99 protein-coding genes, 9 pseudogenes and 1 riboswitch (1 of these 109 only partly in view) are annotated in these 113076 nt (G+C 71.4%); of the genes and pseudogenes, 47 read left to right on the top strand and 61 right to left on the bottom strand.

Annotated features, from left to right (window positions below; translation table 11 throughout):
- Positions 1-190, bottom strand: partial view of a tryptophan--tRNA ligase gene (gene trpS, locus AB0O76_RS15145; RefSeq protein ID WP_365490069.1) — the 5' portion only. 824 nt of this gene lie to the left of the window's left edge; the window shows 190 of its 1014 coding nt (coding positions 1-190); the start codon lies at positions 188-190; its stop codon lies off the left edge, out of view.
- Between the two features lie 148 nt (positions 191-338).
- Between trpS and AB0O76_RS15140 the strand changes: the two are divergent.
- The 3 genes and pseudogenes from AB0O76_RS15140 to AB0O76_RS15130 form a co-directional block, all read left to right on the top strand.
- Positions 339-482: pseudogene (locus AB0O76_RS15140) on the top strand (siderophore-interacting protein); the annotation flags it as partial.
- 71 nt (positions 483-553) lie between these two features.
- Positions 554-841: a hypothetical protein gene (locus AB0O76_RS15135; RefSeq protein WP_365490706.1), complete on the top strand. Its 288-nt coding sequence runs from the start codon at positions 554-556 to the stop codon at positions 839-841.
- Positions 817-1158, top strand: a complete 342-nt coding sequence (locus AB0O76_RS15130) for a hypothetical protein (RefSeq protein WP_365490066.1) — start codon at positions 817-819, stop codon at positions 1156-1158. The genes AB0O76_RS15135 and AB0O76_RS15130 overlap by 25 nt, the downstream gene beginning before the upstream one ends.
- 59 nt (positions 1159-1217) lie before the next feature.
- On the opposite strand, the gene glyA is transcribed toward AB0O76_RS15130, so the two are convergent.
- Positions 1218-2528, bottom strand: coding sequence for a serine hydroxymethyltransferase (gene glyA, locus AB0O76_RS15125; RefSeq protein ID WP_365490063.1), 1311 nt, complete (start codon positions 2526-2528; stop codon positions 1218-1220).
- 40 nt (positions 2529-2568) lie between these two features.
- Positions 2569-2659: riboswitch (ZMP/ZTP riboswitch) on the bottom strand.
- 111 nt (positions 2660-2770) lie between these two features.
- Here glyA and rocD point away from each other — a divergent pair.
- The gene (gene rocD / locus AB0O76_RS15120) at positions 2771-3973 is read left to right on the top strand and encodes an ornithine--oxo-acid transaminase (protein WP_365490060.1); all 1203 of its coding nucleotides are present in this window, start codon (positions 2771-2773) and stop codon (positions 3971-3973) included.
- A gap of 126 nt (positions 3974-4099) precedes the next feature.
- Positions 4100-4264 (top strand): hypothetical protein, encoded by a 165-nt coding sequence (locus tag AB0O76_RS15115; RefSeq protein ID WP_365490057.1) that lies wholly within the window; start codon positions 4100-4102, stop codon positions 4262-4264.
- On the opposite strand, the gene AB0O76_RS15110 is transcribed toward AB0O76_RS15115, so the two are convergent.
- The 3 genes from AB0O76_RS15110 to AB0O76_RS15100 form a co-directional block, all read right to left on the bottom strand.
- A complete protein-coding gene (locus tag AB0O76_RS15110) occupies positions 4254-5045 on the bottom strand; it encodes an SAM-dependent methyltransferase (protein ID WP_365490054.1) in 792 nt (263 codons plus the stop codon). The genes AB0O76_RS15115 and AB0O76_RS15110 overlap by 11 nt on opposite strands.
- A 108-nt stretch (positions 5046-5153) precedes the next feature.
- On the bottom strand, positions 5154-6344 hold the full coding sequence (locus AB0O76_RS15105) for a glutathionylspermidine synthase family protein (protein WP_365490051.1): 1191 nt from the start codon (positions 6342-6344) through the stop codon (positions 5154-5156).
- 29 nt (positions 6345-6373) lie between these two features.
- On the bottom strand, positions 6374-6772 hold the full coding sequence (locus AB0O76_RS15100; RefSeq protein ID WP_365490049.1) for a hypothetical protein: 399 nt from the start codon (positions 6770-6772) through the stop codon (positions 6374-6376).
- A gap of 161 nt (positions 6773-6933) precedes the next feature.
- Here AB0O76_RS15100 and AB0O76_RS15095 point away from each other — a divergent pair, with 161 nt between their 5' ends.
- A complete protein-coding gene (locus tag AB0O76_RS15095) occupies positions 6934-7779 on the top strand; it encodes a hypothetical protein (RefSeq protein ID WP_365490659.1) in 846 nt (281 codons plus the stop codon).
- A gap of 55 nt (positions 7780-7834) precedes the next feature.
- Here the strand turns inward: AB0O76_RS15095 and AB0O76_RS15090 are convergent, their stop codons facing one another.
- On the bottom strand, positions 7835-9244 hold the full coding sequence (locus AB0O76_RS15090; RefSeq protein WP_365490046.1) for a PLP-dependent aminotransferase family protein: 1410 nt from the start codon (positions 9242-9244) through the stop codon (positions 7835-7837).
- A gap of 47 nt (positions 9245-9291) precedes the next feature.
- Between AB0O76_RS15090 and AB0O76_RS15085 the strand changes: the two genes are divergently transcribed.
- The gene (locus AB0O76_RS15085) at positions 9292-9822 is read left to right on the top strand and encodes a carboxymuconolactone decarboxylase family protein (RefSeq protein ID WP_365490043.1); all 531 of its coding nucleotides are present in this window, start codon (positions 9292-9294) and stop codon (positions 9820-9822) included.
- A gap of 66 nt (positions 9823-9888) precedes the next feature.
- On the opposite strand, the gene AB0O76_RS15080 is transcribed toward AB0O76_RS15085, so the two are convergent.
- The 5 genes from AB0O76_RS15080 to AB0O76_RS15060 form a co-directional block, all read right to left on the bottom strand.
- On the bottom strand, positions 9889-10794 hold the full coding sequence (locus AB0O76_RS15080; RefSeq protein ID WP_365490657.1) for a glycine betaine ABC transporter substrate-binding protein: 906 nt from the start codon (positions 10792-10794) through the stop codon (positions 9889-9891).
- A gap of 109 nt (positions 10795-10903) precedes the next feature.
- The gene (locus tag AB0O76_RS15075; protein ID WP_365490040.1) at positions 10904-12919 is read right to left on the bottom strand and encodes an ABC transporter permease subunit; all 2016 of its coding nucleotides are present in this window, start codon (positions 12917-12919) and stop codon (positions 10904-10906) included.
- Positions 12916-14010: a glycine betaine/L-proline ABC transporter ATP-binding protein gene (locus AB0O76_RS15070; RefSeq protein WP_365490037.1), complete on the bottom strand. Its 1095-nt coding sequence runs from the start codon at positions 14008-14010 to the stop codon at positions 12916-12918. The genes AB0O76_RS15075 and AB0O76_RS15070 overlap by 4 nt, the downstream gene beginning before the upstream one ends.
- Entirely contained in the window at positions 14007-15542 is a 1536-nt protein-coding gene (locus AB0O76_RS15065; RefSeq protein WP_365490034.1) for a GMC oxidoreductase, read from the bottom strand. Before AB0O76_RS15065 ends, AB0O76_RS15070 begins: the two co-directional genes overlap by 4 nt.
- 51 nt (positions 15543-15593) lie before the next feature.
- Positions 15594-17123, bottom strand: coding sequence for an aldehyde dehydrogenase family protein (locus AB0O76_RS15060; RefSeq protein ID WP_365490031.1), 1530 nt, complete (start codon positions 17121-17123; stop codon positions 15594-15596).
- A gap of 156 nt (positions 17124-17279) precedes the next feature.
- Between AB0O76_RS15060 and AB0O76_RS15055 the strand changes: the two genes are divergently transcribed.
- On the top strand, positions 17280-18053 hold the full coding sequence (locus AB0O76_RS15055) for a hypothetical protein (RefSeq protein ID WP_365490028.1): 774 nt from the start codon (positions 17280-17282) through the stop codon (positions 18051-18053).
- A gap of 13 nt (positions 18054-18066) precedes the next feature.
- On the opposite strand, the gene AB0O76_RS15050 is transcribed toward AB0O76_RS15055, so the two are convergent.
- The 6 genes from AB0O76_RS15050 to AB0O76_RS15025 form a co-directional block, all read right to left on the bottom strand.
- The gene (locus AB0O76_RS15050; RefSeq protein WP_365490025.1) at positions 18067-18600 is read right to left on the bottom strand and encodes a hypothetical protein; all 534 of its coding nucleotides are present in this window, start codon (positions 18598-18600) and stop codon (positions 18067-18069) included.
- Complete coding sequence (locus AB0O76_RS15045; protein WP_266870156.1) at positions 18597-18845, bottom strand: helix-turn-helix transcriptional regulator; 249 nt, start codon at positions 18843-18845, stop codon at positions 18597-18599. The genes AB0O76_RS15050 and AB0O76_RS15045 overlap by 4 nt, the downstream gene beginning before the upstream one ends.
- A 64-nt stretch (positions 18846-18909) precedes the next feature.
- Complete coding sequence (locus AB0O76_RS15040) at positions 18910-19665, bottom strand: hypothetical protein (protein ID WP_365490022.1); 756 nt, start codon at positions 19663-19665, stop codon at positions 18910-18912.
- Between the two features lie 10 nt (positions 19666-19675).
- Positions 19676-20053 (bottom strand): hypothetical protein, encoded by a 378-nt coding sequence (locus AB0O76_RS15035; protein WP_365490019.1) that lies wholly within the window; start codon positions 20051-20053, stop codon positions 19676-19678.
- Entirely contained in the window at positions 20050-21861 is a 1812-nt protein-coding gene (locus tag AB0O76_RS15030; protein ID WP_365490016.1) for a hypothetical protein, read from the bottom strand. Before AB0O76_RS15030 ends, AB0O76_RS15035 begins: the two co-directional genes overlap by 4 nt.
- A gap of 97 nt (positions 21862-21958) precedes the next feature.
- Positions 21959-22876, bottom strand: a complete 918-nt coding sequence (locus AB0O76_RS15025; RefSeq protein ID WP_365490654.1) for a LysR family transcriptional regulator — start codon at positions 22874-22876, stop codon at positions 21959-21961.
- Positions 22877-23101: 225 nt separating this feature from the next.
- Between AB0O76_RS15025 and AB0O76_RS15020 the strand changes: the two genes are divergently transcribed.
- A complete protein-coding gene (locus tag AB0O76_RS15020) occupies positions 23102-24475 on the top strand; it encodes an MFS transporter (protein WP_365490651.1) in 1374 nt (457 codons plus the stop codon).
- Between the two features lie 25 nt (positions 24476-24500).
- Here the strand turns inward: AB0O76_RS15020 and AB0O76_RS15015 are convergent, their stop codons facing one another.
- The gene (locus AB0O76_RS15015; protein WP_365490013.1) at positions 24501-25490 is read right to left on the bottom strand and encodes a malate dehydrogenase; all 990 of its coding nucleotides are present in this window, start codon (positions 25488-25490) and stop codon (positions 24501-24503) included.
- Positions 25491-25938: 448 nt separating this feature from the next.
- The gene (locus AB0O76_RS15010; protein ID WP_365490010.1) at positions 25939-27090 is read right to left on the bottom strand and encodes a DUF2690 domain-containing protein; all 1152 of its coding nucleotides are present in this window, start codon (positions 27088-27090) and stop codon (positions 25939-25941) included.
- Between the two features lie 355 nt (positions 27091-27445).
- On the opposite strand from AB0O76_RS15010, the gene AB0O76_RS15005 reads away from it, so the two are divergent.
- The 7 genes and pseudogenes from AB0O76_RS15005 to AB0O76_RS14975 all read left to right on the top strand — a co-directional run.
- A complete protein-coding gene (locus AB0O76_RS15005; protein ID WP_365490007.1) occupies positions 27446-27991 on the top strand; it encodes a peptidoglycan-binding domain-containing protein in 546 nt (181 codons plus the stop codon).
- A gap of 306 nt (positions 27992-28297) precedes the next feature.
- Positions 28298-29197, top strand: coding sequence for an SDR family NAD(P)-dependent oxidoreductase (locus AB0O76_RS15000; protein ID WP_365490648.1), 900 nt, complete (start codon positions 28298-28300; stop codon positions 29195-29197).
- A 69-nt stretch (positions 29198-29266) separates the two neighbouring features.
- Positions 29267-29686 carry a GNAT family N-acetyltransferase gene (locus tag AB0O76_RS14995; protein WP_365490004.1) on the top strand — a complete coding sequence of 140 codons (420 nt, stop codon included), beginning with the start codon at positions 29267-29269 and terminating at the stop codon, positions 29684-29686.
- Between the two features lie 180 nt (positions 29687-29866).
- A complete protein-coding gene (locus AB0O76_RS14990; RefSeq protein ID WP_365490001.1) occupies positions 29867-31198 on the top strand; it encodes a hemolysin family protein in 1332 nt (443 codons plus the stop codon).
- Complete coding sequence (locus tag AB0O76_RS14985) at positions 31195-32208, top strand: hemolysin family protein (protein ID WP_365489998.1); 1014 nt, start codon at positions 31195-31197, stop codon at positions 32206-32208. The genes AB0O76_RS14990 and AB0O76_RS14985 overlap by 4 nt, the downstream gene beginning before the upstream one ends.
- A 10-nt stretch (positions 32209-32218) precedes the next feature.
- Positions 32219-33853, top strand: coding sequence for an ABC-F family ATP-binding cassette domain-containing protein (locus AB0O76_RS14980; RefSeq protein WP_365489995.1), 1635 nt, complete (start codon positions 32219-32221; stop codon positions 33851-33853).
- A gap of 3 nt (positions 33854-33856) precedes the next feature.
- Positions 33857-34159, top strand: a pseudogene (locus tag AB0O76_RS14975) (barstar family protein); the annotation flags it as partial.
- A gap of 255 nt (positions 34160-34414) precedes the next feature.
- On the opposite strand, the gene AB0O76_RS14970 reads toward AB0O76_RS14975, so the two are convergent.
- Positions 34415-34663 (bottom strand): holin, encoded by a 249-nt coding sequence (locus AB0O76_RS14970; protein WP_365489992.1) that lies wholly within the window; start codon positions 34661-34663, stop codon positions 34415-34417.
- A 132-nt stretch (positions 34664-34795) separates the two neighbouring features.
- Between AB0O76_RS14970 and AB0O76_RS14965 the strand changes: the two genes are divergently transcribed.
- Positions 34796-35305 carry a DinB family protein gene (locus AB0O76_RS14965; RefSeq protein WP_365489989.1) on the top strand — a complete coding sequence of 170 codons (510 nt, stop codon included), beginning with the start codon at positions 34796-34798 and terminating at the stop codon, positions 35303-35305.
- A gap of 6 nt (positions 35306-35311) precedes the next feature.
- Here AB0O76_RS14965 and AB0O76_RS14960 read toward each other — a convergent pair whose 3' ends face one another.
- Positions 35312-35710 carry a cupin domain-containing protein gene (locus AB0O76_RS14960; RefSeq protein ID WP_365489986.1) on the bottom strand — a complete coding sequence of 133 codons (399 nt, stop codon included), beginning with the start codon at positions 35708-35710 and terminating at the stop codon, positions 35312-35314.
- 52 nt (positions 35711-35762) lie between these two features.
- On the opposite strand from AB0O76_RS14960, the gene AB0O76_RS14955 reads away from it, so the two are divergent.
- Both AB0O76_RS14955 and AB0O76_RS14950 read left to right on the top strand, forming a co-directional pair.
- Complete coding sequence (locus tag AB0O76_RS14955) at positions 35763-36761, top strand: helix-turn-helix domain-containing protein (RefSeq protein ID WP_365489983.1); 999 nt, start codon at positions 35763-35765, stop codon at positions 36759-36761.
- A gap of 102 nt (positions 36762-36863) precedes the next feature.
- Positions 36864-39104 (top strand): glycosyl hydrolase, encoded by a 2241-nt coding sequence (locus AB0O76_RS14950; protein WP_365489980.1) that lies wholly within the window; start codon positions 36864-36866, stop codon positions 39102-39104.
- 139 nt (positions 39105-39243) lie between these two features.
- On the opposite strand, the gene AB0O76_RS14945 is transcribed toward AB0O76_RS14950, so the two are convergent.
- Positions 39244-40692 (bottom strand): MFS transporter, encoded by a 1449-nt coding sequence (locus tag AB0O76_RS14945; protein ID WP_365489977.1) that lies wholly within the window; start codon positions 40690-40692, stop codon positions 39244-39246.
- 160 nt (positions 40693-40852) lie between these two features.
- Between AB0O76_RS14945 and AB0O76_RS14940 the strand changes: the two genes are divergently transcribed.
- On the top strand, positions 40853-41782 hold the full coding sequence (locus AB0O76_RS14940) for a LysR family transcriptional regulator (RefSeq protein WP_365489975.1): 930 nt from the start codon (positions 40853-40855) through the stop codon (positions 41780-41782).
- Positions 41783-42202: 420 nt separating this feature from the next.
- Here AB0O76_RS14940 and AB0O76_RS14935 read toward each other — a convergent pair whose 3' ends face one another.
- The 6 genes from AB0O76_RS14935 to AB0O76_RS14910 all read right to left on the bottom strand — a co-directional run bounded on the left by AB0O76_RS14935 (position 42203) and on the right by AB0O76_RS14910 (position 45756).
- On the bottom strand, positions 42203-42349 hold the full coding sequence (locus AB0O76_RS14935; protein ID WP_365489972.1) for a hypothetical protein: 147 nt from the start codon (positions 42347-42349) through the stop codon (positions 42203-42205).
- The gene (locus AB0O76_RS14930; RefSeq protein WP_365489970.1) at positions 42346-42807 is read right to left on the bottom strand and encodes an SRPBCC family protein; all 462 of its coding nucleotides are present in this window, start codon (positions 42805-42807) and stop codon (positions 42346-42348) included. Before AB0O76_RS14930 ends, AB0O76_RS14935 begins: the two co-directional genes overlap by 4 nt.
- An 87-nt stretch (positions 42808-42894) precedes the next feature.
- Positions 42895-43680: an NAD(P)H-dependent oxidoreductase gene (locus tag AB0O76_RS14925; protein WP_365489967.1), complete on the bottom strand. Its 786-nt coding sequence runs from the start codon at positions 43678-43680 to the stop codon at positions 42895-42897.
- A 258-nt stretch (positions 43681-43938) separates the two neighbouring features.
- The gene (locus AB0O76_RS14920; RefSeq protein ID WP_365489964.1) at positions 43939-44634 is read right to left on the bottom strand and encodes a ribonuclease H; all 696 of its coding nucleotides are present in this window, start codon (positions 44632-44634) and stop codon (positions 43939-43941) included.
- 80 nt (positions 44635-44714) lie between these two features.
- The gene (locus AB0O76_RS14915) at positions 44715-45224 is read right to left on the bottom strand and encodes an N-acetyltransferase (RefSeq protein WP_365489961.1); all 510 of its coding nucleotides are present in this window, start codon (positions 45222-45224) and stop codon (positions 44715-44717) included.
- Between the two features lie 229 nt (positions 45225-45453).
- Positions 45454-45756 carry a putative quinol monooxygenase gene (locus tag AB0O76_RS14910; RefSeq protein WP_365489958.1) on the bottom strand — a complete coding sequence of 101 codons (303 nt, stop codon included), beginning with the start codon at positions 45754-45756 and terminating at the stop codon, positions 45454-45456.
- Positions 45757-45887: 131 nt separating this feature from the next.
- On the opposite strand from AB0O76_RS14910, the gene AB0O76_RS14905 reads away from it, so the two are divergent.
- Positions 45888-46223 (top strand): helix-turn-helix domain-containing protein, encoded by a 336-nt coding sequence (locus AB0O76_RS14905; RefSeq protein WP_365489955.1) that lies wholly within the window; start codon positions 45888-45890, stop codon positions 46221-46223.
- Positions 46224-46235: 12 nt separating this feature from the next.
- On the opposite strand, the gene AB0O76_RS14900 is transcribed toward AB0O76_RS14905, so the two are convergent.
- A complete protein-coding gene (locus AB0O76_RS14900; protein ID WP_365489952.1) occupies positions 46236-47426 on the bottom strand; it encodes a damage-control phosphatase ARMT1 family protein in 1191 nt (396 codons plus the stop codon).
- A 93-nt stretch (positions 47427-47519) separates the two neighbouring features.
- On the opposite strand from AB0O76_RS14900, the gene AB0O76_RS14895 reads away from it, so the two are divergent.
- Complete coding sequence (locus AB0O76_RS14895; protein WP_365489949.1) at positions 47520-48458, top strand: aminoglycoside phosphotransferase family protein; 939 nt, start codon at positions 47520-47522, stop codon at positions 48456-48458.
- A gap of 262 nt (positions 48459-48720) precedes the next feature.
- Complete coding sequence (locus AB0O76_RS14890; RefSeq protein ID WP_365489946.1) at positions 48721-49383, top strand: SRPBCC family protein; 663 nt, start codon at positions 48721-48723, stop codon at positions 49381-49383.
- Here AB0O76_RS14890 and AB0O76_RS14885 read toward each other — a convergent pair.
- On the bottom strand, positions 49380-50864 hold the full coding sequence (locus AB0O76_RS14885) for an alpha/beta hydrolase (protein ID WP_365489943.1): 1485 nt from the start codon (positions 50862-50864) through the stop codon (positions 49380-49382). The genes AB0O76_RS14890 and AB0O76_RS14885 overlap by 4 nt on opposite strands.
- A gap of 122 nt (positions 50865-50986) precedes the next feature.
- On the opposite strand from AB0O76_RS14885, the gene AB0O76_RS14880 reads away from it, so the two are divergent.
- A complete protein-coding gene (locus AB0O76_RS14880; RefSeq protein ID WP_365489940.1) occupies positions 50987-51454 on the top strand; it encodes a hypothetical protein in 468 nt (155 codons plus the stop codon).
- Positions 51455-51622: 168 nt separating this feature from the next.
- On the opposite strand, the pseudogene AB0O76_RS14875 reads toward AB0O76_RS14880, so the two are convergent.
- Positions 51623-51769, bottom strand: a pseudogene (locus AB0O76_RS14875) (transposase); the annotation flags it as partial.
- Between the two features lie 28 nt (positions 51770-51797).
- On the opposite strand from AB0O76_RS14875, the gene AB0O76_RS14870 reads away from it, so the two are divergent.
- Positions 51798-52400: a GNAT family N-acetyltransferase gene (locus AB0O76_RS14870; protein ID WP_365489937.1), complete on the top strand. Its 603-nt coding sequence runs from the start codon at positions 51798-51800 to the stop codon at positions 52398-52400.
- Between the two features lie 53 nt (positions 52401-52453).
- Here the strand turns inward: AB0O76_RS14870 and AB0O76_RS14865 are convergent, their stop codons facing one another.
- Complete coding sequence (locus AB0O76_RS14865) at positions 52454-53296, bottom strand: aldo/keto reductase (RefSeq protein ID WP_365489934.1); 843 nt, start codon at positions 53294-53296, stop codon at positions 52454-52456.
- Between the two features lie 37 nt (positions 53297-53333).
- A pseudogene (locus AB0O76_RS14860) lies at positions 53334-53550 on the bottom strand (winged helix-turn-helix transcriptional regulator); the annotation flags it as partial.
- Between the two features lie 152 nt (positions 53551-53702).
- Here AB0O76_RS14860 and AB0O76_RS14855 point away from each other — a divergent pair.
- Entirely contained in the window at positions 53703-54836 is a 1134-nt protein-coding gene (locus AB0O76_RS14855; protein ID WP_365489930.1) for a hypothetical protein, read from the top strand.
- On the opposite strand, the gene AB0O76_RS14850 is transcribed toward AB0O76_RS14855, so the two are convergent.
- On the bottom strand, positions 54827-55654 hold the full coding sequence (locus AB0O76_RS14850) for an SDR family oxidoreductase (protein WP_365489927.1): 828 nt from the start codon (positions 55652-55654) through the stop codon (positions 54827-54829). The genes AB0O76_RS14855 and AB0O76_RS14850 overlap by 10 nt on opposite strands.
- A gap of 120 nt (positions 55655-55774) precedes the next feature.
- Between AB0O76_RS14850 and AB0O76_RS14845 the strand changes: the two genes are divergently transcribed.
- Entirely contained in the window at positions 55775-56464 is a 690-nt protein-coding gene (locus AB0O76_RS14845) for a hypothetical protein (protein WP_365489924.1), read from the top strand.
- Here the strand turns inward: AB0O76_RS14845 and AB0O76_RS14840 are convergent.
- Positions 56367-57530 carry a HAMP domain-containing sensor histidine kinase gene (locus tag AB0O76_RS14840; RefSeq protein ID WP_365489921.1) on the bottom strand — a complete coding sequence of 388 codons (1164 nt, stop codon included), beginning with the start codon at positions 57528-57530 and terminating at the stop codon, positions 56367-56369. The two genes, AB0O76_RS14845 and AB0O76_RS14840, sit on opposite strands and share 98 nt — an antisense overlap.
- The gene (locus AB0O76_RS14835; RefSeq protein ID WP_365489918.1) at positions 57523-58245 is read right to left on the bottom strand and encodes a response regulator transcription factor; all 723 of its coding nucleotides are present in this window, start codon (positions 58243-58245) and stop codon (positions 57523-57525) included. Before AB0O76_RS14835 ends, AB0O76_RS14840 begins: the two co-directional genes overlap by 8 nt.
- Positions 58246-58332: 87 nt before the next feature.
- On the opposite strand from AB0O76_RS14835, the gene AB0O76_RS14830 reads away from it, so the two are divergent.
- The 3 genes and pseudogenes from AB0O76_RS14830 to AB0O76_RS14820 all read left to right on the top strand — a co-directional run.
- Complete coding sequence (locus tag AB0O76_RS14830; protein WP_365489915.1) at positions 58333-58926, top strand: M15 family metallopeptidase; 594 nt, start codon at positions 58333-58335, stop codon at positions 58924-58926.
- Positions 58923-60053, top strand: a complete 1131-nt coding sequence (locus AB0O76_RS14825; RefSeq protein WP_365489912.1) for an endonuclease/exonuclease/phosphatase family protein — start codon at positions 58923-58925, stop codon at positions 60051-60053. The genes AB0O76_RS14830 and AB0O76_RS14825 overlap by 4 nt, the downstream gene beginning before the upstream one ends.
- A 27-nt stretch (positions 60054-60080) precedes the next feature.
- A pseudogene (locus tag AB0O76_RS14820) lies at positions 60081-60185 on the top strand (MarR family transcriptional regulator); the annotation flags it as partial.
- 9 nt (positions 60186-60194) lie between these two features.
- Here the strand turns inward: AB0O76_RS14820 and AB0O76_RS14815 are convergent.
- Positions 60195-61610 carry a helix-turn-helix domain-containing protein gene (locus AB0O76_RS14815; protein WP_365489909.1) on the bottom strand — a complete coding sequence of 472 codons (1416 nt, stop codon included), beginning with the start codon at positions 61608-61610 and terminating at the stop codon, positions 60195-60197.
- A gap of 340 nt (positions 61611-61950) precedes the next feature.
- On the opposite strand from AB0O76_RS14815, the gene AB0O76_RS14810 reads away from it, so the two are divergent.
- Together AB0O76_RS14810 and AB0O76_RS14805 are read left to right on the top strand one after the other, a co-directional pair.
- Positions 61951-62607: a hypothetical protein gene (locus tag AB0O76_RS14810; RefSeq protein ID WP_365489906.1), complete on the top strand. Its 657-nt coding sequence runs from the start codon at positions 61951-61953 to the stop codon at positions 62605-62607.
- Positions 62604-63206, top strand: a complete 603-nt coding sequence (locus tag AB0O76_RS14805) for a hypothetical protein (RefSeq protein ID WP_365489903.1) — start codon at positions 62604-62606, stop codon at positions 63204-63206. The genes AB0O76_RS14810 and AB0O76_RS14805 overlap by 4 nt, the downstream gene beginning before the upstream one ends.
- A gap of 106 nt (positions 63207-63312) precedes the next feature.
- Here AB0O76_RS14805 and AB0O76_RS14800 read toward each other — a convergent pair whose 3' ends face one another.
- Positions 63313-67056: an ABC transporter ATP-binding protein gene (locus AB0O76_RS14800; protein ID WP_365489900.1), complete on the bottom strand. Its 3744-nt coding sequence runs from the start codon at positions 67054-67056 to the stop codon at positions 63313-63315.
- A 249-nt stretch (positions 67057-67305) separates the two neighbouring features.
- Between AB0O76_RS14800 and AB0O76_RS14795 the strand changes: the two genes are divergently transcribed.
- The gene (locus AB0O76_RS14795; protein ID WP_365489898.1) at positions 67306-68316 is read left to right on the top strand and encodes a DMT family transporter; all 1011 of its coding nucleotides are present in this window, start codon (positions 67306-67308) and stop codon (positions 68314-68316) included.
- Here the strand turns inward: AB0O76_RS14795 and AB0O76_RS14790 are convergent.
- The 3 genes and pseudogenes from AB0O76_RS14790 to AB0O76_RS14780 form a co-directional block, all read right to left on the bottom strand.
- A pseudogene (locus AB0O76_RS14790) lies at positions 68261-68410 on the bottom strand (transcriptional regulator); the annotation flags it as partial. The gene AB0O76_RS14795 and the pseudogene AB0O76_RS14790 sit on opposite strands and share 56 nt — an antisense overlap.
- Positions 68411-68544: 134 nt before the next feature.
- Positions 68545-69267 (bottom strand): cation transporter, encoded by a 723-nt coding sequence (locus tag AB0O76_RS14785; protein WP_365489895.1) that lies wholly within the window; start codon positions 69265-69267, stop codon positions 68545-68547.
- Positions 69267-69602, bottom strand: coding sequence for a metalloregulator ArsR/SmtB family transcription factor (locus AB0O76_RS14780; RefSeq protein WP_365489892.1), 336 nt, complete (start codon positions 69600-69602; stop codon positions 69267-69269). Before AB0O76_RS14780 ends, AB0O76_RS14785 begins: the two co-directional genes overlap by 1 nt.
- A gap of 66 nt (positions 69603-69668) precedes the next feature.
- Here AB0O76_RS14780 and AB0O76_RS14775 point away from each other — a divergent pair, with 66 nt between their 5' ends.
- Both AB0O76_RS14775 and AB0O76_RS14770 read left to right on the top strand, forming a co-directional pair.
- The gene (locus AB0O76_RS14775; RefSeq protein ID WP_365489889.1) at positions 69669-69914 is read left to right on the top strand and encodes a Chromate resistance protein ChrB; all 246 of its coding nucleotides are present in this window, start codon (positions 69669-69671) and stop codon (positions 69912-69914) included.
- Between the two features lie 38 nt (positions 69915-69952).
- Entirely contained in the window at positions 69953-71098 is a 1146-nt protein-coding gene (locus AB0O76_RS14770) for an MFS transporter (RefSeq protein WP_365490645.1), read from the top strand.
- Positions 71099-71152: 54 nt separating this feature from the next.
- Here AB0O76_RS14770 and AB0O76_RS14765 read toward each other — a convergent pair whose 3' ends face one another.
- Positions 71153-72277, bottom strand: a complete 1125-nt coding sequence (locus AB0O76_RS14765) for a glutamate--cysteine ligase (RefSeq protein ID WP_365489886.1) — start codon at positions 72275-72277, stop codon at positions 71153-71155.
- A gap of 181 nt (positions 72278-72458) precedes the next feature.
- Between AB0O76_RS14765 and AB0O76_RS14760 the strand changes: the two genes are divergently transcribed.
- Both AB0O76_RS14760 and AB0O76_RS14755 read left to right on the top strand, forming a co-directional pair.
- A complete protein-coding gene (locus tag AB0O76_RS14760; protein ID WP_365489883.1) occupies positions 72459-73859 on the top strand; it encodes a tryptophan 7-halogenase in 1401 nt (466 codons plus the stop codon).
- 188 nt (positions 73860-74047) lie between these two features.
- A pseudogene (locus AB0O76_RS14755) lies at positions 74048-74167 on the top strand (MarR family transcriptional regulator); the annotation flags it as partial.
- Between the two features lie 92 nt (positions 74168-74259).
- Here the strand turns inward: AB0O76_RS14755 and map are convergent.
- Positions 74260-75030, bottom strand: coding sequence for a type I methionyl aminopeptidase (gene map, locus AB0O76_RS14750; protein WP_365489880.1), 771 nt, complete (start codon positions 75028-75030; stop codon positions 74260-74262).
- Positions 75031-75104: 74 nt separating this feature from the next.
- On the bottom strand, positions 75105-75932 hold the full coding sequence (locus tag AB0O76_RS14745; protein WP_365489877.1) for an alpha/beta hydrolase: 828 nt from the start codon (positions 75930-75932) through the stop codon (positions 75105-75107).
- 70 nt (positions 75933-76002) lie between these two features.
- Between AB0O76_RS14745 and AB0O76_RS14740 the strand changes: the two genes are divergently transcribed.
- From AB0O76_RS14740 to AB0O76_RS14715, 6 genes are all read left to right on the top strand, one after another.
- Complete coding sequence (locus AB0O76_RS14740) at positions 76003-76953, top strand: helix-turn-helix domain-containing protein (RefSeq protein ID WP_365489874.1); 951 nt, start codon at positions 76003-76005, stop codon at positions 76951-76953.
- 111 nt (positions 76954-77064) lie between these two features.
- On the top strand, positions 77065-78000 hold the full coding sequence (locus AB0O76_RS14735; RefSeq protein ID WP_365489872.1) for a zinc ABC transporter substrate-binding protein: 936 nt from the start codon (positions 77065-77067) through the stop codon (positions 77998-78000).
- 8 nt (positions 78001-78008) lie between these two features.
- The gene (locus AB0O76_RS14730; protein WP_365489869.1) at positions 78009-78923 is read left to right on the top strand and encodes a metal ABC transporter ATP-binding protein; all 915 of its coding nucleotides are present in this window, start codon (positions 78009-78011) and stop codon (positions 78921-78923) included.
- A complete protein-coding gene (locus AB0O76_RS14725) occupies positions 78920-79837 on the top strand; it encodes a metal ABC transporter permease (protein WP_365489867.1) in 918 nt (305 codons plus the stop codon). The genes AB0O76_RS14730 and AB0O76_RS14725 overlap by 4 nt, the downstream gene beginning before the upstream one ends.
- A gap of 57 nt (positions 79838-79894) precedes the next feature.
- Positions 79895-80206 (top strand): DUF1490 family protein, encoded by a 312-nt coding sequence (locus AB0O76_RS14720; RefSeq protein ID WP_365489864.1) that lies wholly within the window; start codon positions 79895-79897, stop codon positions 80204-80206.
- Between the two features lie 2 nt (positions 80207-80208).
- Positions 80209-82392, top strand: coding sequence for a cation-translocating P-type ATPase (locus tag AB0O76_RS14715; RefSeq protein WP_365489861.1), 2184 nt, complete (start codon positions 80209-80211; stop codon positions 82390-82392).
- 55 nt (positions 82393-82447) lie between these two features.
- Here the strand turns inward: AB0O76_RS14715 and AB0O76_RS14710 are convergent, their stop codons facing one another.
- On the bottom strand, positions 82448-83521 hold the full coding sequence (locus AB0O76_RS14710; protein ID WP_365489858.1) for a saccharopine dehydrogenase NADP-binding domain-containing protein: 1074 nt from the start codon (positions 83519-83521) through the stop codon (positions 82448-82450).
- A 125-nt stretch (positions 83522-83646) separates the two neighbouring features.
- On the opposite strand from AB0O76_RS14710, the gene AB0O76_RS14705 reads away from it, so the two are divergent.
- A complete protein-coding gene (locus tag AB0O76_RS14705; protein ID WP_365489855.1) occupies positions 83647-84570 on the top strand; it encodes an NAD(P)/FAD-dependent oxidoreductase in 924 nt (307 codons plus the stop codon).
- Between the two features lie 48 nt (positions 84571-84618).
- Here AB0O76_RS14705 and AB0O76_RS14700 read toward each other — a convergent pair whose 3' ends face one another.
- From AB0O76_RS14700 to AB0O76_RS14655, 10 genes are all read right to left on the bottom strand, one after another.
- Entirely contained in the window at positions 84619-86640 is a 2022-nt protein-coding gene (locus AB0O76_RS14700; RefSeq protein WP_365489852.1) for a phosphopantetheine-binding protein, read from the bottom strand.
- Complete coding sequence (locus AB0O76_RS14695) at positions 86637-88076, bottom strand: class I SAM-dependent methyltransferase (RefSeq protein ID WP_365489849.1); 1440 nt, start codon at positions 88074-88076, stop codon at positions 86637-86639. The genes AB0O76_RS14700 and AB0O76_RS14695 overlap by 4 nt, the downstream gene beginning before the upstream one ends.
- Complete coding sequence (locus AB0O76_RS14690) at positions 88073-89467, bottom strand: methyltransferase domain-containing protein (protein ID WP_365489846.1); 1395 nt, start codon at positions 89465-89467, stop codon at positions 88073-88075. Before AB0O76_RS14690 ends, AB0O76_RS14695 begins: the two co-directional genes overlap by 4 nt.
- On the bottom strand, positions 89457-91004 hold the full coding sequence (locus AB0O76_RS14685; RefSeq protein ID WP_365489843.1) for an ATP-binding cassette domain-containing protein: 1548 nt from the start codon (positions 91002-91004) through the stop codon (positions 89457-89459). Before AB0O76_RS14685 ends, AB0O76_RS14690 begins: the two co-directional genes overlap by 11 nt.
- Entirely contained in the window at positions 91001-91798 is a 798-nt protein-coding gene (locus AB0O76_RS14680) for an ABC transporter permease subunit (protein ID WP_365489840.1), read from the bottom strand. Before AB0O76_RS14680 ends, AB0O76_RS14685 begins: the two co-directional genes overlap by 4 nt.
- Positions 91798-92754, bottom strand: coding sequence for an ABC transporter permease (locus AB0O76_RS14675; RefSeq protein WP_365489837.1), 957 nt, complete (start codon positions 92752-92754; stop codon positions 91798-91800). The genes AB0O76_RS14680 and AB0O76_RS14675 overlap by 1 nt, the downstream gene beginning before the upstream one ends.
- A gap of 23 nt (positions 92755-92777) precedes the next feature.
- Positions 92778-94316, bottom strand: a complete 1539-nt coding sequence (locus AB0O76_RS14670) for an ABC transporter substrate-binding protein (protein WP_365489834.1) — start codon at positions 94314-94316, stop codon at positions 92778-92780.
- A gap of 57 nt (positions 94317-94373) precedes the next feature.
- Positions 94374-101180 carry an SDR family NAD(P)-dependent oxidoreductase gene (locus AB0O76_RS14665; RefSeq protein ID WP_365489831.1) on the bottom strand — a complete coding sequence of 2269 codons (6807 nt, stop codon included), beginning with the start codon at positions 101178-101180 and terminating at the stop codon, positions 94374-94376.
- A complete protein-coding gene (locus tag AB0O76_RS14660; protein WP_365489828.1) occupies positions 101177-105175 on the bottom strand; it encodes an amino acid adenylation domain-containing protein in 3999 nt (1332 codons plus the stop codon). The genes AB0O76_RS14665 and AB0O76_RS14660 overlap by 4 nt, the downstream gene beginning before the upstream one ends.
- A gap of 67 nt (positions 105176-105242) precedes the next feature.
- Positions 105243-105980 carry a class I SAM-dependent methyltransferase gene (locus AB0O76_RS14655; RefSeq protein ID WP_365489825.1) on the bottom strand — a complete coding sequence of 246 codons (738 nt, stop codon included), beginning with the start codon at positions 105978-105980 and terminating at the stop codon, positions 105243-105245.
- Positions 105981-106092: 112 nt separating this feature from the next.
- On the opposite strand from AB0O76_RS14655, the gene AB0O76_RS14650 reads away from it, so the two are divergent.
- A complete protein-coding gene (locus AB0O76_RS14650) occupies positions 106093-107289 on the top strand; it encodes a cytochrome P450 (protein WP_365489822.1) in 1197 nt (398 codons plus the stop codon).
- Positions 107290-107333: 44 nt separating this feature from the next.
- Here the strand turns inward: AB0O76_RS14650 and AB0O76_RS14645 are convergent.
- From AB0O76_RS14645 to AB0O76_RS14630, 4 genes and pseudogenes are all read right to left on the bottom strand, one after another.
- Positions 107334-107528, bottom strand: a pseudogene (locus AB0O76_RS14645) (ArsR family transcriptional regulator); the annotation flags it as partial.
- The gene (locus AB0O76_RS14640; RefSeq protein WP_365489820.1) at positions 107515-107925 is read right to left on the bottom strand and encodes a (2Fe-2S) ferredoxin domain-containing protein; all 411 of its coding nucleotides are present in this window, start codon (positions 107923-107925) and stop codon (positions 107515-107517) included. The pseudogene AB0O76_RS14645 and the gene AB0O76_RS14640, both read right to left, overlap by 14 nt.
- Positions 107922-108143 carry a hypothetical protein gene (locus tag AB0O76_RS14635; protein ID WP_365489817.1) on the bottom strand — a complete coding sequence of 74 codons (222 nt, stop codon included), beginning with the start codon at positions 108141-108143 and terminating at the stop codon, positions 107922-107924. Before AB0O76_RS14635 ends, AB0O76_RS14640 begins: the two co-directional genes overlap by 4 nt.
- Positions 108144-108257: 114 nt before the next feature.
- Positions 108258-108660, bottom strand: a pseudogene (locus tag AB0O76_RS14630) (DUF6653 family protein).
- Positions 108661-108950: 290 nt separating this feature from the next.
- Here AB0O76_RS14630 and AB0O76_RS14625 point away from each other — a divergent pair.
- Together AB0O76_RS14625 and AB0O76_RS14620 are read left to right on the top strand one after the other, a co-directional pair.
- On the top strand, positions 108951-109304 hold the full coding sequence (locus AB0O76_RS14625; protein ID WP_365489814.1) for a hypothetical protein: 354 nt from the start codon (positions 108951-108953) through the stop codon (positions 109302-109304).
- A 1-nt stretch (position 109305) separates the two neighbouring features.
- Positions 109306-109488: a hypothetical protein gene (locus AB0O76_RS14620; RefSeq protein WP_365489811.1), complete on the top strand. Its 183-nt coding sequence runs from the start codon at positions 109306-109308 to the stop codon at positions 109486-109488.
- Between the two features lie 26 nt (positions 109489-109514).
- Here AB0O76_RS14620 and AB0O76_RS14615 read toward each other — a convergent pair whose 3' ends face one another.
- Together AB0O76_RS14615 and AB0O76_RS14610 are read right to left on the bottom strand one after the other, a co-directional pair.
- Positions 109515-112070, bottom strand: a complete 2556-nt coding sequence (locus tag AB0O76_RS14615; RefSeq protein ID WP_365489808.1) for a sensor histidine kinase KdpD — start codon at positions 112068-112070, stop codon at positions 109515-109517.
- A 61-nt stretch (positions 112071-112131) separates the two neighbouring features.
- Positions 112132-112815: a response regulator transcription factor gene (locus AB0O76_RS14610; protein WP_365489806.1), complete on the bottom strand. Its 684-nt coding sequence runs from the start codon at positions 112813-112815 to the stop codon at positions 112132-112134.
- Positions 112816-113076: the final 261 nt, after the last annotated feature.

Genomic DNA, 113076 nt, shown 5'->3' with positions numbered 1-113076 from the left:
GGGTGTTGGCACGCAGCTCGGCCGGATCCTGCGGCATCGTGATCGCGTGCAGGTCCACCACCATGTAGAAGGCGTCGTGGGACTCCTGCAGCGCCACCCACTGGCGGACCGCGCCGAGGTAGTTGCCGAGATGGAACGAGCCCGCGGTGGGCTGGATTCCGGAGAGCACGCGAGGACTGTCAGAGGCCATGAGGCTCATTCTCTCAGGTGTCTCTCATTGCTCGGAAACAGACGTGTGACGGGTGTGCCGCGATCTTGTGATCCGCCGCTTCGAGCCTTCGCTCGATCCGGTCGTCCCGGTCGTCCCGGTCCCGGCCGTCGTGGCCGCGGCGCTCGGGGAGGGCTCGGCGTTCAAGCCGTGGCTGCTTTCGATCGTCGCCAATGAGACGAGGAACACAGTGCGTTCGGCCGTCCGGCAGCGCTCGCTCGTCGGACGGGAGGCCGCGCTGGCGGAGGCGGAGCCGCTGATACCGGAATCGGCCGGAGTGGGTCGTGCCGGCGAGCGGCTGGGGGATCGGACATGCGGACGGGAAGGGGAGTGTGCGGGTCGGCGATGGGGCTGGCTGCGGCGCTGGCGCTGGTGGTCCTCGGGGCGCCGCGGGCGGTGGCGGGCGGGCCGACGAGCGTCCTGGTGGTCTCGCCGATCAGCGGGGAGAGCGCGGCGCTGACCATCGACGACAAGGACTATCGCCGCCTTGAGGAGGGTCTCGGGGGGATCCGTGCGGACAGGGGAAGCCGGGAGCGGCCGCCGGGGCTCGGCATCGGGCAGGAGAGCCGTCAGCTCAATGTGACGTGGATGGCCCATGACGTGAGGCCGTGGCGCAGGACCCGGCGCGTCTGACGAAGCTGTTCGAGAAGCTCGGGGTCATGGGCCCGGAGGTGGACGACGGCCGCCGGCCCATACCGCCCACACCGGCGTCGCCGCCGACGTCGGCGGCCGGCTCAGAGGCGAGGGCCGGGCAGGCTTCCGAGTCGGCCGGGGGCGCATCGGGCGATGGTGGGATGGACTGGTGGTGGGCGATACCGGGCGTCGCGGTGGGGGCGGCGGGTGCGCTGCTGCTGCGGGGTCCGTTGGCCGAGCGCCTGGCACCGCTCGCGTCGCTGCGGGCGCGGCGCCCCCATGAGGAGGGGCCGCGCCAGGAGTTGCGGGATGTGTGAGGGGTGCGGCCTCACCCGGCCGGTGAGGTGACCGGCGGAGGAGGCAGGACGTGCCGGGATCAGTGGGTCGGCAGGCCCGGGGCCGGATGGGCGGCCATCAGGTCGGCGACCTCGGAGCGGATCTTCGTCAGGGCGTCCTCGTCACCGGCGCGGGCGGCGGCGACACCGCGGTCGATCCAGTCGGCGACGGTCGGCATGTGCTCCGTGCCGAGACCGCGGGAGGTGAGCGAGGGGGTGCCGATGCGGACGCCGGACGGGTCGAACGGCTTCCTCGGGTCGTACGGCACGGTGTTGTAGTTGACGACGATCCCGGCCCGGTCGAGGGCCTTGGCGGCGACCTTGCCGGGGACGTCCTTGGGGGTGAGGTCCATCAGGATCAGGTGGTTGTCGGTGCCGCCGGAGACCAGGTCGAAGCCGCGGGCGAGCAGCGCTTCGGCGAGGGCCCTGGCGTTGGCGACGACGGCGTGGGCGTAGTCACGGAAGGAGGACTGGGACGCCTCGTGGAGGGCGACGGCGATGGCCGCGGTGGTCTGGTTGTGCGGGCCGCCCTGCAGTCCGGGGAAGACGGCCTTGTCGATGGCCTTGGCGTGCTCCTCGCGGGACATCAGCATCGCGCCGCGCGGGCCGCGCAGGGTCTTGTGGGTGGTCGTGGAGATCACGTCGGCGTGCGGCACCGGTGAGGGGTGGGCGCCGCCTGCGATCAGACCGGCGATGTGCGCGATGTCGGCGACCAGGACGGAGCCGGCCTCGCGGGCGATCTCGGCGAACGCGGCGAAGTCGATGGTGCGAGGAAGGGCGGTGCCGCCGCAGAAGATCAACTTGGGGCGTTCTTTGAGGGCGAGGTCGCGTACCTCGTCGAAGTCGATGAGGCCGGTGTCGTGGCGGACGCCGTACTGCACACCGCGGAACCACTTGCCGGTGGCGGAGACGCCCCAGCCGTGGGTGAGGTGGCCGCCCATGGGCAGGGCCATGCCCATCACGGTGTCGCCGGGCTCGGCGAAGGCCAGATAGACGGCGAGGTTGGCCGGGGAGCCGGAGTAGGGCTGGACGTTGGCGTGCTCGACGCCGAAGACGGACTTGGCGCGGGCGACGGCGAGGCGCTCGACGGGGTCGATGTTCTGCTGGCCCTCGTAGTAGCGGCGGCCCGGGTAGCCCTCGCTGTACTTGTTCTGCAGGACGGTGCCGGAGGCTTCGAGGACCGCCGTGGAGACGTAGTTCTCGCTGGGGATCAGGCGCAGGGTGTCGGCCTGGAGCTGTTCCTCGGCGCCCACGAGGGCGGCCAGTTCGGGGTCCTGCGCGGCGAGCGCGGGGTGGCTGAGGGTGTTCGGCGAAGACGAAACAGGCGATGACGAAGGAGAGGGGTGGGTCATGGCGTCCTCCGGGGCGAGCGGTGAGTGTCCGGTCGTGGTCCCGGGGTGCCCAGGCGGGCGGCACCTCGAAGGTTCTGCCTCGCACGGCTTCCTCGGGGTCCGTTCCCCGCGCGCCAGTCGCCGTGCTGTCAGGGCCAGCCTAGCTGGCGCGCCGGGACGGCAGGTTTCTTCGTCCACGATCCGAGCGACGATAGAAATTGGGCGCCACACCCGCCCCATGCCGCAGGACGATCGGAGACCCCGTGTCGACTACCGAAGAGTTCATCACCTCGGCCGAAGCGCACAGCGCGCACAACTACCATCCGCTGCCCGTCGTGGTCGCGTCGGCGGAAGGTGCGTGGATGACGGACATCGAGGGACGCCGCTTCCTCGACATGCTGGCCGGTTACTCGGCGCTCAATTTCGGGCACGGCAATCGCCGCCTGATCGACGCCGCCAAGGCACAGCTGGAGCGCGTGACGCTCACCTCGCGGGCCTTCCACCACGACCGGTTCGCCGAGTTCTGTACGCGGCTCGCGGAGCTGTGCGGCAAGGAGATGGTGCTGCCGATGAACACGGGCGCGGAGGCGGTGGAGACCGCCGTGAAGACCGCCAGGAAGTGGGGGTACCAGGTCAAGGGGGTGCGCGAGGGGCGAGCGAAGATCGTCGTCGCGCGCAACAACTTCCATGGGCGGACCACGACCATCGTCAGCTTCTCGACGGACCTGGAGGCGCGGGCGGACTTCGGCCCGTACACGCCCGGTTTCGAGATCGTTCAGTACGGCGATCTGACGGCGATGCGGGCCGCGGTCACGGAGAACACGGTGGCGGTGCTTCTCGAGCCGATCCAGGGCGAGGCCGGGGTTCTGGTGCCTCCGGCCGGATATCTGGCGGGCGTGCGGGAGCTGACGCGCGAGCGGAACGTGCTCTTCATGGCGGACGAGATCCAGTCGGGGCTCGGCAGGACGGGCAGGACGTTCGCGTGCGAGCACGAGGGCGTGGTGCCGGACGTGTACATCCTGGGCAAGGCGCTCGGCGGGGGTGTCGTGCCGGTGTCCGCGGTGGTGGCGGACGCGGATGTGCTGGGGGTGTTCAAGCCGGGTGAGCACGGTTCGACGTTCGGCGGCAATCCGCTGGCGTGCGCGGTGGCGCTGGAGGTCGTCGCCATGCTGGCCACGGGCGAGTTCCAGCAGCGGGCCACCGAGCTGGGCGAGCATCTGCACTCCGAGCTGGGGCTGCTCGCCGGCACGGGCGCGGTGACGCAGGTGCGGGGCCGCGGGCTGTGGGCGGGCGTCGACATCGACCCGTCGCACGGCACGGGCCGGGAGATCTCCCAGAAGCTGATGGACCGGGGGGTGCTGGTCAAGGACACCCATGGGTCGACGATCAGGATCGCCCCGCCGCTGGTGATCAGTAAGGAGGACCTGGACTGGGGGCTCGATCAACTTCGGGCGGTGCTGAGCTAGTTCGGCGAGGTTCGCCCTGGCGCTGTTCCTGGCGGGGGGCGCTCCCCCGCCGGGGAAGGGCCGGGTCCCGTAGTCACCAGCCTCCGGTGGGGGGGCGTCATCCGCACCGGCGGCCGTATCGCCCTGGTGGGCGCCATCAGCGGCTACAACACCACCGAGCCCGCGCCGGGTCCGAACAACCTCTTCCGTGCCGCCACCCATGAGGCGCCCCTGCGCCGCACCCTGCGCACCGAGCAGACCGTCGTCGATGGCATCGACCTGGCGCCGGATTCCCACGGCCTCAGCGCTTGAGGCCCACCCCGCCGAACATGGCCACGTCCTCAAGGGCCGGTGCCGCGTCCGCCTCCGGGCGCCAGCGGTTGCACGACACCACGCCCGGGTCGAGGAGTTCGAGCCCCTCGAAGAACTCCGCGACCCGCTCCGGGGTGCGCTGGGTGAGCTTCGGTGTGCCGTTCTCGTTCCAGAACGCCACGGCCTCGTCCACGTCGGGCATCGCCGGGCTTGTGATGGTGTGCGAGAGGACCAGGTGGCTGCCGGCCGGCAGCGCGTCGAGCAGGCGGCGCACGATGCCGTACGCCTCGGAGTCGTCCTCGATGAAGATGACGACTCCGAGGAGGATCAGCCCGACCGGCTGGTCGAAGTCCAGGGTCCTGGCGGCGTGTTCGAGGATGGCATCGACGTTGCGCAGGTCCTCGTCGAGGTAGTCGGTCCTCCCCTCGGGCGCGCTGGTGAGCAGGGCCCGCGCGTGGGTGAGCACCAGCGGGTCGTTGTCCACGTAGACCACGCGCGCCTCGGGGGCGAGACGCTGCGCGACCTCGTGGGTGTTGTCGGCGGTCGGCAGGCCGGTGCCTATGTCGAGGAACTGCCGGATGCCGCACTCCTCGACCAGGTGGCTCACCGCCCGCCCCAGGAACAGCCGGTCGGCGCGGGCGTATTCGCCGATGCCGGGGTGCAGCGTACGGATCTGGTCCCCGGCCGCCTGGTCGACCGGGTAGTTGTCCTTGCCGCCGAGCCAGTAGTTCCAGATGCGGGCCGTGTGCGGCTGGGTGGTGTTGATCCTGCTGTCGGCCATGATGCGGTTCGCCTCCGTACGTGATCGGATCGATCAATCCGCAGGGTACTCAGGCGAGTTGAAGCCACCGGCAGCAACCCCGGCCTCAGCACCGACCCAACCCCGGCCTCAGAGAATCACGTGCGGCAGGAACCTGGCGTACTCGTCCGTGATGAGACCCGACGACTCCCTGATGCCGAGCCCCGCCGCCTCGTTCTCGACGACCCACGCGCCGAGCACCACGCGGTTGCCGTCGAAGTCGGGCAGCGGCGCCAACTCCTGGTAGCAGCACGCTTCTTCGCGTACGGCGGCCGGAGCGCCCGCCGGGTGCACCGTGACCCCGGCGCCCTCGCGGCCGAGCAGCGGCTTGGCGACGTAGCCCCGTTCCGACGCCAGCTCGCGGGGCCCGTCGAGATAGGAGGGCAGGAGGTTCGGGTGGCCCGGGTAGAGCTCCCAGAGGATCGCGAGCAGCGCCTTGTTGGAGAGCAGCATCTTCCAGGCGGGCTCGATCCAGAGGGTGGAGCCGGTGCCGCCGCCGTTGTCGAGGGTGTCCAGGACGTGCGGGGCGAAGCGGTCGGTGGTGAGCCACTCCCACGGGTAGAGCTTGAAGCAACTGCGCATGAAGCGGAGTTTCTTGTCGACGAACCGCCGCGAGAGCCGGTCCCAGCCGATGTCCTCCATGGAGATCGCCTCGGTGTCGAGCCCCGCCTGCTGCGCGGTCTCGCGCAGATACGCGACGGTCATCAGGTCCTCGCCGAGCTCGTCGCCCGCGGAGTGCGCGAAGTACAGCGGGCCGCCGGGCGGGAGCAGGGCGGCCTGCTTCTTCCAGGCGTCGACGAGGCGTTCGTGGAGGGAGTTCCACTGGTCGGCGCCGGGGAAGCGCTCCTCCATCCAGAACCACTGCGGGCTCGCCGCCTCGACCAGGGATGTCGGGGTGTCGGCGTTGTACTCGAGGAGTTTGGCGGGTGCGCCGTCACGGCCGTCGTAGTGCAGGTCGAACCGGCCGTAGAGGGACGGGAGTTCGGCGCGGCGGTGCCAGGCCTCGGTGACCGCGTCGGCAACCCGCGGGTCCGTGATGCCGAGGTCCGCGAGGCGGTCGTGCGTGACGATGTGCCCGGCCGCCGCGAGGCACATCGCGTGCAGCTCCTCGACGACCTCCTCCAGGGCCTCGACCTCGGGCAGGGAGAAGACGTAGCAGGCGGACTCGTCCCAGTACGGGCGGAGCGAGTCGTCCGGGTAGCGGGTGAGCGGGTAGATGAGCCCCTGGTCCTCGACGGTCTGCTGCCAGCCGGGGCGTGGGGTGAGGGTGCGGCGTTCCATGGTCTCGAATCTCGGTCGCTGGTTCCGGCTCAGCCGCCGCCGCTGCCGCTGCCCGAGCAGCCGAAGCCGTCGCGGTCGACGGCCTCGCTGCGGCTGAAGGTGCCGTCGTCGGCGTAGCGGCCGGAGACGTCCGCGTCGTAGTACCAGTCGGCGTCCGTCCGGCCGGACCTGCCGGTGCCGGTCCCCGTTCCGGATCCATAGGAACTGCCGGTCTTGCGCCCCTTGCCGGACGAGTACGACGATCCGCCGCTCTTGCAGTTCTTGTCGGCGACGATCTTGTAGCCGTTGAGGTAGTCGTAACTGTCGCGGTCCACGCACCGCTTGTCCGGCTCCGAGCCGCATGCGCTCAGGGCCGCCGCGAGGACGCCCATCCCACCGAGCACGACCGTGCTGGACCGCAGCCTGCGCCGCTGCTTCTCCGCTGCCATCAGCTTTGCCACTCCCCGTTGTTCGCGTACGTGTTGTTTGCGTACGTGATGTTGTACGTGATCGGCGATCAGCGTAGGGAAGCCCCCGCCCGCCCCGCCAACCGCCTCCACCGAATCCCCTCCCTCTCCCCTTCCTCTACAGTCACTTCGTGTCTCTTGGGATGGTTTGCGCGCTCGGTTCAGCGGTTTGCTTCGGCACTGCCTCGGTCCTCCAGGCGATCGCGGCGCGTGCGACCGCGCCGGGGACCGGGTCCGGAGTCGATCCCGCACTCCTGCTGCGGGCGGTGCGCCAGTGGCGGTACATCGCGGGGCTCGGCCTCGACGGGCTCGGATTTCTGCTGCAGATCGTGGCGCTGCGCTCCATCCCGATCTACGCCGTGGGCGCGGCGCTCGCGGCGAGTCTCGCCGTGACGGCGGTGGTCTCGGCGCGGCTGCTGCGGGTGCGGCTGAGCGGGGTCGAGTGGGGCGCGGTGGGGGTGGTGTGCGCGGGGCTCGCGATGCTGGGGCTCGCGTCGGGCGATGAGGGGGACACGGCCGGGTCGACGACTCTGCGGTACGTCATGTTGGGCGTGGCGGTGGGGGTGCTGGTGCTGGGGGCCGTGGCGGGGCGGTTGCCGGACCGGGGGCGGGCGTTGGCGCTCGGGCTCGGGGCGGGGTTCGGGTTCGGGGTGGTGGAGGTGGCGGTGCGGTTGATCGACGGGGTGTCCGTGGGGGCGCTGGCCGCCAATCCGGCGACGTACGCGTTGCTGGTGGGCGGCGGGGCGGCGTTCCTCCTCCTGACGTCGGCCCTGCAGCGGGGCTCGGTCACGACGGCCACTGCCGGGATGGTGATCGGAGAGACGGTGGGCCCTGCGGCGGTCGGCGTGGTGTGGCTGGGAGACCGCACACGGGAGGGCCTGGAGTGGCTGGCGGTCGCGGGATTCGCGGTGGCGGTGGTGGGAGCGCTGACGCTGGCGCGGTTCGGGGAGGCGCCGGTGGTGGAGTCGGTGCGAGTGGACGCGGGGTAACCGGGCGGGCGGGAAAGGCTTTGACCGCAGGCAACACGGCGCCGCGCCCAAAGAACTACGGCAACACCCCACACAAAGCCTCCAACGCCCCCGCCCAAGCATGATCCGGCGGGGTCCCGTACCCCACCACCAGCGCGTCCCGGCGAGCCACCCGCGCCGCGGGGTGCCGGAACTGGTCAAGCCCCTGCAAGGCAAGCCGCTGCCAGCTGGCGGCCTCCACCACCGACCGCTCCGTCCCCGCGGGGAGTTCAAGCACCGCGTGCAGCCCCGCCGCGATCCCGCTCGCCCGGACCTCCGGCGCCCGCGAGGCCAGCGCGGCGACCAACTGGTCGCGCCGACGCCGGTACCGCAGCCGCGCCCCCCGCACATGACGGTCGTACGCACCCGACGTGATGAACTCCGCCAGCGTGAGCTGGTCCAGCGCCCCGCAGGCCCACCCCGAGCTGCCCTTCGCCTCGACGACCTCCGCGGCCAGCGGGGCGGGCAGGACCATCCAGCCGAGCCTCAGGCCAGGGGCCAGGGACTTGCTGGCCGTGCCGAGGTACACCACGCGGTCGGGGTCGAGCCCCTGGAGCGCCCCCACCGGCTGCCGGTCGTAGCGGAACTCCCCGTCGTAGTCGTCCTCCAGGATGAGACCGCCCGCGCGCCGCGCCCAGTCGACGGCGGCGGCACGCCGGTCGGGGTGCAGCGGAACACCCATCGGGAACTGGTGCGCGGGGGTGAGCAGCGCCACCTTCGCCGATCCTGTGTCCAACTCGGCGGTGGACGTGCCCAGTTCGTCGAAGGGCAGCGGGCTCGTCCGCAGCCCCGCCCGCTTCAGGAGTTCCCAGTGGGCGTCGAGGCCGTACGACTCGACCGCCACATCCCGCAGCCGCCGCGCCCGCAGCACGCCGCCGAGCAGTTGCAGTCCGTGCACGAAGCCGGCGCAGATGACGATGCGGTCCGGGTCCGTGTGCACGCCCCGCGCACGCGAGAGGTAGTCCGCGAGGGCGGTGCGCAGCTCGATCCGGCCGCGCGGATCGCCGTAGCCGAGCGCGTCGTTCGGGGCGGCGGACAGCGCCCGGCGGGCGGCCTTGAGCCACTCGGCGCGGGGGAAGGAGGCGAGGTCGGGGGTGCCCGGCATCAGGTTGTACGTCGGCGCACCGCTGACCCGGCGGGGCCGCGCCGGGGCGGCCGCCGGACGCGGGACCGCCCGATCGGCGACCCGGGTCCCCGACCCCTGCCGCGCGGTGAGCCACCCCTCGGCGACGAGATCCGCATAGGCGTCGGCGACCGTGTTGCGCGCGATGCCCAGGTCGACGGCGAGCGACCGGGAGGAGGGCAGCCGGGTGCCGGGGGCGAGCCGCCCGCCGCGTACCGCCTCGCGCAGGGCGTCCGTGAGCCCTTTGCGTACACCGGAGCGCGTCGCCTCATCGCCCCTCTCCAGGTGGAGGTCGACCCCCAAAGTGGCCCATGAATCTTCCATGGGAATGGACCATACCGGTGGGCTATTCCGGTCGTACGTTCGACATCATGACCACCCACGAGAACGCGAACGACAGCACCCCGGCACAGACGCAGCCCAAGGAATACCTCCACGAGCACACCCCCCGCCTCGCCTGGTCCCAGCACGCCCCCGAGGTCTTCAAGGCGATGATCCGGCTCGACGCGGCCGCCCGTAAGGGCCTCGACCCGGTGGTGTTCGAGCTCGTCAAGATCCGCGCATCGCAGATCAACCACTGCGCGCTCTGCCTCGACATGCACACCAAGGACGCGCTCGCGGCGGGCGAGAGCGTCGAGCGGATCATCCAGCTCAGCGCGTGGGAGGAGTCGCAGCACTTCTACACCGCGAAGGAGATCGCGGCGATCGAGCTGACCGAGGCGATCACCGTCCTGACCGACGGTTTCGTGCCGGACGAGGTGTACGAGAAGGCCGCGAAGCAGTTCGACGAGGCGGAGCTGACCCAGCTCATCGCCGCGATCACGGTGATCAACGCGTGGAACCGCTTCGGCGTCTCCACCCGGCAGGTGCCGGGCCACTACAAGGCGGGGGACGCCAAGTGAGCCATACGCGACGGTGCCGGGGACCCTTTGAAAGGGTCTCCGGCACCGTCGCGTATGGCAGTTACGTCACTTCTTCGGGATCCAGGACTCCCAGACGTCCTTGTTCTCCTTGACCCACTTCTTGGCCGCGGCCTCGCCGCTCATCTTGTCCTTGGCGATGGACATGGCGACCTCGTTCTGCTGCTCGGTCGTCCACTTGAAGTTCTTCAGGAACTCGGCCGCCTCGCCGCCGTCCTTGGCGAAGTCGGCGTTGAAGTACTTCTGCAGCGGGGTGTTGGCGTAACCGCACTCGGTCTTGGCCTCGGGCTCGTTGCAGCCCTCCTTGAACTCGGGCAGCTTCACCTCGACCAGGTCCATGTCGGCGTTGGCCCACAGGGGCTCCCACCAGTAGGTGATGAAGGGCTTCTTGGCGGCGTACTTGCCCTGGATCTCCTTGATCTGGGCCGCCTCGTTACCGGTGTCCTTGATCTTGAAGTTCAGCTTGTGGTTCTTGATCAGGAACTCGTCGTACGTGGTGTACGACGGGGCCGCGCCGATGAACTCGCCCTTGCCGCCGCTGCGGTCGCTCGTGAAGTCCTTGGCGAACTTGTTGAGGTTCTTGTAGTCGAGGATCTCGGGGTGCTTGTCCGCGTAGTACTTCGGCACGTACCAGCCGATGTGGCCGGTGACGCCCAGGTCGCCGCCCTTGACGACCGTCTTCTTCTGGTCGATGTAGAGCTCTTGCTTCTTGGGCTGGCCGTCCCAGTCCTCCAGGATCGCGTCGGCCTTGTCGTTGTTCAGCGCGTCCCAGGCGATCGGCTCGTCGAGCTGCTTGAGGTCGACCTTCTTGACGCCGACCTCCTCCTCGAGGAGCACCTTGGCGACCTCGGCGTTGGCGCGTGCGCCGACCCACGAGGGGACCGCGATGGTGACCTCGTCGGAGCTGCCGGAGGACTTGGTGTCGGCGGCGCCACAGGCACTGAGCGCGACCATGGAGGCGGCGCCGAGACCGGCGATGACGGTATTGCGTATCCGCTTGCTGTGGTTCACGAGACTGTTCCCTTACGTAGGCAGGTGAGCGGGATCCGGAGGGGGGAGTACGTCAGCGCAGTGCGCGTTCCTTGACGTCCTTGCCGGGCTGGGAGATGCGGTCCAGGAGCAGACCGAGGCAGACGATCGCGATACCGGCCGTCATACCGAGGCCGAGGTCGCCCTTCGTGAGACCCCTGATCACGTCCACGCCGAGCGCGCCGCCGCCGATGATGCCGCCGATGACGACCATCGAGAGGACCAGGACGACGCCCTGGTTGAGGGCGACGAGCAGTGCGGGCCTGGCCAGCGGCAGCTGGACCTGCCAGAGCTGCTGGCCGGTGGAGGCGCCCAGCGAGCGGGCCGCTTCCAGGGCCGAGGGGTCGATCTGGCGGATGCCCTGGGCCGTGATGCGGATGACGGCGGGCAGCGCGTAGATGACGGCCGCCACCGCACCGGCCGAGGGGTCGTTGCCGAACAGCGCGATCATCGGGATCAGATAGATGAAGGCCGGCAGGGTCTGCATGGTGTCGAGCACCGGACGGATCGTCCGCTCCACCCAGGCGACCCGGGCCGCGAGCACACCGATGGCGAAGCCCAGGACCAGGGTGACCACCAGAGCGGCGATCACCTGCGAGAGCGTGTCCATCGAGCGGTTCCACAGCCCCATCGCACCGATCGCGCCGAGTGCGAGCACGACGGTGACCGCCGCACGCCAGCGTCCCGCGAGATAGGCGAGGACACCCGCGAGGAGGAGCACCGCCCACCAGGGGGTGGCGAGCAGCGCGTCGAACATCGGGTTGATGACGCCACGGGTGAAGCCGCTGGCCCAGGTGAGGGTGCCGCCGACGACCGGGACGCCGGTGCTGAACTCACGCTCGATCCAGCCGACGACGTCGTTGATCGGCTCGGAGATGGAGACGATCCAGTTCTCCGGCCACTCGGTGCGGCCAAGGGCCTGGCCGAGCACGGTGGCGCCCGCGACGAGCGCCGCGATGACAGCCCACAGGATGCGCGTCGCGAAAGCGGTGCGCGGGGGCGCCGAGTCGTCGATGCGTGCGCCGAATCCCGCGGTCGTACGGTCCAGCCAGATGGCGATCAGCACGATCGCGATGCCCGCCGGGGCCGCGAGACCCACGTCGAGGGTGGAGATCGCCTGGAAGATCGGGTCACCCAGACCGCCGGCACCGACCACCGTGGCGAGCACGACCATCGAGAGCGACATCATGATCGTCTGGTTGAGGCCGAGCAGCATCTGCTTGCGGGCCAGCGGAAGGCGGGCCGTCCACAGCCGCTGCCAGGCGCTGGCGCCGAGTGACTGCGAGGCCTCAAGGGCGGCCGCGTCGGCGCCGCGCAGGCCGAGCGAGGTGAGCCGGGCCATCGGCGGGGAAGCGTAGATGACGGTCGATATGAAGACGGCCGGGGTGCCGACGTCGAACATCATCACGAAGGGCAGCAGATAGGAGAAGGCCGGAAGCACCTGCATGGTGTCGAAGACCGGCCGCAGGATCCGCTCGGCGCGGTCCGAGAGTCCGGCCGCGAGTCCGAGCAGCACACCGACCAGCGCCGCGACGGCCACACAGACCACCATCAGGGCGAGGGTCTCCATCGCCTCTTCCCACACGTCGAGCACGCCGATCACGGCGAAGGTGGCGAAGGCGGTGCCCGCGAGGGTCAGCGAGCGGCGGCGCAGGCCTGCCCCGCCCGCGTACCAGGAGATGAGTACGGCGGCGACGGTCACACCGATGAAGCCGAGGCTCTCCAGACCGCTGAGCACACCTTCCACCGCGGATTCCGAGGCGTTGCTGATGTGCAGCAGGAAGTACAGGAAGATCCAGTGGCGGTCGCGGTTCTGCGCCATCCACGTGTTGACGTCGTCGAGCGGCGAGCGCACGTCGAAGGTCAGGTCGGAGGGCCAGACACCGTTCGCGGTGACGGCCGCCGAGACGACCGCGACAAGGACGGCGACGAGCAGCGCGATGGCCTTGGGGTTGCGCACGAGAGCGGCCAGCGGCCCGGGGCCCTCAGTGGGGCCCGGCGGGGACACGCTGTCCTTCTTCTCCAGTACCGGAGACGGGGCGACACTCATACAGCCGCCACCTCCTTGTCCTGGGGGTCGTTGTCGAGGCCCGCGACCACGGCGAGCAGCTGCTCGTGGTCGACGACGCCGAGGGTGCGGCCGCCGTCCACGACGCGGCAGTGCTCGCCGCTGCGCGCGACGGCCTCGATCGCGTCGACGACCAGCGTGTCCGGGCCGATCGCGGCACCGGAATCGGCCTCGTCGCCCACGGCGGGGCGCATGGCGCGGCGTACGGAGATGACCTGCTCGCGCGCCACGTCCTGGACGAAGTCGCGGACGTAGTCGTCGGCCGGGTTGGCGACGATCTCCTCGGGGGTGCCGAGCTGCACGATCGCGCCGTCCCGCATCAGCATGATGCGGTCGCCGAGACGCAGGGCCTCGCTCAGGTCGTGGGTGATGAAGACCATCGTGCGGCCCTCCTCACGGTGCAGGCGGATGACCTCTTCCTGCATGTCCCGCCTGATCAGCGGGTCGAGCGCGCTGAACGGCTCGTCGAAGAGCAGCACTTCGGGGTCGACGGCGAGGGCGCGGGCCAGGCCGACGCGCTGCTGCTGGCCGCCGGAGAGCTGGGTGGGCCGGCGGTTCTCAAGCCCTTCGAGGCCGACCTTGGCGACGACCTCCATGGCCTTGGCGCGGCGCTCGGCCTTGCCGACGCCCTGGATCTCCAGGCCGTACGCGACGTTGTCGAGGACCGTGCGGTGCGGAAGCAGGCCGAAGTTCTGGAAGACCATCGCGGCCTTGTGGCGGCGCAGTTCCCGCAGCTGGTTCTTGTCCATACCGAGCACGTCCGCGCCGTCCATGGATATGGAACCGCTGGTCGGCTCGATGAGCCGGGTCAGGGTCCGCACCAGCGTGGACTTGCCGGATCCCGACAGACCCATGACGACGAAGACCTCGCCGCGCTGGACGTCGAAGCTGACGTCCCGCACGGCCGCCGTGCAGCCGGTGCGCTCGCGCAGCTCGGCCGTGGAGAGACCCGCGTACTCGGCATTGCCCGGGATCCGCTGGGCCTTGGGGCCGAAGACCTTCCACAGGTCCCGGACGGTGAACACGGGCGCCGCGGACTCGGTCGCGGCCGTCTTGTCAGTGGTGGTGGTCATCGGACATCACTCCCGGTCAGCAGTTCCGCGCACTTTTCCCCGACCATGAGCACTCCGATCATCGGGTTCACGGCCGGCATCGTCGGGAAGACGGATGCGTCCGCGATTCGGATTCCTTCGAGTCCCCGGATCCGCAGACCGGGGTCGACCACGGCGAGTTCATCAGTGGAGGCACCCATTCGGCAGGTCCCTGCCGGGTGATACACCGTGTGCGCGGCCTTGCGCACGAGCTCGCTGATCTCGGCGTCGTCGGTGACGTCGGGGCCGGGGAACACTTCCCGCTTGAGCCACTTGGCGAACGGCTCGGCCTGCGCGACCTTGCGCGCCAGCTTGATGCCGTCGACGAGCGTCTGCCCGTCGTAGTCACCCTCGTCCTCGAAGTACTTGAAGTCGAGGGCGGGCTTGACCTCGGGGTCCGCGGAGGTGAGGTAGAGACGGCCGCGCGCACGGGACTTGGGGATGTTCGGCGTCATCGATACGCCGTGCTCCGGGCGTTCGTAGCCCAGGCGCTCCGGGTTGTCCGTGAACGGGATTTGGTAGAAGTGGAACATCAGGTCCGGGCCCTTGTGGTCCGGGTCCCGCTTCACGAAGAGGCCCGCGTCGGAGTCCATCGCGGAGTTCCCGGGGATGGGCCCGTTGGTCTCCCAGACGATGACCGACTCGGGGTGGTCGATGAGGTTCTCGCCGACGCCCGGCAGGTCGTGCACGACCGGGATACCGAGGGCTTCGAGGTCCTTGGCGGGGCCGATGCCGGAGTGCATGAGCAGCCGCGGCGTGTCGACGGCGCCCGCGCAGACAAGCACCTCGCGGCGGGCGGTGAGCAGCTGCTCCGCGCCGTCCTTGGTACGGATGTGGACGCCGCGGGCGGTCTTGCCCTCCAGCTCCAGCTTGGTGGCCCACGTCTCCAGGAAGAGGTGGAGGTTCGGGCGGTCACCGGCCTCCATGTGGGGGTGCAGGTAGGCGACCGACGCGGAGGAACGCTTGTTGTTCTCCGGGTGGTACGAGAGGTCGAAGAAGCCGACGCCCTCGTCGAAGGGCTTGTCGTTGAAGCCGACGACCTCGGGGACGCCGAGCGCGGTCTTCGTCGCCTCGACCCAGTCGGTGGCGATCTGGTTCTGGTCCTTCTTGGCGACGCGCACGACGTTGTTGCGCAGCTTGCCGTAGAAGGGGTCCATCGCCTTGGCGTTCCAGCCGGTGGCACCCGCCTCTTCCCACTCGTCCCAGTCGGACGGCAGCGGCTTGAAGGAGATCAGGGTGTTGTGCGACGAGCAGCCGCCGAGCACCTTGGCGCGGCTGTGCAGGATGTGCGAGTTGCCCCGCGGCTGCTCGGTCGTGGTGTAGCCGTAGTCGAGGTCGCCGCCGAGCAGGCCGAGCCAGCGGCGGAGCGTCAGGACATCGTCGCGGTCGATGTCGCTGGGGCCGCCCTCGATGACGGCGACGGTGACGTCCGGGTTCTCGGTGAGCCGGGACGCGATCACCGATCCTGCGGTGCCGCCACCGACGATGACGAAGTCGTACTCGGTCTGGGACATGCGGTTACTCCAACGTTCTGCGCGTAATGAGCGGTCGTACGTATCGAGGGCTCAGCCCGCGAACCAGCGCACCGGCGCGGGCGCCAGGTTCTGGTAGATGTGCTTGGACTCCCGGTACTCCGCGAGCCCGGCGGGTCCGAGCTCGCGCCCGACGCCGCTCTTGCCGAAGCCGCCCCACTCCGCCTGCGGCAGGTAGGGGTGGAAGTCGTTGATCCAGATGGTGCCGTGGCGCATACGGCGCGCCATCCGGCGTCCGAGACCGGCGTCGGTGGTCCAGACGGCGCCCGCGAGACCGTACTCGGTGTCGTTGGCGAGCGCTACGGCCTCGTCCTCGGTGCGGAAGGTCTCCACCGTCAGGACCGGTCCGAAGACCTCTTCGCGTACGACCTTCATCTCGCGGTGGCACTGGTCGAGCACCGTCGGCTCGTAGAAGTACCCAGTAGCGGGGCGGGCGTCGCTCGGCTCGGGGCGCTTGCCACCGGAGCGGAGCACCGCACCCTCCTCCAGAGCGGACGCGACGTACATCTCGGTCTTCTCGCGCTGCTGCTGCGAGACGAGCGGACCGCACTCGACGCCGTCCTCCGTGCCCCGGCCGAGCTTGATCTTGCTTGCCCGGCGGGCGAGTTCGGCGACGAAGCGCTCGCGGACGGACTCCTCGATGATGAGGCGGCCGCCGGCGGAGCAGACCTGACCGCTGTGGATGAAGGCGGCGTTGAGCGCCTGGTCGACGGCGGTGTCGAAGCCCTCTTCGGTGGCGCAGGCGTCGGCGAAGACCACGTTGGGGTTCTTGCCGCCGAGTTCGAGGGCGACCTTCTTCACACCGAGCGCGGCGGCCTGGGCGACCTTGGTGCCGGAGACGAGGCCGCCGGTGAAGGAGACCAGGTCGACGTCGGGGTGGTCGGAGAGCCGGGCGCCGACGGTGTGGCCGGGACCGGTCACGATGTTGGCGACACCCGCGGGGAGACCGGCCTCGACGAGCAGCTCGATGAGCGCGACCGTGGTCAGCGGCGTGATCTCGCTCGGCTTGATGACGAAGGTGTTGCCCGCCGCGAGCGCCGGGGCGATCTTCCAGCTGGCCTGCAGGAGCGGGTAGTTCCAGGGCGTGATCATCGTGCAGACGCCGATGGGCTCGTGCACGACGACGCTGTGGATGTCGTCGGATCCCGCGTCGACGACACGGCCCGCACCCTCGCCGATCACCAGGTCGGCGAAGTAGCGGAAGGCGTCGGCGACGCAGTCCACGTCGACGCGGCCCTCTTCGAGGGTCTTGCCGGCATCGCGGCTCTCCAGGAGCCCGATCTCTTCCCGGTCGCGTACGAGGAGGTCGGCGACGCGGCGAAGCAGCGCGGCACGCTCGGCGACCGGAGTCTGAGGCCACGCTCCGTGGTCGAACGCCTCGCGGGCGGCGGCGATGGCCGCGTCGGCGTCCTCGGTGCCGCCTTCGGCGATCACTGCGAACGGCTTGGCATCCGCCGGGTCGAGGATCTCGCGCGTGGCGCCGGAGAGGGCGTTAAGCCACTCTCCGCCCACATGGATGGTCTGTTGTGCGGACACGTCCCGTTCGCCTTCCGTTCCTGTCATATGCCCCGCCTGTCACTCGCGGTAGCCGGGTCCACCTGCCCTCGGGTGAAGAAACCATGCGTATTACATGGCCGAAAGTGCGCTGTGTCACTGCCCGTGCAGGCACTCGGGGCGAAACGTACGCTCGAAGAGGGGTTTGTCACTGGAGGTGGCGTAATGCGCAGAATTTCCAGGAAGCGGGCGTGGGGAACAGCGGCCTGTACGGCGGCCGCACTCCTGGCCGCCCCGGCGGTCGCACTCGCCGACACGGACGACCTCAGCGCGCAGGAGATCTCCGACAAGGCGGAGAAGGAACTGCTCGACGCCAAGTCCGTCCATCTCGAACTGGAGCAGAAGGGCAAGGACCTCGACGACGACGAGCCCGCCACGATGAAGCTGACCCTCGACCAGGACGACAACTGCGTCGGCTCGCTGACCATGGCGGACAAGGGCGGCAGCCTGGAGCTGATCAAACAGGGCGAGCGGGTCTGGATGAAGCCCGACGCCGCCTTCTGGAAGGCGCAGCTCCCCGGCGGCCAGGGCGAGGCCGCGGCCGACATCATCGGGGACCGCTATCTCTACGGCACCACCAGTGACGCCCTGCTCAAGGACATGGCCGGGGTCTGCGACCTGAAGGAGATCCAGAAGGAGGTCCGGGACGAGTCGGGCGACGAGTCGACGCTCAAGAAGGGCGAGCGGACCAAGGTCGACGGCACCGACGTCATCCCCGTCACCGGCAGGGACGACGGCAAGACCACCACGATGTACGTCGCGGCCGAGGGCACTCCGTACCTGGTCAGGGCCACGGAGAAGGGGGAAGGGACCGACTCGACGCTGACGCTGTCCGAGTACGACAAGCCGGTGCCGAAGGACACCCCGTCCGACGAGGACTCGGTGAACGTGTCGCAGCTGCAGGGCGTACAGGACGGCGGACCGGCGGGCAGCTACTGAGCGACCGCTGCGCTCACGCCTCGGGGCCCTCGAAGTCCTCGGGCTCGTCCTTCACCGCGAGCCCCGCCACCCACAGCGGCATCAGCCAGTGCAGGACAAACAGGGTGAACAGGACGGGGAAGAGCAGCTCGTCGGTGTCCCAGCCCTGGATCATGGCCTGGCCCGCACCGACGACGGCGGCGAGGAGCAGCCACAGCATGAGCCCCCGCGCGCGGGCCTCGATGCGGGCCTTCTCGGCGCGCTGCCGCTCATCGAGGGCGCGTTCGCGCAGTTCGACGAGGCCGCGCGTCGCGCCGTTGATGACGCCGGTGGCGAAGCACCACGGCAGGATCAGGGCGACCATCGTCCACATCGCCCACCGTTGATCGCCCACGACGGTCAGCAGCCAGGCCGCGTCGCTCGCCACGGTGAGCGCGATGTGCGCGCCGACCGCGAGCCGCCTGCGCGCGGCGGTGGCGTAGAGGGACGCCGCCTCCCGCCGGTTCATGAGCGCGAACATCCGCCGGTCGTACCCGGTCATCCCCCGCGCCTGCTGGTCCGTCATCATCCCTGACTCCTCCCGTAGACCTCATCCGTGAGCGGGCGGAACGGCCGGAGCGAGAACAACGCCTCCACCGGCAGCCCGAAGAACTCCGCGATCTTCAGCGCCAGGTCGAGGCTCGGGTTGTACTGCCCACGCTCGATGTAACCGATGGTCTGGTAGTGGACCCCCACTGCCTCGGCCAGGCTCTGACGCGACACTTTCCGCTCCGCGCGCACCATCGCCAACCTGTTGTGCACTTGCTCGCTCATGTATAAGAAGTACTACATCGGCGAGTACGTTGACAACAGGGGGTGGGGTGGATGGGTGCCGCGCCTAGTCGGCCGGCTCGGGGCAGATCTCTTCCGGCGGGCAGAACCATGCGAGGGCCGTCTCCATCAGCGCCTCCTCGTCGGACCTGCCGTCCGCGTCGGCGCCGTACACGGCCAGGGCGTAGAGCTCGCCGTCCACGGACTCGAAGCGCTGGTCGATGACGTACCAGGGACCGATGTCCGGCTCATCCTTGAGCGAGTCGGCGAGGTAGTCGAGCCGGGCGCTGGGGCGGCCGCCGACGGCGGCGCGCGTCAGGTCGAGCCGGTCGAAGCCGTCGGGCAGCCGCCGCTTCGGCTGGTCCAGCCACACCTGCAGCGATTCATAACCGCTCGGCTCCTGCACCTTGTACACCTGGAGCCTTCGACTCCCGTCGAAGTTGCGGTAGTTGACGATGTCCGGGCCGTACACGGCGTCAGCCGTCGAGCGGGTCCAGCCCTCATCGGGGAGGGCGAGCCGGTAGCCGAAAGCGTCCTGCACGGTCTCGTATCCGTCGGGCGGACCGCCCGACGCGGAGGGCGACGGGGCGTCCTCGGGGCTCGCTTCGGGCTGCTCGACCGGCATCAAGTACCCCGTCGGCTCCGGTTCGTCCTTCCAGCCGAGCGCCCAGCCGCCGAAGGCCAGGCCGCAGACCGCGAGGACCGTCACGACGCCGCGCATTGCCTTGCCCTGGCGCACCGCGTCCCGGTCGTGGAGCTCGGCGATCCGCCGCTCCTGCTCGTGACCGACCCACTCCTGGCGGTCGGCGTCGAAGATCCGCACGGTCGTTTCCTCAGCCGGTGATCTGGGCGATCGCCTGAATGACCGCCGTGACGGACGCGGCCGTCGCGGCGGCCGCGGTGTACTGCTCAAGGCGACCGCGCAGCCGCGCGAGCAGCCCGCTGTCGCTGCGCCCGCTGCGGCCGATCTCCCGCTCCACCTCGTCCAGTTCGGCGTCGAGCGCCGCTTCGTCGGGCGTACGTTCCGGCGCCTCGGGCAGCCGGCCGCGCAGGGCCCGCACCTGAGCGAGCAGGTGCTGGTGCTGCGGATCGGCCGTCACCACCGAGTAGTTGGTGGAATCGGCCCTGCCGTGCGAGCCGAAGGCCTGCGAGCCGCCGGTGATCGACCCGATCTGGACGTGCGCGCCGCCGCTCTCCCCGTCGCCGCTCATACCGTGCTCCTCTCGGTGTGCGTGGCCTGGCCGTGGGCGCCGGTGGCGAGGGCGCCGCCGGACATCTCCTTGATGTAGACCCCGCTGTTGTTGATCTGCGTGATGTTCTGTTCCAGGCGGCCCGTGCGGTAGCCGCCCGCCCGCAGCGCGTCGCGTACGCCCTCGCCGATGCGGTCCTGGAGGGTGCGGATGTAGCGGGCGACGTCCATCTCCTGGAAGAGGGAGAGTTCGTCGGTGCTCGCCAGTTGGCGCAGCGAGACCAGCGGGGCGTCCGGCGGCGCCTGGGCCGGGCCGCTCAGGCCGATCCTGGAGCACAGGGCGCGCAGCACACGGGCGGCGCGCGGCGCGGGCACAGGCCCCTCGGGCTGCGCGAGCCAGAGCCGGAACGAGGTGCCGATGGAGGGCAGCGCGCGCAGCGCGGCGATGCCGACCGCCACGCCGACCGCGGGCCCGTCGACGAGGGCGCGCAGGGCGTCGCGGACGGGGCCCTCCGGTTCGCGCGCCACGATCGTGTCGACCTCGCGGAACTCGGGGACGATCGGCCCCAGCACGTGCGGCACCACTTCGAGTACCAGCATCCCGCCCTGTGTGTGCACCCGGACCAGGAGCGAGACGACGACCTGTTCGTTCCAGGCGCCGACCCTGATGCGCAGGAAATGCCGCCGCGCCTCGCCGCCCTCGCCCGCGGCCCGTGCGATGTGCCGCTCGGTCTGCTCGGTGTCGTAGACCCCGGCGGTGTCGTGCCCCTGACCGGTGTAGAGCTGCTCGTCGCGGCCCGCGCCCGCGGGCAGATAGACGAACTCCTCGATCTCCAGGTCCCGCAGCCGGTCCACGCTCGTGGCCTTGGCGGAGGTGCGCAGGTCCTTCAGGCGGGGCCTGATCATCTCGATGACCTCGCGCGCGGAGAGCGGCTCGTACGCGCGCTGCTTGGGCAGGCCGCCCTCCGACTCGGTGTCGGCACGCTGCAGTTCGAGCACGACGGACCACGGCTTACGGGGCTTCCCGGCCCCCAAGAAGGGCCGGTTGGCGTCGTAGAGGGTGACCTTGGCGTCCTGTTCGCGGCGGATGCAGTCGGCGATCGGGCTGAAGCGTGCGGGCAGTGCGGGCTGCTCGGTCTCGGCGAAGGTCTGCCGCGCGAGCCGCGTACGCAGCATGCGCTTGCGCAGGTACTGGTGACGCCACACCACGGCCGCGACGAGCAGCGGGAAGATCACCGGGTACGGGGTCTCCTTGATCTCGACGAACGCGGAGAACGTGTACGAGACGGCGCACCACCACGCGAACCCGGTCACCAGCCAGCCGATCCGGCGCCGCAGCCAGGCCAGCCACGGCGGCAGGTTCAGCTTCCGCAGCACGCTGCCGTCGGCGCCCCGGCCGGAGAACACCCGGGCCAGCCACAGCAGCAGGACGACCACGGCGTACGACAGCGCCGAGCCGCCCGGCACCAGGCCGCCGAACGTGCCGGGGCTCGAAGCGCCGAACTCCTCGGGGTCGAAGGCGAGCAGCACGAGGTCCGCGCCGGATACGCCGGAATCGCCGCCCTGGGAGTCCTCAAGGGCGTCCCAGGCAAGGACCGCGTCGGTGACGAGGAACCCGATCCACACCGCTGCCAGGAGCAGCGCGGTGGTCACCTCTTCACGCCGGGCCCGCAGAGCGTGCGCGAGCACCGGAAGCACATCGGCCCCGAACGGCGGCGCCACCGGGCGCTCCGCGTGATCGACGAGCTCGGACACGACCCGGCTGCGGAACACCGCGTCCAAGTGGACGCCGGCACACAGCAGTCTGGTGGCCTCGGTGTTACCTGCCATGGCCAACTCCGTTGAGATAAAGAGGAGTTGGAGGTTAGCGGTGCATGTGCGCAGGGGCCACAGGAAGGCGCACATGCCCCTCGAATAGGTGAAACGCCTACACCCGTTCCGGTGAAAGCAGATCCCGCACGCACCCCCGCAGCCACGCGTGCGCCGGATCCGCGTCGTGCCGGGGATGCCAGGCGATGGCAAGGCGCAGTGGCGGCAGGTCGAGCGGGACGGCGAAAGTGACCAGGCCCAGGGTGTCGGTCAGCGGCCGGGCCCAGGACGTGACCAGGCCCACCAGGTCGGTGCGGAGCAGCACGAAGAGGGAGGACGGATAGGTGCCGACACTGCCCACCACCCGCCGCTCCAGGCCCAGTTCGGCGAGCGCGGCGTCCAGCGGGCCGTGCAGTCGGCCCTTGCGGGAGACCGTGATGTGATCGGCGGCGGCGAACCGCTCGGGCGTCAACTCGCCGTGCAGCAAGGGGTGTCCGGGACGTACGACACCCAGCATCCGGTCGTCGTGCAGCCGCTCGATCCGCACCTCGGGCGCGACCGTGTCGATCACCCCGACCTCCAGATCGGCCGTGCCCTCGCGCAGCACGGGCGCGTCCACATGGCTCTCGCCGAGGAACCGGATGCGTACGCCGGGGGCCTCGGCCGCCGCACGGGCGAAGAGGGCGGGGCCGTACGCGGCGGCGATCGCGTCGTGCCCGAGGACGGTGAGGGTGCGGGACACGGTCCGCAGGTCGACCTGGCCGGGCCCTGCGAACAGGGCACGCGCCCGCTCCACCACCGCACTCACCTCCGCCCGGACGGCGAGCGCGTGCGGTGTGGGGACCATCCGCCGTCCCGCGCGCACGAGGACGGGGTCGCCGAGCGCCTTGCGGATGCGGCCCAGGGTGCGGCTCATCGCGGGCTCGGACAGATGCAGGCGGCGGGCGGCGCCGGACACGCTCTCCTCGTCGAGGAGTACGTCGAGGGCGAGCAGGAGGTTCAGGTCGAGGCCACGGCCCGGGTCGGACGGCGCCACTTCGGAATGCGCCACTGTGGAACGCGCCTCTTCTGAATGCGTCACGTGCATATATCCCTTGCAAAGGTTGCACTGGAGATCAGGTAGGCGGCGAGCCTACGGTGACGGGGCATCCCACATCACGCCACGACGCTCCCTGGAGGAGCCTTGCCCTCGCCTGCCCGAAACCGGACCGAGCCGCTCAAGCAGCTCAAGCGCCCGGCCGAACTCACCCTCTGCGCCTGTGTGCTCGTCGCGCAGAGCATGGTCGCCGCCATCAACCTCCTCATCCCGCAGCTGACTTCGTCGTCCGTCCACCCCTCGTCGAGCGAACTGCTGTGGACGGTCGACGCGTACGTCATCGTCTTCGCGGGGCTGCTCATCCCCGCGGGCGCCGTCGGCGACCGCTACGGGCGCAAGGGCGCGCTGCTCTGCGGGCTCGGCCTCTTCGCCGCGGGCGCCACGATCAGCGCGCTCGCCACCGGGCCCGTCCCGCTGATCGCCGGACGCGGAGTCTCCGGCGCGGGAGCCGCGCTGATCATGCCCGCGACCCTGTCGATCCTGGTGCGCACCGCATCGCCCGAACACCGGCCGCGCGCGGTCGCCTCCTGGGCGCTCGCCGCCGGGCTCGGCGGCTTCGCGGGGAACGCCGTCGGCGGCCTGATCGGCCAGTATCTGCCGTGGCGCGCCCTGTTCTGGGTGATGGTGCCGCTCGCCGCGCTCCTCGCCCTGGCCGTGGTGCGCACAACTCCCCGCACGGAGAAGTCGGTCGGGGCCGCCGTCGATCCCCTCGGCGCCGCCCTTCTGACCGGCGGTCTCGTCGCAGTGCTCTTCGGCATCATCGAGAGCCCGACGCACGGCTGGACGTCGGCGCGCATCGTCATCGCCTTCGGGGTGGGCGCGGCGCTCATCGCCGTGTTCGTGGGGCACGCGCTGCGCTCCCGCTCCCCGCTCTTCGACCCGCGGGTCTTCGGGTCCCGCCGGCTGCGGGCGGCGACCCTCGGTACGGCCGCGTCCTTCTTCGGCCTCTTCTCGCTCTTCTACGTCAACTCGCAGTACCTGCAGTACGTGAAGGGGTACGGCGCCGCCCGCGCGGGCCTGGCCATCGTCCCGCTCACCGTCGGCATGATCCTGGTCCCGAGGCTCGCGGCACGCTGGTCGAAGCGGCCCCGTCCGCTGGTCGGCGGCGGACTGCTCCTGATCGGGCTCGGCCTGCTCGGCGCTTCCACGGCGGACGCGGGCACGCCCTACGCGGCGTACGCCTGCTGGCTGCTCGTCATTTCGGCGGGCACGGGTCTCTCCACGCCCGCACTCGCCCTCGGCGTCGTCTCGTCGCTGCCGCCGCACCAGGCGGGCCTCGGCTCGGGGCTCGGCACGTCGGCGCGGGAGGTCGGTGCGGCGCTCGGGGTGGCCGTCACGGGGACGGTCCTCGCCTCGCACCCGGGGTTCAGCTCCGGGATGGAGGCGGCGCTGCGGGTCGTGGGACTCACGGTGGTGGCCGCGGCGGCCCTGGTCACCCTCGGGTACCGGACCGGACGCACGACGCCCCCGGCTGCCGATCGAGCGGCCGCCGGGGGCGAAGTGGACGAACGCGCGTACAGGCAGAGCCGTACGCGATGACGTACTGGACGTACGCGATGACGTACTAGATGAGGCCGAGGCCGCGGACCGCGTCGCGCTCCTCGGCGAGCTCCTGCACGGACGCGTCGATGCGCGCACGCGAGAACTCGTTGATCTCCAGGCCCTGGACGATCTCGTACTTGCCGTCCTTGGTGGTGACGGGGAAGGAGGAGATCAGGCCCTCCGGAACGCCGTACGAACCGTCCGACGGGATACCCATGGAGGTCCAGTCGCCGTCCGCCGTGCCGTTCACCCACGTGTGGACGTGGTCGATGGCGGCGTTGGCGGCGGAGGCAGCCGAGGACGCGCCACGGGCCTCGATGATCGCGGCGCCGCGCTTGGCGACGGTCGGGATGAAGTCGTCGGCGAGCCAGGCCTGGTCGTTCACGACCTCGGCGGCGTTCTTGCCGGCGATCTCCGCGTGGAAGATGTCCGGGTACTGGGTCGCCGAGTGGTTGCCCCAGATGGTCAGGCGCTTGATGTCGGCGACCGACGTGCCGGTCTTCTTCGCGAGCTGCGACAGCGCGCGGTTGTGGTCGAGGCGGGTCATCGCGGTGAAGCGCTCGGCCGGTACGTCCGGGGCTGCGGCCTGCGCGATGAGCGCGTTGGTGTTGGCCGGGTTGCCGACGACGAGGACCTTGATGTCGTCCGCGGCGTTGTCGTTGATGGCCTTGCCCTGCGGCTTGAAGATGCCGCCGTTGGCCTCGAGGAGGTCGCCGCGCTCCATGCCCTTGGTGCGAGGGCGGGCGCCGACGAGGAGGGCGACGTTCGCGCCGTCGAAGGCGACGTTCGGGTCGTCGCTGATCTCGATCGAGTTCAGCAGCGGGAAGGCGCAGTCGTCGAGCTCCATGGCGGTGCCCTCGGCGGCCTTCAGCGCCGGCGTGATCTCCAGAAGGCGCAGGTTGACCGGCACGTCCGCGCCGAGCAGGTGGCCCGATGCGATGCGGAAGAGCAGCGCGTAGCCGATCTGGCCGGCCGCGCCGGTGACGGTGACATTCACGGGAGTGCGGGTCATGGCGGTCTCCGTAATACAGCTGGCGGTGGGGGTCCCTGCCCCTCGTGGCTGGATCCCCTGCCGACGCCCTCGTCGATCGCCTCTCGATGATCGATCTCTTGGCATCAAGAGAGATCCGGAGTCAGGCTATACCGCCTCGGGCGGGCCGGTGCGCCGGGTCCGTGTGGCCCCGCGCACACGGTGGCGGCCGCCACCTCGGGAGGGGGGAGCGTGGCGGCCGCCCGGGGGTGTGACCGCACTCCCGTGGGGGTTACGGTGCGCCTTCCCGGGCGCCGGGGATCCATGCATGCGGAATTGAACCACTGCTTCGCGGCGGATCTTCTCCCGCCCACCCAGCGGATCTTCTCCCGCCCACCCACCCGATTACCCGGCAGCCCGTCCGCCCCGTTGTGGGCAGGCGTTGGGCACAACACCGCGCCGCCGGGCACCGGTACAACCACGCGTCCGCCTACTTCGTGCAGCCGGTGACGCCCGTCTTCAACGTCGCGCACGCCTCCGCCGACGCCCCGTCCTTCACCGCCGTCATCGGCGTGTACGCGTCGAAGTCCGCGTTCACGGTCCCCGCCTGCTTGGCGCCCCCGCCGGCCGAGATCGTCACCTTGTCCCCCACAGCCGCCTGCGTGATCCGCGCCCACGCGGCCCCGCAGGTCTTGCTGTAACGGACCTCGATCAGCGCCTTGCCGACGGTCGCGCGCGTCGTCGTCCTGGCCAGTTCGCCGCCGCAGCCCATCGTCTCCGGGTCCTTGCCGGTGCAGCTCTTGCCGCTGCACTCGACGCCCGCGGGCAGATCCGCGTCACTCGTGGTCGGCGAGGCCGGCGGCTTCGCGCCCTCGTCGCCCTTGTCGTCCTTGCCGAAGTCCGTCAGGAAGACGGCCGCGGCTATGACCACGAGCGCGCCGACCGTCCCCGCGAGGAACATCGTCAGCTTCCTGCGCCGCCGCTGCCCGTCGGGCGAGTCCCCGCCGCGGCGCGGCTCCTGCGTGCCGGGCGGCGCGACGGCGGGCCCCAGGCCGCCGTCCCCGACGCCGTAAGAGGAAGCAGCCCCGTACGCCCCGGCTCCCGCGCCCGCTCCCATGCCCGCGCCGGACGGCGATCCCTGCGGAGGCGCCGTGGGCGCGACGCCCGCGGGACCCGCGACCCCCGTCATGCTCCGGCCGCCACGGCCACCGGCGTCGACATCGGTGGCTCCGCCGCCGCCCGCCGAGCCGCCCCGCGCCGTGCCCGCACCGCCCTTGCCCTTGCCCTTGGGCGGGTTCGGCCCCAGTTCCCCGAGCGCGGCCCGCGCCTGGGAGATCCGAATGGCCTGCATGGTCATGTCGTGGCGCATCTCGGAGCGGCTCCAGGCGCGCTCCGCGAGCTCCCACATGGTGATGAGGTGAACGGGGTTGGTGCCCGTCACCTCGGCCAACGCGACGATCGCACCCTTCGGGGCGAGCAGCCGCCCGTTCAGATAGCGCTCCCACGACGTCTTGCTGTACCCGGTGCGGTCCGACACCGCGGCGATGCTCAGACCACTGCGGTCGACGAGCCTGCGCAGCTGATTGGCGAACTCCCTGACCTCCGGATCAAGCTCATCCGGTAGCGCCTTCCAACGAGGCATTACTCCCCCTATTCCCCCCGTACGTGCCTACTTGCCCCCGCGCGTGATGCCCCCTGCCCTGCCAAGGGGCAGCCCCCGCTGCCCCTGTCATGGACTACCCAGAGGGATGCACAAAGTCAGGATGTCAGTTCCCAGACTGGGGGCGCACGGGAGCACTTCGGGCCACCGGCGTGCACCGTCGCACTCCTCGCGGTCCAGCGTCCAGTGTCCCACCGCTGTCCCGCATCACAATCCGGAACCCCAGGTAGCGGCCCGGGACATCCCAAAACATCCCGAATGCACCTGTTGAACCTTTTGTGAGCAGCGGGCAGGAGGCAGCATCGGAGAGGCCAACGCACCACCTAGGGGGGATCAGATGCGCATCAGCAAGGGCAGGTCGAAGCGGCTGCTCGGCTCGGCCGTCACCGTGACGGCGGGGGCCGCGCTCGCGCTCGGGGGCACGGCGTCGCTCGCACAGGCGAGCGGTCCGCACGTCATCGACGGCAAGGGTGCCGCGTACAACGACTGGGGCGACGAGGGCGACCTGTCCCGCCACAGCCACGCGAACAGCAACGCCACGCGGCTCTGGCAGACCGTCCTGTACGCGGACGGGGCGAAGTGGAAGGACAGCAACGGCAACCGGCACACGTTCAAGAAGTGGGACATCGACGGCAGCTTCGGCCGGAAGACCGAGTCGGCCACCAAGTGGTGGCAGCAGCGCGAGGACGTGGAGGACATCGACGGAATCGTCGGCAAGGAGACGTTCGGCGTCGCGGACGACTACCTGGACGGACCGGGCTACAACGGCCGGGTCACCTACAGCGGCTACAAGCACGACGTCACCTTCAAGCGCCTCGGCAGCACGTATTACGTGAAGATCGGCGACCAGTGGAAGAAGGCCGCGTACAACTGGCGCGGCTGATCCCTGACTTCACCAGCACCCCCGACTTCACGCACCCCCGACTGGGGCCGTCACTCCGTGGCGGCCCTAGGGCCTGTCCGATGGGTCCGGCCGGGGTCGCGACCCCTGGCACGCACATCTGCGGCGTTGTCGTCGGTTGCCAACGCTCCGCGTTGTCGCCCTCCTCCGCCTTGCAGCTGCACGCACCAGGGCCCGCTCGGCCCTGCTGAACCGGCACCCGGCGCAAAGACCGGCCTGACCCATCGGACAGGCCCTAGGCTGGAGGGCGTCCCGGTCCGGCGTTTCCGAGGGGGCAGCGTGTCCACGATGGTGATGACCGGCGGCACTTCCGGCTTCGGAGCGATCGCGGCCGAGCGGCTGACGCGGTCGGGCGATGTACGGCTGCTCCTGGGCGCACGCCGGACGACGGCGGTCGGCGATCGGATCCCGCTCGACCTGGCGGACCTCGCCTCGGTGCGCACCTTCGCCGCGACGGTCCGCGAACGGCTCGGCGACACCCCCGTCGACGCCTTGGTGCTCAACGCCGGCGTGGTCCTCCCCGACGTCACCCGTCGCACGGTCGACGGCTTCGAGACGGCCTTCGCCGTCAATCACCTCGCGCACCATCTGTTGCTGCGCCTGCTCCTGCCGGCGCTGGCGGACACGGCGACCGTGGTGCTGACCACGAGCGGTACGTACGATCCCGCCAACCACGCCGGTCTCACGCCGCCCCGGCACGCCGACGCGGAGCTGCTCGCGCACCCCGACCGGGACCCCGGCCTCGACGCCAAGCCGCGCAACGCCGGTGAGCACGCGTACACCGCGTCCAAGCTGTGCGCCGTGCTCACCGCACGGTCACTCTCCGAGCACCCCGGCTTCCGGACCGGTGGCCGCACGGTGGTCGCCTACGATCCGGGGCAGGTCTTCGGGACAGGTCTGGCCAAGCAGCTGTCGTTCCCGCTGCGGACGGCCTGGGCGCTGCTCGGCACTCCGGTCATCGGCCGGACGCTGCGCAGGTTCAACCGCGATCTCAACAGCCGCCCTGACGCCGCGAACACCCTGGCCGACCTGGCCATGGGCGGCGTGAAGGCCCCGGCAGGACGCGTGCTCGTCGCCCTGCGACGCGCACGGCTCAGCTGGCCGGACCCGTCCGATCTGGCGCGCAGGGACGAAGTGGCGCAGGCACTCTGGAACGACAGCGGCAGACTCGTCGGCCTTTCGCCCTGACGCGCGACGTCCGTCTCAGGGCACGGAATCCGCTCGCCAGACCGCCCGGCGCGCTGCTTACATCGCCCCATGAGTGATCTCCACATCCGCTGTGCGTCCCCGTCCGACATCGACACCGTGCTGCGGTTCTGGCGCGAGGCCGCGGAAGGAACGAGCATCAGCGACGACCGGGCCGGAGTGGCCCGGCTCGTCGAACGCGACCCCGAGGCCCTGCTCATCGCCGAGCGCGACGGCGTCATGGCGGGCACCGCGATAGCCGGCTTCGACGGCTGGCGCTGTCACCTCTACCGCCTCGCCGTGCACCCGGACCACCGGCGTCAGGGCGTGGGCTCGGCACTGCTCGCCGCGGCCGAGGAGCGCTTCGTGGGACTTGGGGGGCGCCGCGGCGACGCGATGGTCCTGGACCGCAACGAGCTCGCCCATCACACCTGGCGCGCCGCGGGATACGCGCCCGAGCCGCAGTGGAGCCGCTGGGTGAAGCACCTCTAGGTCCCAGTCCGCGGACGCCCGCACGAGCGGATTTTGCTGGTCCTTTACTATGTACGCACCACTCGATTCAACTGAGATTCAAACTGAAAGGTGTGAGCGTCCGCCCATGGGCGAGCCTCCCAGTACCCGACATCGCGCATTCCCCCGGTCCCTGTCCGATCATGGGACGGAGGTGACCCGATGACCGAAGTGCTCCTGCTCCTCGTGGCGGTGCTGCTTTCGCTGGCGTGCGGCGTCTTCGTGGCGGCGGAGTTCTCCCTCACCACGGTCGAGCGCAGCGAACTGGAACGAGCGGCCGAACGCGGCGAGCGCGGCGCCGCGGGCGCGCTCAAGGCCGTCAAGAACCTCACCTTCCAGCTCTCCGGGGCACAGCTGGGCATCACCGTCACCAATCTGGTCGTCGGCATGCTCTCCGAGCCCTCCATCGCCAAGCTGATCGCGGGCCCGCTGCGCTCCATGGGCATCTCCGCATCGGTGGCCTCGTCGGTGGCCCTGGTCATCGGCACGGCCCTGTCGACGGTCTTCCTGATGGTCGTCGGTGAGCTGGTGCCCAAGAACTGGGCGATCTCGTCGCCGCTGGCCGTCGCCAAGCGGGTTGCGACACCGCAGCGCCTGTTCAGCGCCGCGTTCCGCCCCTTCATCGCGCATCTGAACAACACGGCGAACCACTCCGTACGCCGCTTCGGCATCCAGCCCACCGAGGAGCTGGCCAGCGCGCGCAGCCCCAAGGAGCTGGTGGCGCTCGCCCGGCACTCCGCCAGGGAGGGCGCCCTGGAGGCGGACACCGCCGAGCTGTTCGTGCGCACCCTCAACCTCGCCGATCTGTCCGCGGAGAACGTGATGACGCCGCGCGTGCAGGTCATCGCCCTCGACGCCCTCGCCACCTGCGAGGACGTCGCTAACGCGACGCGCGCGACGGGCCTGTCCCGCTTCCCCGTCTACCGCGGCAACCTCGACTCGGTCGTCGGTGTCGCGCACATCAAGGACGTCCTGGCGATACCGGCCGAGCGCAGGGCCCGCTTCCCCGTCGCCGAGCTGATGCGCGAGCCCCTGCTCGTCCCGGAGTCGCTCACCGTCGACCGGCTCCTCGACCGGCTCTCCGGCAAGCGCACGATGGCCGTGGTCATCGACGAGTACGGCGGCACCGCCGGTGTCGCGACCCTGGAGGACATCGTCGAGGAGGTCGTCGGCGAGGTGCGGGACGAGCACGATCCGCACGAGACGCCCGACATCGCCGCGGCGGGCACCGACGACGATGGCCGGACGCTCTACTCCGCCGACGGCTCGGCCCGCACCGACCAGCTGGCCCGCGTCGGCCTGCGCGCGCCCGATGGGCCGTACGAGACGCTCGCAGGTCTTGTCGCCACCGAGCTCGGCCGCATCCCGGCCGAGGGCGACAGCCTCGAGGTGGGCGGCTGGCGGCTCGACGTCGTGGACGCCCGCGGCCGCCGCGCCGCCCGCGTCCTGCTGCACGCACCCCTGCACGACGACCACCCGGAGGAGGAGCGATGACCGCCGTCCAGTTGCTGATCGGCCTGGCGACGCTCGTCGTCAACGCCTTCTTCGTGGGCGCCGAGTTCGCGATCATCTCCGTACGCAGAAGTCAGATCGAGCCGTACGCCGAGGACGGCGACCGGCGCGCGAAGAGCGTGCTGTGGGGTCTGAAGCACGTGTCGGCGCTGCTCGCCGCGGCGCAGCTCGGCATCACGCTGTGCACCCTGGTGCTCGGCATCGTCGCCGAGCCCGCGATCGCGCATCTGCTTGAGCCGCTGTTCGACGCGGTCGGCGTGCCGCACGGTCTGGTCCACCCGATCTCGTTCGTCATCGCGCTCGCCCTGGCAACGTATCTGCACATGCTGCTCGGCGAGATGATCCCCAAGAACATCGCGCTGGCCGAGCCGGTGCGCTCGGCGCTGCTGCTCGGCCCGCCGCTGGTCGCGCTTGCCCGCGCGCTGCGCCCGGTGATCTTCGCGATCAACGCGTTCGCCAACGGCCTTCTGAAGCTGCTGAGGGTCGAGGTGAAGGACGAGGTGTCCGCGACCTTCTCGGACGACGAGCTGGCCCGGATGGTCAAGGACTCCGGTGACGCGGGTCTGCTCGACGACCGTGCACAGGAACGGCTGCACGACGCCCTCGAACTGGGCCGCCGCCCGGTCAGGGACGTGGTGCTCCCGCTGGAGCGGGTGGTGTACGCGCATGTCGGCGTGACGCCGGAGCAGTTGGAGCGGCTCTCGGCGGAGTCCGGGTTCTCCCGCTTCCCCGTCGTGGACGAGGGCCGCCGCATCGTCGGCTATCTGCACGTCAAGGACGCGCTCGACCGGGCGCCGCGCGATCTGCCGTTCCGGGTGCCGGACATGCGGAAGATCGCGCAGGTGCGGGAGTCCACGCCGCTGGACGACGTGCTGACCGCGATGCGCGGCAGCCGCACGCATGTGGCGGCGGTGCGCGGCTCGGACGGCAGGCTGGCCGGGATGGTCACCATGGAGGATGTGCTGCGGGAGCTGTTCGGTCAGCCCGCCTGAGCCGAGGGGGATGCGAACGTTGAGTCAACTCGTCCTGCGCGACGTGTCGTACGGCTATCCGGAACGGCCCGTACTGGAGCGGGTCTCGCTCTCGGTGCGCCCCGGCGAGAAGGCGTGTGTCATCGGCGAGAACGGCTCGGGCAAGTCGACGCTGCTCCGTCTGATGGCGGGCGAGCACGTGCCCGCCGACGGCGAGGTGGCCGTCGTGTCCGACGGCGGCACCGGCTATCTCGCCCAGACGCTGCGCCTTCCGCCGCACGCCACCGTGCAGGACGCGGTCGACGAGACGCTGGCCGAACTGCGGGATCTGGAGCGGCGGATCGGCGATGCGGAGGCCACGCTCGGCTCGGCGGGGCCGGAGGGCCTCGCCGCGTACGGGGATCTCCTCGCCGCCTTCGAGGCCCGTGACGGCTACCGCGCCGACGCCCGTCTGGAAGCCGCGCTGCACGGTCTTGGCGTCCCGCATCTGGAGCGTTCGCGCACCCTTGGCTCGCTGTCCGGCGGCGAGTCCGCGCGCCTCGCGCTGGCCTGTGTGCTCGCCCCGCAGCCCGAACTCCTCCTCCTGGACGAGCCGACCAACCACCTGGACGACCAGGCGCTCGGCTGGCTCGAGGAGCGGCTGCGCGCCCACCGGGGCACCGTCGTCGCCGTGACCCACGACCGGGTCTTCCTGGACCGGGTCGCGGATGTGATCGTCGAGGTCGACGGCGACCGCAGGTCGGCGGCCCGCTACGGCGGCGGCTGGCACGGCTATCTGGAGCAGCGCACCACGGCCCGGCGCCGCTGGGAGGAGCGCTACCGGCGGTGGAGCGACGAGGTCGCGCGCCAGGAGCGGCTCGCGGAAGGCGGCTCCGACCGCCTCGCGACGGGCTGGCGGATGAGTTCGAGCCCGCGTTTCGCGGGCCATCAGCGCTCGGTGGAGGGTCAGCTCTCCGGTGTCGTACGCAATGCGCGCGAGCGGCTGCGCAGGCTGCGCGCGGAGCCGGTGCCGCGCCCGCCCGACCCGCTGCACTTCACGGTCGGTGACGGCATCGAGGGCGGTGACCACCCCTTCGTACGTCCGGCCTCGCTGACGGACGTCACAGTGGGCGAGCGCCTCACCGTCGGCCACCTGCTCCTGGAGCCGGGCTCGCGCACCCTGGTCACCGGGGCGAACGGCGCGGGCAAGTCGACGCTGCTCGGTGTGCTCGCGGGCGTGGTCGCCGCGGATCGCGGGGATGTCGAACTCCCGGCGCGCGTAGGCCACTTGCCCCAGGAGATCGCGTACATCGCCGACGAGGACACCACCAAGACGCTGCTCGACGCGTTCGCGGCGGGGCTGCCTGGCCTGCCCGAGGAGCACGCGCCCGGGCTCATCGCCCTCGGCCTGTTCCGGGAGGAGGACCTCGCCGTGCCGGTGCGGGGCCTCTCCGTGGGCCAGCGCCGCCGCCTGGCGCTGGCCCGCCTGGTGACCCGCCCGGCCGACCTGCTCCTCCTGGACGAGCCGACGAACCACCTCTCCCCCGCGCTGGTCGAGGAGCTCGACGAGGCGCTCGCGGAGTACCGGGGCACGCTGGTCGTGGTGTCCCACGACCGCAGACTGCGGCAGCGGTTCCGGGGCGAGCGGGTGCGGGTGGAGGCGGGGCGACTGCTTGCGGAGGCGTAGCCCGTGTCCCCCACCCTCACCGAACGCCGCCCGCCGTGGGTCGTCTTCACGCGCCATGACGACCCATGGCTGAGTGCTGAGGCCGACGATTTCCGCCACCGGGGTGGACGCGTGTTCCGCCTGGACGGCCGGGAGTTGCTTGAGCCCAGAGATCTGTTCGCCGCCTTCGCCCGGGAGTTGACGTTCCCCGGCTACTTCGGCCACAACTGGGACGCACTCGTGGACTGCCTGCACGACTGGCACGACTGGCACGACCACGGACGCGGCACGAAGGACGTCGCCGTCCTCATCGACCATGCCGACGCCCTGCACGACGCCGAGTTCCTCGGACTCCTCGTCTCCGTGCTCTGCCAGGCCGCCTGGAACGCCAACCTTCGGCTCGACGCCGACGGGGAACCGGACCCGGACCGGCGGCCGTTCGCCCTGCACTTCGCCTTCCTCCTCGACGACATCGCTCCCGGCGCCTTCACCGAGGCCGTGGCCCGCGGCCTGGACGTACAGGTGACGCTCGACCAGGAATGCCTGATGGCAACCCTGACGGATGGCGACTGGCCGCTCGGGTCAGGGCGTGGTCCCGCCGCGCCGGGCGGTCGGGGTCTCCGTGATGCCGGGCCCGCCGGACCCCACGTTGGCGGCGCCGACCGCCGTGAGGACGGCGAGCAGCGTCGCCATCCCGGCGGTGGCGAGCGCCGCCTGCCAGTCGACGTCCAGGAGCGTGGTCGCCCCGGCGACGAGCACGGCGCCGAGTGACTGCGCGAAGGTACGGATTGCGCGCTCCGCGGTGGCCTTCCAGAAGACGGCGGTCCACATGGCTGCCTCGCTCTCTCGAGGTTGACGAGGTTGACGGGTCAACTCCCGGCATACCGCGATCGCGGCCACCTGCCTACGACGCCGGCTGAAAAGATGATCCCCGCAGTCAGGCAGAGACGAGGAGCACGAGCCATGCCCAGCGACGACCGCATAGACCCGCCCAACCTCGGCAGCGAGCGTGAGACGTTGCGGGGGTTCCTCGAGTATCAGCGTGCGACCCTCGCCATGAAGTGCGAAGGGCTCACCGACGAGGAGCTGCGGCAGCAGTCGATGCCGCCTTCGACGCTGTCGCTGCTCGGGCTCGTGCGGCACATGGCCGAGGTGGAACGCGCCTGGTTCCGGCGGGCGTTCGAGGACAACGAAGCGCCCATGGTCTGGTCCGACGAGATCGACTTCCAGGCGGCGTACGACGCGAGCGCGTCGACCGGGGCCGAGGCGTTCGCGGCCTGGGAAGCGGAGGTGGAGAACTCGCGCCGTGTCGAGGAAGAGGCCGACTCTCTGGACCTGGCCGGGTATCAGCCGCGCTGGGGCGAAGAGGTGTCGTTGCGGATGGTGATGGTGCACGTGCTGTTGGAGTACGGCCGGCACAACGGGCACGCGGACTTTCTGCGCGAGGGCGTCGACGGGACCGTGGGCGCCTGAATCCCCCTACGGCGTGAGGCGGTGTCCCGTCGTCGCGTCGACGTGGTCCGGGATGTCCTCGTGACGGTCGCCGACCGTCGACGTGCCGGTGGGTTCGAGGACGAGGATCGCCGCGCCGGACGGTGCGGACGGCTTGTGTTCGATGCCGCGCGGGACGGTGAACACCGAGCCCTTGGGGAGGGTGACCGTGCGTTCGCCGGTCGGCTCGCGCAGGGAGATGCGCAGTTCTCCGTCGAGGACGAGGAAGAACTCGTCGGTGTCGTCGTGGACGTGCCAGAGGTGGTCGCCCTCGACCTTGGCGACGCGTACGTCGTAGTCGTTGACCTGGGTGACGATGCGCGGGCTCCACAGGGCGTCGAAGGAGGCCAGGGCCTGGGTCAGGGCGATGGGTTCGTTGCTGCTCATGGCTCCACCTTCCGCCGGCCTGCCGCACCGTCGTGAGTGGTAGAAATAGCTCATGACGCAAGGATCCTCTCAGCCTCGGGTCGATGATGGCGGACCGCTGCATCGCGTCGTCGTGATCGTCGACGCGAACTCCAATCCCTTCGAACTCGGCTGCGCCACCGAGGTGTTCGGGCTGCGCAGGCCCGAGCTCGGGCGTGACTTGTACGAGTTCTCGCTCTGCTCGCCGGAGCCCCGCACGCTGATGCGGGACGGGTTCTTCACGCTCACCGGCGTCGCAGGCCTTGAGGCGGCCGAGTCGGCGGACACCTTGATCGTGCCCAACCGGCCCGATGTCGAGGTGCCACGCCGCCCTGCCGTCCTCGACGCCGTCCGCCGGGCACACGCCCGCGGGGCCCGGCTCGTCGGTTTCTGCAGCGGCGCCTTCACGCTGGCCGAGGCCGGGGTGCTCGAAGGGCGCCGGGCCACCGCGCACTGGCAGTGGGCCGACTCCTTCCAGGCCCGCTTCCCCGGCGTACGGCTCGAACCGGATGTGCTCTTCGTCGACGACGGCGACATCCTCACCGCCGCGGGCAGCGCCGCCGCGCTCGACCTCGGGCTGCACGTGGTCCGCCGGGACCATGGCGCCGAGGTCGCCAACGCGGTGAGCCGGCGCCTGGTGTTCGCCGCCCACCGGGACGGCGGCCAACGGCAGTTCGTGGAGCGGCCCGTACCGGATGTGCGGGACGAGTCCCTCGCCCCGGTCCTTGCCTGGGCGCAGGAGCGCCTTGACTCGCCGCTCTCCGTGCCCGATCTCGCGGCGCGCGCCGCGCTGAGCCCGGCGACGCTGCACCGCCGCTTCCAGGCCCAGCTGGGCACCACGCCCCTCGTCTGGCTCACCGGCGAACGCCTCACGCTGGCCTGCCGGTTGATCGAGCGGGGGGTGACCGGCTTCGACGTGGTCGCCCGCCGCAGCGGCCTCGGGACCACCGCGAACCTCCGCGCCCTGATGCGCCGCGAGACGGGCCTCACGCCCTCCGCGTACCGCCGCCGGTTCGGGCCCGCGCAGCCCTGAGGCGAGCGTGCCGGACGCAGACTTCAACCCCCCGCCACAAAGGCCAACTTGAGACCTATTGGCCCCCCGCCCCCTCTCATAGAGTCACGGCTTGATATGGCCATGACGAAGAAGAGGGAGTCCATGCGTCGCAGACGGCTGCTTCACCTGGTCCTCGCCCCGCTCGCGGGCGTGTTGATGTTCACGGCTCCGGCCGCCGCGGGCCCCACGCCACCGGGGGACGTCTACCGTCCGGTACGCGGTCCTGCCGCGCCCGCCGAGTACCGCTATCTGCAGAAGACCGTCCCCGGAGAGGCGATTCCGCGCCACGCGCACGAGGACGCCGCCGCGCAGGCGCGTCAACTGCCCACCACGGGCGGCCGATGGAAGTCCGTCGGGCCGACGAACATCGGCGGGCGCATCGTCTCGCTCGCCCTCGACCCGAAGCGTGCGGACACGCTGTACGCCGCCGCGGCCAGCGGAGGCGTCTGGCGCAGCACGGACGCCGGGCAGACCTTCAAGTCCGCCTGGCCCGACGCCTGGACGCAGTCGATGGGCGCGATCGCCACCGCGCCCGACGGCACCCTGTACGCCGGTACGGGCGAGCCCAACCCCGGTGGCGGCAGCATCACGTACGAAGGAACAGGCCTCTACCGCAGCACCGACGGCGGCAAGAGCTGGAAGCCGTCCGGGCTGCGTGACTCCGGTGCGATCAGCGCGATCACCGTGGACCCCGACAACCCGAAGCGCCTGTATGTGGCCGCGGCGGGATCGCTCTACAACGGCGGCGGCGACCGGGGCGTGTACCGCTCGGAGAACGGCGGCAGGACCTGGCAGCGGATCCTGTCCGGCGCCAACGAGTTCACCGGCGCCACCGAGATCATCGTCCAGGGCAAGAAGCTGTACGCCGTCCTGTGGGACCACCGGCGCACCCCGGAGCGCCGCACCTACGGCGGCGAGGGCTCCGGCGTCTTCCGTTCGAGCGACGACGGCAAAACCTGGCAGCGGCTCGGCGGCGGGCTTCCCGAACAGGGCCCGGACGTCGGCCGCATCGGTCTCGCCGTCGCGGGCGACCGCGCCTACGCCATCGTGAACAAGACCGACGGCCCCTTCGAGGGCTTCTACGCATCGACGGACGCGGGCGACACCTGGAAGCGGACGCCCACCGACAAGAAGCTCACCGACTCGCAGTCCACGTTCGGCTGGTGGTTCGGGAAGATCTGGACCGACCCGCGCGACGCCGGGCATGTGCAGGTCGCCGGAGTACCGCTGATGACGTCGAAGGACGGCGCCGCCACCTGGACGGCCGACGACACCAGCATCCACGTCGACCAGCACGCGATGGTCTGGGACCCGCGCCACCCCGGCCGCGTCTACCTGGGCAACGACGGCGGCGTCTACCGCTCCGACGCGAACGGCGACGGCGGCTGGGTCAAGGCCCGCCACGAGCCGTACACCCAGCTCTACAGCGCGGCCATATCACCGCAGGACACCTCGCGGATCTCCGGAGGCGCGCAGGACAACGGCTCGATACGTTCCTGGGGCGGCGACGGCTTCAACGAATACCTCGGCGGGGACGGCGAGGAGAACCTGATCAACCCGACCGACGTGAACAACGTCTACGCCTGCTACCAGTACGGGAACTGCTTCAGCTCCACCGATGGCGGCGACACCCTGACGTACTTCGCCGACAAGACCACGTTCCAGCGCCGCAACTGGTTCACGCCGGTCGTCTTCGACCCCCGTAATCCCAAGGTCCTCTACTACGGCGCCGAGGTGCTCAACCGCTCCACCGACGGCGGCGCCACCTGGCAGGCCATCAGCCCCGACCTGTCCGGCGGTCCGGGCCCCGACCCGATCTACACCAACTACGGCACGATCACCTCGATCGCCCCGGCCGCGGACGGCCGCACCCTCTACGTCGGCACGGACGACGGCCGCGTCTGGGTCACCAAAGACGGCGGCGCGCACTGGACGAAGCTCGCCCAGGGCCGCCCCTGGGTGACCCGCGTCGTCGTCGACCCGCACGACCCCGACCGCGTCTACACCACCCATTCCGCCTACCGCTCGGGCTCGGGCACGCCCCACGTGTACGGCAGCACGGACGGCGGCAAGCACTGGAAGGACCTGTCGGGCAATCTGCCGGACGCGCCGGTCAACGACCTCGTCATCGCCCGGGGCGGCACGCTCCACATCGGCACCGACCAGGGCGTCTTCACCTCTGGCGGCAAGGGAGACCACTGGTCGCGCCTGGGCCGTGGCATGCCCGCGGTGCCGGTGGACGACATCGAGTACGACGCCGGGAACCACCGCCTGGTGGCGGCCACGTTCGGCAGGGGCTTCTACGAACTGACCACTCCCTGACCGTCCGATACCGCCAACCGCTCTGCTCCCGGCGGCCGTCGGGCCACCGGGAGCAGTGCGCCTCGTACTCGGGGTCGTCGGGCCCGCCGCTCACCAGGTGCTCCTTCGATGTCGATGAGTAGATCGATCAGTGGGTCGGTCAGTGCGTCGCCGGAAGGTCCGCGCGGTCCTCGGCGGGTGTGCCGACCGCGGTCACCCGGCCCGCCCGTGAGCGGAGCCCGAAGGCGGCGATCAGCGCGGCGAGCAGGACCGCGGCGAACGGGACCCACAGGGCCGCGCGGTAGCCGGTGAGGAGGTCCGCCGGTGCGGACGAGGCGGTGGCGGCGACATTGACGGCGGTGACCGTGGAGAGGCCGAGCGCCGCGCCGAACTGGAAGGAGGTGTAGAGGAGTCCGCCTGCCAGGCCCTGCTCCTCCTCCTTGACGCCCTCGGTGGCGACGATGGTGAGCGGGCCGTAGGCCAGCGCGAAGCCGAGGCTGAGGATGATCAGGCTCGGGAACATCGCCAGGTACGTCCAGTCCGCGCCGACCGGCAGGAACAGGGCGTACGCGAGCGCCGCGATGAGCAGACCGCCGAAGATCACCCGGGCGTTGCCGAAGCGCTCGACGAGCTTGGGCGTGACGGTCGGGGAGAGCACCGCGTCGACGCCGATGACGATCATCGCGAAGCTGGTTTCGAGAATGGACCAGCCACGCAGCTCCTGGAGGTAGAGGACGACCAGGAACTGGAATCCGAAGAAGCCCGCGGCGAAGAGCAGCCCGGCGAGGTTGGCGCGGACGAGCGCGCCGCTGCGGAAGATGCCGAGGCGGACCAGGGGCGAGGCGGAACGGCGCTCGACAGCGACGAAGGCTCCGAGGAGCGCGAGACCGGCGGCGAGGGTGCCGAGGGTGGCGGCGAGGCTCGTGTGCGATGCGCGCTCGACGCCGAGGACGAGCAACGCGATGGCGGCGGTGACGGTGACGCCGCCCGCCAGGTCGACGCCCTGCCCGGTGCGGTCGGGGCGCGGCGACTTGGGCACGAAGGCGAGCGCGGCGCACAGGATCACCGCGGAGAGCACGACGGGGGCGAAGAAGACCCAGCGCCAGCCGACCGAGGCCAGCAGGCCGCCGACGACCAGGCCGATCGAGAAGCCGCCCGCTGCGGTGCCGGAGTAGAAGAGCAGGGCCTTGTTGCGCCGCGGTCCCTCCTCGAAGCCGGTGGTGATGATGGAGAGGCCTGCGGGCGTCATGAAGGCGGCGGCGACCCCGGTGACGAAGCGGGCGACGATCAGCATCCAGCCCTCGGTGGCGAAGCCGCCGAGGCCGGAGAAGAGCAGGAAGACCGTGAGCCACAGGACGAACATCTCGCGGCGCCCGAAGAGGTCCGCCGCCCGGCCGCCGAGCAGCATGAAGCCGCCGTAGCCGAGGACGTAGGCGCTCATGACCCACTGCAGGTTTCCGGTGGAAAGGCCCAGGTCGGCGCGGATGGACGGCAGGGCCACATTGAGCATGGCCACATCGATGCCCTCCAGGAAGATCGCGCCGCACAGGACGAGCAGGACGCCCCACTCCCGGGGCTTCAGGGTGGCTGACTCTCTCTGCTTGCTCATGACGATGTCCTCTGTTCTTCTGCCCATTGCGTGTTGCGCGACGGTGATGGGTTGTTGTCGGCTCACTCACCCTCGATCAGCGCCCTGGGCGGAACAACGGCGAAGATCGCAACGTTCGTTCAACCGGGCTTACCGATCCGATCCACCTGGGGGAACGCCGATGGAACGCGATGAACTGGAGTGCTTTCTGCTGCTCGCCGACGAGTTGCACTTCGGCCGCACGGCCGAGCGCATGCGGCTCTCTCGGGCGCGGGTCAGCCAGTTGATCCAGCGCCTCGAACGCCGCGTCGGCGCCCCGCTGTTCATCCGTACGAGCCGCCGTGTCGCCCTCACATCGCTCGGCCGGCAGCTGCGCGCCGACCTCGAACCGCACCACCGGGCCATCGAGGCCGCCGTCGAACGGGCCGCCGCCACCGCGCGCGGCATCGAGAGCGTGCTGCACGTGGGCTTCTCCAACCCGCTGACCGGCGAGATCGTGATGAAGGCGACGGAGGCGCTGCGCTCGAGCCACCCCGGTCTCGCCGTGGAGATCTGCGAGGTGCCGCTCTCCGATCCTTACGGGCAGCTGCGCAACGGCGAATTCGACGTCCAGCTCACGGAGTTCCCGGTCGAGGAGGCGGATCTGGGTGCCGGTCCCGCGCTGCTCGCGGAGGAGCGGGTCCTCGCGATCACCGCGGGCCATCCGCTGGCCGCGCGGGACGCGGTGTCGCCCGAGGATCTGGCGGACGTGACGCTCCTGACGATCGCGGGCGACGTCCCCGACTACTGGCTGGAACACCACGTCCCGTCCCACACACCACTGGGCCGCCCGATCGCCCGCGGCCCCGGCGTGACCAACATGCAGGAGGCGCTGATGCTGGCCGCGGCAGGCAAGGGCGCGCTGCTTGCTCCCGCACACACCGGGACGTACTACGCACGACCTGGTGTCGCGTACGTCCCCTTCGCCGACGCCGAACCGGTCGGCTACGGCATGGTGTGGCGCGCGGGCGACGACACGGGCGCGATCGAGGCGTTCACCAGGACGGCCCGGGAGGTCGCGCGGGACGTGGCGCAGGGGGATCCGCGGAGTGCGGTGCCGGTGGGCGTGTGATCAGGAGTCGCCGCACGGACCGTCGCCCGGTCGGCGGCCGCCGGCTTCGAACAGTCGGCGCAGGCGGCGGACCTCGGCGACGAGGCGGGGGGACGTCTTCGCGGGCGCGTGCGATGAACCGGGCGTTCTCGTCCCAGCGTTCGTCCACCGCATCGACGTAGCGCGGCCGCTGAACGAGGGTGGCGGCCACGATCTCACCGTGGTCGAAATCGGGCCATCGCCCGGCGCGTCCGGTGTCGGGGACGGTGCTGACGGCGACGAGGCTCATGGCGTGGTCGTCGTCGAGCTGACGCACCTGCCAGGGCCCGGGGGGCGCGGCCGCGGCGATCTCCTCGATCCCGTTGAGGTCGTCGTCCGTCAGCGGGGCGGAGGCGTCCATCAGGCTGCTTCCTCTCGCGGGTCGGTGCCGGTCAGCCCTGGTCAGTGCGGGGCCGCCTCGGCGGCCGCCTTTGTCGGGACAGTGCTGACGGCGACGAGACACATGGCGTGGTCGTCGTCGAGGTCGTCGAGGTCGCCGTCCGTCGACGCGGCGGAGGTGTCCTCGGGCTGGTTCCGCGCCCCGGTCACGACCGGGCCGCCTCTGCGGCCGCCTTGACGTGACCGTTGCGGGTCCGGATCAGGTGCGGCATATAGCGGTTGAGCACGGCCCGCTCGGCCAGGGCGCCCAGCGGGCCGAGCGGTGCGGCGAAGTCGATCACGTCGCGCATCACCGTGCCGCCCTGCCCGTCCGGCTCGAAGTGGTGGGCGTGGTGCCACCGTTTGAACGGCCCTGACACCTGCTCGTCGACGAAGTGTCCCGGCCGGTCGAAGGCGGTGATCCGGGACGTCATCCGCCACCGCACGCCGAAGTGCCTGGCCTCCCAGGTCACGGACTCCCCCAGCAGCATGCCGCCGGCCGCAACCCCGCCGATGACCTGCTCGCCGGACGCGGCCATCGACGCGGTGTGCACATCGACGTCCAGCGAGATGTCGAAGACGAGCTCTGGCGGCGCGGCGATACGGGTGACTGCCTCGAAGCGGGTCATGCACCGACCCTACGACGGCCTCCACGCCCGCCCGTTGCCAGGGGTCGCGGGCCTCAGGCGCCTCCCGGACACGGGCGCCTGCTCGGCCTATGCGGCCTGTTCGGCCCGCCCCGAACGGTGCGCCGCGACGCCGGTCAGCTCCGGGGCCACCTCCGGACGCAGGACGAGATCGTCGTCGTAGTCGCCGCCGTGCTCGTGCCGGTACGGCAGCGGGGCGGTGACGGGCAACTCGCGGAGCCGGTCGCGCAGTTCGGCGGTACGGGCGCGGTAGCCGGCGGCGTCGAGACGGTCGGCGCCGTAGACGACGTACGGCGGGAGCGCGGCCATCCCCGTGTACCAGAAGACACCGTGCAGCAGCGGGAAAAGAACCTCGTCCGCCTGTCCATGGACGCCGCGCGGCCCGAACCCCGACTCCCGCGCGCCGACCGAGGTGACGACCAGGGCACGCTTCCCGGCGAGCCCGCCGTCCCCGTACCGCAGGGTCCGCCCCGCATCGTCCTGGAGCCCGAAGGCGAAGCCCTGCACGAGCACCCGGTCGAACCACCCCTTGAGAATGGCGGGCGGCCCGAACCACCACAGCGGAAACTGGAACACCAGCGCGTCGGCCCAGGCAATCTTCTCCTGCTCGCCCGCGATGTCCTCGCTCAACTTCCCTGCCGCATGGGCATGTTCCTGCTCGGCGCCGACCAGCAGCCGGTCCATCGACTCCCGATGAAAGTCGTCGGCGTCCACCACTGGCTTCCACCGCATGGCGTACAGATCGGACTCACGAACCTCGTGCCCGAGCTCACGCAACGCCTGTACGCCGTCGTCACGCAACGCCCCGTTGAGGGACCGGCCTTCGGGATGGGCGAACACCCAGAGAATCTTCATGCCATCGATCCTCCGCCGCGCCCGGGACCAACATCAGTGGCCAGACGGCCACGCACCGCAAGAATCTGGCCAGCAGTCGCTTACCTGCGCATGACCTCGGCGAGCTGCTGTTCGATCAGGGCCGGCACGGCGACGGGACGGGCGGCGTCGCCCCGGACGCCCGGCCGAAGCCGATCACCGAGACCGATTCCCGGAGCGCCCAAGAGGCGATGAGCATGGTGTATCCGGCATCGACCTGGCGAACAAGGTGCTGCCGCACTAGGCGTCCCGGCACTCCACATGGCCCCAGCCGTGCGCGTTCTTCGTGATCTTCTCACCGGCTTCGTAGGGCTTCTGGCAGTGGCAGCGGCCGGGGAACTTGGCCTTGATGACGGGGGCCGAAGTCGCCTTGCCCGAGGCCGACTTGGCGGTGCGTCCGGCGGTGGTCTTGCGTGCGCGGGGCGCGGCCGTCATGCGCTCGGGGCGCGGCTGCGGGATCTCCTGCGCGCCATGGGCGGTGCCGGCCGGCTGCTGCGAGGTGGCGGCGTCGCTGGCCGCCACGTCGGCGATCGCGTTGAGGTGGTCACCGTCCACCTGGTGGGCCGCGACATGCCGGAACGTGACCGCGCGGCCCTGCAGAAGCGCGTCGATGCGTACGACGAGCTCCTTGTTCGCGACCGGCTTCTTCGCCGCGGTCAGCCAGCCGTTGCGCTTCCAGGAGGCGATCCACTTGGTGACCGCGTTCATCGCGTACTGGCTGTCCATCCGGACCTCCAGCGGGAGCGCGGGGTCCGTGGCCTCCAACAGCTCGGCCAGTGCGGTCAGTTCGGCCACGTTGTTCGTCGAGTGGCCGAGCGGTCCTGCCGCCCAGCGCCGCGGGGTGCCGTCGGCGTCGGCGACCACCCAGGCCCAGGCCGCGGGTCCGGGGTTCTTCTTCGCGGCTCCGTCACAGGCGGCGATGATCAAGTCAGACATTCCTCGATGATGCCAGTCGCCGTGCCGGGGCCGTGTAGCAGCCCCGGCACGGCGGGCCCTGGATCGGGATCGGGATCGGGCTAGATGCCGAACGGTGCGGCGTAGCGGACTGTGCCGCTGGGCAGCGGGTGCGCGGCGTCGAGGGCGAGGGCCATCATGGCCTCGTCCGGGACGTCGATGCTGATGCCGATGCCGTGGGCGGAGGCGCGGGAGAAACCGAACCTCGGGTAGTACGCCGGGTGCCCGAGGACGGTGACGAAGCGCTCGCCCCGGTCCTTGGCGACCTGTAGCGCCGTACGGATGGCCGCGGACCCGGCACCGGTCTTCTGGTACTCGGGCAGCACGGCGACGGGAGCCAGGCACAGGGCCGGGGTGTCGCCGATGTGGCAGCGGGTCAGCAGCGCGTGTCCGACGGGCTTGCCGTCCCGGTCGGTGGCAACGACGGAAAGGCCGTCCAGCCAGGAAGAGTCGGCGCGCAGCGCGTCGACGAGGTCGGCCTCCGCGGACGTGTCGAACGCGGCGAGGACGATGTCGCGGATGGCGGGGATGTCAGCGCCGGTCTCGGCGCGCGTGATCCAGTCATCGCTCATGGTGGGCATGGTGGATGCGAATCCGTTTCATGGTGGGTTCGTGTGAGTGTCGCCCCGCGAGCTCACGCTCCCGGCGGGGCACATCCGGCTGAGGTCAGGCCGCGGCCCGGGACGTGAGGGTGGTCCGGGCGGTGCGCATGGCAGCGGCCTTGAGCGCGGTCATCGACCCCACCTCCCGACTTCCTTGGCAATCCGGTCGAACACGAACGCCAAAAACAATATCAGTCGGTCAGTAAGGGCTGTGCATCGTGAGGTAGCGGATGTCGAGGTCGGACTCCAGGTAGTCCATCCGCCGCTCCCAGAAGTCGCGCATGTGGGGCAGGTCCAGGTGCGCGTCGAGATCGCCCTGGGAGCGCCAGGCCTCGTAGAAGACAAAGACGCCCGGCTCGTCGCGGTCCTCGTGGAAGTGGTACTGCAGACAGCCGGGCTCCTGCCGGGTCGGTTCCACGAACGAGAGCAGGAGCCGCTTCAGCTCCGCGGCGCGTTCGGGCTTGGGGCGTGCGATGCCGACGAGCATGAACGGCTGAGTCATGAAGGTTCTCTCCTCGATGGGTACGTCGATGGCGCTAGGTACGATGAAATTCGTACCTGCCGGACGCTAGCGATCCCGCAGGTACGATGCAAGTCGTACCTGCGGGGCCGCGCCCATCGAAAGGAACCCGGATGCCCGACGACGAAGGTCACCCGACCGTCGAGGAGATGGAGCTCGGCCCGGTGCTCGCCGCGCTGGCGGACCCGTTGCGCCGCCGTGTGGTGAGCGAACTGGCGGCCGCACCCGACGGCACGGCGCGGACGTGTAGTTCCTTCGAACTGCCGGTCTCCAAGGCGACGGTCACGCACCACTTCCGCGCGCTGCGCGAGGCAGGCCTGGTCCAGCAGGTGTCACGGGGCAACAGCCGGATGGCCACCCTGCGCAGGGCCGATGTCGAGCAGCGGTTTCCGGGACTCCTCGCCATCGTGGCGGCCGAGCGGGAGAGCGCTGCCGGCCGGGGTGAGTAGCACGGCTCGGCCTCAAGCGTCCTTGCGGCTTCGCACCTGGATCAGGCCGTGCGTCCCGCTCGTACGCCACGCCTGGCCGTGCTCGGCGGTCAGCGCGGCCTCGGTCCGCGCGTCGAGGCCGACGATCACGTCTGACTTCAGTGTCCGCAGCGCGGCCACCGGGCCGGGGAAGTACACCGTGGGTTCCGCGAACGGCGTGCTCGCGGGCCACAGCCGGTCGCCGACCAGGCGCCGGTAGTTCAAGTCGCCCTTCACCAGCGTCAGGGTGGCGTCGGCGAACTCCTGGCGCAGGTCGTCGGGCATGTCCGCGTACGGCAGCGGGGCGCAGGAGAAGGTGTGGGCGCGGACGGTGAGCCGGCCACTGCCCATCGCCGCCCACAGGCGCCTGCCGACCTCGGACGCGGCGCCGGGCGCCGTGGTCAGGTGGCGCAGACCGTCGATCACGTCGGCGGTGGTCGCGTCGGAGACGTAGTACGGGTACGGCTTGACGTGCAGGACGGCCCGCTCGATCCGCTGACGGCTCATCAGGTGGTCGATGAGGATGAGGTCGGGCAGCAGCTCGCGCCCGGCGTTGTCCGCGACCAGGCACAGCGCGCCCCGGCCGCCTTCGGGCAGCAGGGACCACAGCAGCGCGGACTCGTCGGCCACGAGCCCCGAGTCGACGGCATCGGCCGCGTCGCCCTCCGAGCCGATGCGGAACCCCAGATCGGCGCGATTGCCCCACAGGGCGCCGAGGAGCAGGGCCTGGTCCTCGGCATCGGGAGCCGCCGGGTCCGCCGGCCGGTCGAGCGCGGCGAGTTCCTCCGCGGCCTCCACGGTCTGGAGTTCCGCCTGCTTGAACGGGCGGAAAGGATCGATCCCTTGCCAGGGGCCGACCTCGAAGTACCCCACTGCTTCGAGGAGTTGGCGGTAGAAGTAACTCTCCGCCCAGAGGAAGGGAACATCGAACCACGAGCGGCCGAAGTGGCCGCTCCCCCACCCCTCCCACAGGTCCCGGTCATGCGCGCCGGGACCGAGGCGTTCGATGACGCCGTCCGTCGCCTGCGCAAGGAGGGCGTCCAGCGCGCGGTGCTGCTCGGGCCCATAGGGAAAGGCGTCCCGCACCTTCTTGATCAGCGCCGGATGCCGCTCCGCGAGCACGCGCCACGCGAAGGAGCCCGGTTCATTGCTCAGGATGACGGGCGCCTCGACTGATTCGGGCATGGCTCGCTGATCCTTCCTGTCGGTCGTACGCGGACGCGGCGCCGCGGACGCCCAACGTCTCATGTGCGCGGCGCCGCGCGGACAATCGGCGCCATGAGCGAGTACGCAGTCGAGGTACAGCCCCTCGTACACCGGAAGGCCATGAGCCTCGGAGGGTTCGGCGAGGCGTGGCTCCGCCGGCTTCCCGCGCTCGTGGAGGACTTGGAGCGACGGTGGTCGATCAGCGTCGGCCCTCCGCCGGCCGGGGGAACGACCTCGTACGTGGCCCGGGCGCGCACCCATGACGGCCGGGACGCGGTGCTCAAACTCGCTCTGCCGGAGGGCGACTTCGCGAGCCAGGTGCGGACGCTTCGGCTCGCCGATGGACAGGGTTACGCGGGGCTGCTCGCCCACGACGTCGAACGTCACGCGATGCTCCTGGAAGCCCTCGGGCCGCCGATGGACCGGCTCGGGCTCCCGCCCCGGCAGCAGATGGAGGCGCTGTGCGCCCTGCTGCGGCGGGCCTGGCGTGTGCCTCGGGCGGAGGGCTTGACGGTCGATCCCGCGGCGGAGAAGGCGCGGGTGCTTGGCGAGCTGGTCGGGCGGCTCTGGGAGAGCCTTGGCCGGCCGTGTTCGGAGCGTGTCGTGGCGCGGGCGCTGGAGCTCGCCGAGCGGAGGTCCGCCGCGTTCGACCTCGACCGATGCGTCGTCGTCCACAGCGACCCGCACGCGGGGAACGCGCTGCGCACCCTCGCTCCCCGGGCCGGGTCGGAGCAGGGCTTCGTCTTCGTGGACCCCGACGGGTTCCTCGCCGACCCCGCCTATGACCTCGGGGTGGTGCTGCGCGACTGGTGCACGGAGCTGCTGGCCGGCGATGCCGCCGCCCTGGCCCGTTCGTACTGCGCGCTACTCGCGGCCAGGAGCGGGGTGGAGGCGACGGCGATCTGGGAGTGGGGCTTCCTCGAGCGGGTGTCCACCGGGCTGTACGTCCTCGGCTTCGGGGCCGAGGAACTCGGCAGGCCGTATATCGACACCGCGGAACTGCTGGCATGACGTGCGGCGCCTTGCCGGTGCGAGCGGGCGTCGCACCGCCCGCGATGTCAGGCGCGCTGTGCCGGCAGGTCGTCTAGTTCGGCCGCGAAGAGCAGGGCGGGGCGAAGCCCATCCCGGCGAAGCGCGTCCGTCTTCGCCATGGTCTGCCACCCTCCCCGCCCGTATGGCTACAGCTTCACGAACGCATGAACCTGTAGCTCGCCAACGCACGCCAACGGATACAACACGCCACACCCGCCCAGCAATTGACGAGGAGAACGTCATGTCCCGGATCCGCCGCACCAGAGTCCGCGCCGCCCTGTTCACCGTCCCGCTCGCCGTCGCCGGTGTCCTCGGCACCGCCGCCGTGCCCGCCGGAGCCACCCCGCAACCCGGCAAGTCGCTCACCTGCCGCGGAGAAGGCGTCGATCCCGATGCCGCCGTCCGGTACCGGACCGAGACCGTGATCCACGCGCCGCTGAGCACCATCTGGAAGCTGCAGACCGACGTGGAGCGCTGGCCGTCCTGGCAGGGCCCGGTCACGGCCGTGGAGCGCCTCGATCACGGCCCCTTGCGGAAGGGCTCGGCGTTCCGGTGGACGACCCCGATACCGCCCAACCCCGCGACTCCCGCCACCAGTCTGGACATCACCTCGACCGTCGAGCAGCTCAAGCGCGGCTCCTGCATCCGCTGGACCGGACCCGGGATCGGTGAGGGACTGCGCATCGACGGTGTTCACGTATGGACCTTCTCCGAGGTCGATGGCGGTGTCCTCGTACGCACCGAAGAGACCCACACCGGGGACCAGGTCGAGGCGGACGTCCCCGCCGCGACCGAGATCCTCCGGCAGGGTGTCGAAGGCTGGCTCGGCGACTTGAAGACCACGCCGAGGCCCGCACCGGTCACCGGCAGCGCTGAACCGCGCCGGTCGCGACAGCCGCTCTAGTCGCAGTACTTGTCCCGCCCCGGCCGCTCCCCCGTCGCCAGGTAGCGGGAGACGGTCCGGTCGCCGCACTCGTTGCCGTTGGCGAGGTAGGCGTCATGGCCGGTGGAGTCGACGGTCACCATGGTGGCGCGCTTGCCGAGGGCGGCGCGGAGTTTCAGGGCGCCGCCGAGCGGGGTGGCCGGGTCGCGTTCGTTCTGGACGAGCAGGACGTTGGAGGGGCCGGCATCGGTGATCCGGACCGGCGCCTCCTTCGGCCGGTAGGGCCAGGCCGCGCACAGCATCGCGTTGCGCGGCATCCCGGCGGTCAGCGGGAACTCGGCGCGGCTTTCGGCAACTCCCTTCTCGTACGCGGCCGTTGACCTCGGCCACTCGATGTCGTTGCACAGGGTCGCGGCTCCGACCGAGACGACGTTCTGCAGCACATCCTCGGGCGGCGCCGGGGGCGCGGGCGGCACGGTGCCCTTGCGGGCGGCGAGGATCAGCTTGGCGAGGGCGGGGAAGTCGTCGGGGTCGTAGAGCGTGTTCAGCATCGTCTGGCGCAGTACGTTGCCGTTGAGCTCTTCGGGGTTGGCGCCGGGCCAGGGAATCGGGTCGCGGTCGAGCTTCGCGGCCAGGCGCAGGAACATGGGGCGCACCTCGGCCGCCGTCCGGGCCAGCCGGTCCGGATTGCCGGGCGCCGCCGCCCACTTGGCGAACTCGGGAAAGGTGTCCTCGACCCCCGCCTCGTGCGCGACGACCCAGCCTCGGGAGACCTGCGTGTGATCGGGGTCGTCGTTGCTGTCGAGCACGACGCGGTCCGTCCGGTGCGGGAAGAGTTGGTTGTAGACGGCTCCGACGTACGTCCCGTAGGAGACGCCCCACGCGGAGATCTTCCGCTCGCCGAGCGCCGCCCGGATGCGGTCGAGGTCGCGGGCCTCGTTGGCGGTGCTGATGTGCCGGATGAGATCGCCGCCGTTGCGCTCGCAGGCGTCCGACATGCGCCGCGCGGCGGTCATGTTCTCCGTGATGGACCCGTCGGCGCCCGGCCAGGGGCGCAGTCGCGATGTGGCAAGGTCGCCGTGCTCGAAGCCGCAGCTGACCGGTGTGGAGCGGCCGAGCCCGCGGGGATCGAGGCCGATCAGGTCGTAGGCGTCCCGCACTTCCTGCGGCAGCTTCTGGCCCTTGCCCGAGGGGTTGTTGATGCCTGATCCACCGGGTCCGCCGGGGATCAGGAGCAGGGCTCCGCGGCGCGCCTCCGGCTTCTCGCTGGGGATGCGCGAGACGGCGATGTCGATCTTCTTGCCGTCGGGGTCGGAGTAGTCCATGGGGACCTCGACGGTCGCGCACTCCTGGCGCGGGTCGAGGCCGCTCCCCTCGCACTTCTTCCAGTCAAGAGGTGTGCGAGCAACGGCAGTTGAGGCTGTCGCGGTGAGCGGTGCGGTGAGGCCGAGGACGGCTGCCGACGCGGCGAGCAGGGCGGCGTTTCGCGTTGACTTCTTCATGGGCAACAGCCTTGTCGTCACTCCCCTGGCGCCACATCCTCCTGACTGGCCGTCGCGCGTCAGGGTTTGCCCCGGTAGTACCCCTAGGAGGTGTCTCTTGGACCGCGTGGGATTCTGTCGGGATGGACACATTCACGGCCCGGCTGGACAGCGCATGGGAGTGGTGGGCGGCCGCCATTGAGGAAGCGCAGGAGGGGCGCTGGGTTCGTGATGCCGTGGAGCGGCAGGTGGTGGCGGACATCATGGCCGCGACCAATGCCCTGCACGGAGGTCGACTGGCGCCGTTCACCGAGGACTCGTGGCACGTACGCATTGGGCGGATCGCCAATTGGGCCGGGGTGCTCCGGCTTGCCGCCCGGGCAGGGGGTTGGGAACTCGAACCCGTCGTCGGGCGCAGTCCGAAGGACCCTGCGGGTATGGCCGAGCTGCTGTCCGGCATCTATGCGATCGGCGGGCAGGGCGAGAAATGGATGACGGAGCTTCTTCGAGAGCGTCGGGTGCCACCGGAGAAGGAGATCGCCCAGGCCGAGGGTTTCCTGACCGGGCCGGGGTCCATGGAGGATCTCGAGCTGTTCTTCTACGACAGCTGATCGTCATCCCTACTCGGTCGGCACCGCGCCCGGATGAGGATGGCGGCGAGGTGGAGTGCGGCCTGGCGGGCGACGGCCCGCTCATCCGCCTGCGCGGCCTCGTCGCGGTCGATGGCCCACCCGGTCGGACGGCTGGGAATGACGGCAGGGATCCCGCGCCGGCGTAGATGCGGCGTCGGCCACGGCCAGGACCGCAGCGAGGATCCGTTGCCAAGCGCCTTCCACGGCCCACCGGATCAGCCGTTTGTGAGCGGTCTGGAACGAGCCGAGTTCGTCCGGCAGGTCCCGCCAGGGCGAGCATGTGCGGTACTTCCAACGGCCTGGGGGCACTACCGTCGGCTTCATGACCGGCCCGGAATCCCCGACCCCACAACCGGAATCCCCGACCCCACAAGGCGCTCCGAAGATCACCTGGCGTCGCCTCACCGAGCGTGACTTCCCGCTGCTGCGCCAGTGGCTGCGGCAGCCGCACGTCGCGCGGTGGTGGAACCACGAGACCTCTCCCGAAGCGGTGGCGCGCGACTTCGGTCCCGCGGCGCGCGGGGATGAGCCGTCCGAGGACCTGCTCATGCTGCTCGACGGCGAGCCGTTCGGTCTCGTACAGCGCTGCCGCCTCGCCGACTACCCCGAGTATCTCGTCGAGTTGGTGGACCAGGCCGAGGTTCCGGCGGGCGCCGTGTCCATCGACTACCTCATCGGTGACCCCGGCCGGGCCGGACGAGGCCTTGGCACGCTCATGCTCCAGGCGGTCATCGAGGCCACCTGGAGCGACCATCCCGACGCGACCGCGATGCTCGTCCCGGTGCACGTGGGCAACACCGCGTCCTGGCGCGCGCTGGAGAAGGCGGGCATGCGCCGCGTCGGCGACGTCAGTCTGGAGCCGGACAATCCCGTCGACGACCGCGCTCACCATCTCTACCGGATCGACCGGCCTGCCGCGTCGTGATCCAGTGGCTCCTCAAGTACGCGCTGCCCGACGGGACTTGAAGGCCCGGCGGCTCACCGCACCGCGATCCCATCGAGCCGCCGCCACTGCTCGTCGCTGAGCCGCAGGCTTCCGGCGGCGACGTTCTCCTCCAGGTGGCCGAGCGAGGCGGTGCCCGGGATCGGCAGCACGACCGGTGAGCGCGCGAGCAGCCAGGCGAGGGCGATCTGCGCGGCCGTGGCGTCGAGTTCGGCCGCCACGGCGGCGATCTCGGCGGTGTCGGCCGACGCCGCGGGGTGCACGGGCCGCCAGGGCAGGAAGGCGATGTCCGCGGCGGCACAGGCGTCGAGCACGCTCTCGTGCTCGCGGTCGAGCAGGTTGTAGCGGTTCTGTACGCTCGCGACGTCGACGATCTGCCGCGCTTCCGCGAGCTCGTCGACGGTCACCTCGGAGAGCCCGATATGGCCGATCTTGCCGTCGCTCCGGAGCTCCCGGAGCACACCGAGCTGATCGGCGAGCGGTACCTTCGGGTCGAGCCGGTGCATCTGGAGCAGCTCGATCCGCTCGGTCCGCAGTCGGCGCAGGGCCTGCTCGACCTGGTCCCTGAGGAACTCCGGCCGCCCGTTGATCTGCGCCTCCGCGCCGGGAGCCGGCTGCTCGACGGCCACCTTGGTCGCGATGAGCACGTCGTCCGGGTACGGATACAGCGCCTCGGCGAGAAGCTCCTCGTTGGCGCCCCATCCGTACATGAACGCCGTGTCGATCAGCGTGACGCCCAGCTCGACGGCGCGCCGGATCACCGCGACCGAGGCTTCCCTGGCCGCCCCGTGCTCGGTGGGCAGCCGCATCGCCCCGAACCCGAGCCGCCGTACGCCGATTTCGCCACCGATACGGAAGGTGTCGCTCGCTGCTGTCATGTGTTGGTGTCCACCCTTCAGTGAACGCCCGACGCTATCAAGGGTGTTGGGCCGACGACCGTCCCGCGGGCTCGTCGTAGTCGAGGCGGGCCTGCTCGATCCGGCCCAGGTTGGCGGTGGACCACTCCGCGAGCGTGGCGAACAACGGGCCGAGGCTGCGCCCCAGTTCACTGATCTCGTACTCCGCACGCGGCGGCGAAGCGCCGGCGGCCGTACTCGTTGAGCGTCCAGAGGATCGGCGTGGCCCAGCGGCTGAGTCCCCCTCAGGGAAGGCACCTTCCTCAAGCCGCCCACCCTACCGACGCCCCGAATTACGCATACGCGTGCATAGACACCGCACGGCGCCCGGTTCAGGGTGACCACGCACCCATCGCACCCATCGCACCCATCCAAGGAAGGACTCTTCATGCGAAGACGCGCATTCGTCCGCGGCCTTGCCGCCACCGGCGCCGGGTTGGCCGTGCCCCTGCCGCCGGCCGGCGCCACTGCCGCAGCCGCTCGGCCATCGGCCGCCGGATCGTCCGCCGCCGGTTCCTGGCAGGAGGTACCCGCCCCGGCCGGGCAGGAGGCCGCTCATCTCGCCGCGGTCGCCGCCGCGGGGCCCGCGGCGGCCTGGGCCGTGGGCGAGCAGGGCCGCAATGGCGGCACCCTCGGCACCCCGATCGCCCTCAGCTGGGACGGCTCGGCCTGGTCGCCCACCGACCTCGCCCACCTGACGTACAGCGGCGGTCTGCGCGCGGTCGCCGCGGGCCCGCCCGGCGGCGCGGCCTGGGCCCTTGGCACGAACGCGGCGGGGCACGACCAGCTCCTCGCCTGGGACGGCACGACCTGGCGGGAGACGGACTTCCCCGGCCGGGGCGAGCCGGGGACACGCCTTACGGACGTCGCGTCCGGCCCCGACGGCGGATTCTGGGTGTCGGGGCGGCACGGCGACCGCGCCGGGCTGCTGCACGGCGACGGCCGGACGTGGCGCTGGTGCACTCCGCTACCGGACGAGGCCGCGCCCACACCGACCGGCGTCCATGTCACGCCCGGCGGCGAGGTGTGGGTCTTCGGCGACATCATCGCCCGGTGGGACAGCACCTGGACGGTGGTGCCACGTCAGCTCGGGATCCGCGCCTCCGTGAGCGGTCTGCTGCCGGTCGCGCACGACGACATCTGGCTGACCGGCTTCGCGTACGGCGTGGGCGGACCGCCCGGCAAACCGCCGGGCGTCACGCTGCAGCACTGGGACGGCACGCTGTGGACCGACGTCAAGGCCCCGTTCGGCGTCGGCCTGTTGAGCGGCATCGTGGGGGATGCCGACGGCAGGCCGGACCGGATCGCAGGCTGGGACTTCTGGGACCAGAAGCGCGCCCACTACCTGCGGTGGGACGGCACGGCCGCCTGGGTCAGTGAGCGCGGTCCGGAGACCGCGACCACCTTCATGCCGGAGGCCCTGACCCGGATCCCCGGAGCTGACGGCGGCTACTGGTCGGTGGGCACGACCTCGTCCTCGCCCTACCCACCGGCCCAACTCCGCATCGAGCGCTACTCCTGACGCTCGCCCCCGCCGCGCGGCGCGATGCTGAAGTCGAACGCGGCCGTTCCGGGATCGACCGCCGTCACCCCGCCGTCGACGGTGAGCGTCGCACCGTTGACGAAGGAGGCGGCGGGCGAGAGCAGCCAGGTGATCGCCTCCGCGACCTCCTCCGGCTGCCCGGGGCGGCCCGCGGGGACCAGCCGCGTCGCCTCGTCGTACGCGGCGTCGGCGCCGCCGTCCCCGAGCCCGGCCTCCTCGGCGAACCGGTTCATCCGCCGGTCGGCCATCTCGGTCCGCACCCAGCTGGGGCAGACGGTGTTGGCGCGCAGGCCGTCCCTGCCGTAGTCGACGGCGAGCGACCGGCACAGCTGGAGCAGCGCCGCCTTGGACGTCGCGTACGCCGCGTTGGCCACGCCGTTGCGCAGCGCGGCGACCGAGGCGACGGCGACCACCGAGCCGCGCGCGTCGAGGAGGTGCGGCAGCGCGGCGCGCAGCAGCTGGAAGGGTCCGGTGAGGTTGGTGCGAAGGACCGCGTCCCAGTCCTCGTCGGAGATGTCGCCGACGGCTCCGCTGCGGCCGATCCCGGCGTTGAGCACCAGGCCGTCGAGGCGTCCGTAGGTCTCGGTGGCCGCCTCGACGAGTCCCGCGACGGCCGCGGGATCAGCGGCGTCGGCGGGATGGGCGAGCGCCCCGGTCTCCTCGGCGACCCGGCGCAGCGGCTCGGGGCGGCGCCCGGAGACGACCACCTGGTGACCGGCCGCGCGCAACTGCCGGGCGGTGGCGGCACCGATGCCCGTTCCGCCACCCGTGACGATGACAACTCTGCGCTCTGTCATGCCTGTTCAGCCTCCGGAAACTGTCGTATGCACATGGCGCGATCATACGGAGCCGGGGCCACCACCCCGGCGGTGAGATCATGACCGCTCGGACAGCCGCGGAACGGGGAGGGGCAGAACGTGGCGCAAGGGCGAGTGACGTACCAAGTCAGATACGCGACAACTCCGCCGATCGTCGTGAGCCTCGGCGAAGGCGAACGGCGCGAAGCGGCGCGTGAGGTCGGCCAGCTGTGCCGTGACCCCGAGGCCCCCGAGCCCGCGCGCCGGCGCTCCGAGCGCGCCTTTCACATCGTGACCGACGGGCAGGCCCTCATCGCACGGGTGACGACCGAGCAGCCCCTCGGCTCCCGCGTGAGCGGCCGCGCAGGGGTCTACCTCGTCGAGGACCCGTACGGCGCCCCGCTCGCCCGGATCACGCTCCGCCGCCGCCCGCTGCTGCGGTTCGGCCGTACGCAGTGGACCGTCGAGCCGGTCAACGGCCCTGCCCTGTGCGGCTATCGGGGCCGTCTGCTGTGGTGGGCGGTGTGGTGGCCCATCGGCCTGCCGCTCAGTGTGGTGTGGGGCATCACGTCTCTCCTGGGCGAGGGCGACGGCGGTTTCGGCGCGCCGCGCCGGGTGATCTGGCGCGAACCGTCGGGCCGGGCGCGGCTGGTCTTCCGGGGTGTGGCGGACGAGTACCGCGTGCTGGGCGACGGCTTGGACCCGCGCCTGGTCACCGCTCTGGTGGGACTGCACCAGTCGTTCGACCCGTCAGAGGGTGGCGGCGCGCTGGGCTGGTACGAAAGTGAGGGTGGGGCAGTTCCACAGTGATGCGGATCCCGCCGCCGGAGCGCGGGGTGAGGGTGAGTGTTCCGTCATGTGCCTGGGCGATGGTCTTGACGATGGCCAGGCCGAGGCCGACGCCTGCGTGGTCGGTGTGGATGCGCTCGGTGCCGCGCTGGAATGGTTCGGTGAGCGTCGAGACCCGCTGTGCGGTGAGCTTCTCGCCGGTGTTCTCGACGGTGAGCACCACAGTCCCGGGGCGGACGGTGGTGGTGACCCAGACGCCGCCCTGTTCAGGCAGGTTGTGGACGATCGCGTTGTGCACGAGGTTCGTGGTCAGCTGCAGCAGGAGCGCTCGTGATCCGATCGTGGGGGCGATGTCGCCGCGGGTCTCGATGGTGACGCCGTGCTTCTCCGCGAGGGGGAGAAGTGTCTCGGTGGCTTCTTCCGCCATGAGGGACAGATCGACGTGTTCTCGGGTGAAGGACCGTTGGTTGGCGCGGCTGAGCAGGAGCAGCGCCTCGGTGAGGTCGATCGCCCGGGTGTTGACGGCGTGGAGGCGGTCGATGACTTCACCGGTGTCGGCGCTCGGATCGGTGCGCGCCACGTCGATCAATGCCTTCGAGATCGCCAGCGGGGTGCGCAACTCGTGTGAGGCGTTGGCTGCGAATCTCTGCTGTTCGGCGACGTGCGCTTCGAGCCGGGCGAGCATCGCGTCGAAGGCGTCGGCCAGTTCGCGGAACTCGTCCTTGCGGCCCGGCAGCCGGATCCGGTGGGAGAGCGATCCGTGCGTGGCCATGCGGGTGGCGTCCGTGATGCGGGTCAGTGGGGCGAGCATGCGGCCGGCGAGGATCCACCCTCCCACGAGGCCGAACACCAGCAGGAACGCCAGTACGGCGGCGGCCCTCGGAGCGAAGACGTCCTGGAGGACGGACCGGACGGGAAAAACACCGTCGGGCCTGTCATCGGGGTTGATGAGCATCGCACGGTCGGGGACGTAGCGCAGGAGGAACACCCACACCGCCGCGAGCAGCAAGGCGCCCGCGACCATGAGGAATCCGGCGTAGCTGAGGGTGAGTTTGAGGCGAACGCTCCGCCCGGGTGCCCTATCCACGCTTGTCTCCCTCGTCTCCCTCGTCTCCCTCGTGTCCCTCGTGTCCGACCCCTGATTGCGTGTCGATGCGGTAGCCGACGCCCGGCACGGTGGCGATGATCCAGGGTTCGCCGAGACGCTTGCGCAGAGCCGAGACGGTGATGCGCACGGCGTTGGTGAACGGGTCGGCGTTCTCGTCCCAGGCGCGCTCCAGGAGTTCTTCGGCGCTGACGACACCGCCTTCGGCGGCGACGAGGACTTCGAGCACGGCGAACTGTTTCCGGGTGAGCGCGACGTAGCGGTCGTCTCGGTAGACCTCGCGGCGGAACGGATCAAGGCGCAGGCCCGCGATCTCTCGCACGGGTGGCCTGGTATGGGCGCGCCTGCGATCGAGCGCCCTCAGCCGCATGACGAGCTCTCGAAGCTCAAACGGTTTGGTGAGGTAGTCGTCGGCGCCGAGTTCGAACCCGGAGGCCTTGTCGTCGACTCGGTCGGCCGCGGTGAGCATGAGGATCGGCATGCCGCTGCCGGAGGCGACGATGCGTTTGGCGATCTCGTCACCGGAAGGGCCGGGGATGTCGCGGTCGAGGACGGCGATGTCGTAGGCATTGATGCCCAGCAGTTCCAGAGCGGTGTCCCCGTCACCTGCGATGTCGGCGGCGATCGCTTCCAGGCGGAGGCCATCGCGGATGGCATCCGCCAGATAGGGCTCGTCCTCGACGATCAGCACACGCATGTCATCAAGGCTACGAGCCGGGACATATCGTCGACGTATCGAAAACCGCATACGGGCCGGCAACATCGCGCTGCCTTGACTGGCGGCATGGCTCGAACACCACCAGCAGCACGGACCCCGAACCGCCGGATACCGGACCGCAGGCTTCGATGGCTCCTTGCCGTCGGCCTGGCAGTCGTCGTGGCGGTGATCGCCGCGGCCCTCGTCCACCAGGTGCCGAAGCTCTCGTCCTCCGCGGCTCGCTCGTCGCTCTCACCTTCCTTTTCCTTCGACGACGCGAGTCCGGCCGTGACCAACCTCGATCCAGCTCTGCTCAAGGCCCTCCGCCAGGCCGCGACGGCTGCCGCGGACGACGGAGTCGAGTTCTACGTCAACAGCGGCTGGCGCTCCCCGGAGTACCAGAGTCAGCTCCTTCGCGAGGCAGTCTCCAAGTACGGGTCCGAAGAGGAGGCCGCCCGCTGGGTGGCCACCGCGGAGACGTCGCCGCACGTGTCGGGCGACGCAGTCGACATCGGGCGCTCCGACGCGACGGCGTGGCTGTCCGAGCACGGTGCCGAGTACGGGCTGTGCCAGATCTACAAGAACGAACCCTGGCACTACGAACTGCGCACCGACGCGATCGAACGTGGTTGCCCGCGGATGTACGCCGACCCCACCCAGGACCCGAGGATGCAGCGGTGACCAGCAGTGAACGAGGACAGACGATGACGCAGGCGGGTACGGCGGGAACGGCGGACACGGCCGAGCCCGGAAAGGGCGGTGCCGGCCCCCGGAATACCGGTTCCGGCTCCGGCACCTGGCGCACACGCCTCCGCCGGGCAATCCGCACCGCCTCCCGCCCGGAGCCCTGGAAGCGCGGCCCGGTGCTCGCGGCGCTGACGCTGCTGCTCGGCCTGCTCCTGCTGCTGCACGGGCAGATCCCGAACCGGATCGGGGGCCTCGGCAGCCTGGTGGAGTCGCTCCTGCCGTGGTTCGGCCTGTTCGTCCCGGTACTGCTTGCCGCAGCACTGTGGCGCCGCTCCGCCACCGCGGTCGTCGCGCTGCTGCTGCCGGTGGTGGGGTGGCTGAGCCTCTTCGGCGGGCTGCTCATAGACAAGTCCCACTCGGGCGGCGACCTCACCGTGGTGAGCCACAACGTCGGCGCCGACAACCCCGACCCGGCAGGCACCGCCCGCGACCTGGCCGCCTCCGGTGCGCAGCTGCTGGCCCTGGAGGAGATCGCCCCAGAGGCCGAGGGCGCGTACGAGAAGGAGCTGGCGAAGACGTACCCGCACCACACCGTGCAGGGCACGGTCGGGCTGTGGAGCAAGCTGCCGCTGTCGGACACCGAGCCGGTCGACATCAAGCAGGACGTCGGGCCGCTCGGGGACACCAAGCCGGCCGAGGTCAAGATGGCCTACAACCGGGCGCTGCGCACCACAGTGACCACGGACCAGGGTCCGCTTGCGGTGTATGTGGCCCACCTGGGTTCCGTGCGCGTGGTTCCCAGGACTGGCTTCTGGACGGACACCCGGGACCGCAACGCGCAGGCGCTCGCCGAGGCCGTCGCCGCCGAGCAGAACGAGCGGGTGGTGCTGCTCGGCGACCTGAACGGCACCATGGACGACCGCGCGTTCACCGGCATCACTTCGCAGCTGCGCTCGGTCCAGGACGTGGCCGGGGACGGCTTCGGCTTCAGCTGGCCCGCGAAGTTCCCGATGGCGCGGATCGACCAGATCCTGGTCAAGGGCGTGGAACCGGCGAGCTCGTGGACGCTGCCGGCCACGGGCAGCGACCACCTGCCGGTGGCGGCCGGAATCAGCTGGTGAACATGGCGTGGCGCCTCCGGACCCGGCCGCATCTGGGGCGGAATCCCCTCCGACGACCTGGCCGCCGCCGGCCGCGTCCTCGCCCTGGTCACCGAGCGCGCCGACGCGGAGCTTGCGGCGCTGACCGCCTGACCGCGCCGCTCAGGGGAGCATGCGGGCGAACAGCCGGGGCAGCGGGTGGAAGCGGTAGCGGCCCGGCGCCCGGGACTCCAGGAACTGCACGTCGAGGAGTTGCTCCAGGATCGCCTCGGTCGCCGGCGGGGCGCCGCCCGTCGTCGCTGCCGCCTCCGCCACCGTCAACTCGCCCTGTTCCACGGCCAGTAGCGGGAGCGCGAGAGCTGCTGCCCGGCCGGTGGGACCGCGGGTCAGCAGCTCTCTGTGGCCCGCTTCCAGGGCGGCACGCATGTCCAGGTCCGCGAAGGACAGTTCCGCCAGGCGGCGCGCGGGGTCGGCGAGCCGGCCCGCGAGTTCCCGTACCGGCCACCGGGGGCGTGCCGCGAGGCGGGCGCCCGCGATGCGCAGGGCCAGGGGGAGGTGACCGCAGTGCCGCGCGATCGCCTCGGCGGCGTCGCGTTCGGCGCCCAACCGCCCCTGGCCCGCCCAGAGTTCGAGCACCGCAATGGATGCCGGGGGCCGCAGCGGTGTCAGGTGGAGGTGGCTGGCGCCGTTCAGGGCGGCGAGGACACCGAGGCTGGTGACCAGGACCGCGCAGCCGTGCGCCGCGGGCAGCAGGGGCCGGACCTGGGCGGCGTCCCGGGCGTTGTCCAGGACGATCAGGACCCGGCGCTCGGTGAGCAGCGTGCGGTAGGCCGCCGCCGCGTCCGCCGCGCTGCACGGATACAGCCTCGGCGCACCCGATGCGCAGAGAAATCGCCTGAGGACGTCGACGGGGGGAACGGGACGCTCGTCGTGGCGTGAGCCCCGCAGGTCGGCATAGAGCTGGCCGTCGGGGAACCGATCGGCGAGTCGATGGGCCGCGTGCACGGCGAGCGCCGACTTGCCGACACCGCTGGGCCCGTCGAGCGCGACCACGACGGGGCCGCTGCCCCGCGACCCCGGGCGGAGCACGTCGAGTGCCGCCAACTCCCAGTCGCGGCCGGGGAGTTCGGGGACATCAGCGGGCAGCTGGCGCGGGGCGGGCGGCAGCGGACCGACGTCGTCCGTACCGAGCGGGCCCGTGCGTCCGCCCGCGGCCGGACGGGAGCGGCGCGCCTCCTCGACGCGGTCGCGGGCCGTCGCGAGGAGCCGCAGTTCGCGGCCGGTGGCGCCGAGCAGCTGGACCAGTGTGTCGAAGCGGTCCGTCGGCGGGAGGGTCTTGCCCGCGAAGTAGTCGCCGATCACGCCGTGCGCCCAGCCCGTACGCGCCGCGAGCTGCCGGTAGGTGAGCTGTGCGCCGCCGTTCCTGCGCGCGGCGCGTCTGCGCAACTGGCGCAGCAACGCGGCCAGTGCATCCGTCGTGTCCACGTAGTCCACCGGGCCGACCCCTGCCGCCGTCTCCCGCGGTCCCCCGCCCTGCGGGTGTTCCGCCGCCCCCGTCGCCCCCGTCGCCTCTGACACCGTTCGCATCCTCCGCACCGGCTCGCGCCGGCGACGCCCTGTGACCGTCGCCCGGCCGAGACCATCCGGATCTGTCCGGTGGTGCCCGACTTCGCGGACCGCACCCAGGGGCGCGTTGCGAACATCCGACTACCGCTCGGATCCCGCGTATCGGCGACCGGGCACCGCACCGGCTGTCACTACGGCATTCGTGGAATGCCGTCCGCCGGTTTGGTGCCGCTTCCCGCCGGATGCCGGACACCGGGCGTCGCAACACCGCACGAGCGACATCGCACGACCGACACACCGCACGACCGACGTCGGACAACCGGCATCGGACAACCAAGGAGGCACGACCTATATGAGTAGGGTCTGCAACAAATCCCCCAACCTGCCTGACGGCAGCGCGGCCGAACAGTCCCTGTACAAGCGCGTGGACGGGCCCATCGCCACCGGTTCGGCCCACTTCATGCGGGCGGGCAGTGAGCTTCACCTGATGCACTCCGACCTGGAGCTCAACGACGTGCGCCAGGCCGCGCTGCGGGTGCGCTGCGCCGCCGCTGCGGTCCAGGCCGGGCTTGTGGAGTACCGCACGTCCCACCGCGCCGCCCAGGAGCTTGGCTTCTACCCGGTCCACGACGAGCGGCTGCGGGCCGCGGGCGGCGGGACCGCCCCGGTGCGCGAGACGCTCGGCACTGCCCGGGACGCGGACCTCGTCCAGCTGGACAAGGCCGCCATCGAGGCCATCGCGCTCCGCTACGAAGAGGGCGGGGACGAGGCGGCGTTCGGCCACTTCGTCACCGCGCTTGCCGCGTTCTCGGCGGACCTCGACGGCTTCGCGGCATACGCCGATGTGGCGGGTCCCGCGGACTGGCAGCGCGTCGCCTGGCAGTTGCTCACCGCGTTCGACCGCATCCGGATCTACGGCCAGGCACTGGCCGTCATCAACATCCTCGGCATGACACCCGGCGCCGTCGCGGTCGTCGGCGCCGGAAACGGAAGGAGCAACGGGATATGAGCGCGGTCTGCAACAAGTACCTCAGCCTCAGCGCGGAGGACCTGCGCGACAAGAAGCAGTTGGCGCAGGCGGCGGGCACCGAACTGACCGCGGCGAGCAGCGAGGTGTGCCGGGCGCTCGAACTCGCCGAGCACGGCGACGGTCTTGCCGCCGCCTCGGTGTACGCCGCCGCGGCGAAGGACCGGCTCGGCGCCGCCGCCCGGATGCTGGCCCAGGTGGCCGACATCCTCGCGACGGGCACCCTCACCGCGGAGACGGCCGCGTGGGCCGGCAGGCTCGACTACGACCGGCTCTACCGCTCGGGCCTCAGCCTCGGCCAGGTGCCGCACTCGGCCGAGCTGTGGCAGGCGTTCACCTGGCAGGCCAGGACGGGCGGCCCGCTGGGCATCTGCCACGACATGCGCGAGCGCACCCTCGCCGTGGCCGTGCTCATCGGTGACTGGCTGGAGCGGACCGACGACGCGGCGGCGGACACCGCGCTGACGCGGATCCAGTCCGCGATGGCCGACCTGGCCGCGTACGCCCAGATCGTGGCCTTCGCCAACAAGGTGGAGCCCCGGGACCCGGCGTGGGTGGTGCCGCAGGGCACTGCCGCGTAGTCGTCCGTGGGCAGAAAGTCCGTAGCCGGAAAGTCAGTTGGCAGAAAGCCCGTTGGTAGATGCAGGAGGAGCGCCGGCCCGGGCCTGCGCTCCTTCCGCGTGCCCGTCACCGGTAGGCGCGCGCCTGGATTCCGTACATCTGCGCATAGCGGCCACCTCGTGCGAGGAGTTCCTCGTGCCGGCCCGTCTCGGCGACCCGACCGTGGTCGAGTACGACGATGAGGTCCGCGCCCCGTACGGTCGAGAACCGGTGCGAGACCAGCAGCGTGACCGTGCCCGGATCGCCGCCGTAGGGCCAGGGGCGGCGCGCGGCCTCGATGTACCGCTCGAAGATGACGTGCTCGGTCTCCGCGTCCAGGGAGGCGGTCGGCTCGTCCAGGATGCGCAGCAGGGGTGCCGGACGCATCAGGGCGCGCGCGAGCGCCAGCTTCTGCCACTGGCCCGTCGACAGATCGACGCCGCGCTCCCAGCGGCTGCCCAGCTGGGTGCCGAGACCGTCCGGCAGCGTGCCGGGCAGGTCGGCGGCGCCTGCCCGGTCAAGAGCGGCAACTACAGTCCGCGGGCGGCCGATTCGTGGCAGATCCCCGACGCCGACCGTCTCGCGCAGAGCGAACTCGAAGCGTACGAAGTCCTCGAACGCGGCGCCGATCCGCTCGCGCCACCGCTCCGGGGCGAGGGCGTCGAGGCGGACCCCGTCGAGCGTGATCCGGCCCCGCGTCGGCTCGTACATCCGGCACAACAGCTTGACCAGGGTGGACTTCCCGGAGCCGTTCTCACCGACCAGGGCCACCACTCCCCCGACAGGCAGCAGCAGTTCGACGTCGTGCAGTGTGGCAGCGGCGGTGCCCGGATAGCGGAAGGAAAGACCTTCGACGGCGATGCCCTGCCGCAGCCTCGACGGCACTGCCGCACCGGAGGCGTTCACGGGCGCGAGGCTCGACTGATCCGCGTACGCACGCAGCCAGCGCAACCTCTCGGCGCTCTGCAGGAGTTCGACGACGGCGCCCGTGGCCTGCACGAGTCCGCCGACATGACCGGTGAACCGTCCGGCCAGAACGACGGCGAGCAGTACGGCGCCGAGGCCGGTGTGTCCGGTCACCGCGAGGTGCACGACGAAAGCGACCGCGCCGATCAGGCCGAGCGAGTTGAGCAGTCCGGCCGCGCAGCCGATCGCGGTGACCCGCCACTGCGCCCGGCTCTTCACCCCGTCCGCGCGGCCGCGCAACTCCCCTACCCTGGCCCACAGTTCGGGCCCGGCATCGAAGACGCGCAGCTCCTTGCCCGCCGCCGGTGAGGTGGCGAGGCGGGCAAGGCGTCCGGCGAGCCGGTAGTCGGCCGCCGTGGCCTCTTGGGCGCGGGCGATGACGCCGCGGGCGGAGATCTGCAGGCGCAGGGCGAGTGCCCCGATGAGCGGCAGCACAAGGAGGGCGGGGTGGACGGTGGCGAGCAGCGCGGCCGTCACCAGGAAGCCGCCGAGCTGTTCGAGCAGGTTGAGCACCCAGTTGAGCAGTGCGCCCATGGCCAGGGTGCGGTCGCGCAGCAGGTGGAGCCGGTCCTGGAAGGCGGGCGACTCCTGGTGGCGCAGCCCGGGAATGCCCGCGGCGAGCCGGGCGAGGAGACGGTCGAAGGCGAAGCCCACCCGCTCGCTGAGCCCGATCCTGGCCCCGATGGCGGCGAGTTCGACCGCCTCCCACACGCCGAGGCTCACCACAAGCAGGAGCGCGGCCGTCACCGTGGATTCAAGGAGCCCCTGTTGCGCGCCCTCGGCCATGGACCTCAGCCAGAGGGCCTGCAGGGCCGCGAGTCCGGCCGCGGCGGGCACGAGCAGCAGCCCGAGCACGGCGAGTTTCCAGGACTCCCGGAAGGACTCGACGACCAGGGTGCGCAGCGCGTCGAGCACATCGCGCCAACCGCGTCCGGAGACTTCGGGGACGTCGCCTCCGACGGGGCCTTCCGCCACGGCAGGCGATGCCCCCGGGGACTCACAGGCGGCAGCGGCACCGTCCCGGGGCTCAGCGCCACCGAAGCCACCGTCACCGTCACTGTCATCGTCACCGCCGACGAATCGCTCCGCCTGCAGCCGATACATCCGGGCGTACCTGCCGCCCGACACCATCAACTCCTCGTGCGTGCCGCTCTCCGCGATCCGCCCGCCGTCCATGACATGGATGAGATCGGCCTTGCGTACGCCCGAGAAGCGGTGCGAGACCAGGATCGTGGTGGCGCCCCCGCTCACCGTGAGGAACCGGTCGAAGAAGGCGGCTTCCGCCCGCGCGTCGAGATGCGCGGTGGGCTCGTCGAGCACGAGCACGGCCCCCGATCGTGCCGCCAGGAGCGCGCGGGCGAGCGCGACGCGCTGCCACTGGCCCGCGGACAGGTCGGCGCCGCCCGCGAACTGCCGGGAGAGCACGGTGTCCCAGCCCGCCCCGAGCGTACGGGGCAGCTCGGCAGCGTCGGCCAACTCCAGGGCACGCTCCAGGGCACGTGGGTCGGCGCCCATGTCCGGGGCGCCCATCGCCACGTTGTCGCGCAGCGTCAGCGGATACCTCACGAAGTCCTGGAAGACGACGGAGATTCCACGGCGCCACTGCCGCGCGTCGCACTCCCGCACGTCCGCGCCGTCCACGGTGATACGCCCGGCGTCCGGCTCGTACAGCCGCGCGAGAAGTTTGATCAGCGTCGTCTTGCCGGAGCCGTTCGCCCCGACGATCGCCACGGAGGTCCCGGCCGGTATCTCCAGGTCGAGGCCGCGCAGTACGGGATTGTCCGTGCCGGGATAGGTGAAGTCCACGGCTTCGAAGGCGATGCGGCGGCGGACTTCCGGGGCCCTCCCCCTCAGGTGACCGTTCCGGTCGCTGTCGGCGGTCCCCCGCCGCTCCAACGCCGCGAGCGACCGCAGCCCCAACAACGCGTCGCGCACCATGAGATCGTCATCGCCGACCCAGCCGAGTGCGGGCAGGGCGAGCGCCGCCTGGGCGCTGATCACCAGCTCGGTGAGGCTCAGTTCACCGCGCGCGGCGGTGAAGGCCGCGTACCCCAGGACCACGCCCTCCGCGAGCACCACGAACCCCACCGCGCCGTAGGCGTGCCGCGCGGCCGTACCCCGGGTGGCCCAGACCCTGGCCATGCCCGACTGCCAGACGGCCGTCATCCGGTCGGCGAGCCAGTCACCGAGCCCGAAGACACGTATCTCCTTGGCGGGCTCGGGATCCACGGCAAGTGACCGCAGATAGCCCGCCCTTCGGATCACCGCGCTCGTCGACTCCATGCTGCCGTGCACCTGGCGCGACAGCCGCAGATAGGAGCGGTAGGTCAGCACCGCGGCGAGCCCGAGCAGCGGCGGCGCCCACCACGCGAGCGGCGCCAACAGGAAGAGCAGGCCTATCCCTTCGAGCCGGGGACGCACGATCTCGGGCAGCAGGACGGCGAGTTGGTCCGGCCGGGTGCCCGGCTCGGTGGCCAGGCGCAGCGTATCGGCGTACCCCGGCTCTTCTAAGTGTCCGATGCCGTCCGGCCCTGTTCCGGCCGCGATGGCCCGGTCCTCCACCACGCCGGCCGCCCGCAGCCGCAGCACCGCCGCGAGCCCGCTGTCCAGGGCGCGCAGTCCCGTGCGTACGAGAATCAGCACCGCGAACACGGTGAGGACGGCCAGCGCGTGCCGGGCCTCGGCGGACCCGGCGCCCGTTGTCACGGCTCCCGGCAGCGCGCCGACGAGCCGTCCGGTCGCGACCACGATGAGCGGGCCGGTGAGCGCCTCGCAGACCACGGTCAGGGCGAGTGCGACGGTGTGCCGGGGCCCGGCCCGCCACAACAGCATTACCGCGGCCGTCCATTCCTGCCGTGTACGCATACCGGTCTCCTGAGCAGCGCGCCATTGGGAGCCCGATGCTCACAGAGGGGCAGACCGACCGGTCGACGGTCCCGGCCGCGACCGGACGCAGCCGGTCGCCGGCGGTATGCGCCGTCTCGTCATCCGGCCCGCCCTGCCCGACGACAGGCTGATCGGTTAGAAAGGTACGGACCCGGCCGCCGTCCCCCCGAGGCGCCGCCGGGACGCTTCTCCACCCACCGTCGAAGTCCATCCAGAGGTCGTACGCACATGCCCGCCGCCGCAGCTCCCTGGCTGCTCCTCGCCGTCTTCTCCGGCACCCTGATCTCCCTGCAGGCCCGTATCACCGGGGAGCTCGCCGCCGGGCTCGGCGGTGACGGTTTCGCAGCCGCGGCGATCTCGTTCGGCTCAGGGTTCGCGGTGCTTGCCCTCGGGCTCCTTGTGCTGCGAAAGCCCCGCCGTGGGGCGGGCCTGGTGCTCTCGGACGTACGCAGCGGGCGGCTCAAGTGGTGGCAGGTGCTCGGCGGATTCGGGGGTGCGGCCTTTGTGCTCACGCAGGGGCTGACCGTCGGCGCGCTCGGTGTCGCACTGTTCACGGTCGCGATCGTCGCGGGCCAGGTCACGGGAGGGCTGCTCTTCGACCGGATGGGGCTCGGGCCCGCCGGACCGCAGCGGCCCACGCGGCGCCGGGTCGTCGGCGCGGTGCTTGTGCTCGCGGCCGTGGGTCTTTCGATGGCGGACAAACTGGGCGGCGGGTTCCCGTACGCGATGCTGTTGCTCCCGCTGGTGGCCGGCATCTGCGTGAGTTGGCAGCAGGCGGTCAACGGGCATGTGAAGAACGCCGCGGGATCCGCGTACGCGGGGACGTTCTTCAACTTCCTCGCAGGTACAGGTGCGTTGAGCGCCGTCTTCCTGGTGCACGCCGTGGCGACGGGGCTTCCCTCCCGCCTGCCGGCCGAGCCGTACCTCTATCTCGGCGGTCTGGTCGGCATCTCCTTCATCACCATCGCGGTCGCCACGGTGCAGAAGCTCGGCGTCCTGGTGCTCGGACTGTGCACGATCACCGGCCAGTTGGCCGGTTCCCTCGCCCTCGACCTGCTGCTGCCGCACGGTGATACGCAGGTCACGGCGGCCACGGTCGCAGGCGTCGTGCTCGCGCTCGCGGCGGTCTCGGTCGCGGCGCTCTCGGGTACGCGGACGAGCCGCGTCGTCGCCACGGCTCCTGGCGCAGCACGGCCGACAGCAGATCCGTGCCCAGCGTCGTCATCGCGGGAAGGTTGAGGGTGTAGCGGATGTAGCGACCGTGCCGTTGCTCTTTCAGCAGGCCGGCACGGCGCAGTACGGCGAGGTGGCGGGAGACCTCCGGGGCTGTCAGCCTTGTCCTGGAGTCAGCGCCACAGCCCTCGTCACCGTCCTCGCCCCGGCTCATGCCCTGGGGGGCACCCTCGCCCGCTTCGAACTCTCCACGGGCTTCGGCCTCGCCGTCTCCCCGGCGGTCGCCTGGTGGGGTCAGGCGCAGCAGTCGCATCCGGGGCGACAACCACGTGCGTCCTCTTCGGCGTTGGCGACAGGCGCCGTAGCGGCGGCCGGGACCGCGCAGCATCCCTTGCCCTGCCAGGCGTCGCGGCCTTCCTTGACGGCGACGGCGGCGATGACCAAGGCAGCGATGGGATCAGCCCAGGACCAGCCGAGGGTGGCGTTGAGGACCAGGCCCACCAGAAGGACGGCGGACAGGTACGTGCACAGGAGTGTCTGCTTGGAGTCGGCGACCGCGGAGGCGGAGCCGAGCTCGCGGCCGGCCGTGCGCTGAGCGGCGGACAGGAACGGCATCACCGCGAGGGAGAGAGCGGCGATGACAATGCCGGGGATGGAGCGTTCAGCCTCGCCGGTGCCGGTCAGGGCGCGGGCGGCGTCGACAGCGACGTACGCGGCAAGCGCGAAGAACGAGACCGCGATGATCCGCAGCGTGCGCTGCTCACGCGCCTCACGGACGGCATGGTCGCGGGCGGAGAACTGCCAGGCCACGGCCGCGGCGGATGAGACCTCGATGACCGAGTCCAGGCCGAAGCCGATCAGCGCGGTGGAGGAGGCGATCGAACCGGCCGTGATGGCGACGATCGCCTCGATGACGTTGTAGGTGATGGTCGCTGCCACCAGGAGCCGTATCCGGCGGGTGAGCGCGTCGCGGCGGACCTGGGTGGGCCCGAGGGACATCGATATCTCGGCGGCCATCAACAGCAGCCCTTCTTCTCGGCGTCCGGGCAGGTGCGGTCGGTCTCGACGGCCACCACGGCGGTGCGCAGGTCATCGAGTGCGTGGCCGAGGCGCGCGTCGGCGAGTTCGTAGCGGGTGCGGCGGCCGTCGGGCACGGTGACGACCAGGCCGCAGTCGCGCAGGCAGGCAAGGTGGTTCGACAGCCGGGTACGGGAGATGCCGAGCGCGTCGGCGAGGTCGGCCGGGTAGGCGGGGGCATCGCGCAGGGCGAGCAGGATGCGGCAGCGGATCGGGTCGGCGAGCGCGCGGCCGAACCTGGCAAGGACCTCGATGTCAGAGGCAACAGTCAGCACACCTCAACAGTACATCCAATCCTGAATTCATGAAATCGTGGACTCTAGCGTGGACTCTGGCGCCGGGTGGCGGTGTGGCGGGAACTGCGCAGGATCGGGGCCCTCTCGCTGGGCCAGGGCATCTGGGCCGTGCCGGACGCCGCCCGCTTCCGGGAGATGTTCACCGCCGCCCGCTCGGCGGACTGGACGGAATTCGCGGACTGCGGCAAGTTCGAGGAGGAGATCGCCAAGGAGATCCGTACGTCCAAGTTCACCCTGGCCGAGCTGGACGTCTTCGGCGCGCTGCACGCTGGTGACGAGGAGGCCTTGTGAGCCGGCAACCGATAACCCCCGCTGCCCCGAAGCGGGCCATGTGGCCGCTGTACGCCGCCGGGTTCACCACTGCCTTCGGCGCGCACGGCATCGCCGCCAACCTCGGCGGGTTCTCCGCGGACGCCGTCACTTCCCTCCTGGTCCTGGGCGGTCTGCTCGCCCTGTACGACGGCGCCGAAGTCGTCCTCAAGCCGGTCTTCGGATCGCTCGCCGACCGCATCGGCGGCAAGCCGGTCCTGCTCGGCGGCCTGATCGCGTTCGCCGCCGCCTCCGCGCTGTACGCCGTCGCGGACAGTCCCGGCTGGCTGTGGGCGGCGCGCCTGGGCCAGGGCGCCGCGGCCTCCGCCTTCTCCCCGTCCGCTTCCGCGCTCGTGGCCCGCCTCAACCCCGCGGCCAAGCGCGGCCGCGCGTTCGGCAGTTACGGCTTCTACAAGTCCATCGGCTACACCCTCGGCCCGCTGCTCGGCGGCGTCCTCGTCTGGGCGGGCGGGCTGCGCCTGTTGTTCACGGTGATGGCCGTGTGCGCGGCGGCCGTCGCGCTGTGGGCCGTGCTCGCCGTCCCCGCCGTACCGCCGCTGCCCCGCAAGCGACAGACCGTCGCCGACCTCGCGCGGCGCCTGGCAGACCACTCCTTCCTCGCCCCGACCGCCGCGCTCGCCGCAGCCACCGCCGCACTCTCCGTCGGCGTCGGCTTCCTGCCCGTCTCGGGAGCCGCGGCCGGGCTCGGCACCGTGGCCACCGGCGCCGCCGTCTCCGTGCTCGCCGCCACCGCAGCCGTCGTCCAGCCCAAGGCCGGCCGCGCCCTGGACGCCGGACGCCTGAGCACCCGTACCGGCCTGCTCGCCGGACTGCTCATCACCGCCGCAGGACTCACCGCCGCGATGCTGCCCGGCCTGGCCGGGGTCCTCCTGGCCGCCGCCCTCATCGGCACCGGCACCGGTCTTGTCACCCCGCTCGGCTTCGCCGCCCTCGCCGCCTCCACCCCGGAGGAGCGCATGGGCCAGACCATGGGCTCGGCCGAACTCGGCCGCGAACTGGGCGACGCCGGCGGCCCCTTGCTCGTGGCGGGCGTGGCCACCGCCACCACCCTCACCTACGGCTACGCGGCCCTGGCTGTCCTCCTGGCCGCAGGTGCGCTGCCCGCCCTTGCCGACCGCCGCCGAACGGCACGCGCACCGAACTGACCCGTCCCTGGGCCCAAGACAGTGCGTCCACGCCGACGAGAGCTGGGAAGCGCGTCATGCGGAGCCCGCCGGCGGGCTCATGCACGAGGCCAAGTGGTCAACCACGTCATGCAGGTTCGAGCGGCGGCGGTAGACGGCACGTTGACGGTCCGCCCCGTTGCCCTCGGCGCACAGGCGTGCCCAGCCGACCCTGACCGCCTCCAGATCGCCGTGGCGGTGCAGGGCGGGCCGGATCCAGGACAGCATCCGCTGGACGTGTGTCCGCGCCGGGACGAGGCGGCCGGTGAGAGGGTCGACGCCGTGGCCCGTCAGCCCGTCGCGTGCCGCGCGCCAGCAGGCCGCGCGCAGCATCTCCGGTTCGGGCCGCGGTGCCGGCTCACCGGATGCGGCGGCTCGCAGCGCGGTGGCCGCGAGTGCCCGTACGACGGCGGCGAGCAGGACGGTGTCCTCGGCGGCGCACGCCGCGTCGGCTGTGCGGACCTCCAGGGTGGGCACGTGGTGGGAGGGCCTGATGTCCCAGTACAGGGCGCTGCGGTCCATGATCGCGCCGGTGGCCACGCAGCGGTCCACGAGTTCGTCGAAGTGGGCCGGGGACTCGAAGTACGGCGGTGGGCCGGATACCGGCCACCGGGCCCAGACCATCGTGCGCCAACTTGCGTAACCGGTGTCCCGCCCTGCCCAGTACGGCGAGTTCGCGAGGAGAGCGATGAGCACCGGTAGCCAGGGCCGCAGCCAATTGCTGACCCGGAGCGTGCCGGCCGGGTGGTCCGGGATGCCGATGTGGATGTGGCAGGCGCAGACGGTCTGTTCGTCGTCAAGAGCGCGGAACTCCGCGACGCTCTGCAGGTAGCGCGCGCCCGCGACGACGGGAGGCGGTGCGGGCTCGTCGAGGACGGGCGTTCCGCTGGAGATGGCGCGCACACCCTGCTGCTCGGCGGCAACGGTGACCGCGGCCCGCATGGCACGCACCTGCTCGGCCAGTGCGGACAGATCGGTGTGTGCCTCGGTCCGCGCCTCGACCTGATAGCGCGTCAGTTCCGTACCGACCCTCGCGCCGAGTTCGGGCGCTGCCGCGGCCACCACCTTCTCGCTGTGCGGACCGAGCTTCCGGAACACCGGGTCGACCAGCAGGTATTCCTCCTCAAGACCCACTGTCAGATGTTCCGGCACTGCCTGCACGGATGTCCTCCCTCGAACTTCGGCCGCAAGGGGCGGTCTTGCGCGTCGGGGGCGGCTCCGGCTCCACTGGACGGAGACGGTGACCATGGTGTCACGGTTGATGACCGCGGCGCAGGGTGCTTTCCGGGCATGCCGACAGCCGTGGCCGGGTGCGGATTCTCCACACGACGAGGAGCTTGGCGTGGACGAGCGGACCCAGGTACTGGTCACCGGCGGCGGACCTGCGGGCGCCACCGCCGCAACCCTGCTCGCGCGGCAGGGCTTCGATGTGACCCTGCTGGAACGGGACCGCTTTCCCCGCTACCACATCGGGGAGTCCCTGCTGCCCTCGCTGCTCCCCGTACTGGACGTGATGGGCGCACGCGAAGCGGTCGAGCGCCACGGCTTCACCCGAAAGACCGGAGCCTTCTACGGCTGGAGCGGGCAGGAGTGGCAATTGCGGTTCGACACCCCGGACCGGCCCGCCGCCTACAGTTTCCAGGTCATCCGCTCCGAATTCGACCAACTGCTCCTGGAGCATGCCCGCGCACAGGGAGTGCGGGTGCGCGAGGAGACACAGGTACGCCGTGTCGGGTTCGCGGGCGACCGCGCGACCTCGGCCACCTGGACCTCCCGGGACGGCCGCGCCGGGCAGACACACTTCCAGTGCCTCGTCGACGCCTCCGGCCGGAACGGTCTCCTGGCGGCACGCCAGTTGCGCACGCGCCGCTTCCACGACGTCTTCCGCAACGTCGCCGCCTGGGGATACTGGCGCGGTGCCGCGCCCCTGCCGGGCACCCCCGCAGGTGCCATCGGCGTCTTCTCCCTGCCCGAGCACGGATGGTTCTGGGCCATTCCCCTCCACGACGGCACCCTCAGCGTCGGCCTGGTGACGGACAAGCGCTCCTTCAACCGGGCGCGGGATCAACACGGCTCCATCGACGGCCTCTACGCGGAGGCGCTCACCCAGTGCCCGTTGCTTGACCGCATGCTGGCCGGTGCAAGGCGCGTCTCAGGGCTCAAGGTGGAGAGCGACTACTCCTACGTGGCCGAGGAGTTCTGCGGCCCCGGCTACTACCTCGCCGGGGACGCCGCCTGCTTCCTGGACCCTCTCCTGTCCACGGGCGTCCATCTGGCCATGTACAGCGGGCTGCTCTCCGCCGCCGCGATCGGCAGCGTGCTGCGCGGCGAACTCGACGAGGCCTCGGCCCAGCGCTTCTACCGCACCGCCTACCGGCACGCCTACGAACGCCTGCTCATCCTCGTCGGCGCCTTCTACCGGATGCACGACGGCCGCGACACCTACTTCCGCAAGGCCCAGACCCTCAGCCACCGCGACCAGCAGGACCTGCGTCTGCACGAGTCGTTCCTCAACATCGTGACCGGCGTCGAAGACCTCGGCGACGCCCAGGACAAGGCCGTCGCCACGCTGCTCGACAGACTCCGCCGGCCTCTCGACGGACACCGCGCCCAGGGCCTCGGCGGCCACGGAACCAGCCACATGGTCCCCCTGCCCACCCGCCCCGAACAGGCATCGGCCGGCCTCTACCTCACTCTCGCCCCGGTGGGGCTCCGCCGAGCGGGGGCCGACCGCACGGACTGACGCGCACTGCCTCCGGCAGGTCCTTGGTGACGACCAGTCGCCGACCAGGGGAAGGGCGGTGGGCGTGGCCCGGGCGAGTCGTCGCCGACCTCGGTGTTCAGCCGAAGATCGGGCTCTCGGTCGCATGCCACGAACTCCTCGTGGGAGAGGTCCGCCCGCCGGGTCAGGAAGATGCTGAGCTTGATCAGGACGGTCGCTACACCCTGGCCACGCTGACCGACAGCGGTCGGCAGAAGCTGGTCGACAGCGCACCGGGGCATGTCGCACAGGTGCGCCGACTCGTGTTCGACCCTCTGACCGCAGCGCAGCGCCGCCACTTCGGCGCGGCACTCTCCGGCGTCGCCGAAACCGTGCGCCGGGAGGCTGCCGGCGGCCCACCGGCTGAGCGTGCTCGCCTCAACTACCTCTGCAGGGTGAGGATTTCGGCTCCGTCGTCGGTGATGGCGATCGTGTGCTCGCTGTGCGCCGTCCGGCAGCCGGTCGCGCTTCGGAGGGTCCATCCGTCGGCGTCGGTGACGAGTTGAGCGGTGTCCGCCATGACCCACGGCTCCAGTGCGAGGAGCAGCCCGGGGCGGAGCTTGTATCCACGGCCGGGCCGCCCGGTGTTCGCGACGTGCGGGTCCTGGTGCATCGTCGATCCGATGCCATGACCTCCGAACTCGGTGTTGATCCGGTACCCCGCCTCACTGAGGACGGTGCCGATGGCATGGGAGATGTCACCGACGCGGGCCCCGGGCCCGGCAGCGGCGATCCCTGCGGCCAGCGCGCGTTCGGTCGTACTGATCATCGCGACGCTCTGCGGGGGGCGCGCGTCACCCACGATGAAGCTGATGGCGGCGTCTGCGGCGACTCCGCCCTTGGAGACGGCGAGGTCGAGGGTCAGCAAATCGCCGTCGGCAAGCGCGTAGTCGTACGGCCGTCCGTGGAGCACGGCGTCGTTGACGGCCGTGCAGATGTAGTGGCCGAACGGGCCGCGCCCGAAGGACGGCGCGTAGTCGACGTAGCAGGACTGGGCTCCGGCCTCGACGATCATTTTCTTGGCCCACCGGTCGATGTCCAGCAGGCTCGTGCCGACCGCGCTACGGCTCTTCAGTGTCTGCAGGATGTCAGCGACCAGGGCGCCGGTGTCTTTCGCCCGGGCCAGCAGGGTGGGGTTCAGGATCTCGATCATGCGACGCGCCCTTCTCACGTAACCAATAACTATACCGGTCAAACTATACCGGTACGAGAATGGGGTCATGACCTCTACGCTGTGAAGAAGTCGGCGAGCGCGCGGCCGATGTGGTCGGGGGCGTTCTCCGTCGGGATGTGATCCGCATCGGGGATGCGGATGAGCGTGGCGCGGGGCATCTCCGAGGCGAACCGTTCGGCGTATTCCACCGTCTCGTGGAGGTCGTCTTCCCCCCAGATCAGCAGCTTGGGCGTCGTGGACCGCCGCAGCGCGGGAACGAGGTCAAGGGTGTAGCGGTTGTCGGCCGCGCCCGCCAGGGCCGTCCAGGAGCGGCACACCCGCTCATCGGTCCACGGATCCGCATAGTCCGCAATCAACGACTCAGTGGCGACCCCGGCCAGCACCCCCGCAATCGCCTGCCGACGGGCGGCGAGCACGCCTTCCCCCGTGTCCCCGTCCCGGAATTGGGCCACGTGGGGCGCGGGCCAGGAGTCGTAGAGGACCGAGTTGACCAAGGCAAGGCGGGACACGTCGAGCCGGTTGTGGGCCAGGAGGTGCTGGGCGATGGCGCCGCCGATGTCGTGGCCTGCCAGGGCGATGGGGCCGGAGAGGTGCAGCGCGGAGACAAATCGTGTCACCCAGTCGGCGAGGGCCGGAACCGTGGCCGTTTCCGGGGTGAGCCGGCCTCCTGAGCGGCCAAGGCCGGGGAGGTCGACCGCGAGGGGCCGCAGCCCCGCGTCGGCGAGGCGGCCGAGTACGGGGAGCCAGACGCGGCTCCAGTACGTGCCGTGCAGCATCAGCACGGGCGGGGCGTCCCGCCGCCCTGCGGTCAAGTAGCTCGCCTGCTCGCCGTCGACCTGGACTGCCGTCCTCAGCACTGCCGTTTCGGTGGTTTCGCTCATGGACCCACTGTGTCCTGCACGGGCCGCCCGGCCGAGAGTCCAGAAAGACACCTGAGGGTACAATCTTGCCATGCCCCCTCATCGTGTGGTGGCCCTGCTCAACCCGCCCCAGTCGCCCTTCGAACTCTCCTGCGCCACCGAGGTCTTCGGCTTCACCCCGCAGGACGAGCCGGCCCGCTACAGCTTCGGGATCTGCGCCGAGCACCCTGGCCCACTGCCGACCACGGCCGGCTATGCGATGGTCGTCGACGCCGGTCTTGAGGCCCTGGAGCAGGCGGACACCGTGATCGTCCCCGGCTGGCAGCCGCCCGGCGCCCCCGCATCACCGGCCGTCACTGAATCACTGTGGACCGCCCACCGGCGCGGGGCGAGGATCGTCGCCATCTGCACGGGGGCCTTCGTCCTTGCCCAGGCCGGACTGCTCGACGGCCGCCGCGCCACCACCCACTGGCGCGACACCGCCCGACTCGCCGCAGCCTTTCCCGAGGTTCGGATGGACCAGGATGTGCTCTTCGTGGACCACGGCGATGTGGCCACCAGCGCCGGAACCGGTGCGGGCATCGACCTGTGCCTGCACCTCGTCCGTTCCGACCACGGCGCGGCATACGCCGCTCGGATCGCCAGAAACATGGTCCTGCCGCCGCACCGGGAGGGCAGCCAACTCCAGTACGCCGCGCAGCCCGCACCGGCCAAGGCGGACGAGTCGTTGGCACCTCTGCTGGAGTGGGCCGCCTCCCGGCTCGACACCCGGCTGACCCTCGACCGGCTCGCCGCACGCGCCGGGCTTTCCAGCCGGACCCTCGCCCGGCGCTTCACCGAACAACTCGGCGCCAGCCCGGGGCAGTGGCTGCTCGGCCAACGCATCAACGCGGCACGTGTCTTGCTGGAACAGACCGACCTGCCGGTCGAAGCCATCGCCACCCGCGTCGGACTCACCTCCGCAGTCAACCTGCGCCGCCGCTTCCGAGCACATCTCGGCACCACACCCGGCGCCTACCGCCGCACCTTCAGCCAGACCTGATGACGGAGCTGGGCGTCGATCAAGCAGCGGCTCCGGTGGAGGGCGAGAAGCGGCGGGGCGATAATTCAGGTGATAACCGTTTCGGTTTCGCTCCGGTTGGGAGGCCCTCGTATGCAGGTGTCCTCGGCCCGCGGCGCGGTCCTCCTCATCGGTGTCACCCTGGTCCTGTCCTGCGGCTGCGGCGGATCGTCGGGCGCCGGGTCCCCCGAAAAGCCGCGGAGTGCGGCTGCGGCGGACGCCGTCCCGGTTGTCGCCTCGACCAACGTGTACGGCGACCTGGTCGAGCAGATCGGCGGCGACAAGGTCGACGTCGTCTCGATCATCAGCGACCCGGCGCAGGACCCCCACTCGTACGAGGCCAGTACGCAGAATCAACTGTCTTTGTCCAAGGCGAAGTTGGTCGTCGCGAACGGCGGCGGCTACGACGACTTCATCGGCAGGATGTTGCGCAGCGCGGACAACCCGTCGGTCGATGTCATCGACGCCGTGCAGGTCTCGGGAAAGGCCCCGGCCGAGGGCGGGGAATTCAACGAGCACGTCTGGTACGACGTCCCCACGGTGGGCAAGCTCGCCGACCGGATCGCGGACGCCCTGGCCAAGGCCGCTCCCGCCGACGCCGACGTCTTCCGGCAGAACGCCAAGACGTTCAAGGAGGAGCTGACGTCCCTCCAGACCAAGGAAGCGCAGGTCAAGGAGGACCACGAGGGCGCCGCTGTCGCCGTCACGGAGCCCGTTCCGCTCTATCTGACCGAGGCGAGCGGGCTGCGGAACCACACGCCCGAGGACTTCAGTGAAGCGGTCGAGGAGGGGGACGACGTCTCTCCGAGCGTCCTGCGGCAGACGCTCGAGCTGTTCGCCGACCGGCGGGTCGAGGCCCTCGTCTACAACGAGCAGACCTCCAGCCCCCAGACGGAGAAGGTCAAGGAGGCCGCCGAGGACAACGGGGTCCCGGTGGTACCCGTGACCGAGACCCTTCCCCGGGGCGAGGACTACGTCAGCTGGATGACGGCCAACGTCGATGCCCTCAAGAGCGCGCTGGACGGCTAGGACAGCTCATGGACCGCACGGAGTCCCTCACACCGCTCTCCCGACCGGACGACACCGCCCGCGGGAGCCCCGACTTGGCCGCGCCGGTGATCAGCCTGCGGGGCGCCGCGCTGGCGTACGGCGACCGTGTCCTCTGGCGCGACCTGGACCTGGATGTGGAACCCGGGGAGTTTCTCGCGGTCCTCGGCCCCAACGGATCGGGCAAGACCAGCCTGCTGCGGGTACTGCTCGGCCGGCAGCAACTCACCGCGGGATCGCTGACGGTTCTCGGACGGGCCCCGCGGTGCGGCAGCCGCCACATCGGCTACGTACCCCAACAGAAATCCCTCCCGGCGCACACCATGCTGCGAGGCCGTGACCTCGTACAGCTCGGTGTCGACGGGCACCGCTGGGGGCTGCGGCTCGCCCGCCGTACGGTCCGCCGCCGGGTGGACGACATCCTGGCTTCGGTCGGCGCGACGCCTTACGCGGATGTGCCCGTCGGCAGGCTCTCCGGCGGCGAACAGCAGCGCATCCGCATCGCGCAGGCCCTGGCCACCGACCCGCGGATCCTGCTCTGCGACGAGCCGCTGCTCTCCCTCGACCTGCAGCACCAGCGCACGGTCACCGCGCTGGTGGACCGGCGGCGCCGCTCCGCGAACACCGCGATCGTCTTCGTGACGCACGAGATCAACCCCGTCCTGGGTCTTGTGGACCGGGTGCTGTATCTGGCCCAGGGGGGATTCCGCATCGGTCCGCCGGAAGAGGTGATGACCTCGGCCACGCTGTCGCGGCTGTACGGGACACAGGTCGACGTGGTCCGGGTCAGGGACCGCATCGTCGTCGTCGGCGCACCCGACGCCGCCACCGTGCACCACCACGCGCGCGGCCCGAACGGAGACGGTCCGAACGGAGGCGCGCTGAACGGGGGCGGACGGCCGTGACCGGACGTGAGCCGCTCGCCGAAGGGGACGACACGAGCGTCTGGCATCAGATCTTCAACTTCGACAACTACGGCGAACTGCTCGGCCTGGTCCAGAACTCCCTGCTGGCCGGGGTGCTCCTCGGCCTGGTCGGCGGCCTGGTCGGGGTATTCGTGATCATGCGCGATCTGCCGTTCGCCGTGCACGGGATCAGTGAGCTGTCGTTCGCCGGGGCCTCGGCGGCGCTGCTCCTCGGAGTGAACATCGTGGCCGGGTCCATCGTCGGTTCCCTCCTTGCGGCGGGAGCGATCGGCCTGCTGGGCGTCCGCTCCCGCGACCGCAACTCGATCATCGGCATCATCATGCCGTTCGGCCTTGGCCTCGGCGTGCTCTTCCTGTCCCTCTACAAGGGCCGGGCGGCGAACAAGTTCGGCATTCTGACCGGCCAGATCATCGCCGTCGGCACCCCGCAGATGGCGTGGCTCGTCGGCACGTCCGTGGTGGTGCTCCTCGCGCTCGTCATCGTCTGGAAGCCGCTGACCTTCGCCAGCGCCGATCCGGAGGTGGCCGAGGCGCGGGGTGTTCCCGTACGCGCCCTGTCCCTGGCGTTCATGCTGGTGCTCGGCCTCGCGGTGGCCCTCTGTGTACAGATCGTCGGGGCGCTGCTTGTGCTCTCGCTCCTTGTCACCCCGGCTGCCGCCGCCGCGCGGATCACCGCTTCTCCCGTACTGCTGCCTGTACTGAGCGTCGTCTTCGCGTTGGTCTCGATGGAGGGAGGGATTCTGCTCGCGCTCGGCAGCACCGTCCCCATCAGCCCTTATGTCACGACGATCTCGTTCGTGATCTACCTCGTCTGCCGCCTGACCGGCAAGCGGCGGGCCCGCGCTTCCGTCGCCCTCGGTTCGACCCGGTGGGCCACGGAGGCGCAGACTTGAGGAGAGTCCCGTCGTGTCCGATCGATCCCGTTCGGGCACCGGCGGAAGGAGCCTGTTATGCATCCCGTCGCGCTCGTCGGTGCCGCAGGTGGGCGCCTGGCACACTACGCAGTCTCGGGCGTCGTGGGCGGCCTGATCATCAAGGGAGCCGCCAAGCGGCTTCCGGAGGCCAAGCCCGCAGCCCGCAAGGCGCTCGTCGGTGGCATCGCGAACGGAATCGTCGCCGGCCGGTGGCTCGCCTCGGCCGCCGAAGAGGCCCGGCTCAAGGCGGGCGACATGCTCGCCGAGGCCCGGACCACTTTGGGCGAGGAGGTACCACCGCCCTCCGCTGTCAGCGTCGATGACCACGATCACGGACACGAGCACTGATCATGTCCGGCGTGGTCGTCTGCTCCGTCGCCACGGGCCGGGCCCGGCTGAGCGTTCCCTGGGTGCGGGCCCGTCCCGGCAGCGCGGGCCTGGTCGACGAGCGCCTGACCGGCCTCGCCGGGTTCCGGGCGCTGCGGATCTTCCCGCGTACCGGAAGCGTGGTCATCTGGGTGGCGCCGGACCGCATGGACGTCGACCGGCTGATCGCCCTGCTCGAAGAGGCGCCGCCCGATTCCGCGCCGGCCACCCCCACCCGTTCCACACCCGACTCCTCCACCGGCGAGGTCGCCCGCCTGGTGGTCGGTGGCGCGGTCCTCGCGCTCGTGGCGCTGCGCCGTCTGCTGCGCCGCCCACGGCTCACCCTCGGATCCTCGGGATTGCTCGGCGCGGTGACCGTCTTCACCGGCCTGCCCTTCTTCCGCGGTGCGCTGCGCTCGCTCCGGGGCCGCAGCTCGCCGGGGACGGACACGCTGGTCACGGCGGCGACGGTCATCTCACTGGTACTCCGTGAGAACGTCGTCGCCCTCACCGTGCTGTGGCTCCTGAACATCGGCGAGTTCCTCCAGACACTGACGCTGCGCCGCACCCGCCGCGCCATCGAGGAGCTGCTCACCATCGGTGAGGAGCGCGTCTGGCTCGTACGGGACGGTGTCGAGGTCGAGACGGCGATCGAGGACGTCGAGAGGGACGACGTGGTCGCCGTGTACGAGCACCACCGGATCCCGGTCGACGGACACGTCGTCTCCGGCGACGCACTGGTGGACCAGGCCGCGATCACCGGCGAGGCCCTGCCCGTCTACGCCCGCACCGGTTCCCACGTCTACGCCGGCACCATCGTCGCGTCGGGGTCCCTCACCGTCCGGGCCGCCTCCGTCGGACGGGACACCACCGTGGGACGGATCATCAGCCGGGTCGAGGAGGCCCAGTCCGACCGGGCGCCGATCCAGACCGTGGCCACCCGCTTCACCCAGCGCTTCGTTCCCGTCTCCTTCGCGCTGGCCGCGCTGACGTACGTCCTCACGCGCGACGCGCGCCGCGCGATGACGATGCTGCTCATCGCCTGCCCGTGCGCGGCCGGCCTGGCCACGCCGACGGCCATCAGCGCCGCCATCGGCAACGGAGCGCGCCGCGGCACCCTGATCAAGGGCGGCACTCACCTGGAGGGCGTCGGGCGGGTCACGGCCGTCGTCTTCGACAAGACCGGCACGCTCACCTTCGGGCGGCCGCTGGTCACCAGTGTGGTCACCCTCAGCGACGCCTTCACGGCCGACGAGGTGCTGAGCCTGGCCGCCTCCGGAGAGCTGCACGCCCGGCACCCGCTCGCGCAGGCCATCGTCGCCCGGACCGAGGAACAGCACCTGCACGTCCCCATCCACCAGGCCTGCGAAGTCGTGCTCGGCATGGGCATGCGCGCCGAGCTGGACGGCAGCCGTCTGCTGGTCGGCAGCCCCGCCCTGCTGCGCCAGCACGGCGTCGAGCTGACCAGACAGGCCCAGGGCTGGACGGAGCGGCTGCGGGGTGCCGGCGAGACGGTCATCTGCCTGGCCCACGACACGGACGTGATCGGGATACTGGGGGTCTCCGACGCCGTACGTTCCGGGGCCGAGACCGTCATCCGGCAGCTGAGGGACCTCGGGGTGTCGCGCCTGGTGCTGCTCACCGGCGACGCCCCCGAAACGGCACAGGCCGTCGCCGACACGCTCGGCATCACCGAGGTGCACGCACACGCCCTCCCGGAAGGGAAACTCCAGCTGATCCGTGACCTGCAGGCCGAGGGGCACACGGTGGCGATGGTCGGCGACGGGACCAATGACGCCCCCGCCCTGGCCCTCGCCGATGTCGGGATCACCATGGGCGAGCACTCCTCGCACGTGGCACTGGAGACGGCCGACATCGCCCTCGCGGGTAACGACCTGCGGCAGGTCGCCGCCGTCGTCGAACTCAGCCGCCACACGCTGCGCGTCGTACGCCAGAACTACGGCCTCGCCATCGGCGTCAACCTGCTCGGCCTGCTCGCCGGCGCCGGGGGATCCATGAACCCCGTCCTCGCAGCCCTGCTGCACAACACCAGCAGCATCGCCGTCGTCGGCAACTCGGCCCGCCTGGTCAACCACACCCCGCATCTGCCCAGGACGAACGGCGACGTGCTGAGGGCGGCACCGCTGGAGGACCGGCGGGTGCGTTGACGTCAGTACCGGCGGTGGTCCAACAGGGCGGGCCTCTGGGTCGCCTCCACGCGGGTCACGTGATCTCCACCTCGGCCACTGCGTCCGCCGCCAGAGTCTTGACCGTGGCCCGGGCATCGAGAACGTCCGCCGCGAAGTGCACGCCGGGCCGCGCCGCGCCGGACAGGACGTGTTGCGCGACGGTGGCCGCGAGGAAGCCGCTGAGCTCGTAGGAGTCCTCGGCGCGCAGGGTGAGGGTGCGGGCGGGCGGGCCGTCGTGGGTGTCGTGCCATACGCGGAACTCCTGCCCGTACCAGGATCCGTGACGGCGTACGTCCTCGTCCGCCGCTCGAACCAGGTCGGCGGTGTCCTCGGTGCCCATGGCCCAGGCCATGGCGAGCTCCTCGGCGAGGCGCTCGCCACCGAAGACGGAATACCAGTGCACCTGGCGGATGTCTGCGGCCTCGGCGAGCCGGGCGGTCTCGGTGGGCAGATAGGGGAAAGCGGTCACCGGCTGGGGGAAGGCTCGGAGGCGTAGGTCACGCCGCGGTTGCAGGGCCCGGTCGCGCAGCCGCCCGTCTTCCCAGGCGGCAGAGGGGATGCCGTGCTCGGGGCCTCGGGCGAGGAGTACGTCCCCTGCGGCGGCGGGGGTGAGCGCCGCCACGCCGCCCACGTATCCGTCCAGGTGGGCGGGGACCACGGCCGGGTCCAGCAAGGCACGCGGCAGGAGTCCGGAGAGCCCCGGCAGCGCTCCGGCGGAGAGCACCGCGGTGCGGCCCGCGCTCCGCCACGCTGCGGACCCGCCTCCGCCCTCCGCCGTCAGCCGGGCGTGGACGGGGTCGTCGCCCGCCGCGTCGACGTAGTCCACGTCGTGGCGCAAGGCCGCCCGCGCGACCGTGTCGAGGACGCGATACGACGGGCCCGCGCAGTTGACGACGAGGCGACAGCGGCTGACGAAGGAGTCCAGCGTCGGCCCCCAGAGGTCAACGGCCGCCGTGCTGACGTCCGTTCCGAGTACGGCTGCGGCGCGGGACGGGTCCCGGCCGCCCACCAGGAGCGGGCCGATGCCGGCCCGCAGCAGACGGCGCACCACCGCGCTGCCGACGGCTCCGTAGCCACCGAGGATGCCGATCTTCGGGGTGGAGTCCATGAGTTCGCCCTTTCGTTGGATGTTACGGCCCATCACATGAAGTTGATAACTATTATCAATAAGAGATCGAGGGTGTGACGCCCTGCGGCGCAACACAGGCGCCTTGAGAACTGCGGAGGAGAACGATGTCGTACGACGTACTCGTGGTCGGTGCAGGCCCAGCCGGCCTCAACGCGGCGCTCGTGGCGGGCCGCCAGCGCCGCGACGTGCTGCTCCTGGACAGCGGCGCACCGCGCAACGCGCCGGCTGCCGAGATGCACATGCTCCTCAGCCGTGACGGCTTCCCGCCCGCCGAGCTGCGCCGCATAGGCCGCGAACAGCTCGCGGCGTACCCGGGGGTGGCGATCCGCGAGGCGTTGGTGACGACGGCCGAGAAGGAGGGGAACGGGTTCACGCTGACGCTCGCGGACGGCGAGCGGGTGACGGGGCGCAAGCTCATCATCGCCACCGGGCAGGTCGACGTCCTCGACCAGGTGGAAGGTCTGAGCGAACTCTTCGGCCGGGGTGTCTATCACTGTCCCTTCTGTCACGGCTGGGAGACCCGCGGCATGACGCTGGCCGTCCTCGGCCATGAACTCCCCCAGGTCATGCAGGCGTTGTACGTCGCCGACCGGTTCAGCGACGACGTGGTGGTGTGCACGGACGGGCATCCGGTGCCCGAGCAGGCCGCGGGCAGGCTCGCCGACGCCGGGATCGCCGTCGACGAGACGCCCGTCTCCCGGATCGAGGGCAAGGAGGGCGCGGTCCGACTCGTCCTGGCGGACGGCCGGGTGCTCGAACGGCAGGCCGTCTACCACCGGGCTCCGACCCGCCAGCACTCCCCGCTCGCCGAGCAGCTCGGCTGCGAGGCGCTTCCCGACGGCTGCGTACGCGTGGACGAGTTCCAGCGCACGAGCGTGCCCGGTGTGTACGCGGCCGGGGACGCCGCCCGGCTCGAGGCGCTGCCGGACGCGCTCACCTTCGTGGTCACGGGCGCCGCGGACGGGGCACGCGCCGCGGTCTGGGCGGAGCAGGAGCTCTTCCGGGAGGACGCGGGGCTCGGCGGCTGAGCCGGTGTGCGGCGGGAGCACGGCTTGTGCTCCCGCCGCACACGGTCGTCAACTCGCCTTGGGAGCACCCGCCTCACGTACCGCTGCGGCAAGACCCGCCACCGTGGGGCGTTCAAGGAAACGGCGGGGTGTCACCTTCCCGACTCCCTTGCGTGCCAGTGCGCCGAGCATCCGCACCGCGAGGAGCGAATCGCCGCCCAACGTGAAGAAGTCCGCCGCCCGGTCGTTCACCTCGCACCCGAGCAGCTCGGTCCAGTCTGCCGTGATGGCCAGTTCGAGGTCGCCACGGGGAGCTCCGGGCTCCTCGCCCGGCGCGTCCTGCGCCGACGGGACGGACAGCCGCCCTCCCACGGCTTCGAAGTCTGCCTGTGGGGCGTCCAGTTCGGCAGGCAGCTCGACCGGTGCCGACCAGCCCTCCTTGTCCACCAGAGATTCGACGGTGGAGACCACGTCCTGGAACATGCGGTCCACCTCCTCGGCTGCGAAGAGCTCCTCCACCAGCGAGAAGACGACGACGAGTTTGCCGCGCAGCTCGAAGAGGCGGACTTCGAGGGCCACCTGAGGGGTCCTCAGCTGCTGATGGTGGCTGAGCAGGTCGATCCGGCCCAACGGTCCCGCCTCATGGGGGACTTCACTGCCCAGTGCCGCATCCACCCCGAGGGTGCTCTGGAAGACCACGGGGGCGACCGGACGGCGGGTGCCGCGGCGGCGGCCCAGCTCCCGGGAGACCTCGACTCCGGTGATCAGGTGGTGCGCGAGGGCGTCGCCCATGGACTGCTGCGCGCTGACGGCCAGATCGGCGAAGACGGGGGTCTGCGGCAGCTCGACCGGCATCAGCATCGTGGACGAAAACGCTCCCACCAGGCGGGGCACGTCCGGGTGCAACGGAAGCCGGTTCAGCTGGAGGGTGTTGAGCAGGAAGCGCCGGTGCCCGCAGGCACGGGCCACCGCGGCGGAGAACACGGCGAACATCGCGGCCGACGGTGTGACACCGTGCTCGGCGCAGTGGGCGCGCAGCTCGGCCCACCGCTCGGCGTCGAGGACGGCCTGCCGGGTGCCCATCAGCGTCGGTCGCACGTCGGCGGGGTCCGCCACCAGGGGCAGTGCCGGGGGCAGCGGAAAGGCGTCGAGGCGCTCCCACCACCAGTCGCGGTCCTGACGCCACTGCTCGGTGTCGGGCAGGTCGCGCAAGCTGGTGACGTAGTCGCCGAAGTCGACCTCCAGCGGGGCGAGTACCGCGTTGTAGTCGGATACGAGGGCGAACAGATCCCGGTAGAAGACTCCGGACGACCAGCCGTCGATGATCAGCAGGCTGGTCGAGGAGTGCAGCCGGGCTCGCTGCCCCGGGAGCAGGGTGAGCCGCATGTCGAGGCCGCAGCCCGCGGCCGGGTCGGGACCCTCGGTGCTCATCTCCTGCCGGATCGCCGCAAGGGTGGTGGCGATCTCCTCCTCCCCCGCGGCGCCGAGATCGGTCACCAGCAGACGCGGCATGGCGTCGGGATCGTCGAGGGGGAGAATCCGCTGCCTGCCGTCGGGAAGGACGCGGGCCCTCAGCACCGACTGGTGTTCCGCGAGGCGTTCCAGCGCGTCCTGGAGCGCCTCGGCGATCTCTTCGCCGTCGATGTCTTCCAGGCCGATGTCCACGTAGTGGTGGGCGGAGCGGTAGGAGAGCTCCCAGGCGTCCTGCTGGCCGACGAAGTACCCCTGCTGGAGCGGCAGCAGAGGGAAGGGCGCGTCCGGGTCGGCGCGCCGCTCGATGTCCAGATCCAGCCTGCGCGGCGCGCCGCTTCCCGCGGTGCCGCGCTCGTGGAGGAGCGCGGCGAGGTGCACCGCTGTGTGTTCGACGCGTACGTCGGACAGGGCGAGGCTCACCCCGAGGCGTTTGCGGACCACGGCCGCCATGCGTACGGCGAGGACCGAGTCGCCGCCCAGGCCGAGGAAGCTGGCGTCGGGCGGTATGGACGCGGGGTCGGCGTCCAGGACGTCGGCCCAGACACCGCGCACAGCCCGGACGAGATCGTCCGGGGCGACGGGAAGGACGGTGGTGGAGGTTGCGGTGGACGGGGTCAACTGGTGGCTCCAGACGCGGTGGTGGGGAGTACGCGGTCCACGGCGTGGACGCGGGTGGGGCGGGCGGCACCTGGCAGCCGGGCGAGCGCCCGGGCGACCCGGGCGGGGTCGGGGCGGCCGTGGTCCGGCCGGGGGCGGCCCGCGATGACGTGCTGGCCGAGGGCGGCCAGGGGGTGCCCGGCGGGTGGCAGGACCGGCAGGGTCCTGAACCCGGCGCCGTCGAGCTGCTGTGCCCACTCCTCCTCGGTGAGGAAGACCCGGTCCTGTCCGGCCCGCAGGTCGGTGAACCAGCCCTCCTCGTCGGGCTGCGGCGACATCAGCAGATACATCGAGGTGAGCGCCTGATAGTGCTCCTTGCAGGACTCGACGAGCACCAACAGGCCGTCGGGTGTGAGGAGTTCCCGCAGGGCCGCGAGGGCGCGGCCCGCATGGCGGGCGTTGTGCAGGACGTTCGCCGCGAGGATCACGTCGAGAGTCCCGGGGGTGAACCCCTGGGCGACAGGGTCGGCGTTGATGTCGAACAGGGCTTGGCTCAGCCCGGGTTGGGCACCGAAGCGGGCGCGGGCGGCCTGGAGGAAGAAGTGGGACACGTCGGTGAAGAGGTAGTCGACGGGAGCGTCGCCGGTGTCGCGGAGGGCGTCGAGCACAGCTTCCGTCGTGCCGCCCACTCCCGCGCCCACCTCAAGCACCCGCAGCGGCTGCCCGCCCTTCCCCCGTCGGTGGGCCTCCTGCGCGATCAGGTCGGCGGCGGCGTGGTTGGCCCACCGACTCGGCGCGCTGTCACGGTAGTTGCCCTCCGCTGTTCCCGTGTCCCCCTCGGGGAAGAGCACGCCCTGCAGGCTCGTACGGTCCTGGAGGAGCAGCGGCAGCCGGTCGGCCGCCGCGAGGAAGAACCGCGTCATGGACTCCGGGTAGCCCATGCCGCGGCGTGCCGCGTCGAGGGTCCGGCGGGCACGGGCGTACTGCGCACGATCGGGCGCGGCGAGCTCTCGATAGCCTCCGCCCGTGTCCGGGTCGCGTACGAGCCGGCCCTCCTCGACGAGGGTGCCGAGCCAGCGCCGCACGATCCACGCGTGGCGGGGCACGACCCCCAGCGCACCCACGACGTCGGCGGCCGTGCGGGGCTCCGGGCCGCGGAAGAGCCGGGTGCGGTCGAGGATGCGCGCGATGGTCAGCAGGGCCGTCTCGTCCAACAGCCGCATCAGGGCGGGGAGTTCGGCGAGGTCCGTGCCGCTGATGGCGGCATCGCCGGAGGCGGCGGCGTGCGCGGCGGAGACGGGTCCTGCGCCGCCGACGTCCCCCTCCGCGGTGGCCGGACCGGTGACCAGCAGGGTGTCCCCCGTGGCGCCCGGGACCAGTTGCCAGGCGGCCACCTCGGGCAGGGCGGACAGGACTTCGGCCAGGGATCCGGTGGCCGGGGTGGAATCCGTGGTCATCCAGCGGCCTCCGACGTCTCGTCCACCACGATCCTCGGCGGCACGGCGCCTGGTGCCGTGCGGCGGATGTGGTCGCGCAGGACTTCCGGCAGCCGGCGGCGTACGAACGCGGGCAGCGGCTCGTGGGCCAGTCGTCCGGCGGGTCCGTCCGCCGGAGGGTGGGCCGCCGCGGTGGCGCAGTGGGCCGGTGCGGCGACGGCCAGCATCCGGGGGTCGGCGGGGTCGAGCAGCACGGCGGCGTCCTTGCCGGTGAGCGCCTGCCGCAGGTCATGAGGCGTGACGGCATCCGGGGCGTCCGTGAGGAGGGCGTTGGGAATGCCGTGCAGGACGGCAGGGCCGGGCGCGAGGGCCGCACGCAGCACCGCAGGGAGCTGTTCGCCGCCGGGACCCTGCCACGGCAGGTGGCGCACCGGCGACTCGTCCGGGGCACCGGCGAAGGGGCCGACGCGCAGGACCAGGTCGTAGCGGTAGCGGGTGAGTTCCGAGTCTTCCGCCATGGTGCGGGCGTGGACGCTCATGCGGACGGCGCGGGGGTGGGCGGCGAGGATCTCGCGTACGGCTTCGGGAGCGAAGGAGAGTTCCCCGTCCGCGGCCACGGCCGAGGCGACCCGCGCGGCGATGTCCGCGTCGGCCGCCTCGGGGTCGCGGGCCCGCTCCGTCCGGCCGAAGTGGTCTTCGAGGAGCCCCGAGTGGCGAATGTCGCCGACGATCACCGTGCCGCCGTCCTCCACCGCGGCCAGCGCGTGGTGCAGGAAGGCCGTCAGGTACAGGAGGTTGGGGAAGCACTGGGTGACGGAGTTCAGCAGGACGCAGTCGGGACGTACGCCAGGTCCGAACACCACCTCCATCGCCTCCCGCACGGCGGGCGACTCCGCCTCGTGGGCTGCCGCACGGACGAAGGCGGTGCGGGGCAGGCGAGCGGCGCGCAGCCGCTCGACGGCTACGTCGGCCACGTCCGTACCGACGTAGCCGTCGAGGTGGGTGTGCAGCCGATGGGCCAACAGGCCTGTACCGCAGCCGAGTTCCAGGAGGCGACGGGGCCGCTGGGCGAGAACGAGGTCGACCGTGCGGTCGACCCAGTCACGCATGTGGGCCGCGGACAGCGGCTCCCCGGTGTCGGAGGTGCGCCAGCCCGAGAGATCGAGATCGTCGGCGTGCCGGCCTTCTCCGGTCTCGTACACCCACTCGTACACCTCGGCCCAGTGCGCGAGGTGCTCGCGCACCAAGGGGCCGGGGGTCGGGAGGACTGCTGTCGCGCTCGGGTGGGGCGTGACGCGCAGGACGCCATCGGGGCCGGGGCGCACGTCGGCCACCCACGGGTGGCCCGCGATGAGTTCGGTGATCCTCCGCTGATCTGTGGCGGCTGTCGCTTCGGTCGTGTCATCGGGCACGAGGAGGCTCCGTTCGTCGGGTGAGGGGGTGCGCGGATGCGGCGGGCAAGGGGGCTTGCGGAACGGGGGCAAGTCGGCCGTCACGCAGTTCGAGTACGTCGTCCGCTCGGGCGGTGACGGCCGGGTCGTGGGTGACGGTCAGGATCGCGGTGCCTGTCGCACGGATCCGGTCGAGCAGGTCGAGTACGGCGCGGGCGGTTGTGCCGTCGAGGGACGCGGTGGGTTCGTCGAGGAGCAGTACGTCGGGGCGCGCGGCCAGTGCTCGGGCGAGGACGACGCGCTGCCGCTGGCCACCGGAGAGCCGGTGCGGGCGCCGCGTCTCGGAGCCGGGAGGCAGCCCGACTTCCGCAAGGACGGCCCGTGCGTCGGCGAGGGCGGCCGCCCGGCCCAGGCCGTGCAGCAGGGACAGCGGTCTGGCCACGGCCCGGTCCACTCGGTGGGCCGGGTTCAGCTCGTCGACGGCGCTCTGCCCGACGAGCTGCACGGCACGCAGCTGCTCGCGGCTGCGGCGCCGGGTGGGCCCTGGCAGCGGCGTGCCGTGCAGCAGCACAGTGCCGTCCGTTGCGGGCCGCCGCCCGACAAGCGCGTGCAGCAGCGTCGTCTTGCCGGCCCCCGAGCTCCCGACCACGACGGTGGAACTCCCGGCTGCCAGCTCCAGCGCTCCGTCCTCCAGGAGCACGGTCCCGTCGGGGGTGGTCAGGAGGAGGTTCTGGGCGGAGAGGAGGGTGCGGTGACGGAGCACAGCGGTGGCCCGCGAAGCAGCCGACCGGCCTTCGCGGAACACATCTCCGCCGCCCGGCGACGACGCCTGGAGCATCCCCGCTCGCCCCGTGGAAGGAATCGGGCCACCGCCCTTGGCCGGGGCAGCCGCAGCGACGCGCAGCGTCGTGTCCGCCAGTTCACCGAAGAGGGACTCGTCGTGGCTCACCACGACCACGCAGTGGTGCGGTGAGCCTCGTCGGTCCGCAACGGCACGGGTGACCAGGGACGCCGTCTTCGGGTCCATGGCCGATGTCGGCTCGTCCAGGATCAGCAGCGCGGGGTCCGTGGCCAGGGCGCGGGCCAGGGCGACCCGTTGGGCCTGGCCGCCGGAGAGCTCGGATGCGCGACGCAGGGCGGTCTCGGGCGGGAGGTCCAGGAGGTCGAGTTGCTCGGCGACGTATGCGGATCTGGTGTCGCGGTCGGTCGTGAGGTTCTCGCCGATGAGGCGGTCGACCCGCCACAGCGGATGCAGCCCTGCGCCGGGGTCCTGGCCCAGCCACCCGCACCGCGCGCGGCGCCACTTGCGGGCAGCGCGGCCCTGCTCGACCGGTGTGCCCTGCCAGCGCACAGTTCCCGCCGACCGGTGAAGGGACGGCGGCAGGGTGTCCAGGAGGGCGTGCAGCAGGGTCGTCTTGCCGGCTCCCGAGGGGCCGGTGATCAGCACGATCTGGCCCGCTGCTGCCCGCAGGCCGGTCGACGGCACGATGACGGACCCGTCCCCCGCCCTGCGCACCGTCAGCCCCTCAGCCCCGAGCAACTCCGGAGTGGTCGTCATACGGCGTACTCCCTTCCCTGCCCCACCCGGTGCGCCGCCGCGGCCGGCGCCCAGGCGCAGCCCGCGAGGAGCGCGGCGGGCGCAAGGAGCGCCGCCGGGTTGAGCGCGGCACCCGGCAGGTTCTCGCTCAGCATCAACGCCCAGTCGGCGTCCGGTGGTTGGGGCCCGAGCCCCAGGACGGCGAGGGCCGAGGCGAGCTGCAGCGCGGTCACCAGACGGAGCCCCGCGTCGGCCGTCACCAGGCCGCGCAACGCGGGCAACACCTCGCGGGCGAGGACGTACGACACGGTTTCGCCCCGCTCCTGGGCCGCCCGCACATGCCCGCTCCCCCGCAGCAGCGCCGCCTCACCCGCCACCACGCGCGCGGTGAGGGGCGTACCGCTGAGCACGGATGCCACCACCACCGCCGTCGCACCCGGCAGGGCGACGGCGAGGACCAGCGCGAGGACGAGCGCGGGCACCGAGAGCAGCAGGTCGCACAGCCAGAACACCGCTCGGGCGAGACGCCCGCCGGTCCACCCGGCGGCAAGACCCAGCGCGGTGCCGCAGCCTGCGGCCACCACCGCGGCCAGCAGTGACACCGCCATGAGGTCAGTGCCTCCGTACAACACACGCGACAGCACGTCACGGCCCAGGCCGTCCGTCCCGAGCAGCGCGTCGGAGCCTGGCGGCCGCCAGGGCACGCCGACTTGTTGCTCCGGATGGTGCGGGGCCGCGTATCGCCCCAGGAGGACCAGGGCAGCTGTCGCCCCCACGGTGGACAGGGCCGGGGCGAGGGCCCGTGAGGCACGCATCAAGCCCTCACCCCGACCGCCGCCACCCGGAGGTCCGGCGCCCGCCCCGAAGGACGTACGTCAAGGCGGTCGGCGACCAGCATGCAGAGCAGGAGGACGACGATCGGGGGCAGCGCGGCGGCCTGCACGACGGGGATGTCCCGCACGGCGACCGCCGATACCAGCAGGCTGCCGGTGCCGGGGTAGCCGAACACCGTCTCCACCAGCGCCGTGCCCGCCATGAGACCGCCCGCCACCAGCGCGGTCACCCGCGCCGCCGGTACCAGCAGGAAGGGCACGACATGCCGGAGCAGGACGAGGCCTGGGGGCAGGCCCCGCATGCGGGCGTCGCCGACATGCGGGCGGCGCAGGGTGTCGAGGAGCGTTCCACGCAGCAGTGCGGTGGCATACGCCGCCGAGGGCAACGCCAGCGTGACGGCGGGCAGCACCAGAGCCTCCGGTGCGTCGAGGGGTGAGCCGCCCGGCGGCAGCAGGGACACGGCGGGAAGCCAGCCCAGGATTCCGGCGAAGACCGTGCCGAGGACGGCCGCGTGCACCGACTGCGGTATCGCGGCGATCCCGGTCGCCGCCGCGCCGCCCCGCCCGCCCCGCAGGAACGCGACGGTCAGGGCGGCCGTCGTGAGCAGCGCGGTCAGAGCGAGAGCGAAGGCGACGAGGACGGCCGTCGCGGGCAGCCGCTCGGCGAAGCGCCCCGTCACGGCTCGCCCGCTCACCAGCGACCGGCCCAGATCGCCGCGCACCGCACCGGACAGCCAGTCGAGATAGCGCACGGGGGCGGGCAGGTCGAGACCGAGCCGGTGCCGTTCATCGGCGAGCTCCCCCTCCGATGCCCGCCCGGCGCCCCGTACCTCGCCCGCGTCGCCGGGCAGCAGCGCGGTGGCGGCGAAGACGACCGCCGTCGCCGCCACCGTCAGCAGGACGAGTCGGAGTGCCGGGAGGAGCAACGGACGGGACACCGGCCGGAGCAACGGGCGGAGCGTCACTTGGCCATCCAGGCCTGGTCGATGAACATCCGCTGGAAGCCGGGGCCCGTCGGCAGTCCCCGCACCCCGCGGGCCGCCAGGTCGAGGCCGTCGCCGGTGCCCCACACGACGTATCCGCCGTCCTTCCACAGGTCCCGCTGGATCCCGGCGAGCAGGGTGTTGCGCCGGTCGGGGTCGAGGGTGCCCATGGCCCGCGTGAAGCCCGCGTCGAACTTCTTGTTCTTCCAGGCCGTCTCATTGGTCGGCGACTTGGAGAGGAGGCCGACCCGCACCAGGTCGGGGAAGGAGATACCGCCGTAATAGCCGGTGTAGAAGGCCTTCTTGGCGTACACGGCCGTCCAGTACGTGTCCGCGGGATCGACCTTGACCTCGGCCTTCACGCCGATGTCGGACAGCTGGCGCGAGTAGAGGGTCGCTGCGGTGTCCATGCCCGGGTATGCGGTGGTGGTGTGCAGGGTCAGGCTGAGACCGTCGGCATGTCCCGCCTCCTTGAGCAGCTTCTTCGCCTTCTCGACGTCGCGGCGGCGCTGCGGAAGGTCATCGGGGTACGAGGGGTCGTACGGGGTGGGGAGATCGTTGGCGATCTGCCCGTAGCCGAGGAAGACCGTGTCCACGAGCGCCTTGCGGTCGGTGGCGAGGCGGAAGGCCTCCCTGACCCGTGCGTCGTCGAACGGCTCGGTGTCCGTACGCATGATGAACGGGTACTCGGTGACGCCCTTCCGTCGCACGACCTGCCGTCCGCCCGCGCCGCCCGCACTCTTGACCGCGGCGGGGCTCACGCTGCCCGCGACGTCGGCCTGTCCCGAGGTGACGGCGTTGGCGCGGGCCTGCGGGTCGGCGACGGCCTGGATCTCCAGGCGGTCCAGATGCGGGCGCGGCCCCCACCAGCGGTCGTTGCGGACCAGTACGGCGGTCTGTGCCCCGGACTTGCGCACCTTGAAGGGCCCGGACCCGGGGACGGCCTTCGCGAAGTCCTCGGTGCCTTCGGGTACGACGAAGCTGATGGACTCCAGGGCCTTGGCTGCCTCGGCCATGGGTGCGCGGGTGGCCAGGACCACTGTGTGGTCGCCGTCCGCCTTGGACGCCTTCATGTCGAAGTCGGCGAGCCGGCCGTAGTTCTCGGCGGACTTGTCCGCGATGCGGCGCAGGGAGTACAGCACGTCGTCGGCGCGGACCGGGCTGCCGTCGGTGAACTTCGCGTCGTCGCGGAGCGTGAACGTCCAGCGGTCCAAGGCCTTGTTCGGCTTCCAGGACGCGGCGAGGCGCGGCTTGGGCGAACCGTCCTTGCCGGGGACGGTCAGGACGTCGTACGTGAGGGCGAATCGGAGCAGGTCGGATTCGTTGCCGAGGCCGCCGTGCGGGTCGTCGCTCGCGGTGGCGGGCGAGCCGGACACGGCGTAGCGGAGGGTTCCGCCGTCGACCGGCTTCTGGTCGGAGCCGGCCGCGGCGTCCTGGGCGCCGTCGGATGACGAGCATCCGGTGAGCAGCAGAGCGCCGACAGCGGCCACAGCGAGTGAAGGGGCGTTGAGTCTCATCGTTCTTTCCGTGTCAAAGGGAGTTGTCGAGAGGTGAGCGGCTGACGCGCGGCCGGATCAGGGGAGTTTCCGTTGCAAGGTGGCTACGGCGGCCAGCGCGCGGTCCGTCAGGGCGGCGATCCGGGCTGCCGCAGGGCCGGTCAGGAGGGAGTAGTGGTGACCGTCGACGAACACCTCGTCGACCGGGCCCGGCACATGGGGCCGCCAGCCCAGGCAGTCGAGGTCGGGGGCGTCGTCGACCCCCATGCCGACTCCGGCGTTGCTCGGGGACGGCCGCGCGGCACGGAAGAGGAGCAACCGCGTGTCGGAGGAGGCGAGTTGGCCCGCCCGGTGAACTCCAAGGGCACGGAGGTGCCGCTCGAAGGTCGCCAGTCGTACGTCGGCGGTCTCCCGCGGTCCTACGAGCCCGGCCTCACGCAGCCTTGCGGCGACCGCGGACCGGGCGTCCGGGGACGACTTCGCGAGAAGTCGCCGGGCATCGGCCTGACCGAGACCGAGGTCCATGTCGAGGAAGGCTTCGAGCGAGCGCAGATAGCGGACGGCGGCGATAGCCCGGTCCTCTTCGGGCCCGGCTCCGCCGAGTGGCCGGATGCGGTCGGGCACGTTCGAGTCGATCATCACGAGGAGGTCGGTGCGCTCTCCCCGCCGTTCCAGCTCGCAGGCCATGGCGTGGGCGAGGGTGCCGCCCATGGACCAACCACCCAGGAGGTAGGGGCCGTCTGGCTGGTAGGAGCGAATGGCCGCCAGATACGCGTCGACCATCCCCGCGATGTCCTGGGCGCCGACTCCACCGGTGAGTGCCGGGTCGGTGAGCGCCACAACGGGACGTCCGTCCGTGAGCAACCCGGCCAGTTCGCCGTAACAGAGAACGTCACCGCTGGAGGGGTGGACCAGGAACAGGGGCCGGTCACCGTTGCCTTCACGCAGCAGCAGCGCGGCTTCGGTGCCGTCTGCGATCTCAGCACCGGCTCCGGGGTCGTGCGCAGCCGGGTCGGTCGCCCCCGTCCTCGGCTCCCTGACTTCCTCCCAGGCAGCCTCGCCCTGCGCCAGGCGGCGCAGATGGGCGACGTACTCGGTGAACACCCGGTCCGCCTCGTCGGCGGACAACTCGCTTTCCAGGACGTCCCATTGGAGCAGGAGAGCGCCGTGCTGTTCGAGCACCTGATGGTCGAGCCAGGTCTGCGGGGTGCTGCTCACTCCGTGAACCGGCCTGCCGACCCAGTCCAGGTCATGGCCGCCGCCGAGCGGCCCGGACAGGCCCAGGGCGCTGGTGAAGACGACGGGTACGGACTCGGTGCGTCCCGTGCGCATGGACTTTTCGGCGAGCACTTCCAGTGCGGAGAACTCCCGGTGGTCGAGGTCCTCGAAGAGCGTGCGTTGCGCGTGGGCGGCGGCGCCCGCGAACGAGTTCCCGCTCGACCGGTCGACGGTGTGGAGCATCAGCGATGTGAAGTCGCCGACGACCTCATCCGCACCGGGCAGTCCGGACGGGCGGTCGAAGAGGGTCAGCGTGAGGGAGAACCTGTGCTGCCCGGACCAGTCGGCCAATGCGTCCCCGTACGCCGCGAGCAGGACGGCGGTCGGCGTCAGGCCGCGCCGGGCCGCCTCCGCCTTGAGCGATGACCACTCGTCCGGTACAAGGCGCGCGCTGCGACGCCCGAAGCGGGGACGCTCCTCGCCCTCTCCGGTACGCAGCGGCAGCGCGGGAGCACCGGGCAGGGCGTCGATCCGGGCCCGCCAGTAGGCCGCCGCGCGGGCGCGCTCGGGGGACCCGGCGCGCCGCTCCAGCGCTGCCACGCACTCCTCGAACGTGGTGCGTACCGGCGGTAGTTGGCGCTCCGGGTTCTCGTACAGGGTCCGCAGCTCGCGATCCCAGATCAGATAGCTCGCGGTGTCGCAGACCAGTACGTCGACATTGACAAAGAGCCGCACGATGTCGCCGGGCAGCCGGGCCGCCCTGATGTCGACCAGCGGCCAGCGGCCGGGACGCGGCTCCCTGCGCACCAGGCGCGCGCGGATCTGCTCCAGCTTCCGCGCGCGCTCCTGCTCGCTCTGCCCGGTCAGGTCCTGGACCCGGATGCGGTAGCGGGGCACCTGGTCGAGGACGCGGTTGCGCCCCTCGGGGGAGATGACCGCGCGGAGCATCGGGTGGCGGGCGATGACCCGGTTCCACGCCTCCTCGTAGCGCGCGGTGTCGAGGCCGGCGCAGTCGTACTCCAGGTGGAACGAGCACGGTACGTCGCCGAGGCGGTAGCCGCCCGAGCCGCCGACCCAGTAGGCGTGCTGCACCCGCGTCAGCGGGAACTCCCCACCGGCAGCGGCTGGTTGCTCACTGGCGGCAGCCGGTCCTGACCTCTCGGTACTGGCTCCGGGCTCCGGGGACACCGCCGAGCTCGCGCCGATCATCGGTGCGAGTGCCGCGACCGTGGGCCGTGCCAGCAGGTCCTGCAGGCGCAGGACGACGCCTCGTTCGTCACGCAGCCTCGCCAGCATCCGGGTGGCAAGGAGGGAGTGGCCGCCGAGTGCGAAGAAGTCCGCGTCGCGGTCGGTCACGGGGAAGCCGAGCAGCTCGGACCAGAGTCCGCCGAGCAGTTCCTCGGCGACGCCCTGGAGCGCGGACCCTTCCTGGCGCGGGGTGCCGTCGGCCGTGTCGCGGCCGCCGCCCGGAACGGTGGTGGGCACACCGGCGGTACGAGCGGCCAGATCCGCCGGGGAGACCGCGAGGGACGCGGGCGCGCGGCCCTGTCCGGCGAGCGCGAGCAGCCGGTCCACCGAGCGCATGCCGTCCCGCAGGCCGATCGAGTGCCGTGAGGCGACGACCCGTTCGGATCCGCCGGGGCCGATGCGCCAGCCGTCCCAGGCGACGCTGATCCAGCGGGTGCCTCCGGTCCGTTCGGCGTCCTCCCGTTCGGCCAGCGCGTCGAGGAAGCGGTTTGCGGCGGCGTAGGGGGCGAGTCCCAGGCCGCCGACGAAAGTGGTGGCCGACGACATCAGGAGTACGTGCGCGGGGCGCAGTTCGTCCGGCAGTGCGCGCAAGGCGGACCGCAGCGCCATCGCTCCGGTCACCTTCGCCCGGGCGTGCGCCCGCACGGTGTCCTCCGCCACGGCACGCAGCGGGGTCACCGCGGCCGACGCCACGACTCCGGCCGCGTGCACGACGAGGCCGAGCGGGCCGTACTGCCGCGCCACGTCCCGCAGAAGGGCCGCGGTGGCGTCCGGATCCGCCGCGTCGACGGCCCGTACGTCGAGTTCGACGCCGTCCTCGCGCAGCCGCCGTACGGCCTCGGCGCGCTCTGCCGACGGGCTGCCCGGCGCCGGGTCGGTCGGCAGTCCTTCGCGACCGGTGACGACCACCCGCCAGGAATCACGCGCGAGATGCGCGGCGAGGGCCAGGCCCACGTCACCGAGCCCGCCGATCACGACGGCGGTGCCGCCGCGCGGCTCCGGATCCGGCACCGGGGGCTGCCAGGGGGTGACGCCACGTACCCAGCGGTGGCCGGCGCGGTAAGCCGCCTCCAGGCCGTTCGGCCCCCCGGTCGTCAGCGCCACTGCCTCTTCGCACACACTCCTGACGTCCTCGGTACGTACAGGACCGGCCTGGAGGTCGAGGGTGCGCCAGCGCAGTCCCGGGAACTCCTGGGCGAGGACGCGGGGCACGGCGAGTCCCGCCGCACCGCCGGGCGCCGGCCGGTCTCCGCTCTCCACGTGCTGCGCGCCGGCGCTGACGTGCAGCAGGCAGGCGGTGGCTGCCCAGGGGGCTGCGGCCTGGGCGACTTCGGCGTAGCGCAGCACCGCGTCGGCCACGCGCCGGGCGGGGTCGGCGGAGGCCGCCCTCGCGCCGAGACCGGCGATGGCTTCCCGGCCGGCCGGGCCGGAGGCGTCGCCCTTCGCGGCTTCGCTGTCACCATCCGCGCCCCACGCGTCGACCATGACGATTCCCGCACACGGCAGCGACGGTTCGGCGGCGGCCTCCTCGAGCGTGACCGGGCGCGCCCCGGCAGCCTTCAACTCCTCGCGCACCGCGCTCAACAGCGGCGAATCCGCGTGCCCTTCGACGAGCCAGCGGCCCTCAAGGTGCCCGGACGCGTCCACGGGAGGCGTCCGGTGCCATACCGGCACCTGGAACGGCTCCTCCTCGTCGGGCTCGGCCGTCGCGTACGGCATCGGAGCGCCGGGGCGTGTCTCCTCGGGCGGGTCGATCCACAGCCTCCGCCTCTCGAAAGGCAGCCCCGGCAGGGCGATCCGGCGACGTCCCGGCCGGTGGAGGGCTTCGGGGTCGAGGCGGACACCGTGCGTCCACAGTTCCCCCGCGGCCGTGAGCAGCGCGGCCCGCGCACCCCGGCTGTCCTCGCGCCCCGGAAAGGTGGGCAGCGTGGCGACGACATTCGCCGCACCGTGCTGGCGTACGAGCTGCAACAGGCCGCTGCCGGGGCCCACTTGGACGACGACGGCGGGACCCGTGCCGATGGCGGTGGTCAGGGCGTCGGAGAACCGGACGACGGACCGCAGATGCGGCACCCAGTGCTCGGACCCGGGCGGCGAGTGCAGCAGTTGACCGGTGAGCGTCGTGGCGAGCGGCACGGCCGGCGTGCTGGGCAGCGTCGCATCGGCGGCGGCGCGCAGCTCCGGCAGGACGGGGTCGACAAGACGGGAGTGCGCGGCGGCGTCCAGGTGGAGCCGCGCGGTGTGGACCCCGTCGGCGGCGAGGTGGCGTTCAAGGGCGGCCACGGCGGCCACAGGTCCGGAGACCACGCAGGACCGCGGCGCGTTCACCGCCGCCAGGTCAAGGTCCGGGTGATCGCCGAGCAACTTGACGGTCTCGTCCTCGGGCAGGGCCACGCTCAGCATCACGCCGCCGCCCGCCGTGCGGGACATTCCGCGGGAGCGCACATCGACCAAGGTGACTGCATCGCTCAGCCGGAGCGCTCCGGCCGCCACGGCGGCGGCGTACTCACCGAGGCTGTGTCCGATCAGCGCGTCCGGCTCGACGCCCCAGGAGCGCAGGGTGCGCGCCGTGGCGAGCGAGACGGTGAACAGGGCGGGGAGGCCGTACACGGGGTCCCGCAGCAGCCGCCCGGCCCGCTCGTCCGAGGGAGCGGCGTTCAGGAGTGTGCCGAGACCGGGCCCGCTGCCGTCGCCCCGCGCGTCGAAGAGCGCGGCGCACTCCTCGACGGTGCTCGCGAACTCCGGTTCCTCATCAAGGAGTTCATGCCCCATGCCCGGGTACTGGGCGCCGCCGCCGGGAAAGGCGAAGACGACCCTCGGCCGGGTCGGCGGGGCGGCGCGCCGGGGCGCGGAGGCGAGGGCACGCAGGGTGTCGCCGGGTCGTTCACCGACGACCGCGGCCACCCGGTGGGACAGTTCACTCCGGCCGGTGTGCAGGGTGTACGCGGCGTCGGCCGCGTCGGCACCAGGCTGCTCCAGGGCGGCAGCCGTGGCTTCGGCCAGGCGCTCCAAGGCATCGTCCCGATGTGCGGAGAGCAGGGCCAGTTGGGGTCGACGGTCGACGGGAGGGGTCGCCCTCTGTGGCGCGCTGCCAAGCACCACATGGCAGTTGGTGCCGCCGATCCCGAAGGAGCTGACGCCCGCGTGGCGCGGCCCCGCCCACTCGCCCGCCTGGTGGGGCACGGTGAACGGCGAGTTCTCCAGGTCGAGATCGGGGTTCAGCGGCAGCGCGTCGAGCGAGGCGGGCAGCACGCCGTGCCGCAGCGCGAGCACGGTCTTGGCGAACCCGGCGATGCCCGCCGCCGCGTTGGCGTGCCCGATGTTGCTCTTGACGGAGCCGAGAGCGCACCAGGCGGGGCCGTTCTCCCCGAACACCTTCTTCAGGGCGGCGAGTTCGACCAGGTCGCCGAGGCGCGTCGCGGTGCCGTGGGCTTCGACGTAACTGACCATGTCGGGCGTGACACCGGCGAGGGCGAGGGCCTCGGAGATGGCGCGCGCCTGGCCGCGCGGCGACGGAGCTGTGAAGCCCGTACGATCCCCTCCGTCGTTGTTGACCGCGGAACCGTGCAGCACGGCGAGGACCGGGTCACCGTCGGCGAGTGCGTCCGCGAGGCGGCGCAGGACCGTGACGCCCACGCCCTGGCTGTGCACGATTCCGGTGCCCTCGGCGGAGAACGTACGTACCCGCCCGTCCACCGAGAAGATCCCGTCGGGCACATGGAGGTAGCCCCGGCCCTGCGGCACGATCAGTGAGGAGCCACCGGCGAGGGCCGTGTCGCACTCCCCCGCCAGCAGGGACTGCGCTGCCAGGTGGACGGCCACCAGCGAGGTGGAGCAGGCGGTGCCCACGGCGAGTGCAGGTCCGGTGAGGGCGAGCCGGTGCGCGACGTGCAGCGGCAGATAGTCGCCCACACTTGAGATCGCCGCCTGGAGACTGCCCACCGGGTCGGCGGCGGAGTCGGCGTACCGGTGGGCGAGGTTGCGCGTCAGGTAGTCACTGTGGGCGGATCCGGCGAAGACTCCGACGGCACCCGCCCCCGCTCCGCCGCCGTGCCCGGCCCGCTCCAGGGCCCGCAGACACGCCTCCAGGAAGAGCCGCTGCTGCGGGTCCATGAGGGCGGCCTCGGCGTCCGTCAGGCCGAACGGCGCCGGGTCGAACAGGTCCTGCCCATCGATCACGCCGCTGACCGGCACATGCGCGGGGCTGCGCCGCAGTCGGCCTGGCAGGCCGCTCTCGGCGAGTTCCTGCTCGGTGTGCCGGGTCAGCCCGCTGCGTCCCGCCACGAGCAGGTTCCAGAAGGCCTCGGTGTCCGGGGCCCCCGGGAAGCGGCAGTCGAGGGCGGTGACGGCGATCAGCTCGTCGTTGCCCCGGTCGGCCGCCCCGGGTGCGTAACTCTGTTCCGTGGTCGGCTCGTTCATCGGGCGGTCTCCTGGGCGAGGACCCGCGCGGCGACCCGCGAGGCCCGGCGTTGCCGGGGCACGGGTGCGGCGGCGACCGGCGGGTGCGCCCCAACTACCCCTTCGGACACGTGCAGTTCACTGATCCGGGCGGCGAGGGAACCGACACCGGCGTGCGCGAACATGTCGGCGAGCGCGAGGCGCGGCGCGACGCTCTGCCGGAGCCTGCGATGGGCCAGGACCAGGGTGAGCGAGGTCGCGCCCAGGGCGGCGAAGGTGCTGTCGGCCGTCACTCGACTCCCCGTCAGATCAGCGAGGACAGCCGCGACTTCGTCGAGTACGGCCCGTTCCTGAGCGGGGTCGGCGTGCGGTGCTGCGGGCGCGCTTGCTACGTCGGCGCCCGGAGGCGGCACCGGGCCGGCGGCCGTCGTGCTTTCGGTGGCTGCCGGACTGTGGACGATCTCGGCAAGGCCCCCCGTACAGAGGCGTGGTTCGATGAGGGAAGAACCGGCCAGTTCCCGCACCCTTCGCAGCCAGCGCGCGGCCGCCTCCAGCGCCTGCTCGGGGGCGAGCGCGCCGGGCCTGAGCACGATCGAGGCCTCAAGCCCGAGCGCGGCGGCTTCGTCGAGCGCCTCGACGGCCCAACTCGCAGTCGTCGGCGCATCGTTCATGCCTGCGGGCTCGACAGCGATGGTCGGTTCCGCGACCGCGGGGCGCCGCCCTTCGCCGCTCGCAGCCCGCTCCTGATACGGATTGACCAGCGCCGCATGGTCGATCTTCCCGTTCGCCGTGACCGGCAACTGCGCCAGGACGACGAACCGGCTGGGAACCATGTACTCGGGCAGCCGCTCCCGCAGCGCACCCGCCAGGTCCTCGGGCGACGGCAACGACGCCGGGCCCTCTCCGGACCCCTTCGGCGACAGATGGGCGACGAGCCGGGGCCGCCCGTCGGGTCCGGGTACGGAGGAGACGACGCACTGCCGCACTCCGGGATGCCTCGCGAGGACCGCTTCGATCTCACCCAGCTCGATCCGGTGTCCCCGGATCTTCACCTGCCGGTCGGCCCGTCCGAGGAACTCGATGGCCCCGTCCACCCGCCAGCGGCCCAGGTCACCGGTGCGGTAGAGGCGGCGCCCGAGCACCGGGTGGCGGGCGAAGCGTTCGGCGCTCTGCACGGGGTCGCCGATGTAGCCACGGGCGAGCCCGTCACCGCCGATGAACAACTCGCCGGGCTCGCCCACAGGGCACGGGGCACCCGCCTCGTCGAGTACGTGGAAGGACTGCCCCCGAAGCGCCCGGCCGTAGGGAATGCTCCGCCAGTCCGGGTCGGTCTCCCCCACGGGGTGGGTGATGGACCAGATCGACGCCTCGGTGGCGCCGCCGAGGCTCATGAACTCGGCCTGCGGGGCGAGGGCGCGCAGCCGCTCGGGCAGCGTCAGCGGAATCCAGTCGCCGGAGAGCATCACCAGACGGAGGGTGCGCAGGGCCGCGGTCGCCGCTTCCGGCTCCATCTCCGCGTACTCGACGAGCATTTCGAGGAGTGCGGGGGCGGTGTTCCACACGGTGACGCCATGGCGTCCCGCCTGTTCGAGCCAGTGCTGCGGGTCTCGTTGGCGTGCGGGGTCGGGGAGGACGAGGGAGCCGCCCGCGCCCAGGACTCCGTAGATGTCGAAGACGGAGAGGTCGAAGCTGAGGGCGGACAGGGCCAGTACGCGGTCGTCGGCGCCGATGCCGAACCGGTCCACGATGTCGTCGATGGTGGTACGGGCCGCGTGGTGCTGGATCTCGACACCCTTGGGGCTGCCAGTCGATCCGGAGGTGAAGATCGTGTACGCGAGGTCGTCCGGGCCGGGCGTCTTCGGCTCCGTCATGCCCTCGGGGGCGGCGCCACGTGCCGGCCTGCCCGCAGCGGTCAGCCGGTGCACGGTGACGCCGTGCGGCCAGTTGATCCGCACTCCGCGCCCGGCCAGCGCGTGCCGCACACCTGCCCGTTCGCAGACGGCGGCGATCCTGGCCTCGGGCCAGTCCGGCTCGACGGGGAGATAGCCCGCTCCGGCAGCGCTGACACCGAGGACGGCGGTGATCTGCGCGACGCCCTTCTCGCAGGCCACGGCGACGAGTTCGCCGGGTCCTGCCTGGTGGGCTGTGAGCAGCGCGGCCGTGGCCGCGGCGTTCTCCGCGAGCCGCCCGTGGCTGACGGTGCCGGAGGCCCCGTGCAGGGCGGGCCGTTCCGCGCACCGGTGGGCGGCCTCCTGCACCGGGGAGTGCAGCAGGGGTCCGGCGTCCGGGAAGGGGGTGACGTCGAGCGGTTCTTCCGGACGGAAGGTCGGGTCCCAGCCGAGCGCGGGGTCCTGCCACGCGGCGCTCTCCGCGAGCTGCCGCAGCAGCCGGACGTGGGCATCGAGCAGTGCCTGTACGTACCCGTCGGGGAACGCCCCTTCGACCCAGTCCCAGGCGAGCCGGAGCCGGCCGCCCTCGTCCCACACGATGTGGTCAAGGAGGACCTGCGGGGTCTGGGAGATGCCGTAGACCTCCTCGCCGATCCACGCGGCGGGCGGCGGCTCCTCGGCCCCGCTGATGCCCACCCCGCTGGTGAACACCACCGGGTAGCGGGGGCCGGCGGCGGTATCGGCGCCCCCGTCGGGCGCGAGATCCCTCAGCACCTCGACGCCCGAGACCGACCGGTGGTCCAGGTCCTCCCAGAAGCGGCGGTTGGCCTCCGCGGCATACGAGGCGAACCCGTCCCAGCTTCCGGGAGTGAAGGGCGGTGTCCCTACCAGGGCGGTGGTGGTGAAGTCGCCGACCACATCGGCGGCCTCGCCCGAGCTGTCGGGCCGGTCGAACAGCGTGCTGTTGAGGGTGAGCCGCTCTCCGGCCCCCCAGCGGCCGAGTACCGCGGCGAAGGCGGCGAGGAGGGTGGCGGTCGGCGTGACCCCGGCTTCCGCGCCGCACGCCCGGACCGCGGCCCAGGTGTCCGCGTCGAGAGACGCCGCGCTCCGTACGAACCGGGGAGGAGTGGTGTCCGCCGCATCGCGCAGCACGGGGAGGCGAGGGGCGGGAGGCAGATCGGTGGCGCGCTCGGACCAGTACGCACGGTCGCGTATGCGTCGCGCGGTCCACTCCGGGTCGGCCGCGCGGGCCCGCTGAAAGGAAGCGAACTCTGTTTCTGTACTGGCCAGTTGTGTGGAGGGATCAGCGACGAGCCGGCCCCACTGGCGCATCAGGAGCATCCAGCCCGCGAGATCCGTGATGAGTACGTCCACGCCGACATGGAGCCGTGTCCTGCCGTCCGGCAGCAGCGCCGCGTGCAGGTCGAAGAGCGGCCAGGTGCCGGTCGGGCGTACCTGGTGCGAGCGCTCGTCACGCAGGCGGGACAGCGCGGGGCCGATGTCGTCCGGGGAGGCGCTCCGGAAGTCGCTGGTGCCGATCCGGTAGGGGCCGACGTCGGTGAGGATGCGCTGCTGTCCGCGTTCGTCGACCGTCATGCGGAGCATCGGATGGTGCTGGACCAGCCGGTTCCAGGCCGCTTCGAGGCGCTGGAGATCCGCGACGGGGTCGTCGGCGACACGGTCGTACTCGTAATAGTAGAACGTGGCGACGCCGCCGAGCGGCAGCCCTTCTTCCCTGCCGACGAAGTAGGACGCCTGGACGGGTGTGAGCGGGAAGGGAGCACCTTCGCCCTCCGAACCCGCTTCAGCGGTAGGGGTGTTGATGGCACTTGGCGCTTCCGCCCGCGCCTCGGCGGTGAGCCGGCCCGCGATGTCCTGGGCGGTGGCGCCGTCGAGGAAGGCCGTGAGGGGAAGGTCGGCGCCGGTACGCTCGCGGATCCTGCGCCTCAGCCGCACGGCGGTGAACGACTCAAGGCCCAGGGCCGACAGGGAAGTATCGGGCGCTATCAAGTCACTCTGCGTGCCGAGCACTTCGCCGATGCACTCGACGGTGTCGGCGAGGGCGTCGGCGCTCGCGGGAACGCCGTTGCTCGCGAGGACTTCTCCGGCAGGGACGAACTGACTCATCCGGGCTCCGCTCCGTGGATGTGGGTTCCGTGGCTGGACTGGGGAAATCAAGGGCACGGGCCAGGCGCTAGTCGCCCCGGCGCGTGAGGAGGTGGAGCCCGAGGCCGGGATCTCCCGTGGGCCGCATGACGAGCCCGGCCGACGCGGCCTCTTCGGCCAACGCGCTCTCGCTCGCCACCCACCAGCGGTAGTCGACCGTCACCTGCGACAGCGGTCGGCCGTCCCGCAGTACGCGGTACTCCATGTGCCAGGTGATCTCGTCGCCGCCCGAGGGCTCCGCACTCCCCCACCCCTCGTACTGCAGTGCTCCCACGGCCACAGAAGCCATGCGGGTGCGCGGCACGCGTTCCGGCCTGACGGGCGGGGCGACGTTGACGACGATCGCGCCGCCAGGGGCGAGCCGCCGTCCCGCGTCGGCCCACAGGGCCCGTCGTTCGGCCGGCGGCAGATGGCCGAGCACGTTCAGTGCGACGATCGCGCGCAGCCCGTCCGGAAGCGGAGCGTGCGCGACATCGTCCGCCAACACCGTGACCCTGGAGCGGAGTTCGGGATCGTCATGAACGCGGGCGAGGAGCACGGCACGCATGGCCGCGGAGGGCTCCACCGCGAGCACGGCCTCGTCGCCCGGCAGTGCGGCACAGATGACCGCGGCACCACGCCCCGTGCCCGCACCGAGGTCCACCACGGGACCGGCCACCGCACCCAGGCCTTTGAGCGCCTCGGTCAGCGCCGGCACCAGGGACCGCCAGGCCCCGGCGATCATCAGGTCCAGGTACTCGGCCGAGCGTTCATACGGATCTGCCACATCAACCACCCCCGCGATAGTTAAACACGATTGTCATTTTCATTTGAAGTATTGCAGAGTTCGACAACGAACGCACCGAGATCAGCGATGCATCTGCTGCGAGGAGACGCCCGTGCCCAACTCCCCTGACCTGCTTGCCGAGTTCCCCCTGCGACGACCGGACGGCATCAGCCCGCCACCCCTCCTCGCCGAGCTCCGGAACGGCGAGCCTCGTCGCGTCCGGCTCCCCTACGGATCCGAGCCATGGCTCCTGACCCGCCACGCCGACGTGCGCGCCGCCCTCGCGCACCCCGGCCTCAGCGCGGACTCCCGCAATCCCGGCCTGCCCCGGGTTTCACCGCTGCCGCCAGGGCCGAGCCAGGTGTCGTTCCTGCGGATGGACGACCCGGACCACGGGCGTCTGCGGCGCACCGTCACCCCCGAGTTCACCCATCGCCGGATCCAGGAGCTGCGTCCCGGCATCCGGTCCACGGCCGAGCGGCTCTTCGACGAACTGGCCCGGCGCACGCCGCCGGTCGACTTCATCGAGGCCGTGGCCCTGCCGCTGCCCGCCCTCGTCATCGGCGGCGTACTGGGCGTGCCCGAGGAGGATCTCGACTTCTTCGGCGGCAAGTGCGCGGTCATCGCGTCCACCGTCGCGAGGCCGGAGGAGATCGGCGCCGCCTACGCGGCGATGACGGCCTACCTGGACGACCTCATCGCGAGGAAGGAGAAGGAACCGGGCGAGGATCTGCTCGGCCGTGTGATCCGGCGGCATCTCACCGCGGGCACGCTGAACCACGGCGAACTGGTGGCCGTGGCCCAACTGCTCATAGCGGCCGGGCTCGACACGACGTCGAACATGATCGGTCTCGCCTGCGCGATGCTGCTGCGACATCCGGAGCAGTTCGCGGCGCTGCGCGCGGACTCGGACCTGATCCCGTCCGCGGTCGACGAACTCCTGCGGATTCTGACGATCGTCCAGCACGGCACGGTGCGCGTGGCGACCCGCGATGTCACGATCGGCGGGTTGCGGATCGCCGAGGGCGACGGCGTCATCTGCTCACTCGTCGCCGCCGATCACGACGAGAGCGTCTTCCCGGACGCCGACCGCTTCGATGTCCACCGGGACGCGAGCGCCCACCTCGCCTTCGGTCACGGTGTGCACCAGTGCCTCGGGCAGCCGCTCGCCCGGGCCGAGTTGGAGATCGTACTGCGGCTGCTGTGCGAGCGGTTCCCCGACCTGCACCGCCCCGACGACGCGGAAGATCTGCGCTTCCGGGACGAGAGCTTCGTCCACGGACTGCAGACGCTGCGGGTCGCCTGGTAGCCGCGGCGGCGGCAGGCAGTGCGGGTCGCGAAGGCCGAGCCGGACGCGGACTGCTCCATGCCGATGGTTGCGGCCAGTTCGCTGACCGCATACGACGTGTGCCTCAGCGTCGCGAGAATCCGTAGCCGGGAAGGCGTGCCCAGCGCTTGGAGCGTGGTCGCCACGGATGCGGCGGTGGCATCGTCGAGGCGTGCGGCCTCGACGACGTCGTAGCCGCCGCCGTCGTCATCGGCGTGCACGGGTGCGGGTCTCGCGGGGCGGTCGGATGAAGTGCGGCTGGAGCGTGGGCGGGGGTGCGGCGATGCCGGGTCCGCCCGCGGCCACCCAGTTCAGCAGGTCGTCGGTGGCCTCGTCGTCCAGGGCGAAGCCGATCCAGATGGTGCGGCCGCCCGCCGACCGGCCGGCGGTGGAGGGCTGGACGACGATGACGTCGGCCTGGTCGCAGGGGCCGAGGCAGTCCGACGTACGGACCGTGAGCCGGTCGCTCGAGGCCGCGGCCGCCCGCAGGCGGTCGAGCTGGCAGGCGTGGTCGGTGCCGAGGTGCTTGCGCGGGCTTCCGCAGCAGCAGCCGCGGCACACGACCAGCGTGCAGGGTCGCCGGCGGGCGGCCGTGATGTGTGTCGTACGCGGGTTCACAGCGCGGTCCGTGAGGGCAGGCCGTGAGCGCGCACGCGGCCGTCGCGATGAGCGGCGATCAGCAGGTGCGGGCCGGCCCAGGCCGGCGCGGCGAGGGGCGTGCCGTCACCGTCCAGGGTGCGGAACGGCCGGAGGCGGGACGCGGGCTGCCCGCGTGGCCCGCCGGCCGAACCCCGAGTCCTGGTCTGCGACGAGAGCACGTCGGCGTTGGACCCCACGACGGAGCGCGAGATCCTCGCGCTCCTCGCCAGGGCCCGCCAGGAGCTCGCGGGTCGTCGAGGATGTCCCGGCCCCGGCCCTGGCACCGTTGCCGGGCACGCCCGCGGGGCGCGCTAGCCGCGAGGGCGGCCGGTGACCCGAACCGGCCGCTCGGGTTCCTCACCTGGCTGCTCGTGCCCCGCATCGTCCTGCCCGCACAGGTGCTCGTAGAGCCATACGAACCGGTCAATGCGCCATATCTGGGCGACCACCACGAGCGTGCACCCCCAGAGCACCGGCCATGGCTCCAGTCTGATCAGGCCCCACACCACGGCGACCGTGCCGATGACACCGGGTACCACGAGCATCCGCAGAGCCGTGCCGTGCGCACGGGGGACGCGATCGCGCTCGTGCACCCAGATGCGCTCGCCCCATCCATTGGCGGCTCCACACCGCGACCACCAGGGGCGGGATGGCCGCGAAACGCGTATAGACACTCCATGGGTTGGCGTGTCGGCGCCATGTCTCGTCGGTCATACGGAACGTCCTGGCAAGGATGCCTCCGGCATCCATGGGCACCTCCTTCGGCGAAGCAACCACTGCGCCGGCCTCATCCCCGTGCAACGACCACGCCGTGTCCCGGTTGCGCGGCCGGACGCGGCCCGACCGGTCGTCCGGCGACCCTGGGGTGAATGCCCGGGGCGGCCTCCGGGGCGCGCGCACCCGTCCCCGACGCATCCTGCTGACCATGGAAAACGTTCGCGGTTCGGCTCGTCCAAGGCGTCTGGACTCGGCTCGCCTCGGACCTGGGAACCGACCCGCTCGACGTGTTCGCCCTGGGGCTGCTCGACCACGTACCGCTGACGGTCGGCGTCGTGCAGGCCGGGGTGGCCGTGCTGTGCCTTGCGGGCGTCGCGGCCTGGACCCGCCGACTGCCCGTCCTCTCGCCGCTGTTCACGTTCTTCTTCTGCGGCAGCCTCATCGATCTGCTGCGGCTGAGCGACCTGGCCGACCGGGTGCCCGTCCCGCACGCCGTCATGCTGGCGGGCGGGACCTTGCTGTGCGCCTACGGCTCCGCGTTGATCATCATGAGCGGCTTCGGCATCCGCGCCATGGATCTCCTCGCGATCGTCATGGTCGACCGGTGGCGCTGGCCCTTCTGGGCCGCGAAGGGCGCTTGAGGTGCTCCTGCTGGCCACCGGCCGGCTCCTGGGCGGGCCGGTGGGCGTGGGCACCGTGTGCTTCCTCGCCGGTGTCGGTCTGCTCATCCAGCCCTTGATCGAGCTCAACAGCGGCGCCCTGCGCATCAGCAATCTCGGACTGCCGCCGCGGGTTCCTGCCCCGCCCGGCACTGCGGACGTGTGACCGATGGCCACCGCGGCCGACGGCGGTCAGGAGGTGGCGCTCGCCGGGAGTTCCGGCCGGGACGGCGGGTGGTCGGGGGCGGACTTGAGGGTGAGCACCATGGTGAGGCCGCCGCCGGGTGTGTCCTCGGCATCGAGCGTGCCGCCCATGGCCTCGGCGAAGCCGCGGGCGACCGCGAGGCCCAAGCCGACGCCCGCGCCTCTGGGCGCGTCGCCGTAGCGCTGGAACGGCTCGAAAATGCGGTCCTTCGCCTCGTCCGGGACGCCGGGGCCGCGGTCCACGACGCGCAGCTCCACCCGGTCCCGGATGGCGCTGGCCGAGACCACGACGCGGGCTCCGTCGGGGCTGTACTTCACGGCGTTCTCGACGACGTTGGCGACCGAGCGTTCCAGGAGGCCGGGGTCGGCGACGACCATCGGCAGTGCTTCGGGTATGTCCAGCTCCACGAGCTCCAGGTTGTCCTCCGGTACGCCGCCGAGCGCCATCGGGACAACCTCGTCGAGGTCGATCTCGCGGATCAGCGGCGTGACGGTGCCGGTCTGCAGCCTGGACATGTCCAACAGGTTGCCGACGAGGTGTTCGAGGCGGTCGGCGCCGCTCTCTATGCCGGCGAGGAGTTCGGCCTCGTCCGCCTCGGACCATTCGACGTCGTCGGACCGCAGCGAGGTCACGGCCGCCTTGATGCCCGCGAGCGGCGTACGCAGATCATGGCTGACGGCGGCGAGGAGCGCGGTCCGGATGCGGTTGCCCTCGGCGAGCGCACGGGCTTCCTTGGCCTCGCCCTGCAGCCGACGGCGGTCAAGGACGACGGCGGCCTGGGCGGCGAACGCGGCGAGCACCCTGCGGTCCTCTGCGGGAAGCACCCGGCCGGACAGGACAAGGGCCATGTGGTCGCCGACCGGCACGTCCACGTCGGCCTTCTCCGGGCGGCTGGTGACGGGGTGCGGTCCTGCGCTCCCCGCGCACGTCCAGGGGGCGACGTCGCTCTCGCGCTCCAAGAGGGCCACGGACTCCATGCCGAAGGTTTCACGGACCCGCTCGAGGACCGCCTCCAGGCTGGTCTCGCCGCGCAGCACGCTGCCGGCGAGGAAGGACAGGACCTCGGACTCGGCGCGCAGCCGCGCCGCCTGCTGGGTCCTGCGGGCGGCCAGGTCGACGACGGACGCGACCGAGGCCGCCACGCCCAGGAAGATCGCGAGGGCGATGATGTTCTTCGGGTCGGAGATCGTCAGCTTGTGGACGGGCGGCGTGTAGAACCAGTTGAGCAGCAGGGATCCGAACGCCGCCGAGGCCAGCCCCGGCAGCAGGCCGCCGAGCAGCGCCGCGGCCACCGTGACGGCAAGGAACAGCAGCATGTCGTTGGCCAGACCGAGGTCCGGGGCGATGTTGCTGAGCAGGAGGGTGAGCAGGGCGGGGCCGCCCATGCCGATCAGCCAGCCCAGGACGACCCGGGACCGGCCGAGCCTCGCACGACGAGGGGCCGGGAGCCCTCGGCCGGCGCCCACCGCGTCGTGCGTGACGAGGTGGACGTCCAGGTCGGGGCCCGATTCGCGGGCCACGGTCGCGCCGACGCCGGGCCCGAAGACGTACTGCCATGTCTTGCGCCGGGAGACGCCGAGGACGATCTGGGTGGCGTTGACGCCGCGCGCGAAGTCGAGCAGCGCCGATGAGACGTCTTCGCCCACGACATGGTGGAAGGTGCCGCCGAGCTCCTCCACCAGGGTGCGCTGGACGGCGAGTTCCTTCGGCGAGGCCGCGGTCAGGCCGTCGCTGCGGGAGATGTAGACGGCGAGCACCTCTCCGCCCGCACCCTTCTCCGCGAGGCGGACAGCACGCCTGATCAACGTACGGCCCTCCGAACCGCCCGTCAGACCGACGACGATGCGCTCCCGCGAGCCCCAGATCTTCGAGACGCGGTGCTCGGCGCGGTACTCCGTGAGGTACTCGTCGACCCGGTCGGCCACCCAGAGGAGCGCCAACTCCCGTAGCGCGGTGAGGTTTCCGGGCCTGAAGTAGTTCGAGAGGGCCGCGTCGACCTTGTCGGCCTTGTAGATGTTGCCGTGCGCCATGCGGCGGCGCAGCGCATGGGGCGACATGTCGACCAGCTCTATCTGGTCGGCGCGCCGCACCACCTCGTCCGGCACGGTCTCGCGCTGGCGCACGCCGGTGATCGACTCGACGACGTCGCCGAGCGACTCCAGGTGCTGGATGTTCACCGAGGAGACGACGTCGATCCCCGCGGCGAGCAGTTCCTCGACGTCCTGCCAGCGCTTGACGTTGCGCGAACCGGGCACGTTCGTGTGGGCCAGCTCGTCCACGAGGACCACCGCGGGACGACGGGCGAGCACCTCGTCCACATCCATCTCGGTGAAGACCGAGCCGCGGTACTCGAGTTCCTTGCGCGGCACCTGGTCCAGGCCGTGCAGCATCACTTCGGTGCGCGGCCGGCCGTGGTGCTCCACGTACGCGACGACGCAGTCCGTCCCCCGTTCCATCCGGCGGTGCGCCTCGGAGAGCATCGCGTAGGTCTTGCCGACCCCGGGCGCCGCGCCGAGGTAGATCCGTAGCTTGCCGCGCGCCATCGTCTCGTCGATTCTCTTCGTTCCCTGTGGACTGTGGTCTTGCCGTCGCTTCCGTCGCCGGTCAGCCCTCGAAGCGATATCCCATGCCGGGCTCGGTGATGAGGTATCTCGGGTGTGACGGGTCCGCTTCGAGCTTGCGTCGCAGTTGCGCCATGTACACGCGCAGGTAGTTGGTCTTGCCGCTCTGCGAAGCGCCCCAGACCTCATCGAGCAACTGGCGCTGCGTGATGAGGCGGCGGGGGTTGCACACGAGGATCTCCAGGAGATGCCACTCCGTCGGGGTGAGGCGCACGTCGTGGCCGCCGCGGGTTACCTTCTTGGCCGCCAGGTCGACGGTGAAGTCCTGCGTGGTGATCACCGAGTTGTCGGCGTCGAGCGAGGTGGCCCCTCTGCGTCGCACGGACGCACGGAGCCGGGCGAGGAGTTCATCCATGCTGAACGGCTTGGTGACATAGTCGTCGGCTCCCGCGTTGAGCGCCGCGACCTTCTCGTCGGACGCGCTCCGTGCGGACAGGACAAGCACCGGCACACGGCTCCAACCGCGCAGCGTCTTGAGCACGTCGATGCCGTCCATGTCCGGCAGACCGAGGTCGAGGACTATGGCATCCGGCTGCCGGGCCGCGGCCAGGCGCAGCGCGGTGGCTCCGTCGGGGGCCGCGTCCACGCCGTACTTGCGCGCCCGCAAGTTGATCTCAAGAGCCCGGACGAGTTGCGCATCGTCCTCCACCACCAGCACCCGGGTCATCGGTGTGCGCCTTCCCTGTCGTGCGCGAGGACGTGGCAGCCCACCGCAGTGCAAGAGCAATCTGTCTCATGGGTACGGGAGTTGACGGATCCGGAGAGACTCCCGGTCCGCCAACTCCCGCACAGGTCACCCAGGACCATCAGCTCTTCGCCGCCAACTCCTTGAGGCCGATGACCTTGTAGATCCACTTCTCGGCACGCAAGTGCTTCTTCGAGCCGTAGACCTTGGCCATGTAATCGCCGAGCGGACGGTATGCCAGGC

Source organism: Streptomyces sp. NPDC086554 (assembly GCF_040686095.1).
In the GTDB taxonomy this organism is placed as follows: domain Bacteria; phylum Actinomycetota; class Actinomycetes; order Streptomycetales; family Streptomycetaceae; genus Streptomyces.
The sequence above is the reverse complement of the archived record's forward strand: the minus strand, read 5'-3'. Positions and strand labels throughout refer to the sequence as shown.

Coding starts and splice junctions, on each gene's coding strand:
- AB0O76_RS14970 (WP_365489992.1), bottom strand. CDS start 34,663: ATGTGGACCGCCGTCTTCTGGAAGGCCACCGCGGAGCGCGCAATCCGT.
- AB0O76_RS14810 (WP_365489906.1), top strand. CDS start 61,951: ATGAGTAGGGTCTGCAACAAATCCCCCAACCTGCCTGACGGCAGCGCG.
- AB0O76_RS15070 (WP_365490037.1), bottom strand. CDS start 14,010: ATGACCACCACCACTGACAAGACGGCCGCGACCGAGTCCGCGGCGCCC.
- AB0O76_RS14785 (WP_365489895.1), bottom strand. CDS start 69,267: ATGGCCGCCGAGATATCGATGTCCCTCGGGCCCACCCAGGTCCGCCGC.
- AB0O76_RS14930 (WP_365489970.1), bottom strand. CDS start 42,807: ATGACCCGCTTCGAGGCAGTCACCCGTATCGCCGCGCCGCCAGAGCTC.
- AB0O76_RS14900 (WP_365489952.1), bottom strand. CDS start 47,426: ATGCCCGAATCAGTCGAGGCGCCCGTCATCCTGAGCAATGAACCGGGC.
- AB0O76_RS14985 (WP_365489998.1), top strand. CDS start 31,195: ATGACCGCCGTCCAGTTGCTGATCGGCCTGGCGACGCTCGTCGTCAAC.
- glyA (WP_365490063.1), bottom strand. CDS start 2,528: ATGACCCACCCCTCTCCTTCGTCATCGCCTGTTTCGTCTTCGCCGAAC.
- AB0O76_RS15045 (WP_266870156.1), bottom strand. CDS start 18,845: ATGAGCGAGCAAGTGCACAACAGGTTGGCGATGGTGCGCGCGGAGCGG.
- AB0O76_RS14995 (WP_365490004.1), top strand. CDS start 29,267: ATGAGTGATCTCCACATCCGCTGTGCGTCCCCGTCCGACATCGACACC.
- AB0O76_RS14800 (WP_365489900.1), bottom strand. CDS start 67,056: ATGCGTACACGGCAGGAATGGACGGCCGCGGTAATGCTGTTGTGGCGG.
- AB0O76_RS15075 (WP_365490040.1), bottom strand. CDS start 12,919: ATGAGTGTCGCCCCGTCTCCGGTACTGGAGAAGAAGGACAGCGTGTCC.
- AB0O76_RS14740 (WP_365489874.1), top strand. CDS start 76,003: ATGCCCCCTCATCGTGTGGTGGCCCTGCTCAACCCGCCCCAGTCGCCC.
- AB0O76_RS14695 (WP_365489849.1), bottom strand. CDS start 88,076: ATGACCACGGATTCCACCCCGGCCACCGGATCCCTGGCCGAAGTCCTG.
- AB0O76_RS14980 (WP_365489995.1), top strand. CDS start 32,219: ATGCGAACGTTGAGTCAACTCGTCCTGCGCGACGTGTCGTACGGCTAT.
- AB0O76_RS15105 (WP_365490051.1), bottom strand. CDS start 6,344: ATGGAACGCCGCACCCTCACCCCACGCCCCGGCTGGCAGCAGACCGTC.
- AB0O76_RS14730 (WP_365489869.1), top strand. CDS start 78,009: ATGGACCGCACGGAGTCCCTCACACCGCTCTCCCGACCGGACGACACC.
- AB0O76_RS14865 (WP_365489934.1), bottom strand. CDS start 53,296: ATGACAGCAGCGAGCGACACCTTCCGTATCGGTGGCGAAATCGGCGTA.
- AB0O76_RS14720 (WP_365489864.1), top strand. CDS start 79,895: ATGCATCCCGTCGCGCTCGTCGGTGCCGCAGGTGGGCGCCTGGCACAC.
- AB0O76_RS14965 (WP_365489989.1), top strand. CDS start 34,796: ATGCCCAGCGACGACCGCATAGACCCGCCCAACCTCGGCAGCGAGCGT.
- AB0O76_RS14830 (WP_365489915.1), top strand. CDS start 58,333: ATGGCTCGAACACCACCAGCAGCACGGACCCCGAACCGCCGGATACCG.
- AB0O76_RS14895 (WP_365489949.1), top strand. CDS start 47,520: ATGAGCGAGTACGCAGTCGAGGTACAGCCCCTCGTACACCGGAAGGCC.
- AB0O76_RS15110 (WP_365490054.1), bottom strand. CDS start 5,045: ATGGCCGACAGCAGGATCAACACCACCCAGCCGCACACGGCCCGCATC.
- AB0O76_RS14925 (WP_365489967.1), bottom strand. CDS start 43,680: ATGAAGATTCTCTGGGTGTTCGCCCATCCCGAAGGCCGGTCCCTCAAC.
- AB0O76_RS14660 (WP_365489828.1), bottom strand. CDS start 105,175: ATGAGTCAGTTCGTCCCTGCCGGAGAAGTCCTCGCGAGCAACGGCGTT.
- AB0O76_RS14960 (WP_365489986.1), bottom strand. CDS start 35,710: ATGAGCAGCAACGAACCCATCGCCCTGACCCAGGCCCTGGCCTCCTTC.
- AB0O76_RS14945 (WP_365489977.1), bottom strand. CDS start 40,692: ATGAGCAAGCAGAGAGAGTCAGCCACCCTGAAGCCCCGGGAGTGGGGC.
- AB0O76_RS14835 (WP_365489918.1), bottom strand. CDS start 58,245: ATGCGTGTGCTGATCGTCGAGGACGAGCCCTATCTGGCGGATGCCATC.
- AB0O76_RS14670 (WP_365489834.1), bottom strand. CDS start 94,316: ATGAGACTCAACGCCCCTTCACTCGCTGTGGCCGCTGTCGGCGCTCTG.
- AB0O76_RS14615 (WP_365489808.1), bottom strand. CDS start 112,070: ATGGCGCGCGGCAAGCTACGGATCTACCTCGGCGCGGCGCCCGGGGTC.
- AB0O76_RS14715 (WP_365489861.1), top strand. CDS start 80,209: ATGTCCGGCGTGGTCGTCTGCTCCGTCGCCACGGGCCGGGCCCGGCTG.
- AB0O76_RS14955 (WP_365489983.1), top strand. CDS start 35,763: ATGACGCAAGGATCCTCTCAGCCTCGGGTCGATGATGGCGGACCGCTG.
- AB0O76_RS14850 (WP_365489927.1), bottom strand. CDS start 55,654: ATGACAGAGCGCAGAGTTGTCATCGTCACGGGTGGCGGAACGGGCATC.
- AB0O76_RS14770 (WP_365490645.1), top strand. CDS start 69,953: ATGTGGCCGCTGTACGCCGCCGGGTTCACCACTGCCTTCGGCGCGCAC.
- AB0O76_RS14870 (WP_365489937.1), top strand. CDS start 51,798: ATGACCGGCCCGGAATCCCCGACCCCACAACCGGAATCCCCGACCCCA.
- AB0O76_RS15015 (WP_365490013.1), bottom strand. CDS start 25,490: ATGACCCGCACTCCCGTGAATGTCACCGTCACCGGCGCGGCCGGCCAG.
- AB0O76_RS14990 (WP_365490001.1), top strand. CDS start 29,867: ATGACCGAAGTGCTCCTGCTCCTCGTGGCGGTGCTGCTTTCGCTGGCG.
- AB0O76_RS14680 (WP_365489840.1), bottom strand. CDS start 91,798: ATGCGTGCCTCACGGGCCCTCGCCCCGGCCCTGTCCACCGTGGGGGCG.
- AB0O76_RS15095 (WP_365490659.1), top strand. CDS start 6,934: ATGGTTTGCGCGCTCGGTTCAGCGGTTTGCTTCGGCACTGCCTCGGTC.
- AB0O76_RS14665 (WP_365489831.1), bottom strand. CDS start 101,180: ATGAACGAGCCGACCACGGAACAGAGTTACGCACCCGGGGCGGCCGAC.
- AB0O76_RS14920 (WP_365489964.1), bottom strand. CDS start 44,634: ATGTCTGACTTGATCATCGCCGCCTGTGACGGAGCCGCGAAGAAGAAC.
- AB0O76_RS15060 (WP_365490031.1), bottom strand. CDS start 17,123: ATGACAGGAACGGAAGGCGAACGGGACGTGTCCGCACAACAGACCATC.
- AB0O76_RS15135 (WP_365490706.1), top strand. CDS start 554: ATGGGGCTGGCTGCGGCGCTGGCGCTGGTGGTCCTCGGGGCGCCGCGG.
- AB0O76_RS14805 (WP_365489903.1), top strand. CDS start 62,604: ATGAGCGCGGTCTGCAACAAGTACCTCAGCCTCAGCGCGGAGGACCTG.
- AB0O76_RS14610 (WP_365489806.1), bottom strand. CDS start 112,815: ATGACCCGGGTGCTGGTGGTGGAGGACGATGCGCAACTCGTCCGGGCT.
- AB0O76_RS14950 (WP_365489980.1), top strand. CDS start 36,864: ATGACGAAGAAGAGGGAGTCCATGCGTCGCAGACGGCTGCTTCACCTG.
- AB0O76_RS15080 (WP_365490657.1), bottom strand. CDS start 10,794: ATGGTCGCGCTCAGTGCCTGTGGCGCCGCCGACACCAAGTCCTCCGGC.
- AB0O76_RS15055 (WP_365490028.1), top strand. CDS start 17,280: ATGCGCAGAATTTCCAGGAAGCGGGCGTGGGGAACAGCGGCCTGTACG.
- AB0O76_RS15100 (WP_365490049.1), bottom strand. CDS start 6,772: ATGGCAGCGGAGAAGCAGCGGCGCAGGCTGCGGTCCAGCACGGTCGTG.
- AB0O76_RS15030 (WP_365490016.1), bottom strand. CDS start 21,861: ATGGCAGGTAACACCGAGGCCACCAGACTGCTGTGTGCCGGCGTCCAC.
- AB0O76_RS15090 (WP_365490046.1), bottom strand. CDS start 9,244: ATGGAAGATTCATGGGCCACTTTGGGGGTCGACCTCCACCTGGAGAGG.
- AB0O76_RS14940 (WP_365489975.1), top strand. CDS start 40,853: ATGGAACGCGATGAACTGGAGTGCTTTCTGCTGCTCGCCGACGAGTTG.
- AB0O76_RS14735 (WP_365489872.1), top strand. CDS start 77,065: ATGCAGGTGTCCTCGGCCCGCGGCGCGGTCCTCCTCATCGGTGTCACC.
- AB0O76_RS15050 (WP_365490025.1), bottom strand. CDS start 18,600: ATGATGACGGACCAGCAGGCGCGGGGGATGACCGGGTACGACCGGCGG.
- AB0O76_RS14915 (WP_365489961.1), bottom strand. CDS start 45,224: ATGAGCGATGACTGGATCACGCGCGCCGAGACCGGCGCTGACATCCCC.
- AB0O76_RS14905 (WP_365489955.1), top strand. CDS start 45,888: ATGCCCGACGACGAAGGTCACCCGACCGTCGAGGAGATGGAGCTCGGC.
- AB0O76_RS15085 (WP_365490043.1), top strand. CDS start 9,292: ATGACCACCCACGAGAACGCGAACGACAGCACCCCGGCACAGACGCAG.
- AB0O76_RS14685 (WP_365489843.1), bottom strand. CDS start 91,004: ATGACGACCACTCCGGAGTTGCTCGGGGCTGAGGGGCTGACGGTGCGC.
- AB0O76_RS15065 (WP_365490034.1), bottom strand. CDS start 15,542: ATGTCCCAGACCGAGTACGACTTCGTCATCGTCGGTGGCGGCACCGCA.
- AB0O76_RS15010 (WP_365490010.1), bottom strand. CDS start 27,090: ATGCCTCGTTGGAAGGCGCTACCGGATGAGCTTGATCCGGAGGTCAGG.
- AB0O76_RS14890 (WP_365489946.1), top strand. CDS start 48,721: ATGTCCCGGATCCGCCGCACCAGAGTCCGCGCCGCCCTGTTCACCGTC.
- AB0O76_RS15035 (WP_365490019.1), bottom strand. CDS start 20,053: ATGAGCGGCGACGGGGAGAGCGGCGGCGCGCACGTCCAGATCGGGTCG.
- AB0O76_RS14855 (WP_365489930.1), top strand. CDS start 53,703: ATGCGAAGACGCGCATTCGTCCGCGGCCTTGCCGCCACCGGCGCCGGG.
- AB0O76_RS14795 (WP_365489898.1), top strand. CDS start 67,306: ATGCCCGCCGCCGCAGCTCCCTGGCTGCTCCTCGCCGTCTTCTCCGGC.
- AB0O76_RS14745 (WP_365489877.1), bottom strand. CDS start 75,932: ATGAGCGAAACCACCGAAACGGCAGTGCTGAGGACGGCAGTCCAGGTC.
- AB0O76_RS15000 (WP_365490648.1), top strand. CDS start 28,298: ATGGTGATGACCGGCGGCACTTCCGGCTTCGGAGCGATCGCGGCCGAG.
- AB0O76_RS14880 (WP_365489940.1), top strand. CDS start 50,987: ATGGACACATTCACGGCCCGGCTGGACAGCGCATGGGAGTGGTGGGCG.
- map (WP_365489880.1), bottom strand. CDS start 75,030: ATGATCGAGATCCTGAACCCCACCCTGCTGGCCCGGGCGAAAGACACC.
- AB0O76_RS14885 (WP_365489943.1), bottom strand. CDS start 50,864: ATGAAGAAGTCAACGCGAAACGCCGCCCTGCTCGCCGCGTCGGCAGCC.
- AB0O76_RS14710 (WP_365489858.1), bottom strand. CDS start 83,521: ATGGACTCCACCCCGAAGATCGGCATCCTCGGTGGCTACGGAGCCGTC.
- AB0O76_RS15005 (WP_365490007.1), top strand. CDS start 27,446: ATGCGCATCAGCAAGGGCAGGTCGAAGCGGCTGCTCGGCTCGGCCGTC.
- AB0O76_RS14705 (WP_365489855.1), top strand. CDS start 83,647: ATGTCGTACGACGTACTCGTGGTCGGTGCAGGCCCAGCCGGCCTCAAC.
- AB0O76_RS14910 (WP_365489958.1), bottom strand. CDS start 45,756: ATGACTCAGCCGTTCATGCTCGTCGGCATCGCACGCCCCAAGCCCGAA.